We start from the raw sequence: 113,098 nt of genomic DNA on the forward strand, positions 1-113,098 counted from the left end.
GGCCGAATCGAGCAGGAAGACCGAAGCCGTATGATCCATCGTATAGTCACCGTTCGGATCCTTCTCGTCGACCGGCACCTTCTTGGCGTAGACGCGGAAACCCTTGATGACCTCGGCAATCTTGTCCGGCGGGCCCGAAATGCCGGTAATGCGCTTGGAAACGTTGGAGACGTACCCATTCATGATCTCCGGCGTGTCGCGTTCCGGATCGACGGTCACGAAAAAGGCCTGCAGCTTGTCACCCTTCGGATCGACCTTCTCCATCCAGCCATTCAGCTCGAAAAGCGTCGTCGGGCAGACTTCCGGGCAATGGGTGAAACCGAAGAACAACGCCGTCGGCTTGCCGCGCAGCGCCTGCTCGGTGATCGGCTGCCCGCTCTGCGAGACCAGGGTGAAAGGAACACCGAAGGGCGCCTCCACCGCCACATCCCCCGATTTCAAAGGATACCACCTGATAAAGCCGAGAACCCCGGCAAGTATCAGGACACCGACCCAAACGGCGATGCGGAATGTCTTCATTGGCGAGATCCTCGATCCAGGCGGATGTGCCGCCCGCCTCTGCCGGCGTGATTATAGTCTCGACCGAAGGCGCGCAACTCAACAATATGTTTTCTGACCCGTGATTAATTGTCTCATCGGTCAGGCCGTCCCCGACCGGAAATCGGCCCCCAGAAATCAGCACGGATCAAAAAAGCAATGTTTGTGAACAGCTTGCCTTCACAGCGACGAGCAATCTCAAAATACATATCGTTAGGAAAGACTTAAGCCGTCACATCTATATTTAACGGCGGTTCTACATCGCTACTCCGCCGGGGATAACTGGGAAGAATTCTGACCATGAACAACAACAACGCCATCAAGCAGTCGGGCGCTTATCTCGAAATCGTCTCGTTCCACCTGGGCGACCAGGAATTCTGCATCGACATCATGGCCATCCGCGAAATCCGCGGCTGGGCGCCGGTAACGCCGATGCCACACACCCCGCCCTACGTGCTCGGCCTCATCAACCTGCGCGGCGCAGTCATCCCCGTCATCGACATGGCCTGCCGCCTCGGCATGAAGATGACCGAGCCCTCCGAGCGCTCGGCGATCATCGTCACCGACATCGCCGGCAAACTGGTCGGCCTGCTGGTCGAGCAGGTTTCCGACATGATGACCATCAAGAGCGAAGACCTGCAGCCGCCACCGGAAATTATTCCGGAAGCCCAGCGCGCCTTCTGCCGCGGCATCGTCGCCCTCGAAAAGACTATGGTCTGCTTCCTGAACCTCGATACGGTCATCGCCGACGAACTGACGCAGGCGGCTTGATACTTTTCCGTTCTGGCGTTGGAAGGCCCGGCTCGTCCGGGCTTTTTTATTTGATGCGGAGAGCGGCTGGCATGGTTTCCGGTCTACGAAAACCCCTCCCCAACCCCTCCCCACAAGGGGGAGGGACTAACCTGGGGCTACGCCTCACTCCCCCGAAACGTCGAGAATCTGGAAAGCGGGTGCGCCAAATTAAGCCCCTCCCCCTTGTGGGGAGGGGTTTGGGGCGGGGTCTTCATCACCGAGGACGAAAGCCCCTCAGCTTTACGGCTTCCCATTCTTCCAGGTCACATTCTGCCCATAGAGCGGAATCGTCGAAATCGACATCTTCGCCGAACCGTCCGTCAGCTCCCGCGAGTGAGCGAGATAGATCAGCGTATCGTTGGTCTTGTCGTAGATGCGGTTGACGACCAGCGTCTTCCAGATCAGCGACATGCCCTGGCGGAACACTTCGCTGCCATCCTTGGACAGGTCGATATTGCCGATCTCGATCGGTCCGGTCTGCCGGCAGGCGATGGAGTTGTTGGACGGATCTTCGAACCAGTTGCCGTTCTTGAACCGGTCGATGAGGCTGCGGTCGAAATAGGTGACGTGGCAGGTAACGCCCTTGACCTCCGGATCGGAGACCGCCTCGACGATGATGTCGTTGCCGATCCAGTCGACCCCGACCTTGCCGACGACTTCGGCTGCGGCGGCGCCGGCCGAGAGGGCAGCGAAAGAGAAGGCGGTGAGGAGAAGATTGCGCAGCTTGGACATGGCGGCTCCTGAGAGCGCCGCGTATCCGACCGGACGCGCTAAGGACGCTCTATCGCTTTGAATCTGTGCATAATCCTTTCCGAAAATCGATTCCGATTTTAGGGATTATGCGCTGATCCGCCTTCTAGATAAGTGCGTCCCGATGCATTGCAAGAAAGGCCGACGGCGAGAACGATCAGCCTTTCCGGCAGGTGCAGGGCTCATAGGCCCGCGCCGTCAGCCGGCCGGGCCTCATGCCGATCAGCGCCGGTATGGCGTGAACGGCATTGGCCTTGACCGCTTTTGCCATCTCGATGGCAGCGGCCGCGCAGACGACAGCGTCCTCGGCGGCGTTGTGGTGCACGAAACGCAGGCCGAGATGCTCGGCGATCAGGTTCAGCCGATGCGAGAGGAAGTGCGGCCAGATCCGCTGCGCCATCTTCAGGCTGCAGAGATAGGTCAGTTCCGGATAGGATTGCCGGTAGAGATCGAGGCACGCCCGCCAGACGCTGAAATCGAAGGCGGCATTATGCGCGATCATCGTCGCGCCGCTGATATCCTCGTGGAACTCGTCCATCACCTCGGGAAATTCGGGCGCATCCTCGACGTGCTCCGGCCGGATGCCGTGGATAGCGATGTTCATCCCGGAAAAACGCATGTCCCGCGGCCGGATCAGCCGCTCCTCGACGCGCGTGACCCTGCCCTCCTCGATCCAGGCAAGGCCGACGGAACAGGCGCTGCCGCGCTGTTCGTTCGCCGTTTCGAAGTCAATCGCGATGGTCTTCAAATCAGCACCCGAATCATTTCCTCGGGAACAGAAATACCGCCCCGCTCCCGGTCGCGCAAATTCGGCACGACGTACGGTTGACATTTCACCCCGCATATCCAAACTTGCCGCCATGATCGGCTCAGTGACCATGGCAGCGCTTATTCATCACACCACGACCCTTGAAGGGTACGCGGGAGCGATGGCGCGTTAGCAGCGATCCGATCATCCCGAAAACCCTGCCGAGGCGAGCAGGGTTTTCCAAAACTTGCGCTCTCCTCCTGAAACGAACGGAGAGCAGCCAATGTCTGAAAACGAAGAGACTGAGCCTGGCCGCCGGGCGCGCCTGCCGGAAGGCGTCCTCGTGCGCGCCGTCCGCCTTGCCGATGCGGAGGAAATCACCGATCTGATAAATCTGCCGGGCTATCGGGCCGGCACCCTGCGGCCGCCGTACCAGAGGGTCGAAGAGGTACGCAAATACATGGAAAACCCGTCGCCGGGCGCGCTCAACCTCGTCGTCACCCTGAATGGCAAGATCGTCGGCAATTGCGGCCTCAACCGCCTCTCCGGCCGCAGGCAGCACGTCGCCAGTCTCGGCATGGGCGTGCATGACGATTTCACCGGCCGCGGTTTCGGCCGCATCCTGCTCGGCGCCATGGTCGAGGCCGCCGACGACTGGCTGGATATCAAGCGGCTGGAACTGACCGTCTATACCGACAACGACGCCGCCATCGGCCTTTACGAGACGTTCGGCTTCGAGCGGGAGGGCCTGCTGAAAGCCTTCGGATATCGAGCAGGAAAGTATGTCGACGCCTATACGATGGCGCGGCTCAGGCTGTGAGTGGACGAGGCTGGCGGCTTGCCGTCAGCCTCTCACCCGCTGATCAATGCCAGCCACTCGTCCTCGTCCATCGTCTGCACGCCGAGTTCGCGCGCCTTGTCGAGCTTGGAACCGGCGCCGGGGCCGGCGACGACGATGTCGGTTTTCTTCGACACCGATCCCGCCACCTTGGCGCCCAAGCTTTCCGCCCTCGCCTTCGCCTCGTCGCGGGTGAATTTTTCCAGCGAGCCGGTAAAGACCACGGTCTTACCGGCCACCGGACTGCCTGAGGTGACCGGCTGTTCGGCTTCCGCAGGCGTCACTTCCTCCAGCAGGCGGCCGATCACCTCGACATTGCGCGGCTCCTTGTAGAATTCGACCATGGCGCGCGCCACGACCTCGCCGATGCCCTCGATGGCGTTGAGATCGTTCCAGGCGTCGCCGGACAGCGGTGCTGCTTCCTTCATCGCGGTCGCAAAGGCTTCGTAGGTGCCGTAGGAGCGCGCCAGCAGCTTCGCCGTGGTCTCGCCGACATGGCGGATGCCGAGCGCATAGATGAAACGGTGCAGCGCAATGCTGCGTCGCTCATTGATCGCCGCATAGAGCTTGCCGACACTGACCTTGCCGAAGCCGTCGATATTCTCCAGCTTGGTCAGCGATTGCTGCTGGCGCTTCTCCAGCGTGAAGATTTCGGGGGCCGTGCGGATCTGCAGCGACGCATCCTCGTGTTCGAAGAAGAAGTCGATCTGCTTCGAACCTAGCCCCTCGATGTCGAAGGCGTTGCGCGAGACGAAGTGCTTCAGATGCTCCGTCGCCTGCGCCCGGCAGATGAAACCGCCGGTGCAGCGGCGCACCGAATCCATCTTGCCGGTCTTCTCGTTGACCTCGCGTACCGCATGCGAACCGCAGACCGGGCAGGTCTTCGGAAACTCGTAGGAGCGGGCATCGGCGGCGCGTTTTTCCATCACCACGTCGAGGATCTGCGGAATGACGTCGCCGGCACGCTGGACGATGACGGTATCGCCCTCGCGGATATCGTGGTCCTCTGGCCGGATGCGCTCGCCGCTATTGCCGATGCCCTTGATGTAATCCTCGTTGTGCAGCGTCGCATTGGTAACGACCACACCGCCGACCGTGATCGGCTTCAGCCGCGCAACCGGCGTCAGCGCGCCGGTGCGGCCAACCTGGATCTCGATTTTCTCGACCTCGGTGAAGGCCTGTTCCGCCGGAAACTTGTGCGCCGTCGCCCAGCGGGGGCTGCGCGAGCGGAAGCCGAGGCGCTGCTGCAGCTCGAGGTTGTCGACCTTATAGACGACACCGTCGATGTCGTAATCGAGATCCGGGCGCTCGAGACCGATCTCGTCGTAATGCGCCAGGATGTCGGCGACCGAATTCAGCCGCTTCATCAGCGGATTGACCGGAAAGCCCCATTTCTTGAAGATCTGCACCATGCCGAACTGGGTATCGTCAGGCATCTCCGCCATTTCGCCCCAGGCATAGGCGAAGAATTTCAGCTTGCGGCTCGCCGTCACCTTGGCATCGAGCTGACGCAGCGACCCGGCCGCCGTATTGCGCGGATTGACATAAGTCTGCTTGCCCTCCGCCTCCATCTGCCGGTTCAGCGCCAGGAAATCGCTTTTGGCCATATAGACCTCGCCGCGGATTTCCACCACGGCAGGCACACCTTTCGGCAATTCGTTGGGTATTTCGGCGATGGTCCGAATGTTGGCAGTGACGTTCTCCCCCGTCGTGCCGTCGCCGCGTGTGGCAGCCGTCACCAGCCTGCCGTTTTCGTAACGGATCGACATCGACAGGCCGTCGATCTTCGGCTCGGCGGTAAAGGCGATCGACTGGTCCGGCAGACGGCCGAGGAAGCGATAGACGCCGGCGACGAAATCCTGCACGTCCTCCTGCGAAAACGTGTTGTCGAGCGACAGCATCGGCCGCGCATGGACGACGGGCGAGAAGGTGACGGAAGGCGCAGCACCCACCCGCCGCGACGGGCTATCCCCGCGGACCAGCTCGGGAAACCGCACTTCCAGCGCATCGTTTCGGCGCTTCAGCGCGTCGTAATCGGCATCCGAAATCTCCGGCCGGTCCTTGCCATGGTAGAGCGCGTCGTGATGCGCGATCTCCCTTGCCAGCCGCTCAAGCTCGGCGGCAGCTTCTTCGATCGTCAACGTGTCGACGGCGGAACCTTCGGTGGACATGGAACATCACTCCAGAGAATCTGGCATTGTTTTTAGAGCAAAATTGCCGGATGAAAAGAGAGGGGGAAGATGCCGCGTCGGGAAGTTTCTCTATTCTCAGTCCCAGGCATGACGCAGCCAGAGCTCGCAGGATGCAGCGCTTGGCATGCCGGATGGTCCCATCCATCGGACAGGGCCGCCGACCTCTCTACCCTCATCCCTGTGCCTGTCACAGGGATCCAGCCACGGCGCGTCTGCGCCGTGAATGACTCACGACAGGCAAGGAGCTTCCGCGCCCAAAGGCTTGGGCGTGCTGGATCCCTGTGACGAGCACAGGGATGAGGGAGATTGAGGTGAGCGTTCGCGCAAAATTTCAAGCCAGGGGAACGCTCATCACCGCCGTCGACCGAGGCAACGGCGAACACTGCCTTCAGCGTCAGGAGGAAGTGGTACAGCTCGCCGCACTCCCCGCCCTATTCCCACTCCCGCGCGTTGCGCAGCCGAATACCGCTGACATGCAGGCCCGTGTTCCACAGATCCTTCAGCGGCCGGAGACTATCGACCACCCGAAGTTCCACCCCACGCGGCGCAAACTCCCGATCGAGCCGTGATATGGCAATCCGCTCCGTCGGAATGACGCGCCGGCGGCACACCCACATGCCCGCATCGCCGAGGTCTTCGAAATCCTCAGCCGGCATCTCATAACGATGGATCGTCTCTGCCTCGAGCCTTTCCAACCAATGGCGTTCGACGAAGGCGACAGCGCGCCAATCACCGAGCCAGCGCCGCCGTTCGGCCTCCGACGTATCCGGCGTTGCCCAGATCAGGATGCGCGGGCAGTCGCGCGGGAAGAGATACATGAAGTCATGATCGCCATCGATCGCCCAGACGAGCGGGCCGTTCAGCCATTCCTGGCCGGCGGGGCGAATGGAGGGGATGCGGACCGGGCGCGGTTCGAACACGGCAATATCGGGATCATCGCTGAAATGGAAAAGACGCATCGTAAGAGATCACCGCTGATCGAGTGATACGCATAATGTGGATCGGAATGCCTGTCACGGCGGCCGGTCTGGCGATCAGCCGTTGCCGGCCAGCAGCCGCTTCGCGGCCGCCCTCGCCTCTTCGGTCACCGAAGCCCCGGCCAGCATCCGGGCGATTTCTTCGGTGCGGTCCGTCTGCGCCATCGTCGCCACGCGCGTGGCGATCTTTTCAGATCCCTCGGCCGCCGGCCCCTTGGAGATCAGGAGGTGCGTCGCCGCCCTTGCGGCGACCTGCGGGGCATGCGTGACCGACAGCACCTGCACCCGCTCCGACAGCCGCTTCAGCCGCTGGCCGATCGCATCGGCCACCGCCCCGCCGACGCCAGTGTCGATTTCGTCGAAGACGAGTGTAGGCGCCGATCCGCGATCGGCGAGCGCCACCTTCAGCGCCAGCAGGAAACGCGACAGCTCGCCGCCGGAGGCGACCTTCATGATCGATCCCGGCCGCGTGCCCGGATTGGTCTGGACATGGAACTCGACGACGTCGATGCCTTCGGCAAGCGCCTCCCGCGCATCCGTGGTGATCTCGACCATGAACCGGGCGCGTTCAAGCTTCAACGCCGGCAGCTCCGTCATGACGGCGGCAGCCAGCGCGGTGCCGGCGTGATGGCGCTTGTCGGAGAGCGAGCGCGCCGCGGTATCGTAATTCTCGTGCGCTAGGCCGACCTCGGCTTCGAGCCTGGCAAGCCTCTCCTCGCCCGCGTCGAGGTCGGCCAGATCGGCGATCATCCGGACGGCAAGCGCCGGCAGCTCGGTGACGGGCACGGAATATTTGCGCGAGGCGGCCCTGAGCGCGAAAAGCCGCTCCTCCACCCGCTCCAATTCCCTCGGATCGTATTCGGTCTTGCGCAACGCCGCCTCGACTTCCATCTGGGCGTTGGAAAGCTGGTCGAGCGCGGCATCGAGCAGCGTCACGGTGTCTTCGAGCAGGCCGGGCGCCTCATGGCTCTTACGCTCCAGCCGGCGCACCAGCGAGGCGATATGCGGCACCGGCGAGGCATTGCCGTTCAGGAACTCGGATGCCTCGGCAATATCGCCGGCGATCCGCTCGGCCTTCATCATCTTCTGCCGGCGGTCCGCGAGTTCGTCCTCCTCACCATCCTGCGGCGAGAGCTTCTCCAGCTCCTCGACGGAGGAGCGAAGATAATCGGCTTCGCGCGCCGCGCCTTCCACCTTCTCGCGGTGCTTCTTCAGCGCCCGCTCGCTGTCGCGCCACAGGCGATACAGCCGGGAAACCTCCGAAACCTCATCGGTAAGACCGGCGAAGGCATCCAGTAGCGTGCGGTGGGCATTGGTGTCGACAAGGGCGCGGTCGTCATGCTGGCCATGGATTTCGACCAGCAGCTGGCCGGCCTGGCGCATCAGCTGCACGCTGACCGGCTGGTCGTTGACATAGGCCTTGGTGCGCCCGTCCGCCGATTGCTGGCGGCGGAATATCAGGTCGCCCTCATCATCGATGCCGTTTTCACGCAGCAGCTTGCGAGCGCCGTGATCCATGCCGACGTCGAACACCGCCGTCACCTGGCCCTTGTCCTCGCCGTGGCGCACCAGGCCGCCGTCGCCACGCCCACCGAGCGCCAGCGACAGGCTGTCGAGCAGTATGGATTTGCCCGCCCCGGTTTCGCCCGTCAGCACGGAGAGGCCGGTCTCGAAGGCAAGATCCAGCCGCTCGATCAGGACGATATCGCGGATCGAAAGCTGGATCAGCATTGGCCTCAGGAACCGAGAAGAAGTTTCTTGCCTGCCGCAGCGATCCACGAGCCCTTGTTCTCACGCGGCTCGGCACCGCCGCTCTGCAGCAGCTTGTAGGAATCGGCGTACCACTGGCTGTCGGGATAATTGTGGCCGAGAACGGCAGCCGCCGTCTGCGCCTCTTCGACGATACCCATGGAATAATAAGCTTCGACGAGACGCGCCAGGGCCTCTTCGATCTGGTTCGTGTTCGGATATTTCTCGACGACGATGCGGAAGCGCGAGATCGCGGCGAGATATTCCTTCCGCTCCATATAGTAGCGGCCGATCTGCATTTCCTTGCCGGCGAGCTGGTCGCGCGCAAAGCGGATCTTCGCCTGCGCGTCGTCGACATATTCGGAGTTCGGATAGTTGTCGATGACCGCCTGCATCGCTTCGATCGTCTTGGCCGAGGCGCGCTGGTCCTGCGTCACGTCGACGATCTGTTTGGAATAGGTGAGACCGATGAGATACTGCACATAGGCAGCATCCTGCGATTTCGGATATTGCGACATATAGCGGTTGCCTGAGGCAAGCGCATCGTCGAGGCGGCCCTGGCGGTATTTGACGAAGGTGCTCATCACAAGCGCCTTGCGCGCCCATTCGGAGAACGGGTTCTCGCGGTCGATCGCGTCGAACTTGCGCGCCGCTTCCGCCATGTTGCCGGCCTTCATATTGGCAAGGCCCTGGGTGTAGAGTACGTCAGGCGGATCGGTTTCGAGGCCGAGTTTGGTGATGTCGATATCGGGATCCGACTGGCAACCGGATATCGAGGCGCCTGCGCTGAGCACCAGAAGCGATGCGAACAAAGCACGCGCTGTCTTCATCATACCTTCAGATCCTGCATAACCCATTCGAAAGAACCCCACTGCCGCCGCTCGCTCCACGGCAGCCACGCCTCGCTGGCGTTTCTAGCCATAAATGTGCATCAAGAGCAACGCAATGATAAGGCATTAACGCATTTTTGTGGCAGCAGCCGGGGAATGACTGGCTTTTCCTCTTCTTCCCGGACCTGTGGCAGGAAAGCATCTGCCCCCGCGCACATAAAAAAACCGCCTCCGGGAAAGAGGCGGCCTGGTCTTAAGAATGTGCTGGAGGTCATGCCGACCAGGGAGCGAATTCCGAAGCGCTGACCGCGATCATTTCGCGGGCGGCAACGCGCTGGCGTGGCGTCGACGTCTCCACAACCTCATAGGCGGAGGGATCGGCGAGCAGCGCCTTCAGCGCATTGGCATTCATCTTGTGACCGCCGCGATAGGAACGGTAGCAGCCGATGAACGGGGCGCCGGCAAGCGACAGATCGCCGACGGCATCGAGCGTCTTGTGGCGAACGAATTCGTCCTTGGCGTAACGCAGCCCTTCGACGTTGATGACGGTGTTGTCGTCAGAGATGACGACGGAATTTTCGAGCGAGGAGCCAAGCGCATGGCCCGAGGCCCAGAGCCGCTCGACATCGCGCATGAAGCCGAAGGTGCGGGCACGGGAAAGCTCGGCCTTGAAGACGGCGGCGGTCATGTCACCGGCCCATTTCTGCCGGCCGATCAGCGGGCAGTCGAAATCGATCTCGACTTCGAAGCGCGTGCCGTCATAAGGACGGAATTCGCTCCAGGAGCCGCCATGCTCGATACGCACCGGCTTGGTGATACGGATATAGCGGCGTTTGACGCCGAGCGAGACGAGGCCCACCTGCTCGATCGCCTCGACGAAGGGCAGCGAGCTGCCGTCCATAATCGGCATTTCCGCGCCCTGCACCTCGATCACGACATTATCGAGGCCGAGCGCATAGATCGCCGCCATGACATGCTCGATCGTCGCGACCGAATGGGCCGGCGAGAAACCAAGCACGGTGCAGAGGTCGGTATTGCCGACCTGCGAGGAGACGGCCTTCAGTTCGGTGATGTCGCCATTGGCATGCAGGCGCTGGAAAACGACGCCGGTATCCGATTCGGCCGGGTTCAGCGTGATCGAAACATTCGCGCCCGAATGGACGCCGATGCCCGAAAGCGTCACGGGACGCGATACCGTCGTTTGAAAACCCAGCAAGCCAATTGCCATAAATTCTGCCTTTATTCTTCCGCGCCTGCAGTCTGCCCAGTCGGCGCGGTCATCGTTTCATTCTGTACAAGGAGCCCGTCGAAAGGACACCTGGGGCAGTTTCCTTACATCATACTTACGTGCGCCGGCGCTCCAATCCAAATCACTGTTTCTTTCGCTTTGTTACGAAGTCACGCGATTGAAATCGCTTGCGAATCACCAGCCGAAAAACAGCAATGCCCGGGACCTTGATCCCGGGCATGAACGGTACTGAGTGAGCGGCTTAGTTCGACTGGCGACGCAGGAATGCCGGGATTTCCAGCTGGTCGTCTTCCTGCATCATCCGGGCCTGCGGAACCGCCCGGCCCTGGTCGTCGAGATTGCCGCGGCGCGGTGCGTAGAGGCTTGCCTCGGGCGACAGCGGACGGCGCTGCTGCGAAGCGGCCGGCGGTGCCGCAGTCATGTCGGCGGCAACGGCTTCGTCGTCGCGGCGGCCAAGCGAATTGGTGATTCGCTTCAGCAGGCCCATCGGACCGCGCTCTTCTACTGCATGCGCCGAAGCCGGCTGCGTGCGGTGGTCGAGTTCGGCCTGGACGACCGGCGGGAAATCCTCGACCTTCGGCATGCGCATCGGTTCGGCCGCCTGGCGGATGATCGGCTCCTGCCGGACCGGCTGCTGCTGGACGGGCTGGCTCATGACCGGCTGGCTCATGACGGACGCCGGAGCCTGCTGCTGAACCTGCGGACGCATTGCCGGAGCTTCCGGTGCAGGCGCGAAGATCTTGCTCTGCGGACGGAAGGTTTCCTGCTGTACCACCGGCTGCTGCACCGGGGCGCTGGCACGCGGGGCCGGGAATTCGAGTTCGCGTTCCATCTCGGCTTCACGGATGGTCTGCGCGATCGGATCCACGGCCTTCGGTGCCTGCATCACGGGGGCAGGCTGAACTGCGGCCGCTGCCGGAGCAACAGCCGCGGAGGGACGGATAGCAGGCCGTGCGACCGGCTGCAGGTTGCGCTCGGCGGCTTCGCTGATCGCCCGATCGATGCCGGTTGCGACGACCGAGACGCGGATGATGCCTTCAAGCGATTCGTCGAAGGTGGCGCCGAGGATGATGTTGGCGTCGGGATCGACTTCCTCGCGGATGCGGGTCGCGGCTTCGTCGACTTCGAAGAGGGTAAGGTCGCGGCCGCCGGTGATGGAGATCAGCAGGCCCTGGGCGCCCTTCATCGAGGTCTCGTCGAGCAGCGGGTTGGCGATTGCAGCCTCGGCGGCCTGCAGCGCGCGGCCGGAGCCGGAAGCCTCGCCGGTGCCCATCATCGCGCGGCCCATTTCGCGCATCACCGAGCGTACGTCGGCGAAGTCGAGGTTGATGAGACCTTCCTTCACCATCAGGTCGGTGATGCAGGCAACGCCCGAATAGAGGACCTGGTCGGCCATCGCGAAGGCATCGGCGAAGGTCGTCTTGTCGTTGGCAATGCGGAAGAGGTTCTGGTTCGGAATGACGATCAGCGTATCGACAGACTTCTGCAGCTCCTGGATGCCCATCTCGGCCAGGCGCATGCGGCGCCCGCCTTCGAAATGGAACGGCTTGGTGACGACGCCGACCGTCAGGATGCCTTTGTTGCGGGCGGCCTGTGCGACGACGGGCGCTGCACCCGTGCCGGTGCCGCCGCCCATGCCGGCGGTGACGAAGCACATATGCGTGCCGTTCAGGTGATCGATGATCTCGTCGATGCACTCTTCGGCGGCCGCGCGGCCGACTTCCGGCTGCGAACCTGCGCCGAGGCCTTCGGTGACGTTGGCGCCGAGCTGGATGACCCGTTCGGCCTTCGTCATGGTCAGCGCCTGGGCATCCGTGTTGGCGACGACGAAGTCGACGCCCTGGAGACCGGCGGTGATCATGTTATTGACGGCGTTGCCGCCACCGCCGCCGACGCCGAATACGGTGATGCGCGGCTTCAGCTCTGTGATGTCAGGCTTTTGCAGCTTGATGGTCATGGTACCTGTTCCTTCTCTCTCTGGCCGCATCGCCACGCCGGCCAATCACTCAATTTCAGAAGCTTTCCTTCAGCCACTGGCCCATCCGGGCTATGCGGCTGTTATTTCCTCCAAGCGACATGAGCAGACCGCTCTGTGACGCATGTGTCTCCATGTCCGCGACCTGCGGATAGATCATCAGCCCGACAGCCGTCGAAAAAGCCGGGCCTTTGGCCGCCGTCGGCAGTCCCGAGACGCCCATCGGACGGCCGATGCGGACGTTGCGGGCAAGGATGCGCCGCGCCACATCGGCAAGGCCTGTCAGCTGGCTTGCGCCGCCGGTCAGGACGACGCGCTTGCCGACGATCGGGCTGAAGCCGGAGCGCTGGATGCGGTCGCGGATCAGTTCCATCGTCTCTTCGATTCGGGCCGAAACGATGCGCGAAACCAGCGCCCGCGGCACCTGTGACGGCTGGTCGCGATCGTCCTCGCCGATCGGCGGGATCGAGATCAGCTCGCGCTCGTCGGAAGAATTCGAAAGGGCCGTGGCATGAACGACCTTCAAACGCTCCGCATCCTCGATGCGGGTCGAAAGGCCGCGCGCCAGATCGGTGGTCACGTGATGGCCGCCGAGGCCGACGGCGTCGGTATGAACGAGCTTGCCTTCGGCAAAGACCGAGATCGTCGTCGTGCCGCCGCCCATGTCGATCGCCGCGCAGCCAAGCTCGACCTCGTCGTCGACGAGAGCCGCAAGGCCCGATGCATAGGGCGTCGCAACGATGCCTTCGACCGACAGGTGCGCACGGTTGACGCTGAGCTCAAGGTTCTTCAGTGCCGAGCGCTCCGCCGTCACGACATGCATGTCGACGCCGAGCGCATCGCCGTACATTGCCAGCGGATCGCGGATGCCGCGCTCGCCGTCGAGCGAAAAGCCGGTCGCCAGCGAATGCAGCACCGAACGGTCCTGGCGCAGCGACTGCTGGCAGGCGGCCGACAGCACCTTCTTCAAATCGTTGAGTTCGACTTCCTGGCCGCCGAGATCGATCGTCGCCGTGTAGATATCGCTGCCGAGACGGCCGGCCGTCAGATTGACGATCAAGCTCTCGACAGTCAGCCCCGCCATGCGCTCCGCCGCGTCGACGGCGAGTCGGATGACGCCTTCCAGCGCGTCGAGATCGGCGATCACGCCGGTCTTGATGCCGCGGGACCTCTGGTGGCCGATGCCGATGATCTCGATATTGTGCGTGCGGCCCGGCAGGATCTGGCTTTCCTCGCGCGGCGTCAGCCGGCCGATCATGCAGACGACCTTGGTCGAGCCGATGTCGAGCACCGAAACGACATGCGACCGCTTCGACGAAAGCGGCTTCAGGCGCGGCAATCCGAAATGGGACGAACCGAACAAGCTCATATATTCTGCCCCGTCTTCTTCAATTCTTTCGTGCGCTCCGTCACAGCCGTCTGCCGGCGCACTGCGGCCTCCGGCGTCAGCTGGATCGCGGTTCTGTCGGACAGCCTGAGATCGACCGCGGCAATGTCGCGCTCCAGGAGCTGATGCTCCTTGTCGAACTTCGAAAGCGTCGCCAGCGCCTGGTCGATACCCTCTTCCGGCAGCTTGACGACGACGCCGTTATCCATGTGCAGGTCCCAGCGACGGCCCGATATCCAGACATAGGCCTTTACGCGGGCCTTCACGTCGGGCCACTTCGAGAAGGCCTCGTCGAGCGACGCCGCCGCCGTTTCGGCATCGCGGCCGACGACCAGCGGCAGCGCCGAAAACTTGTTGTCGCGCAGCGGCGCAATGACGCTGCCGTTCTTCTCGATCAGCGAAAGCTCCTGCCCGTGCTGCCAGATCGCATAGGCCTGACGCTCTTTGAGCTTCACCTCGATCGTCTTCGGATAGATCTTGCGGACTTCGACATTTTCGACCCAGGGCAGATGCGCGATCTTCCGGCGCGCCGCATCGACGTCGAGGGCGACCAGCGAGGTCGTGCCGTCGAGGCCGATCAGTTGCAGGATTTCGATTTCGGACGTCTCCGAATTGCCGGAGACCTTCACATCTTCGATCGCAAAACCCGCCGCCGTCGTCGTCGCCTGCGCGACGGCTTCGGTGTGGCCGCCGAGCGACATGCCGTAAAGCCCGGTCGCAGCCAGGAATGCGACCGCCGAAATGGTGCCCGTATGGGCCGGAATGTAGATGCGGCCACTGCCGAGGCTGATCAGGAAACGGGTGACACGGCGCAGCGGACGCGGCAGCACGAATCGCTCCTCGGCTTCCATGACCGGAAGCACGGCATGATGGCTGGGGCGCCCTATCCTCTTGACCGTCAACGCAAACAAGACGCGTCCTCCACCATCCACCGGAGAAACTCACCAAAGGAATAGCCGGCATGGCCGGCCATTTCGGGCACAAGCGAGGTTGGAGTCATGCCTGGCTGGGTATTGACTTCCAGCCAGATGATTTCGCCGTCTTCGGAGAAACGATCGTCGTAACGAAAGTCGGACCGACTGACGCCGCGACAACCGATTGCCTGATGCGCCCTTAGAGCCAATATTTGTATTTTTTGGTAAATATTCGGTGAAATTTTCGCCGGGATGACGTGTTTTGAACCGCCCGCCGCATACTTGGAATCGTAATCATAAAAATTGTGTCCCTGCGGCACCACCTCGGTGACGCCGAGCGCCGTCTCGCCCATGACGCCGCAGGTGAGTTCGCGACCATGGACATAGCGCTCGACCAGCACTTCTTCGCCGTAGCGCCACTCGGACGAACTGACCACCTGGGGCGGATGCGCCTGATCTTCCGTGACGATCACGACACCGAAGCTCGACCCCTCCCGGACAGGCTTCACCACATAGGGCGGCTTCATCGGATGCGTCGAGGGAAAAGCGAAACGGTTGACCACCTGCGATTCGGCGACCGGAATGCCGGCCGCGGCAGCGACAAGCTTGGCCTTGTCCTTATCCATCGCCAGCGCCGAGGCAAGCACGCCCGAATGGGTATAGGGGATCTCGAGATATTCGAGAATGCCCTGAATGGTGCCGTCCTCGCCGAACGGGCCATGCAGCGCATTGAAGACCACATCGGGCTTCAGCGCCGCAAGCTTTTCGGAAACATCGCGCGCCACGTCGATACGCGTCACGTCGAAGCCTTCCGCTTCGAGAGCTTCTGCGCAAGCCTTTCCCGAGGAAAGGCTGACAGGCCTTTCCGAGGAAAATCCGCCCATCAGGACAGCGACATGCTTGCGACTCATCAACACCCCCAAAAATAACTTTCATTCTCGAAATCGACGCTTGCGCGAAGCTTTCGGCGCCGTTTCAGGCCTTTGTCCGACCCGCATGCATTAGAGCATCATTATGGTTAATGAAGTGTTTACTTTCGTTAACTTCATCTTGCCCAGCGCGGCATTTGTCCCTGCTGCCGACTTCAATTTTCCGAGCTTCGCTTCTCGGCCGATCGATCACAACGGAAAGATCCAGCGTTGAAAAACCATGCGGGCTCAACGAGATAATCTCAAGTCTTGCAGTCAGTCGGCGTCGTCGATGAACTTCCATGCGAGGGAGACTGCTGTCCTGGGACAGCCGTGACGGCCACCAGCGTGGCTTTTTTATTGATGCGGTCGGCACTTCCGGCTAACCGGAGCACTCAAGAGAAAGCGGGAGCAGATCATGCGATGCTTCATTACCGGCGCGGCCGGCTTTGTCGGTGGGCCTCTTGTCGAAAGACTGCAGGGCGAGCGGCTGTGGGAGCTTCAGGTGACGACGCGATCCGCAGCCGCCGGCTTTCCGGCAGCTATGCGGCATTTCCCCATTGACATAACCGGCGAAACGGATTGGGCGGCCGCTCTCGACGGTGTTGATGTCGTCGTCCATCTCGCCGCCCGCGTCCATATCATGAACGACCGCGCAGCCGATCCCCTGACGGAATTCCGCCGGATCAACACCGCCGCCACGCTGAACCTCGCCGAGCATGCCGCACGCGCCGGGGTAAAAAGGCTCGTGTTCATCAGCAGCATCAAAGTCAACGGGGAAGAGAACGACCGGCCCTTCCGCCACGACGATACGCCGATGCCGCTGGATCCCTACGGCGTTTCGAAGCTGGAAAGCGAAATCGGCCTGCATGAAATCGCCGCCCGAACCGGCATAGAAGTCGTTGTCATTCGGCCACCGCTCGTCTATGGGCCTGGCGCCAGGGGCAACTTCGCCCTGCTCGTCGGGCTTGTCAGGAAGAAGGTACCGCTCCCCTTCGCGTCCCTGAAGAACCACCGGACACTGGTTGCGCTTCCAAATCTCGTCGATCTGATCGTCACGGCCATGACGCATCCGGATGCGGCCGGCCAGACCTTTCTCGCAGGCGACGGAGAAGACCTCTCCACTCCTGGGCTCATCGAAGGCATTGCGGCAGGGTTGGGCGTCAAGCCGATGCTGCTCCCCTTCCCCCCCGCCTTGCTGCAGCTGGGGGCGAGATTGACGGGGAAAGACGCCGTCTACCAGCGTCTTTGCGGTTCGCTGCAGGTCGATATATCCCACGCCCGCAACGTGCTCGGCTGGTCGCCGATCGTCACGCCACGCGAAGGTCTGAAGCTCGCCGCGACGTAAAAGCTATTCGCTGGTGACGCCGTGGAATGGGCGCACTTCGCGGCCGGGCATGAAGACGCCGAGGCGCTTGATTTCCCATTCGAGCTTGATGCCCTCTTTCTCGAAAACCTCGCGGCGCACCTGTTCGCCGAGATATTCGAGATCGTAGCCGGTCGCCTGCCCCATGTTGATCATGAAGTTGCAGTGAAGCGACGACATCTGCGCTCCGCCGATGACGAGACCGCGGCAGCCTGCCTCGTCGATCAGTTTCCAGGCCGAATGGCCCTGAGGATTCTTGAAGGTCGATCCGCCGGTCTTTTCGCGCACCGGCTGCACCGTCTCGCGGTGATTGCGCACGGCGTCCATCTCGGCTCGGATCTGGGCACGCTCTTCCGGATAGCCCTCGAACAGGACGGAGGTGAAGATCAGCTCGCTGGAGGCCGTCGAATGGCGATAGGAATAACCCATTTCGGCATTGGACAGCACGTGCTTGTTGCCCTTGCGGTCGACCGCGTTGACCTCGATCAGCCGCTCGCGCGTTTCGACGCCGTTGGCCCCGGCATTCATGCGCGCCGCGCCGCCGATGCTGCCTGGAATACCGTAGAAGAAATGGAAGCCGCCGATGCCGTTATCCATCGCCATCGCCGCCACATGTTTGTCGGGGCAGATGGTGCCGGCCAAAATACGATTTTCGCCCGCAAGCTCGACAAAACCGAAGCCCTTGGCCGACAGGCGCAGCACGACGCCGGGAATGCCGCCGTCGCGCACCAGGATGTTGGAGCCGACGCCGATCACCGTCAGCGGCACCTCTTCCGGCAATATTTTCAGGAAGGCGACAAGATCGTCGATGTCATGCGGCTGGAACATCAGCTCGGCGAGACCGCCTGCCCTGAACCAGGTGACGCGGTCCATGGGGGCATCCGGCGTGATGCGACCGCGGATATCCTTTACACCGTCTCCGAGAGACGCGAGCAGCTTTTCCCCATTCACCTGTTTCATACGGACTTTCCCGATAGGCCTTCCAATTGCTTGGGCAGCGCGGCTGCCCAGGATGTGATGCTCCCAGCCCCCAACAGAACCACGAAATCGCCCGGCTTTGCAACCTCCGCAACCATCTGCGGCAGAAGCTCGGCGGAGGAGAGGAAGCGAGCGTCGCGATGGCCGCCGGATTTTATCCGCGAGACCAGCGACACGGAATCGATACCCGCGATCGGATCTTCGCCCGCCGCATAGACCGGCGCCAGGAAAATGCTGTCGGCATCGTTGAAGCAGGCGGCGAATTCCTCGAACAGGCTTGCCAGGCGGCTATAGCGATGCGGCTGGTGGACTGCGATCACCCGCCCCTTGCAGGATTCGCGGGCCGCGCGCAGCACCGCCTTGATCTCCACCGGATGGTGGCCGTAATCGTCGAAGATCTGCACCCCGTTCCATTCGCCGGTCAGCGTGAAACGGCGCTTGACGCCGCCGAAGGAGGCAAGCCCCTTGGCGATGTCAGCGCTCGATATGCCGAGCCGGTTGGCAACGGCGATCGCCGCCGTCGCGTTGGAAATATTATGCCGTCCGGGCATCGGCATGACCAGCCCCTTGAGCTCGATCACCTGGCCGGTGCGGCGGCGGCGGATTTCGACGTCGAAGATCGAGCGCGTGCCGTCGATGCGCACATTGGTGAACCGCACGTCGGCCTGCGGGTTCTCGCCATAGGTGATGATCTTGCGGTCCTCGATGCGGCCAACCAACGACTGCACCTCGGGATGGTCGAGGCACATGACGCCGAAGCCGTAGAACGGCACGTTCTCGACGAACTGCCGGAAGGCGGCGCGCACGGCATCGAAATTGCCGTAATGGTCGAGATGCTCCGGATCGATATTGGTGATGACGGCGACATCGGCGGGAAGCTTCAGGAAGGTGCCGTCCGATTCGTCGGCCTCGACCACCATCCACTCGCCCTCGCCCATGCGGGCATTGGTGCCGTAGGCGTTGATGATGCCGCCGTTGATGACGGTCGGATCGAGCCCGCCGGCTTCGAGCAGGGTGGCGACCAGCGAAGTGGTCGTCGTCTTGCCATGCGTGCCGCCGATAGCGATCGCATTGCGGAAGCGCATCAGCTCGGCAAGCATTTCGGCGCGGCGCACCACCGGCAGCAGCTTTTCGCGGGCGGCGATCAGTTCCGGGTTGCTCTTCTTGATCGCCGTCGAGACGACGACGACTTCGGCATCACCCAGGTTCTCGGCCCGGTGGCCGACGAACACTTCGATGCCCTTGTCGCGCAGGCGCTGGACATTGGCGCTGTCGGCCTGGTCGGATCCCTGCACTTTGTGGCCGAGATTGTGCAGCACTTCGGCAATGCCGCTCATGCCGATGCCGCCGATGCCGATGAAATGAACGAGACCGATCGCCTTCGGCAGTTTCATGCGCGTGTCCTCTTCAATTCCGCAATTGTCCGTCCGGCGGCAATAGCCTCAACCATGTCGGCAAGCAAGTTCGCGGCATCGGGTTTTCCGGCGAGCTTTGCCGCCGCTGCCATGTGCGAAAGCTTTTCCGGATCGTTCATGACAGCCGCCAGGATCGCCGCGATCTTCTCCGGCGACAGCTCCGACTGGGCGATCACCTTAGCCCCGCCGGTCGCGGCGAGCGCTGCCGCATTCGCCGCCTGGTCATGATCGAGCGCGTGCGGGTAAGGCACCAGAACCGCCGGCCGGCCGATGACCGAGATCTCCGAAACCGTCGAGGCGCCCGAGCGGCAGATGACAAGGTGGGCTTTCGCCAACCTCTCGGCCATGTCGGTGAAGAAGGGCGCGATATCCGCCCCCATCTCCAGCTTGGCGATGCAACCGCCGACCATCTCCATATCCTCGGGGCGCACCTGCTGGGTGATGCGCAGCCGCAGGCGCAGCGCATCGTCGAGCAGGCTGATCGCCGTCGGCAGCGCCTTGGAGAAATATTGCGCGCCCTGGCTGCCGCCGAAGACGACAAGGTTGAAGGCTTCGCCGGGATGCGAGGGCGTGTAAGGCACCTCGGCGGCGGCGATGATCGCCGGGCGGACCGGATTGCCCGTCGTCACCGTCTTGTCCGGGAAGGCGCCGCCCCCCTCCGGCAGGAAACCGCCGGCGATACCCTGCACGCGGGTCGCCAGGGCCTTGTTGGCGCGGCCCATGACGGCATTCTGCTCGTGGATCATCGCGGGCACGCCGAGCCTCGTGGCGGCAAGCAGCGGCGGCACCGTCGGATAACCGCCGAAACCGACGACGATGACGGGCTTCAGCCGCTGGATCAGTTTCTTCGCCGCCCGCATGCCGCTCCAGAGCGTCCACAGCGAACGGGCGACGGCGGCCGGGTTCTTCGAGCCGATCGTCGCCGACGGCACGACATGGATCGCCTCGGCCGGAAATTTGCCGGCATAGCGCTCGGCCCGGCTGTCGGTGACGAGATGCACCGAGTAGCCGCGCTCCTTCAGCTTGAAGGCCAGCGCCTCCGCCGGGAACACATGGCCGCCGGTACCCCCGGCGGCAAGCAGCACGATGCCTTTGCCCATTGCCTTTTACTCCGCCGGCATGCCGTGCGGGACGCGGAAAAGACTCCGGTCCTGCGCGCGTTTTTCCGGTCGATGGCGCGTCAGCGCCAGAATGAAGCCGGCGGTGACGCAGATCGCCACCATCGATGAGCCGCCGTAGGAAATCAGCGGCAGCGTCATGCCCTTTGCCGGCAGCAGCTCGAGATTGACGCCGATATTGATGATCGACTGGATGCCCATCTGCAGCACCAGGCCGGCAACGGCGAAGCGATTGAAGTCGTTGCGCTCGCGGTAGGCATGCGAGAGGCCGCGCAGCACCAGCACGGTAAACAGCGCCACCAGCGCCATGCAGAAGACGATGCCGAACTCCTCGGCCGCGACCGAGAATATGAAGTCGGTATGCGCATCCGGGATGATGCGCTTGACGATGCCCTCGCCCGGTCCCTGGCCGAACCAGCTGCCGCGGATGATCGCCTCACGCGCGGTGTCGATCTGGAAGGTGTCGCCCTCGCCGGTCATGAACTTGTCTATGCGCAAGGCCACGTGCGGGAAGACGTAATAGGCGCTGAGCAGGCCGCCGGCGCCGCCGATGCCGAGCAGCATGATCCATATCCATGGCATGCCGGCCATGAAGAACATCCCGCCCCAGACGGCAGTCGTCAGGATGGTCTGGCCGAGGTCGGGCTGCGCGACGAGCAGAGCGGCGACGATGGCAAACAGGATAATGGCGAAGAGATTGCCGGGAATTTCAGGCTGGCGGGCATGTTCGGCAAACAGCCAGGCGCAAACCACGACGAAGGCGGGCTTCATGAATTCCGAGGGCTGGATCGAAAGGCCGGCGATCCAGATCCAGCGCCTGCCGCCCTTGACCTCCTGGCCGACGAACAGCACCAGCACCATCATGGCGAGCGAGACGATCAGCAGCAGGATCGCCGTTCGCCGCACCTGCCGTGGCGTCAGGAACGACAGCCCGAGCATGACGGAGATCGAAGGGATCATGAAGGCCGCATGGCGCTTGACGAAGTGGAAAGGCTCGAGCCCGATGCGCTCGGCAACGGCCGGAGATGCCGCAAAGGATAGCATGAAACCGATGCCCATCAGGAAGATGAACATTGCCAGGAAGAAGCGGTCGATGGTCCAGAACCAATCGGCCAGAGGCCCACGTTCCGCGCGGCTTACCATGTCATTTCTCTCCTGTTGCCGAACCGATCAGCATCGCGATCCCGTCAAGCGCCGCCACGTGTCCGACGAAGGCCTCACCCCTGACTTCGAAATTCTTATACTGATCGAAGCTTGCGCAAGCCGGGGATAACATCACGGCCGAAGCGGCGGCCTCGTCGCGCTCGGCATCGGCCGCCGCATGCACGACCGCGCGCTCCAGCGTGCCCGAGATCTCGTAAGGTACAGCCTCGCCGAGCGTCGCTGCGAATTCCGCCGCCGCCTCACCGATCAGATAGGCCTTGGCGATGCGCGGAAAATAGGGAGCGAGCGTCGTGATGCCGCCTGATTTCGGCAGCCCGCCGGCAATCCAGTAGATGCGATCATAGCTCGAAAGAGCCGGAGCCGCAGCATCGGCATTGGTCGCCTTGGAATCATTGACGAAGACGACGCGGCCACGCTGCCCCACCGGCTGCATGCGGTGCTTGAGGCCGGGGAACGAGGCAAGACCGGCGCGAATGTCGTCGGCGGAAACGCCGACGGCAAGGCAGGCGGCAACGGCTGCGGCGGCGTTCTGCGCATTATGGCCGCCGCGCAGCGTCTGGATGCCGTCGAGATCGGCGAAGGGCAGCATGGCGCCGCCTCCGGCCTGAATGAGCCTGGTGCCCTCGGCATAAATGCCCGATGCCACAACGCTGCGGCGCGAAATGCGCACCACCTTGACATCCGCCCGCTCGACGCGGTCGGCAATCAGCGCCGAATGGCTGTCGTCGACGCCGATGATCGCGACATCGCTGCCGGCGACCAGTCGTTCCTTGACATCGGCATAATGCTGCATGGTGCCGTGACGGTCGAGATGATCGGGCGTCAGGTTGAGCAGAATACCGGCGGACGGGTTCAGCGTCGGCGCCAGGTCGATCTGGTAGGAGGAGCATTCGACGACGTAATAGCGCCCGGCCTTCGGCGGATCGAGCGTCAGAACCGCAGTGCCGATATTGCCGCCGAGCTGCGTATCGTAGCCCGCGGATTTCAGGATATGGGCAATCAGCGCCGTCGTCGTCGACTTGCCGTTGGTGCCGGTGATGGCGATGAACGGGCAATCCGGCGCATGGGCGCGGCGCTCGCGCACGAAGAGTTCGACGTCGCCGACAATGTCGACGCCGGCGGCCCGCGCAAGATCGACGGTCCAGTGCGGCTTCGGATGGGTCAACGGCACGCCTGGTGATAGCACGAACAGCGCCTGCTGGCTCCAGTCGATGGTGTGCAGGTCCTCCGTCCGGATGCCTTCGGCTGAAGCCTTGGCGACGCTGTCGGGATTGTCGTCCCAGGCGGTCACCTCGGCGCCGCCTGAAACCAGCGCCCGGGCGGTGGCAAGGCCCGAGCCGCCGAGCCCGAAGAGCGCGACCTTCCTGTCCTTGAGCGTCGTGACCGGGATCATCGCCGCCTCACCGCAGCTTCAGCGTCGAAAGGCCGAGCATGGCAAGGCCGACGGCGATGATCCAGAAACGGATCACCACCTGGCTCTCGGTCCAGCCCTTCTTCTCGAAGTGATGATGGATCGGCGCCATCAGGAAGACGCGGCGGCCGGTCATCTTGAAGAAGCCGACCTGGATGATGACCGAGAGCGTCTCCATGACGAAGAGGCCGCCGATGATCGCCATGACGATCTCATGCTTGGTGGCGACGGCAACGGTGCCGATCGTGCCGCCAAGCGCAAGCGACCCGGTATCGCCCATGAAGATGGCGGCCGGCGGCGCGTTGAACCAGAGAAAGCCGAGACCGGCGCCGATGACGGCGCCGAGGACGACGGCGAGCTCGCCGGTGCCGGGCACGAAATTGATCTGCAGGTAGTTCGCAAACACCACATTGCCGGCGAGATAGGCGATGACGCCGAAGGAGGCCGCCGCAATCATGACAGGCACGATGGCAAGCCCGTCGAGGCCGTCGGTCAGGTTGACGGCATTGCCGGCGCCGACGATGACGAAGCCGCCGAAGACGACGAACATGATGCCGATATTGATCATGAAGTCCTTGAAGAAGGGAAAGGCGATCGACGAGCCGAAGGTCGAACCGGCAACGCCCGAGGCGAGGGCAGTGCGCATCATGAAATAGACGGCGATGCCGGCGATGACGAACTCGATCCCGAGACGCGCCTTGCCGGAAAAGCCCATATGGCTCTGCTTCGTCACCTTGAGATAGTCGTCGTAGAAGCCGATCGCGCCGAAGCCGAGCGTCACCAGCAGCGTGGCGACCACATAGACGTTGGAAAGATCGGCCCAGAGCAGCGACGCGCCGACGATGCCGGCCAGGATCATCAGCCCGCCCATGGTCGGCGTGCCGGCCTTCTTGAAATGCGTCTGCGGCCCGTCGGCGCGGATCGGCTGGCCTTTGCCCTGCCGGATGCGCAGCGAATTGATGATGGTCGGCCCGAACAGGAAGACGATCAGGGCCGAGGTGAACAGAGCAGCGCCTGTACGGAAGGTAATATATCTGAACAGGTTCAGAAATTTGAAATATTCCGACAGTTCGACAAGCCAGATCAGCATTCAGGGCCCCTTGTTTACCCGATCAAAGTTCGCGTTGCGTGTCGGAAAATGGCGGGAACTTGTCAAGGAGCGCGGCGACGATCTTGCCGAAACCGATGCCCAGAGACGATTTCACCATCAACACGTCGCCCGGAGCGACCGAGTTCAATACATAATCCGTCAATTCGCCGGTGTTCTCGCGATATTCGACATGGACGCTTTCCGGCAATGATTCCTTCAGCGCAGCCATCTCTGCGCCTGCGAGCCAGACATGTTCGATGCCGGCGGCAAGCAGCGGCACGGCGAGATCGGTATGAACCTTCTGCGCATACTCGCCCATCTCAAGCATGTCGCCGAGCACGGCGATACGGCGTCCGCGCCCGGCCGGCTCCGAGGCCGCCAGCAGCGCGATCGCCGCCCGCATCGAGGCCGGATTGGCATTGTAGCTTTCGTCGATCAGCGTAAAGCTGCCGCTGCCGCTCCCGATCGAAAGCCGGTGGCGCTTGCCCCTGCCCTTTTCCGGCTTCAGCGTCGCCAGCGCAGCGATCGCCTTCTCCATGTCGGCGCCGACAATCCTGACGACCCCGAGCGCAGCGAGCGCATTTTCGGCGATATGGCGGCCGGGCGCGCCGATCGCGACCTCCAGCGTCTCGCCGCCGATCGTCAGCCAAAGCGTCGAATTCTCGTCCGCGCCATTGAATTCCGCCAGCCGGAATTCGGCCTTGGCATGCTGGCCGAAGGAATGGATATGCTCGATACCGAGCGACTGAGCCGTGCGGTCGAGGAAATTGAACTGGTCGTTGTCGCGGTTAAGCACCACATGGCCGCCCGGCTCGAGCCCCTCGAAGATCTCCGCTTTGGCGGCAGCGATCTCCTTGATGTTCTTGAAATTGCCGAGATGCGCCGGTGCGATCGTCGTGATGATGGCGACGTCGGGACGGATCATCTCGACCAGCGGGCGGATCTCGCCGGGATGATTCATGCCGACTTCGAAGACACCGTAATCCGTATCGTCAGGCATGCGCGCCAGCGTCAGCGGTACGCCCCAATGATTGTTGAAGGAGGCGACGGAGGCATGCACCTTGCCGGAGGGCGACAGCACATGCCGCAGCATTTCCTTGGTGGTCGTCTTTCCCACGGATCCCGTCACCGCGATGATCCGGGCCTTGGAGCGCTCGCGCGAGGCAAGGCCGAGCCGGCCGAGTGCCGCGAGCACATCCTCCACGACGATCATCGGCACCGTCAGGCGGCCCATGGCCGGAAGCCTCGCCTCACTGACGACGAGAAGGGAGGCGCCGTTCGCCACCGCCATCGATGCGTAGTCGTGACCGTCGACACGGTCGCCCTTAATCGCGAAGAAGGCTTCGCCTTGAGCAATCGAGCGGCTGTCGATGGAAATGCCGGTGATGCCTTCAGGCAGAGTGCCGAAGGGGCGCCCCGCCATTGCTGCGATCATGTCTTCGGTCGTCCAGAGCCAGCTCAAGATTGCAGTTCCTCCAAGGCCTTGCGCACCTCCGCATGATCGGAGAACGGCAGGGTCACGCTGCCGATCGTCTGCCCTTCCTCATGCCCCTTGCCGGCGACGATCAGCGTATCGCCGGATCGCAACATACCAACCGCCTCGCGGATCGCGGTGGCGCGATCGGCGATTTCCGAGGCGCCGGATGCTGCCGCCATGATCTCCGCCCGGATCGAGGCCGGCTCCTCCGAGCGCGGATTATCGTCGGTGACGATGACGACGTCGGCAAGCCGGCAGGCGATTTCGCCCATGATCGGCCGTTTGCCGCGATCGCGGTCGCCGCCGCAGCCGAAGACGACGACGACGCGGCCGGTGGTGAAGGGTCTGACCGAGCCCAGCACATTTTCCAGCGCATCCGGCTTATGGGCGTAGTCGACATAAGCGAGCGCGCCGTCTTTCGTATGGCCGACCAGTTCGAGACGGCCGGACGCGCCGACGAGCTTCTCGAGTGCGGCCATCGCCACCTTCGGCTCGACGCCGGTCGACATGGCAAGCCCTGCTGCAACAAGCGCGTTGGCGACCTGGAAATCGCCGGCCAGCGGAATGTCCACCTCGAAAATCTCGCCGCCGATATGGATCTCGGCGGTCTGCTTGTGGCGGAAGTGCTCGACACGTTTCAAGGCGAGGTAATCGCCCTTGCGCCCGACGGTGCGCACATCATGACCGGCATCGGCGGCGGCCTTGATCGCCTGCGCCGACCACGGATCGTCTGCGAAGATCACCGCCGGCGAGCCCTTCCGCAGCAGCAGTTCGAAAAGCCGCATCTTGGCGGCCATGTAGGCCTCGACCGTCGGATGATAATCCATATGGTCGCGGCCGAGATTGGTAAAGGCGGCCGCGGCTAGCTTGACGCCGTCGAGCCGGCTTTGGTCGAGGCCGTGGCTGGAAGCCTCCATCGCCGCATGCGTGACACCTTCGCCGGCAAGGTCGGCGAGCAGCTTGTGCAGCGATACCGGATCGGGCGTCGTCAGCGAACCGTAGTCGTTGCGTGTCGGCGAGACGACACCTGTTGTGCCGATCATCGCCGCCGCATGCCCCGCATGCGCCCAGATCTGCCGGGTGAACGAAGCCACCGAGGTCTTGCCCGCGGTGCCGGTGACGGCGACCATGGTCTCGGGCTGTCTGCCGAAGAAACGCGAAGCGGCGATGGAAAGGAAACGGCGCGGCTCCTTGACCGCAAGCACCGGGATGGAAGCCTCGACGGCCTGGGAAGCGATCGCGACGGCAGCCCCCCGGCCGGCCGCATCGGCGATGAAGCCCGCGCCGTCCGCCTTGGTGCCGGCGACCGCGACGAAGGCATAACCCGGCGCCACGTGTCGGCTGTCCGAAGACAGGCCTGAAATATCAAGCAGGCCTGCCGGGCCTTCGAGCTGTGCTTCAATTTCCGGAAACTGATCTCCGGCAAGGTCTCGCAATTTCATCGAATGCACTTTTCTCTCTTGAAGCCGGTCCACCCCTCGCGAATCGGCGCCGATATTCATTCACACTCAATAAGACACCAGCAAGGCCGATCCGCCCTCCCCGAATTTCGGCTCGATACCGAGAATGGGAGCCGCACGGCTGATGATCTCGCGGGCGATCGGGCCTGCGGTACCGGCCGAGATCGTTCCACCATATTGCTTCTCGCCGGTTTTCGGCTCGTCGCAGAAGGTGATCACCGCATATCTTGGATCGTTGATCGGGAATGCGGCAATAAAGGAATTGAAGTTCAGGGTCGCCGAATAGCGGCCGTTCACCACCTTGTCGGCCGTACCGGTCTTGCTGCCGACGGCAAAGCCCGGCACGCGGGCGACGCGGCCCGATCCCTTGTACCCGTTGAAATCGAGCAGGTAGCGGATTTCATCGCTGGTCGTCTTTTTAATGACCTGCGTGGCGATCTCGTCGGCCTGTTCGCGGCTGCGCGGCAGGAATGTCGGTTCGATCAGCTTGCCGCCGTTGACGAGAGCGGCAGCCGCCACCCCTGTCTGCAGTGCCGTCGTCGAGACCCCGTGGCCGAAGGAAATCGTGATCGAATTGATCTTCTTCCAGACCCGCGGCTGGCTCGGCATCTTCACCTCGGGCAGTTCGGTCTGCATCTTGGTCAGCAGGCCGAACTTGGTCAGATAGTCCTTCTGCGCGTCGATGCCGACGATGTCGATGACGCGCGCCGTGCCGATATTCGAAGAATACTGGAAAATCTCAGGCACGGTCAGCCAGCGGCGCTGCCCGTGGAAATCGTGGATGGTGAAGCCACCGATATAGATCGATTTGCTGGCATCGAATGTGTCGGTCATCTTCACCTTGCCGGTGTCAAGCGCCATCGCCAGCGAAAAAGTCTTGAAGGTCGATCCCATTTCGAAAGTGCCGTTGGTCATCCGGTTGAGCCAACCCTCCTTGGCCCCTTCCTGCGGATCGTTCGGATCGAAATCCGGCGCCGAGGCCATGGCCAGCACTTCCCCGGTATGCACGTCGATGACGGCAGCACCCGCCCCCTTAGACTGGAAATTGTTGACGGCGTTGACGACCGCGTCCCGGACGATGTTCTGCACACGCAGGTCGATCGAAAGCCGCACCGGCTCAAGCGGCTGATCGCTGGTCATGCCGACCGAGGCGAGGTCGGCTAGCCCCTGGTCGTCGATATATTTCTCCATGCCGGCGACGCCGCGGTTGTCGATGTTGACATAACCGAGGATATGCGCGGCGGTCGAACCGCCCGGATAGAAGCGGCGCTTCTCCGGCCGGAAGCCGATGCCGGGAATGCCGAGCGCCAGGATCTGGCTCTGCTGCTTCGGTGTCAACTGCCGGCGCAGCCAGGCGAAATGCGAGGTTTTGACCGAAAGCTTCTTATAGGTATCCCGGACGTCGAGCTCAGGCAGAACAGTGGCAAGCTTTTCGACCGCCTCGTCGGCATCGACGATCTTGTTGGGTTCGGCAAACAGCGAGACGGTGCGGATGTCGGTCGCCAGCACTTCGCCGTTGCGGTCGAGAATGTCGGGGCGCGAGGCCATCAGCCGATCGGGCGGCAGGATGCTGGAGACGACCTCCTGATCCTTCATCGCATATTCGACGAGACGGCCGCCGATAATGACGTAGACGCCCATGAAGCCGAGGATCAGCAGGCCGACGCGGCTTTTTGCCTGCCCTGATTTCTTCTTGCGGGAGCCCTCGATCGCCAGGCCGGCGGGGGACGGACCGCCGAACCGGTTATAGACGCCGGCGGAGAAATGCGCCTGGCTCTTCAAGACCATGATGCGGGAAAGAAACGACATTATTCTACCGACCCCGTTTCGATCTCGTCTGCTTCATCCTCCTCCGCGGCGCGCGGCGCGGGTTTTGGAACGGGCTGCGCCTTCGTCGTGACGGTCGCACCGGCCAGGGCCGCGCCTTTAGCGCCGCCTGCGGTCGCGCCTTTAGCGCCGCCTGCGGTCGCGCCTTTGGCGCTGGCCTCGGTCGCGCCTTTGGCGCTGGCCTCGGTCGCGCCTTTGGCGCTGGCCTTAGCCTCGGTCACGTCAGGCACGGGAACCTCGGATTTCAACATCGGCAATTCCTTGGCATGCACCAGCGCCGTCGATTGCGTCGGCTGCAGCTGCAACTCGTCATCATAGGCTTTCACCAGCCGTTCCAGCCGGTTCGGCTGCGATTGCAGCGCCCAGTCGGCCTTGAGAAGGTCGATCGTATCCTCCTCGAGCTTGATCTCGGCCTCGAGGCGATGAACCTCCTCGAGCTTCAATTCGGCGCGATGCTTGATCGTGTAGGTGACGGCGGCGGTGGCCGTCATGACGCCGATGAGCACGAGATCGAACGTTTTCAGCATATCAACCTCCAAGCTTTCCGAGACTGGCGAGATTGGGAAATCCGAAGAGCGACATATCCGCAGCTTCGGCGGCGGCCTCCGTCCTCAGGCCGGCGCGCAGTTTGGCGGAGCGGGCGCGCGGGTTTGCCTCCGCTTCCGCTTCGCTTGCCGAAACCATCGGCTTGCCGATCGGCGCGAATGTTGCCGCCCGTTCATGCGCAACCGGCAGATGCCGCGACCCCGACGCCTTGCCGGCGCGGTCGGAGAAGAATTTCTTGACGATGCGGTCTTCGAGCGAATGAAAAGTGACGACGACCAGCCGGCCGCCCGGCTTCAGCGCTGCCTCAGCGGCAAACAGCGCCTGGGCGAGTTCGCCGAGTTCGTCGTTGACGAAGATGCGCAAGGCCTGAAACACCCGTGTTGCCGGATGGATCTTGTCCTTCATCTTGCGCGGAGTGACCAGCTCGATGAGACCGGCAAGATCGCGTGTCGTCTCGAACGGCTTTTCCTCGCGGCGTTTCTCGATCGCATGCGCGATGCGCGGCGCCTGGCTTTCCTCGCCGAGAAAATGGAAGATGCGGATGAGATCGGCGACCTTGGCGCGGTTGACGACATCGGCGGCCGAGACACCTGCGGCCGACATACGCATGTCGAGCGGCCCCTTCTTCTGGAACGAGAAACCGCGCTCGGCCTCATCGATCTGCATGGAGGACACGCCGATATCGAGCACGACGCCGTCAAGCCCGCCTTGCGGCGCATGATCGGCAAGATGCGAGAATTGTGAATGAACAAGCTTGAGACGGCCAGCATGGGCAGCAACCATTGCCTGGCCCGCCGCAATCGCCGTCGGATCGCGGTCGAGCGCGATCACCTCGGCGCCGGCTGCAAGGATGGCCGAGCTGTAACCGCCCGCACCGAATGTACCGTCGAGGATGAGCTTACCAGGCGCGGGCGCCAGCGCCGAAAGCACTTCATCAAGAAGAACAGGAATGTGACGAACCGGTCCGCCACCGGCATCAGTTGAACCTCCGCCAGGATTCGCCACCATTCCGTTCCCTCGTTCTTTCAGGAACGCTTGCCCGCCAGCTTGCGCTCCCCTCGTGCCTGCGCCTGCGCAGCCACAAAAGCCTGCGGCTGCCAAAGCTGAAAATGATCCGCCCGACCGACGAAAGTCACTTCGTCCGAGATGCCGGTAAAGCCGCGAATGAAATCCGTGACCATCAACCGCCCCTCGGCGTCGAGCTTCATGAAGACCCCGCCCCCGTGAATGAGAAGCGACATCTCGTTCGCATCCGGCGAAAACGGATCCTCCGCAGCGATCTGCCGTTCGAATCTTTCGAGAAGATCCGGACCGCCGACGCTGATCGCCGGAAACACAAAGTCCTGGAAGCAATAGAGTTCCAAAACATTGCGCTGCGCCAGCACGGAACGAAACGCCGAAGGCACGGAAACCCTGCCCTTGGCATCGATCCTGTTGGTCGCATTCGAAAGGAAGCGGCTCATCACACGAAACATCCGTTCCCGCAGGGATCCGGACCAAAAGACGCCCGAAACTCCCGATATCAGGCACAGCTTCGCAAGCCGGATGAGTAAAGACCCCTCCGACGCTTCCGGAGAGGAAGACGCCTTTGCTTTGCGATGAATGGGCAGGTGATTGCCCTGGTGCAGTGCGCATTTGGGATAGCATGGGACCATATGGGCGTCAATGGGATACGCCCATTTTGCAATAGACGCATGATCAAAAATTTATAAGCCGTTAAGTTTAACAAAGGGTTAGGATCGCCCATCTCGCGATGGCGGCCGCGCTGCTTTTGGAAAAAGAATTTTCAACAGGCGGAATGCATGAGCATTCACTTGAAAACTTTCGATTTCAGTGACTTAGCTGGAAGTGATCGCTGACATCGGGGCTTGGTCGCGCCACAAGAGTTAATCGCCAGTTGGCCTGTAAGCCGGGTTCTGTATGGCACCGGCGTGAGCCGGAACGTGGCAGCCATTCGTCTGGGACAGCGTTCGCACGCTGCCTCGCGCAACCCACCCGGATGACTGGCCTGGAAACCGGCCGGAAGGCCTTTCGGCCCGCCACGTCATCCCTATTCGGTCTTGCTCCCGGTGGGGTTTACCGTGCCATTTCCGTTGCCGGAGATGCGGTGGGCTCTTACCCCACCCTTTCACCCTTACCTGTCATGACAGGCGGTTTGCTTTCTGTGGCACTTTCCCTGAGGTCGCCCTCGCCGGACGTTATCCGGCACCGTGTTTCCGTGGAGCCCGGACTTTCCTCACCCTACCGCCTTTCGGCATTGGTAAAGCGCGGCTGCCCAGCCAACTGGCAGGGCTCCCATAAACGAGAGAGATGGCAATTGCCATCAAAAACGATGGGCCTAGCGAAATTGCGGTGTGAATTCCGTGGAATAGCCCTGTTCGCTGATTCTGCCCGACAAAAGCAGCTCGGCTCCGAGCCGGCCGATTTCGTCCGAGCTCTTGGCAGAGGTGCCGGCGCAGCCCGTCAGCACCGCAATTTCCGGCGATGAAGTGTAGCCGATCATCGGATGGCCGCTTTCCGTCTGCGACACGACGCAGGCGGCCGTGGAAATCGACAGCGGCGCCATATCGGGCACGAGCCCTTCGACGATACGGTTGAGATATGTGCGCACGATCTCGCGTCCCTCGGTTTTGAACCAGGCGCGCATCGCGACCTCGTCGCCGAGCACCAGATCGTCGGGATCGCCGCCGATCTTCAGGTAGAATTTGCCGTCGGGATAACGGATCGGCGGCAGCAGATAGATATGGATGCCAGGCACATCGAGAATGAGCGACGGCATGGCCGCAAGACGCAGCGCATCGGTCTCGCTCACCTCGAAAAGCGTTACCGTCCGGCCATAAACTGTCATGGCAACCGGACGCGGCAACAGATTCTTCGCAATGGAAAATCCGCCCGCAGCCAGCATCACCTTCTCACCGCGATAGCGCCGGCCGCCGGCTGTCTCGACGACAGCCGATCCGCCCTCGCTGCGGATCGAGACGGCATGGTCGCGAATGACGGCAGCACCCGCCTTTTCCGCCAGCAGCGACTGTGCCTTGACCAGGCTGCGCGGACTGATGTGGCCGGCCCCCTTCGCCTCGAAGATGCCGGCGGCGTCATCGGGAAAAGCGAAGTATGGAAAGGCGGCTTTCAGCCCGGCCTCATCGAGACGGCGGGTCTCGACGCCGAGCGAGACGGCCGCCTGCCGGGTCCTCTCCAGATAATCGCTTCCATCCGGCGCGACGACCACGCAGCCGACCTCGCGATAGAAGTCGATGCCGCTGTCGCGGGCAATCTCGCGGTACCGGCCGATCGCGCGGTTGGCGAGCAGCGCCCAGTTGCGGTCGGGATCGATGGTGCGGGTGATCCGCCCCTCGTCGTAATGGCTGGCGAAGACGCCCTGATGCGCCTTGCGATCATCAGGCTCGTCGGGGCCGATCACCGCCACGCCGTCCGCCTGGCGGGCCAGATGCCGCGCCGCCGCCGCCCCCATCAGCCCGCGGCCGACGACGATATATTTGAAATCGACTGCCATGATGCTCCCTTTCAGGCAAAGACCGGCGTCAGCTCGCCGCCGAAATCCTGGTCGCCGAGTTCACCTTCGGTCAGAAGCACGGCGCCCAGCCGTCCGAGTTCGTCGGAGGATTTGGCTGCGACGAAATTGCCGCCGGTGAGCACCGCGATGCGCGGCGACTGCGTAAATCCGGCATAGGGATAACCGGTCGGCGTGAAATTCGCCACGCAAGGCCCCGAGGTGACCGGGCAGCCGGCAAGCGCCGGCATCAACGTGAGGGCAACGCGCGAGAGATGCTCGCGTTCAGCCACGCTGCCATCGGAACGGAACCACGCGCCGACATCCTCCAGCGCTCCGAAAGACAGCATCTCGGTATCGCCGCCGAGTTTCAGATAAGTCTTGCCGTCGGGATAACGCACCGGGGGCAGGATATAGATGTGGTCTTCCTCCCGCTCGCCGAGCACGATCGTCGACGGCGTATCGCCGAAGATCGCCATCTCGCGCTCTCCGATCTCGTAGAAAGCGACCGTGCGCGCCATCACCCTGGTATCGACGGGACGCGGCAGCAGGGCATTGAAATTGCTGAAACCGCCGGCAGCGACCAGCACGCGCTCGGCACTGTAGCTTCGGCCACCGGCCGTCACCTCGACATGGGAGCCGGCGTCGCGCACGGACGTTGCGGTTGCCTCGATCAGCGTAACGCCGCCCTGTTCGGCAAGCTTGGCCTGGGCGCGCACGAGCGACCGCGGGTTGATATGGCCGGCGCGTTTGCGTTCAAAATAGCCGCTGAAGTCTGCATCGACGGCAAGATAGGGAAAGCGCCGCGAAAGGTCCGACGATGCGATGGTCTCGATGTCGCTGCCGAGCGTCCGGCTGACGGTCAGCGCCCGATCGATATAGTCCTGCTCGCTCTTGTCAGGCGCTGCAAAGAGGCAGCCGACTTCCGAAAAGAAGGAAATGCCGCTCCTTGCCTCGATCTCACGGTAGCGGTCGAGCGCGCGGGCGGCGAAGGTTCCCCAGGCCAGATTGCCGTCGAAGGTGCGGGTGATACGCGCTTCGTCGTAATGGCTGGCGAAGACGCCATCATGAGCTTTGCGTTCAGCCGGCTCGCATGGGCCGATCAGCGCGATGCCGTCGGCCATCGCGGAGAGATGCCGGGCGGCGGCGGCACCCATCATGCCGCGTCCGATGATGATGAACCTGAAATCGACTGCCATATCCCACCTCGCTGAATTCCAGCGATACCATGGCAGTCATCTTGAATCATTTAGATCTTATCAGGGATAAGCGCTTCAGCGCTCAGAGCATTGCCAGAACCTTGCCGCAATAGGACTTGGACACCGGGTTCATGCGCGTGGCGCCATGGCCGGCATTGTATTTGAGGATGGTGTTGCAGGTCTCGCCACCACCGAGATCATGGGCGGCAGCCAGATATTTCATGCCGTACTTGATGTTGGTTTCCGGATCGAACAGGCCCTTGGCGCTGCCGGAATAGCCCATCATGCGGGCAGTTGCAGGCTTTATCTGCATCAGGCCGATTTCACCGTGGCTGCCGCGCGCATTCGGATTGAAATTGCTTTCGATGCGGATGACCGCGGTCGCAAGCGCAACCGGTACATTATATTGGTTCGCATATTTGCTGATCAGTGCGGAATAGGAATTGCCGGAAACATTGGCGACGGAATAGCCGCTCTGGCGCTCGACCGTCTTCAGCGGGCGTTCCGCCGTTTTGAGCGGATGCTTCGCCGGCTTGACCGAACGCTCCGCTTTGTTCAACGGACGCTCTGTCTTCTTCGACGGACGCTCGGCTTTCTTCACCGGCGCATCGGCTCGCACACCCCAGTCATTCGCAAAGGCAAAGCTATTTCCGGCCAGCAGCATGCCAACGCATGTTGCAGCAACAACAATCAGTTTTCTCATGTAGTCTTGAACACTCCGACCCAAAGAATTTCCGGACGGCGCGCCTCGCTGTCACAATGAATATCAGATCAATGAGCGATCTTCATTCGCGGTAATTCTTATCATTTCACATAGCGCCCGCGGTTTAACTCAAAAACAAGCCCGAGAACCGCTTGGCGACGTTCTTAAACCATCGTAATGAGGAGATAATAGGGAAATGATGTGGCAGGTCGAATTTCGCTCTGCAGTGCGAAATTCGGCGTTTCAGCAATTGTCGAGGAATCAGGAATAACGCGGCAAAGCCGACAGTAGCCGGTGCAACGTGTCGATCGTCGAGAAATCGGCGATGCCATCTATTCGTTCGGGCCGAAAATGCCGCTGGAAAGCTTCGACGTCACCAGCCATTTTTTCCGAGAATTTTCCTGTGATTTCAGTTCCATAACCATAAAGCGACAGCATCGACTGCAGCGCTTCCACAGGTTGGCCGGCGTCGCCTCGCTGGAAGAAGCGCCCGCCGGTGATCGTTGCCGGCTCGACCCAGTGCCCGATGCCCGCCCTGTGGAGTTCGCCCCAGGGGAATTTCTCACCCGGATCGACCTTGCGAATCGGGGCGACATCGGAGTGCCCGAGGATCCGTTCCGGCGCGATCGACCAACGTTTGACACAGTCGCGACACAATTCGATCACCGCGGCGATCTGCTCTTTAGGGTAATCGGGAAGTCCGCCGGGATGGCCGGCATTGGCGATCTCGATGCCGATCGACAGCGAATTGATATCCGTCACGCCGTGCCAGCTGCTCTTTCCCGCGTGCCAGGCCCGCCGCACCTCCGGCACCAGCTGCACCACCTCGCCGTTCTCATGCACGAAATAATGGCTGGAGACCTGGCTCTCGGCGCGACAGAGCCAGTCGAGCGCGCCATCGGCCGTCGGCATGCCGGTATAGTGCAGCAGGATCATGTCTGGACGGCGCCCGTCCGCGCGCTCGCCATGGTTCGGCGAAGGCTGCACGCGGGCGCTCCCGCAGTCGGCCTCGAAAGAGGTCATGCGGCGCGGCGTTCCTTCTCGATCGCCGCATAGGCCGCGTTCAGCGCCGCCATGCGCTCATTGGCGATGACGTGGAACTCCTTCGGCACGCCGCGCGAGATCAGCCGGTCGGGATGGTGTTCGCTGACGAGGCCATGATAGCGGCGGCGGATGGTCGGGAAATCGTCCGAGGGCAACACGCCGAGCACCTTGTAGGGATCGCCGCCTGTGGAGACGTGACGGGCGGCGATCTGCTCGAAGCGAGTCTCGCTCATCTGGAAGATCTCGGCTATATGGCTGAGGAAATTCAGTTCCTTCTCGTGGATCAGCCCATCGGCCTTGGCAATATGGAAGAGACCGTCGAGCACATCTTCCAGCACCGTGCAATTGGCCGCGCAGGTGATGCAGAGCGTCGAGAGCCGTTCGGCATAGGCTTCGTAGCCGGCCACGTCCTGGCGTGCGAGGTTGTAAAGTCTGGCGACGTTCTTTGCCTGGTCCTGCGGGAATTCGAAGATTTCGCGGAAGGCTTCGACCTCCTTCTCGCTGACGATGCCGTCGGCCTTGGCGATCTTGGCCGACAGCGCGATGATCGCCACGGAGAAAGCCACCTTGCGCCGGGTCTCGGGATCCCCTTCGAAAACCGTTCGGATAGCCTCGACCACCGCAGACAGCGCATTGCCCGCGGTATTGCCAATGGCATTCAACAGTTTTTCCCAGAAGGACATCGAAATCTCTCGCACGCTTGTCAACTTATATACAAACAGCTTGACCAAAGAATCGTAGCCTTTGCAAGGCGACTATTGGTCGTAGGGCCGAACACAGTTTTCACGATTTGGTAATTGTCGCACCGCAGCATATGGCCCTCTGGCGCCCGGCACCTGCGCCCCGCACCGCGCTCGCCGGCAATTTCCACAAGAGTTGTCGACAGTCAGAACGGGCTTGAAACGATTATATCTGCTGTTCCGGTCGCCACGCGGCAGAAAGGCGCGTTTTCGTAAATTCTTTACTTTACAGGCTCCTTTCCCTGCCGCATCCATGCGCTCATACATGTCGCTCGGAAGTGTGCAGCGGGTCCGGGATGACGACATGCATGAAAACAATGAGCTAAGCGCGTCGCTTGAATCGAATTCGATGCGGCGCCGATAGCTGACACCGCCGCACCGAAACGCCATAGGAGGGATCATGGCCAAGCAGAAAGTCGCAATGCTGACCGCCGGAGGCCTGGCGCCCTGTCTTTCCTCCGCCGTCGGCGGCCTCATCGAACGCTACAGCGATATCGCCCCCGACCTCGATATCGTCGCCTACAAGTCCGGCTACCAGGGCGTATTGCTCGGCGACTGCATCGCGATCACCCGCGAGATGCGCGAAAAGGCGCCGCTGCTGCATCGTTATGGCGGCTCGCCGATCGGCAACAGCCGCGTCAAGCTCACCAATGCCGCCGACTGCGTCAAGCGCGGCCTGGTCAAGGAAGGCGACAACCCGCTGCGAGTGGCCGCCGAACGTCTTGCCAATGACGGCATCACCATTCTCCATACGATCGGCGGCGACGACACCAACACCACCGCTGCCGACCTTGCCGCCTATCTTGCCGCCAACGGTTACAACCTGACCGTCGTCGGCCTGCCGAAGACCGTCGACAACGACGTCGTGCCGATCCGCCAGTCGCTCGGCGCCTGGACGGCCGCCGAAGTCGGCGCGCATTTCTTCGACAATGTCGGCAACGAACAGACGGCCGCCCCCCGCACCCTCGTCATCCACGAGGTCATGGGCCGCCATTGCGGCTGGCTGACGGCCGCCACCGCCCGCGCCTATCTCCAGCGCACCAGCCGCAACCAGTATGTCGACGGCCTGATGATGGACGCGCATCTGAAGAGCATCGACGCCGTCTACCTGCCCGAGATGGCCTTCGACCTCGACGCCGAGGCCGCCCGCCTGAAGGAGAGCATGGACCGCAACGGCCACGCCACGGTCTTCGTCTCCGAAGGCGCCTGCCTCGACGCCATCGTCGCGGAGCGCGAAGCCGCCGGCGAGACGGTCAAGCGCGACGCCTTCGGCCATGTGAAGATCGACACGATCAATGTCGGCGCCTGGTTCCAGAAGCAGTTCGCCAGCCTGTTGAACGCCGAACGTTCGCTCGTGCAGAAATCGGGCTACTTCGCCCGCTCGGCGCCCGCCAACGGCGACGATCTCCGGCTGATCCAGAGCATGGTCGATCTCGCCGTCGAAAGCGCCCTCAATAAAGTCTCCGGCGTCACCGGCCACGATGAAGCGCAAAACGGTAAATTGCGCACTATAGAATTCCCACGCATCAAGGGCGGCAAGGCTTTTGACCTGTCGACGGCATGGTTTGCCGAAGTCATGGACAATATAGGCCAGAAATACAAAGAAGCGTGATTGACGGATGGTTAATATGATGTCTTTGCTTGTTCCTGAGGAATAGGAGGAGACACCATGTCACTTGAAGCTTGGCTCGCTTTTGCGGCCGCATCCGCCATCATGCTGGCCATACCGGGACCGACGATACTGCTCGTCGTTTCCTATGCGCTCGGTCATGGACGCAGGACTGCGTTTGCGACGGTGAGCGGCGTGGCGCTTGGTGACTTCACCGCGATGACGGCGTCTCTCTTCGGTCTCGGCGCCGTCCTCGCCGCCTCCGCCACCCTCTTCACCGTGCTGAAGTGGATCGGCGGCGCCTACCTGATCTGGCTGGGAATCAAGCTTTGGCGGGCGCCCGTCATCGGCGAACCGGTTGCCGACAACGACAATCTTCCGGAGGAGAAATCGCTCAAGATCTTCCTCCACGCCTATGTCGTCACCGCCCTCAATCCGAAGAGCATTATCTTCTTCGTCGCCTTCGTGCCGCAGTTCCTCAACCCGGCCCTGCCCTTCCTCGGCCAGATGGCGATCATGGAAGCGACCTTCCTCGTGCTGGCGATCCTCAACGCCTCCACTTACGCATTTCTCGCCCATACCGCGCGCGGACTGATTCGCAAGGCGAGCGTCCAGCGCGCCGTAAACCGCACCGGCGGAACCCTGCTGATCGCGGCAGGCGCCGTAACCGCAGGGTATCGCCGTATTGCGGCTTAGAGCCTTTCCCGGTCAGATTGCAGCATTCTGCCGGAGCAGGTTTTCGTCGGGGCAGAGGCGATCGGCGATGGGCATACCCCTGGTACGTCCGAGCCGATCGCCTCTGATCCTGGCTAGAGATGCCCGGCCCACCGGCCGCACCGCTTCGCCACGGCGAAGCGATCAGTGCGTCCGGCGATTCCCAAGTCTTGCAGATTTGCCTGGCAAATCTGCGCGAGGGTTGGCTGAAACGGGCCGGCTGATCGACCGGCCGGCTTGGCCGTAGATCTGGGCTACGACGCGCGCCGGCCGGTCGACCATCCGGCTCCGTTTGAGCCAACAGAATGCTGCAATCTGACCGGGAAAGGCTCTAAAAATATTCCGTGGTTGCCGGAATGTCACGAATAGGTTAATGGGGTCGTCAGGTTTAAGCTTTTTAGTAACTTTTATAACGCTGCCGGGGCGGCGCGATTTCACGAAAGTGACGGAATGGTAGCGATCGGATTGTCCGGGCTGAAACGCAGTCTTGTCGTTTCTACGGTGCTCTGCTGTGGCGTGATGACCGGCTGCGCAAGCGTCGAATACACCTCCCAGGCCGAACTGACAGCTGCTCAGACCGTGGTGCCGATGCCGAAACCCGGTGAAGACGCCACGCTTGCCGCGGTCCCGACAGCCGAAGGCACGGCCGCTCAGGCAGTCGCCGGCGCTACCCTTGCCCCGGCATCCCCTGCCCTGACCGCGACGGCGATGCCGACCGTGACCGCCTCCCAGCCTGCCGATCTCACCATGCAGCCGGCAGCCTACGCGCAGATCCCGCTGACACCCGAGATGACGGCGATCCAGTCCGTGGTGCCGACGCCGCGTCCTGGAGCGCCGGCACAACCGGCAACGCAGCTTGCCTTTGCCGCGACACCGCAGAACGGCGCGCTTGCGGCACTTGCCGCAGTCGACACGACGCCGCGTGCCAGCATGGATTACGGCTTCGATGAATCCGGGCCGATTGATCCGCCGACGGCGCCGCCGATGTTCAGCGACGACGACAAGGACGATGCGCCGACCGTCGAAAAGAGCTTCGTCACCAAGCTCATTCAGAAATATTCGAAACTCTACGAAATTCCGGAGACGCTGCTCCACCGCATCGTCCACCGCGAGAGCCGCTACAATCCGAAGGCCTACAACAAGCGCGGCTATTTCGGCCTCATGCAGATCAAGTACAACACCGCCAAATCAATGGGCTATGACGGCGCCCCGGGCGGTCTCTTCGATGCCGAGACCAACATCAAATATGCCGCGAAATATCTGCGCGGCGCCTGGCTCGTCTCCGACAGCAAGGAAGACGATGCCGTCCGCCTCTATGCGCGCGGCTATTATTATGATGCCAAGCGCAAGGGCATGAATGACGTCGCCCAGGGCAATTACTGACAACTCCCCCCAGAAAAACGGCTTCAATGCTTCGGCCTATGGCCGCGGCTGGACCTGCCGTTCTGATCCGGCCTGCTGTTGCGGCATGCCCGATTGCGGCGACGCCGCCAGAACTGCCTTGAGAAGCGTCTGCGGCTGATAACCGAGCCAGCCCGGCGTCAGGCCAAGCCGGACGACGACGAGATTGGCAGACGGCACGATCGCCATGCTTTGCCCGTCATGCCCCGTCAGCCAGAATGTGTCCTCCGGCAGCCCGAATGCAGCACTCGAGCCGCCGGGCGCGAGCCACGCCTGGCCTTGCGTATACCGGCCGTTCGATGCCGCAGTCGGCGTGCGCATCGCGCCGACGAACCCCTCCGGCAACAGCCGCCGGCCATTCCAGACGCCATCCTGCAGCAGGAACTGTCCGAAACGCACCCAGTCATGCGCGGTCGCATAGAGATAGGAGCTTCCGGCAAAGGTGCCGCGCGCGTCGAGTTCGAGGACGGCGCTGGTCATGCCGAGCGGGGAGAAGAGCGCGTCATGCGGATAGGAAAAGGCTGCCTGCGCATTACCGACCCTGTCCATCCAAATGCGTGACAAGAGCGCCGCCGTGCCGCTCGAATAGCGGAACCGCTGCCCGGGTGCCGCCTCCATCGGCGCATTGGCCGGCAGCGAGACCATGTCTGGATCGAGATAGAGCATACGCGTCACATCGGCGACGCTGCCGTAATCCTCATTGAAGGCAAGGCCGCTCTCCATGCCGAGCAGGTCGGAAACCTTGATCCTCGCACGCTGATCATCCTTCCACTGTGCCATCAAGTGATCGTCGTCGAACGAGATCTTGCCGTCGAGCATCAGCCGGCCGAGGATGGCCGCGTTCACCGTCTTCGTCATCGACCAGCCGATCAGTGGCGTCTTCGACGAAAATCCGGGACCATAGGCTTCGGCGACGATACGGCCGTCGCGCACCACCACGATCGCCCGCATGGCCGGACCGGCAAATCGGGCATCGGCCAGCACCGCGGCGATCTTCGCGTCCGGCTGATTGTCGGTGCCCTCGCCTTGCGGCCACACCGCGTCATTCGCCTGCATCTTGGCCGGCGGATCGAACGGCACCGCGATCGCCGCCTCGAAATTGCCGTCCGGCACGCTGGTGCATCCGAGAGCGCCGCGATAGAGCGCATAACTCGATGCGAACAGCCCCATGAAGCGCGCCGTCACCCGGCCGCTGTCACGCTCGACACGGACGCGCACCAGCCTCAGCAGCGGATTTCCCGGCGCCTGGACGTCGTCATGCAACACATCGTCGGCATCCCGGCCGGCGACGAAGACATTGGAGCAGACGATCTTGGCAGCGTAGCCGTCCCCGACGCGCAAGAGCTCCGGCGGCCAGGCGAAGAGCCAGCCGGTCCCGGCAGCGATGATGAGAACCACAAGGAGAGCAAGCGCCTTCAGGACACGCAGCACAAATCGCATGGCATTCCTCCATGCCGGGAGAGAAGCAGGAATCGCACCTGTCGGAAAGGGGCCGGCGCGAAGTAGGCGCACCATTTCGATCACTCTTCATTGATGCCGAAGCCTTCCGAGAACGGCGCCCACAGCCCGCGTCATCAAACTGTAGCAGTGGCGCGCTACACGCCCTGAACGCTAAAAAGGTGACAGACTCATGTCAGAATTTGCACCGGATGCCGGCTTCCGCAAGAACCGGAAACTCAAGGACGCCCTTCTCCGCCACAAGGCTTTTTCGAAGGAAGGTTTCTCCGAGCGTCTCTTCGGCCTCCTCTTCTCCGGCCTCGTCTACCCGCAGATCTGGGAGGATCCAGATCTCGACATGCAGGCGATGGAGCTGAAGCCGAACCACCGCATCGTCACCATCGGCTCCGGCGGCTGCAACATGCTCGCCTATCTCTCCAAGGCGCCGGCCTCGATCGACGTCGTCGATCTCAACCCGCACCATATCGCGCTGAACCGCCTGAAGCTTGCCGCCTTCAAGCATCTGCCGGATCATGCCGATCTCGTCCGGTTCCTGGCGATGCCGAATGAGAAGTCGAACAGCCGCGCCTACGACCGGCATCTTGCCGCCAAGCTCGACGACGCGACGCGCAGCTATTGGAACGGCCGCAAATTCGGCCGCCGCCGCGTCACCGTCTTCGACCGCAACATCTATGAAACCGGCCTGCTCGGCCGCTTCATCGGCGCGGCCCATCTTCTTGCCCGCCTGCATGGCGTCAAGCTGCGCGAGATGACCAAGACCCGCTCGATTCGCGAGCAGCGCCAGTTCTTCGAAGAGCAGATCGCGCCGCTATTCGAAAAGCCGGTCGTTCGCTGGATCACCGGCCGCAAGAGTTCGCTCTTCGGCCTCGGCATTCCGCCGCAGCAATATGACGAACTTGCAAGCCTTGCCGCCGATCATTCGATCGCACCGGTGCTGAAGCACCGCCTGGAAAAACTCGCCTGTCATTTCCCGATGCGCGACAATTATTTCGCCTGGCAGGCCTTCGGCCGCCGCTACGGCACGGAAGAGGAAGGCCCGCTGCCGACTTATCTGAAGTCGGAACACTACGAGGTGATCCGCGCCAATGTCGACCGCGTCAACGTCCATCATGCAAGCTTCACCGAGCTTCTGGCCCGCGAGCCGGCCGCCTCGCGCGACCGCTTCATCCTGCTCGACGCGCAGGACTGGATGACGGATGAGCAGCTGAACGACGTCTGGCGGGAAATCACCCGCACGGCACGCGACGGCGCCCGCGCGATCTTCCGCACCGCCGCCGAAAAGAGCATCATCGAAGGCCGCCTGTCGCCCTCGATCCGCGACCAGTGGGATTACTTCGAAGAGAAGTCGCGTGAACTGACCGCGCTCGATCGCTCGGCGATCTATGGCGGCTTCCACATTTACGGGAAGAAGGCGTGAGCAAGGCCGGCACCGACACGGCAGGAATGAGCGGCGAACATGCCAGCCTGATGGATGGCATGTACCGCTACCAGCGCCATATCTACGACCTCACCCGCAAATATTATCTCCTCGGCCGCGACAGCACGATCCGCAAACTCGACGTGCCCGAGCGCGGCACCCTGCTCGAAGTCGGCTGCGGCACCGGGCGCAACATGGCTTTCGCCCACAGGCATTTCCCGACTGTGAAGCTGTTTGGGCTCGACATTTCCCAGGAAATGCTGATCTCGGCGCGCAAGGCCTTCGCGACCAAGGCAACGATCCCGGAATTCCGCGTCGCCGATGCCACCGCCTTCACCCCGCGCGAATTCGGCATCAGCGGCTTCGACCGCATCCTGATCTCCTATGCCCTGTCGATGATCCCGGATTGGGAGCGCGCCGTCGATGCATCGATCGCCGCACTCAACCCCGGCGGCCAGCTGCACATCGTCGATTTCGGTCAACAAGAAGACCTGCCCCGCTGGTTCCGCCGCATGCTGCAGTCATGGCTTGCAAAATTCCACGTCGCCCCGCGGCCCGATCTGCGCGAAGTGCTGGAAGCGCAAGCCCATGAAAATAACGCGAGATTGCTGTTCGACACCATCGGCGGCGGCTATGCCTGGCGGGCTGCCATTATCAGCAAGCGCTCATAATTCGCTTGAAACTAACCGATTTTTTACGTTGATATGGTGAAAAGAGGGTTATTCCTCTGCTGGACTCGTTTTTCTCGAAGGTCAGGCTGTGGGGCAAAGAGATCATTCGGTTCACGACGGGATACCCATGCGCCGGCTTTTGTTTTGCGTTCTGCCTTTGGCCATCCTGCTGGCCGGCTGCTCCTCCTCCGGTCATGACTATCTCGAAACCGCGTCGATAAAGCCGAAGACGCGCTTCCAGGACACCGATCCGCAGGATTTCGGCCCGAAACATCCGCAGCAGAACGCGATTCACGGCATCGACATTTCCAAGTGGCAGGGCGATATCGATTGGAGCACGGTGAGAAGCTCCGGCGTCGCCTTCGCCTTCATCAAGGCGACGGAAGGCAAGGATAGGGTCGATCCCCGTTTCGACGAATACTGGCGGGAAGCCCGCAACGCCGGCATCCCGCACGCGCCCTATCATTTCTATTATTTCTGCTCTTCGGCCGACGAACAGGCCGACTGGTTCATCCGCAACGTGCCGAAGGAGGCCATGCGCCTGCCGCCGGTGCTCGACGTCGAATGGAACGCCGAATCGAAGACCTGTCGCTATCGGCCCGGCCCGGAAACGGTACGTTCCGAAATGCAGCGTTTCATGGACCGGCTGGAGGCTTATTACGGCAAACGCCCGATCATCTACACTTCGGTCGATTTCCACCGCGACAATCTCGCCGGCTACTTCCAAGATTATCATTTCTGGGTCCGCTCGGTGGCGAAACACCCAGAAGTGACCTATTCCGACCGCCGTTGGGCCTTCTGGCAATATACCTCGACCGGTGTTATCCCCGGCATCAAGGGACCGACCGATATCAACGTCTTTGCCGGCAGTGCAAAGAACTGGAACAATTGGGTCGCGGCCGTTTCCAAGGATAGAAATTCTTAGTAACGTCTTTCAATGTTTCTTGCTTCCGTCACATTCCTCTGGGAAAGCGACGGACATCCATTTGATATAAGGACCGCATCCATGCACCGCTCGCTCGCAAGCCGCTCTGCACTCGCCCTTCTGTTTGCCCTCGCCCTTGCCGGCGGCGCAGCCGCCCAGCAGGCGCCTGCAGCCGACCCTGCTGCCCCGGCAGCACCCTGCGGCGGCGATCTGTCCGCCTTTCTTGAAGGCGTCAAGAAGGATGCAGTTGCCGCCGGCGCAAGCGCGGCAGCCGCCGACTCCGCCCTTGCAGGCGCCGAGATCGACCCCAAGGTTCTGAGCCGGGATCGGGCCCAGGGCGTCTTCAAGCAGACCTTCCTTGAATTCTCGCAGCGCACCGTCAGCCAGGCCCGCCTCGATATCGGCCGCCAGAAGATGAAGCAATATGCCGACGTCTTTGCCCGCGCCGAACAGGAATTCGGCGTTCCCGCCGGCGTCATCACAGCCTTCTGGGCGATGGAAACCGATTTCGGCGCCGTCCAGGGCGATTTCAACACCCGCAACGCCCTGGTGACGCTGTCGCATGACTGCCGCCGGCCGGAACTCTTCCGCCCGCAGCTGATCGCGCTCATCGAGATGGTCCAGCACGGCGATCTCGACCCCGCCACCAATACCGGCGCCTGGGCCGGCGAGATCGGCCAGGTACAGATGCTGCCGCGCGACATCATCGCCTACGGCATGGACGGCGACGGCGACGGCCATGTCCGCCTGAAGCAGAGCGGCCCGGACGCCATCCTGACGGCGGCGAAATTCATCCAGCATCTCGGCTTCGAGCGCGGCCAGCCTTGGCTGCAGGAAGTCACCCTGCCCGATAACCTGCCCTGGGAGAAATCCGGCCTCGGCGGCACGATGACGGCAGGCGAATGGTTCGCGCTCGGCGTCAAGCCGCGCGACGGCAACACTGCCTTCGGCAACCTGGAAGGCGATCTGGTGCTGCCGCAGGGCCGCATGGGACCGGCCTTCATCGCCTACCCGAATTTCAAGATCTATCTCGAATGGAACAAGTCGTTCATCTACACGACTTCAGCCGCCTATTTCGGAACCCGGCTTTCCGGCGCCCCGACCTATCTCAAGGGCGTGCCGGAACAGGGCCTCGCTAACGACCAGATGAAGACGCTGCAGACCAAATTGCAGTCGCTCGGCCACGATGTCGGCGAGATCGACGGCATCCTCGGCTCCGGCACGCGTGTCGCGATCCAGAAGGAGCAGCAGCGCCTCGGCATGCCGGCCGACGGCTGGGCGACGCCTGCCCTTCTCAACGCTCTCTGATCGCCGCCTGCACCTTACCGCCACCCGCTTCGCAAGAAACGGGTGGCGCGGTCCGCCGTCTGCGCTAAGCATGAGCCTGAAAGCTGGTGCCGGCTTTTGGCAACCGAGCGGCTTACGGTGGAGAAACCGGTATGGACAGCAGAATGAATGCCTGGACCTGGGCCCTGCTGCTCCTGCTCGGGCTGATCTGGGGAGGCTCCTTCTTCTTTGCCCGCATTGCCGTCCAGCACGTGCCGCCGTTGACCCTTGTCTTCCTCCGGCTGCTGCTCGCCGCGCTGGCCCTGCACGTCTATATCGCCGGCCGCTTCGACGTCTATTCGATCCTCAAAGCCCGCTGGCGCGAATTCCTGATCCTCGGGCTGATCAACAATGCTCTGCCGCATGCGTTGATTTTTTTCGGCCAGACCCGCATCGGCGCCGGCCTTGCCGCGATCCTGAACGCGACGACGCCGATCTGGACGGTGCTGATTGCCAACTACTTCACATCTGATGAGAAGCTGTCCTCGGCAAAGATCGCCGGCTGCGTGGTCGGCCTCGCCGGAACGATCGTGCTGATCGGCCCCGGCCTGGCAGCTGGCGGCGAAGCGCCGCTCTGGGCTCTGCTGCTTCCCGTGCTTGCCGCCGTCTCCTATGGCTTTGCCGCCACCTACGGCAAGCGGTTCAAGGATGTTCCGGCACCGGTCACCGCGGCCGGCCAGTTGACGGCATCCGCGCTGATAACTCTGCCGCTGTCGCTGCTGGCCGATCGTCCCTGGACGCTTCCGATGCCGCCGGTCGATATTCTCGCCGCCGTGTTCGCGCTGGCGCTGGTATCGACCGCCTTCGCCTATATCCTCTATTTTCGGATTATGGCGGCGGCAGGTGCGACCAACGCCTCGCTCGTCACCTTGCTGGTGCCGCCGAGCGCCATCCTTCTCGGTGTGCTTTTCCTCGGCGAGAGGCTCACATCCGGCGAATTCGCCGGCATGGCGGTGATCGGTTTCGGCCTCGTCATTCTCGACGGCCGCGCCTATCGCCGGCTGGTGAAGACCACCTGATCTCAGTTGCGAATTCCGCGTGTTTTCAACCGCTTGCCAGTTCGCCATGTTTTCGGCGCATAGGTAAACCCGCAATCGCCGGATTTAACGGCATGTTAAAATCTGTGAACAAAAAATTATTGAATATAATCGATTAGTTTCAACGGCTTGCCGACAGGCTCCTCGACTTGTTGACGGCGCTCTTCTGCAGCGCAGCATAGAATTCGCTTTCCAACCGACATATTTCGGACATATTATCGACCGGTTAACGCGAGGAGACAGACATGGGACTCACGCAATCCTTGAATGTTCTGTTGGTCAGTGCAGCGTTTGCTTTCGTCTTGTCCATGCTCTTCATCTGAGCCGGCCGATGAAAGCGGAATGACTGGTAGCACCTGAACTCCCCTGATCAATCCGCCAATGAAAAAGCGCATGTCCCGCCCGACATGCGCTTTTTCACCTTTTCAAACCGTATGGATCAGGCGGCCGCGCCCGCACTTTTTGCCGCCCGGCGGGAAAAGCCGAGATTGTCGAGCACGGCGGAAACCAGCGGCGCGCGGTTCATCGTGTAGAGATGGAACTCATTGATGCCGCGCCGGACGAGATCCTCGATCTGTTCGGCGGCGACATCGGCGGCGACCTTCGCCCGCTCCTCGGGCTTGTCGTCGAAGCCGGCGAAGCGTTCATCGAGGAAGGCCGGGATGATCGTGCCGCAGGCGCCGGCGAAACGCTTCAGCTGCGTCAGGTTCTGGATCGGCATGATGCCGGGCACAACCGGGATCGAGATCCCGGCAGCGCGCACCTTCTCCAGGTAGCGTTCGAAATTGTCGTTGTCGAAGAAGAACTGTGTCAGCGCCCGGTCGGCGCCGTTATCCGCCTTGCGCTTCAACATGTCGATATCGGCGGCCGTATCGCGGCTTTCCGGGTGTTTTTCCGGATAGGCGGAAACCGAAATCTCAAAATTGCCGACCGACTTGAGGCCGGCCACCAGCTCGGCCGCATTGGCATAGCCGCCGGGATGCGGCTGATAGGGGGCGCCGGCGCCGCCGGGCGCATCGCCGCGCAGCGCCACGAAATGCGTGACGCCGACCTTGCGGAACGTCTCGATCATCTGGTGCGTCTCTTCCTTCGTCGCGCCGACGCAGGTCAGGTGCGAAGCGGTGGCGAGCGGCGTCTGAGACAGGAAACGCGTGACGGCGGTCAGCGTCGGCGCCTTGGTGGTGCCGCCGGCACCATAGGTCACCGAGACGAAATCCGGGTCCCAGTCCTGCAGCTTGCTGACAGCATCCCACAGCTGACCTTCCATCTCCTCCGATTTCGGCGGGAAGAATTCGAAGGAAATCCCGATGTTGCGGCCGCGTGCCTCGTTATTCAAAGCCATGTCATACTCTCCCGGCAAATGTAGGTTCGGCGCCTTCGCTTAGTTGCGAAGCCATCAGGCGCCTCGGGTCGCGCGCGAGCCAGACGGTGACCGTCAATCCCTGCCCGCTTTGCTGCCCCGGATGAAGATCGACGACCTGCTCGACGTCGAGCCCGGCCCTGTGCAGCCAGTCGGATATCGCCTGGTGCGAGAAGCCGAGACGGACATGCGCATGCTCGTCGCGGAGATATTCGAGCGCATGCGGCGCAAGGTCGATGACCACGAGCCGACCGCCCGGCCGGAGCATGCGCGCCGCCTCGGTGATCGCAATCTCCGGCTGATCGAAGAAATGCAGCACCTGGTGGATCGTCACCAGGTCGAAATCCTGGCCTTCGAACGGCAGGTTCAGGATATCGGCATGGCGGACGGTCGCCTTGGTGATGCGGGATTTGTCGAGATTGGCGCGCGCCACGCTCAGCATGTCGCGGCTGGCATCGACACCGATCGCCCGGCGGTAAAGCCCGGAAAGAAGCTCGAGAATGCGGCCGGTGCCGGTGCCGAGATCGAGCAGCGAATCGATCGGCTGGTTGCCGAGCAGCCGGATGACGGCGGCATCGACCTCTTCGTCGGCCGCGTGCAGGCGGCGAAGCTCGTCCCACTCAGCCGCGTTGCGGCTGAAATAGGCCTGTGCCCGCTCAGCCCTCTGGCGCTTGACCTGCGACAACCGCTCGCCGTCGCGAAGCACGGTCGGATCGTTCTCGGAGACATGCTTCAGCAATGCCCGCACGAGCATGGCCGCCTTTCCGTCCTGCTTGAGGCGGAAATAGGCCCAGGCGCCTTCCTGATAGCGTTCGATCAGTTCGGCCTCACCGAGCAGCTTCAGGTGGCGGGAGATGCGGGGCTGGGATTGGCCGAGAATTTCGGTAAGATCGGTCACCGTCAGGTCGCCGCCGTCAAGAAGCGCCAGAAGACGCAGGCGCGTGGGCTCGCCGGCCGCCTTCATGACGTCCACCAGCGCATCCAGTCCAAGCTTCAAGGGTTCGCTCATCTTCGATCCAATCAAGATATAAAGATATCTTTATGTGATTTGGATGACGGTGACAAGCGGCAATTCGCACGCGAGCGAAATTGCCTGCTCAAATTGCGACAAGGCAGATGTGAAAAAACCCCGGTAGAACCGGGGCTTCTCGACCGCAAAAAACGGCTGCGATCAGCGTGTCAGGCGCTTATGGGCCTGGCTGCCCGGGTTGAGGGCATCGGGACCTAGGCGGCGAACCTTGTCCTGCTCATAATCCTCGAAGTTGCCTTCGAACCATTCGACATGGCCTTCGCCTTCGAAAGCCAGGATATGCGTCGCTAGGCGGTCGAGGAACATGCGATCGTGGCTGATGATGATGGCGCATCCGGCAAATGCCTCAAGCGCGCTTTCGAGCGCACCCAAGGTTTCCGTATCGAGGTCGTTGGTCGGTTCGTCGAGCAGCAGAACGTTGCCGCCTGCCTTCAGCATCTTGGCAAGGTGAACGCGGTTGCGCTGGCCGCCGGAGAGGTTGCCGACCTTCTGCTGCTGATCGCCGCCCTTGAAGTTGAAGGCGCCGCAATAGGCGCGGGAGTTCATATCGAACTTGCCGAGCTTGATGACTTCGGCGCCGCCCGAGATTTCCTCCCAGACGGTCTTGCTGCCGTCAAGCGCATCGCGGCTCTGGTCGACATAACCGAGATGGACCGTCTCGCCGATGCGGACCGATCCTGCATCAGGCTTTTCCTGGCCGGTGATCATGCGGAACAGCGTCGTCTTGCCGGCGCCGTTCGGGCCGATGATGCCGACGATGCCACCCGGCGGCAGCTTGATCGACAGGTCGTTGATCAGCGTGCGGCCTTCGAAGCCCTTGGTGATGCCTTCCATCTCGATGACCACCTGGCCGAGCCGCTCGCTGACCGGGATGATGATCTGGGCGTCGCCAGGGCGCTGCTTTTCGGCCGCCTCCACCAGCTGTTCGTAGGACTTGATACGCGCCTTGGATTTGGCCTGACGCGCCTTCGGGCTGGAGGCGATCCATTCCTGTTCGCGGCTGATCGCCTTCTGGCGGCCTGCCTCTTCCCGGTTTTCCTGCTGCATGCGCTTGGCCTTGGCGAGCAGGTAGGCCGAATAATTGCCTTCGTAGGGAATGCCGCGGCCGCGGTCGAGTTCAAGGATCCAGCCGGTGACGTTGTCCAGGAAGTAGCGATCGTGGGTGATCATCATCACGGCGCCCGGATAATCGCGCAGATGCTTTTCGAGCCAGGCAATCGTCTCGGCGTCGAGATGGTTGGTCGGTTCGTCGAGCAGCAGCAGGTCCGGCTGCGAAAGCAGCAGGCGGCAGAGCGCAATACGGCGGCGCTCGCCACCGGACAGGCTGGTGACATCGGCATCGCGCGGCGGGCAGCGCAGCGCTTCCATCGCCATCTCGACCTGGCTTTCCAGATCCCAGAGGTTCTGGCTGTCGATGATGTCTTGAAGCTTCGCTCCCTCTTCCGCCGTCTCGTCGGAATAGTTCATCATCAGTTCATTGTAGCGCTCGAGCACCGCCGTCTTCTTGGCAACGCCTTCCATGACGTTTTCGAACACCGTCTTGTTGGGATCGATGTGCGGCTCCTGTTCGAGATAACCGACCGTGGCACCCTCGGCGAGCCAGGCTTCGCCGGTATACTCCTTGTCCTGGCCGGCGATGATGCGCAGCACAGTGGATTTACCGGCGCCGTTCGGCCCGAGAATACCGATCTTGGCATCCGGGTAGAAGGAAAGGTGGATGTTCTCCAGGATCTTCTTGTTGCCATAGGCCTTGTTGAGGCCGGACATATGATAGATGAACTGACGTGCCATGACTGCGCTGCTCCGGGCGGGAAACTTCGATCGTGCCGCTATGTAGGCGAAACAGCGCCTGCGGGCAACGCCGAAACCCGGTTTACGCAGGATTTCCGGTCAGAAGCCCGCAGCGTCGACGACGCCCTCGTCGCAGCCGAACGTCGTTTTTCCCGCGCCCTGGATCAGATCGCCAAGCCCGGTGCCTTTCGCCGACGCCGCCCCGGCGGCCTCCGAAAGCCCGATCGTCAACCCGCTGACCATCTTGACATTGCCGACCCGTCGGCAGCTCATCTTGACGCGGTCGCCGGCCCCCGGCCCGAAGCTCTTGTCGAAAGCCGCCTTGATCGCCTCGGCCTTGACCGGCTTGCCGATATTGGCGGCGAAGAGATCGCGCACGGCCGAGGTGTTGAGCGCGCCGAGAAGATGTACGCCAACGCCGAAATAATCCTCGGCGCTCATTTTCGTGCAGGTGCCGTGCTTGACCCATTCATGCCGTTCCAGGCCGGATTGCGTGCCGGGCATCGCTTTTGCCAGCGCCGCCTGCGTCTCGGCCGACAGCGTGACCGCCGGCAATGTGCTCCACTTGCCATCCTTGTCGGCGGCCTTTTGCTCGGCGCTCACGCCGCAATAATTCTGTCGCATCGGCCAGAGCCCATGCAACGAAAAATTCGTCGCGTCGGGGCGCTCGCCGGTCTGGCTCGCACATTCGGCCTTCTTCTGGTTTGTCTGGCAAAAGGCCGGCTGCCAGCTTGCCGAAAGAATAAAGCGGGTCGCCCCACTGCCCTCCTGCGCGAAAGCGCCGCCGGCAAGAACCATCGATACGGCGAACGCCGCGGTACGCAACTGCATGCTGCTCATTTCAACCCCCAAAAAAGAACAATACAGGAACAAATAAGCACGAAGATTAAAAGCCCGCAACCCTGAATCGCAGCAGGAACGCAATTTGTTATCGGATAAGTCAGGAACCGATGTTGCTTTTGGGCGACGATCTGGTCTGTTGCGGCAGGGAGGATCCAGATGTTTTCTGAAACGCAGAGGCTCGCTGCGCCGGGGGTGTCGCTCGCCTATCACCATGCCGAGGCCGCCGGCCCGGCACGCGGCATCTTGTTGATATCGCACGGCCTCGCCGAACATTCGAAACGCTATCGCGCTTTTGCCGAGGCGATGGCGGCGCGCGGTTATCACGTCTACGCCCATGATCATCGCGGCCACGGCGAGACGACGGCGCCCGACGCGCCGATCGGCTGCTTCGCCCGGCGGGACGGCGTCGAAAAAGTGATCGGCGACGTCCTTGCCATGCGCGCCCATGCGCTCTCGCGCCATCCCGGCCTGCCGGTGATCCTCTTCGGCCATTCGATGGGGGGCCTGATCGCCCTCAATGCCGCGGTCACGGCGCCTTCCGATTTCGACGCCGTCGCCGTCTGGAATTCTAATTTCGCCGTCGGCCTTGCCGGCCGCGCCGCCCAGGCGATCCTGCTTGCCGAACGCATGCTGAAGGGCTCCGACGTGCCGAGCGGCCTGTTGCCGAAACTCACCTTCGCAGCCTGGGGGAAATCAATCCCCGCCCACCGCACCGAGTTCGACTGGCTGTCGCGCCGTCCCGATGAAGTCGACAAATATATCGCCGATCCGCTCTGCGGCTTCGACGCCTCGGTCTCGCTCTGGCTCGACCTCTTCGAACTGACGTTTCGCGCCCCGCAGAAGCTCCATCTGGATCGGCTGCCCCGCGACCTGCCGATCCACCTCGTCGGCGGCGGAGAAGACCCGGCGACGGAGCGCGGAAAAGCCGTGCTCTGGCTGTCAAACCATTTGAAAGCCAGCGGTTTCTCTCGTATCAGCACTGAGATATATCAGGACATGCGGCACGAAACGCTGAATGATGCTGCAACCGCCGCCTTCGCGGACTGGTGCGACGAGGCCGTCTCCAGATTGCAAACGGCAAGATCCTGAGCCAGAGAGATTTCATCATGAGCAGCACCTCCGCCCGCCCCGTTTCCTCAGCCTCCGAGGTGACGACGGGGCTTGCGCTGATGTTCCTTTCGGTGATGTTCTCGCCGCTGATCGATATCTTCGCCAAGCTCGCCGTCGTCACCATCCCCTCCGCTGAAGTCACCGCCGGCCGTTTCGTCGTGCAGGCGCTGTGCATGCTGCCGATCGTCATATGGCGGCGCAGCTTTGCCGATTTCTCCTGGCGCCAGAACCTGTTCCATGCCATCCGCGGCTTGATCATCACCGTCTCGATGATCTCGTTCGTCACCACGCTGAAATACATGGCGGTCGCCGACGCGATTGCGATCTTTTTCGTCGAGCCGATCATGGTGACGATCCTCGGCGGCATCTTTCTCAAGGAGACGATCGGCTGGCGGCGTTATACCGCCTGCGGCGTCGGCTTTTTCGGGGCGATGCTGATCATCCAGCCGAGTTTCCAGGAGGTCGGCTATATCGCCCTCCTGCCCGTCGTCAGCGCGCTCTGCATCGCGACCTTCGTGCTGATGACCCGCGTCCTGTCGCACCGGGAAGACCCCTGGGCGATGCAGTTCCAGATGGGCATCTGGGGCCTCCTCTTCTGCACCATCCTGCTTTTTGCCGGCGAAGGAAGCGGCTCCGATCTCTTTGATCCCGTCATGCCCGAAGGCAGCGCCTGGTTCTACGTCGCCGGCGTCGGCGCCATGGCCGCAATTGCGGGCATCTTCGGCGTCTATGCCTATCGCGCCGCACCCGCCTCGACGCTGGCGCCACTGCAATATTTCGAAATCGTCTCGGCGACGATCTTTGCCTGGCTGGTTTTCGGCGACTTTCCGGATGCGATCAAATGGCTCGGCATCGCCATCATCATGGCATCGGGCTTGTACATCATCTGGCGCGAGCGCCGCTTTGCTTCAAAGCCTGTATCCGATACATCTGAGGCGACGCTGGTGCCGTAAAAATCGACGAGGGAATATGACGCAGACCACGAAAAGGCCGCCGCTTGCAGACATCCGGGTGATTGAGCTTGCCCGCGTGCTGGCCGGCCCGTGGGCGGGGCAGATACTCGCCGATCTCGGCGCCGACGTCATCAAGGTCGAAAACCCCGACGGCGGCGACGATACGCGCCAATGGGGTCCGCCCTTCGTCGAAGGCGCCGACGGCGACAATCTTTCGGCCGCCTATTACCACGCCGCCAATCGCGGCAAACGCTCCGTCACCGCCGACCTGAGAAGCCCCGAAGGCCAGGAGCTCGTCCGCCGCCTGGTTGCGTCAGCCGATGTGGTGATCGAGAATTTCAAGCTCGGCGGCCTCGTCAAATACGGGCTCGATTACGACAGCCTGCGCAAGGTGAACCCGAAACTCGTCTATTGCTCGATCACCGGCTTCGGCCAGACCGGCCCTTACGCCAGCCTCGCCGGCTATGATTACATCGTCCAGGGCATGTCCGGCTTCATGTCGATCACCGGCGAGCCTGACGGCCAGCCGATGAAGGCGGGCGTGGCGATCGCCGATATCTTCACCGGCATCTATGCCGTCTCGGCGATAGAGGCCGCCCTGATCCACGCGCTCAAGTCGGGCGAAGGCCAACTCGTCGACATGGCCCTGCTCGATGTGCAATCGGCCGTGCTGGCCAATCAGAACATGAATTACCTGGTCTCCGGCACAGCACCCACCCGCCTCGGCAATGCCCATCCGAATATCTCGCCCTATGAGGTCGTGCCGGCGGCGGACGGTTATCTTATTCTCGCAGTTGGAAACGACGGCCAGTTTCGCCGCCTCTGCAGCATTCTCAGCCTGGATGCGATTGCCGGCGACGAACGTTTCGCCACCAACAAGGCCCGGGTCGCCAATCGCGGCGAGGTTCGCCGTCTCATCTCCACCGAGACGCTGAAATGGCAGAAGGCGGATCTGTTGAAGGCCTGCGAGGAGAATGGGGTTCCCGCCGGCCCGATCAACACGATCGAAGAGATGTTCGCCGACCCTCAGGTACGAGCCCGCGGCCTGCGCATCGACCTTGCGGATGCCGCCGGCACCGTCATCCCGGGGGTCAGGACGCCGGTGGTGCTGTCGGAGACACCGTTGCGTTACACCAGGCCGAGCCCGCGTCTCGGCGAACACACCGAAGAAATTCTGGCGGAACTCGCCGAGCGCGAGAGGAAGGCATCGTCATGAAAAGAACAGGCGGGCAACTCATCGTCGAGGCGCTGAAGGCGAACGGCGTCAAGCGTCTGTCCTGCGTGCCGGGCGAGAGTTTCCTCGCCGTCCTCGACGCGCTGCGCGACAGCGAGATCGACGTCGTCGTCTGCCGCCAGGAGGGCGGGGCGGCAATGATGGCGGATTGCTGGGGCCGGCTGACCGGCGAACCCGGCATCTGCATGGTCACCCGCGGCCCCGGCGCCACCAACGCCTCCGCCGGCCTGCACATCGCCAAGCAGGATTCGATCCCGATGATCCTCTTCATCGGCCAGGTGCAGCGCGAAGCCCGCGAGCGCGAGGCCTTCCAGGAGGTCGAATTCCGCCGCGCCTTCACCGAATTCACCAAATGGGTGGGCGAGATCGACGATGCCGCCCGCATTCCCGAATTCGTCACTCGCGCCTTCGCGATCGCCACCTCCGGCCGCCCCGGCCCTGTCGTGCTGACGCTGCCGGAGGACATGCTGCGCGACGAGGTCGAGGCACCCCGCGCCAAGCGCTATGTCAGCGTCGAGGCCCATCCCGGTCGCCGTCAGATCGACGATCTCTATATCAGACTGCTGAAGGCCGAGCGGCCGATGGTGATCCTTGGCGGCACGCGCTGGGATGCCGATGCGGTCGCCGATTTCGCAATCTTCGCCGAGCGTTTCCAACTGCCGGTCGGCTGCTCCTTCCGCCGGCAGATGCTGTTCGATCATCTCCATCCCGCCTATGCCGGCGATGTCGGCATAGGCATCAATCCTGTTCTGGCCAAGGAGATCAAGGAGAGCGACCTGCTGATCCTGCTCGGCGGCCGCATGTCGGAAATGCCGTCCTCGTCCTATACGCTGATCGATATCCCCTACCCCCAGCAATCGCTGGTGCACGTCTATCCCGATCCTTCTGAACTCGGACGCGTCTACCGCCCGGATCTTGCGATCTGCGCCGCTCCTGCCGATTTCGTCGCGGCCCTTGCCGATCTCGAAGCGCCGGCCGAGCCGCATTGGGCGGAGCGCACTGAGCGCATGCACCAGGCCTATCTTTCCTGGTCGAAGCCGCCGGCGACAGGTCCTGGCGCCGTTCATATGGGACCGATCATGGAGTGGCTGGAAGCCAATACCGGACCGGAAACGATCTTCACCAACGGCGCCGGCAACTATGCCACCTGGCTGCACCGCTTCCATCGTTTCCGCCGCTTCAATACTCAGGCCGCACCCACCTCCGGCTCGATGGGTTACGGCCTGCCGGCCGCAGTCGCCGCCAAGCAGCTTTTTCCCGAGCGCGAGGTCATCTGCTTTGCCGGCGACGGCTGTTTCCTGATGCACGGCCAGGAATTCGCCACTGCCATCCGCTACGGCCTGCCGATCATCGCAATCGTCGTCAACAACGGCATGTACGGCACGATCCGCATGCATCAGGAGCGCGAATATCCCGGCCGCGTCAGCAGCACCGACCTGACCAACCCTGATTTCGCCGCCCTTGCCCGCGCCTATGGCGGCCATGGCGAGACGGTGGAAAGCACCGCGCAATTCGCCGCGGCCTTCGAGCGGGCGCGCGCAAGCGGCAAGCCCGCAATTATCGAAGTCAAACTCGATCCCGAGGCGATCACGCCGACACGCACGCTCTCGGAAATCGCGCAAACAAAAAGCCGGTAGGTTTCCCTACCGGCTTTCAAAGGCAGAATTACCGCGACGATCAGTCGATCGCGGCCGTGACGATGAACTCGACCTTGTATTTCGGCGCAGCGAGCTTGGCTTCGCTCGTGGCGCGGGCGGGCGGATTGGCCGGATCGATCCAGGCTTCCCAGGCGGCGTTCATCTCGGCGAAATAAGCGATGTCGGAGAGATAGACGAGGGTCTGCAGGATCTTCGACTTGTTGCTGCCTGATGCAGCCAGCAGGCGGTCGACTTCGGCAAGCGAGGACTTGCACTGATCGGTGACGCTTTCGCCCTCGCCGACCTGGCCTGCGAGATAAACCGTGTTGCCGTGAATGACGGCGCCGCTCATGCGCGCGCCGACGTCGATACGCTTAATGCTCATCATAGTCTCCTGAGTGAATGGCAAGGTGACGGCGCTGCGATGCAGCGCCGGAAAATCGGCAGCCGGACGGGGCCTAGCTGCGGATATGGTGGGTCTTCTGGTAGATCGCCGTCGAGCGGGCGCCGGAGCGGCAATAGCCGAGCATCGGCCGCGGGAATTCGTCGAGCGCATCGACCATGCCCTGCACCGCTTCCTCGGTCACGCCCATCGGCCCGACAGGCACATGGCTGATCTCGAGACCGATTTCCCGCGCGCGCGCCTCGATGACGGAGAACGACGTCTGATCGGGGCTTTCATGATCGGGGCGGTGGCAGACGATCGATTTGAACCCCAGCGCCTTGATCTCGTCGAGGTCATCGGGCGTGATCTGACCCGAAACCGAATATTCATCGTCGATCTGGCGAATATCCATCGTCCTGTCTCCTCAAAAATCGTGGGCTGAAGGTCTACGACGCAGCTTGGCAAGCGTCAACAAGACTTCGCTCACAGGAAGGCAAAGCTCAGCCCATAGCTGCGGCTCTCGCCTGATGCCAGCATGTTGAATTCGCCGGCCCCCTGAAGCTCGTCACGCGTGACCCAGCGATGCGAGACCGGCTCGATGCCGATAATATGGGCCGGCGCCTTCTGGTTTCGCCAAACCTGCAGATAAGGCAGCGTGTCGGCGCGGAAACGCACGCGGAGCGTCCTGCCGCCGATCGCGGCGATCGGCCCGAGGCGAACTTCCGCCAGGCCCTGCTCCGTTGCCGGCGCCTCAACGCAAAAGATGCTGCCCGGCTCCTCGCCGAACGTCCAGGGGAAACCGCCATTCTCCAACATCGGTCCTTCCAGCCGCGTGCCCTCGTCCAGCCATTTGCCGCCGGTGTTCATGTGATACATCAGGAAGGTCGGCACCGCCTGATCGCTGGTATTGACGACCCGGTCGTCGAGCCGCACCTCGCCGGTCGCCCCATCGATCCGCCACAGCCGCTCGATGCGCTGCGGCAGTCCCTCGACGGTGATGATGTCGATATCGGCGCGGCATTCGGCATTGCCGTTCTCAAACTTCGTCCACAGCACCTTGGCCGCATGGCCGGAGGCCGATCCGTGCAGCGGATAGACCTTGCCGTCGGTCCGCCCGGCGATCGGCTGGCGGTGGCGGATATGGTCCGGCCCGCAGGTGAACAGGAAGCCTTCGAGCGAGTGATCGATTCGCGGGTCGCCATCGTCGGGAATGGCGCGCTTCGGCGCGATATCGACGCCTTCGACGATGCAGCCGCCGATATCCAGCACCGATGTTTCATCGAGCATCAGGCGCGGCCCGCTTGCAGCGGCAAATTCGATCATCTCAGTCTCCTCAGGAGGTCGTCGGCCTCTTAGAGCGCCGTGCGTCCTTTCGGACGCACAAAGGACGCTCTAACACTTTGAATCGGCGCATCGTGCTTCCGAAAATCGATTCCGATTTTCGGAAGCACGATGCGCTAGCGTTAGGTTTTGCGCCGTATTTCGTCAATCGGACGCTTTCCGCCTCTTGCGCTTTTGCCGCAACCGTGGATTTTGCGGAACTGACACCGGGACGCAAACGTTTATGAGTAAAAGGAAATCTTAGTGATTTTCATATTTTGTTCAGCACGGTTTCATAAATTCCACACTAGCGTCAAAATTCGCAGGTGTGTGTCGGCCTAGTCACTGTTCGAGGTGTGAGACGTGAATCGTTTTTTAAAGTCGGCATTTTCGCTTGCGGCCGTGCTGGCAGCCATTGCGGCTGCAGCACCGCAGGCCGGCGCGCAGCAGTTCCGCGACCGCCGCCAGAGCGATGTCGTGCTCGTCACCCCGAGCGGCGAAATCCTTGACTATGTCCCGCGCGGATATATCTACGCCCGCGACCGTAGCGGCAACCGCGTGCTGATCGATGACTACGGCAATGTCGTCGCAACCGAAATGCGCGCCCGCGGCTACTATCCGCCGCGGCCCGGCCCGCGCGAGGTCTATGCCGACCAAGGTGGCAACGATCCCTATTACGCCGACGATGGCGACGCACGTTATTCCGAGCGCGGTGCAGTCACCGGCGGCATTCCGCAAGATGCGGCGATCGAACGCCAGCCACTCGGCGAGCAGCCCTATCCCGAGGATAACAGCATCGGCAATCCGCAGTCCGGCGACGATTATGCCTCGATCGATCCCGACCAGCAGATCCCACCCGCCGACGCGCCCAAGGCCGCGCCGGATGAACCCGTCATCACGCTGAAGAACAAGTCGAAACCCGAGATCGTCGCGCTGCAGGTCTTCCTCGATCGCGCCGGCATCTCCCCCGGCGTCATCGATGGTCATATGGGCTCGAACGTCACCAAGTCGGTCTATGCCTATGACCAGATGACCGGCTCCAAACTCGACCCGAACGACACCGACGCCATTCTGGAAGAGCTTCGCATGAACGGCGGCCTGCCGGTCGTCAGCTACACGATCACGCCCGCCGATGCCGCCGGCCCCTACGTCGCCGAGATCCCGGAAGACTATTCGCATAAGGCGCTGCTGCCGTCGCTAGCCTATACATCGATTACCGAAATGCTGGCCGAGCGCTTCCACATGGACGAGGCCTTCCTCAAGGAGATGAACCCCGGCGCCGATTTCAGCGTCCCAGGCACCGTCATCAAGGTCGTCAATCCGGGCGAGCCGAAGAGCGGCGAGGTTGCCCGCATCATCGCCGACAAGGGCCGCAAGCAGGTCTTCGCCTATGATAATGCCGGCAATCTCATTGCCGCCTATCCGGCATCGATCGGCTCCACCGACACACCCTCGCCGTCGGGCACCGTGACGGTCGAGCGCGTCGCGTTCAATCCCGGCTATACCTACAATCCGAAGATCAATTTCCAGCAGGGCGCCAACGACAAGATCCTCAACATTCCGCCCGGCCCGAACGGCCCCGTCGGCACGGTCTGGATGGCGCTCTCCAAGCCGACCTACGGCATCCACGGCACGCCCGAGCCCTCCAAGATCGGCCGCACACAGAGCCACGGCTGCATCCGCCTGACCAATTGGGATGCCACCGAGCTTGCCAAGATGGTCAAGCCGGGAGTGACGGTCGAATTCGTCGATTGATCGGAATGTGACGCCAGGCGGAATGAAGCCTGGTGAGGAACCATATCGGAGGGCCGGGATCGACCGCAGCGCGGTCGATCCCGGCCCTTCCTTTTTGACACAACAATCTAGCGGGAGCCGCTGCGGCAGTTCAAATTTGCTCCCCCGTTTCAAAGTTTGGAACCTGAAAGCGCGAAAAAAGCCATTAAATCTGTAGATTTGACCCCATAACAATTTTGGAGGTCGTATGAAATCGTTGTTCGCTTGGCTTTGAGCCTGTTCGCGGGTTTGGTCGCAGTCGGCACGGCGCGGGCTGCCGATATCTCGGAAATTCGCGTGGACTGGGCGACCTACAACCCGGTCAGCCTTATCCTGAAGGATGAAGGCATCCTGGAAAAGGAATTCGAAAAGGATGGGATCAAGATCACCTGGGTCCAGTCCGCAGGCTCCAACAAGGCCCTCGAATTTCTGAATGCCGGTTCCCTCGACTTCGGCTCGACCGCGGGTGCCGCCGCATTGATCGGTCGCGTCAACGGCAATCCGATCAAATCCATCTATGTCTATTCGCGGCCGGAATGGACCGCACTGGTAACCCGCAAGGATACCGGCATCGCTAAGGTCGAGGACCTCAAGGGCAAGTCCATCGCCGTGACGCGCGGCACCGATCCGCACATTTTCCTGGTGCGCGCGCTTGCCGATGCAGGTCTCACCGAAAAGGACGTGTCGCTCGTCTTGCTGCAGCATGCCGACGGCCGCCTTGCGCTGAAGCGCGGTGACGTCGATGCTTGGGCGGGCCTCGATCCGATCATGGCCTCCGCCGAGATCGAAGATGGCGATGTGCTCTTCTATCGCAAGCCGGAGAACAACAGCTGGGGCGTTCTCAACGTGCGTGAGGAGTTCGCCGCCGCGCATCCCGAGATCGTCAAGCGCGTTCTAGCCTCCTATGAGAAGGCCCGCAGCGAGGCTTTGAAAGACCCGGCCAAGCTGAAGGCCGCCCTCGTTGCCGCCACCAAGCTGCCCGATAGCGTCATCGAGCGCCAGTTGGAGCGCACCAACCTCGGCTATTCCGTGATCGGCGATTCCCAGCGCGAAACGATCGAGGCTGCGGGTCTTGCTCTTCAGAAGGCAGATGTCATCAAAGCCGACGTCGATGTCAAACAGACCGTGTCGGCGCTGATCGACCCCAGCTATGCCTCCGCCGCGCTGGGCCAATAAAGCCACAATGCATGTCGCCCGGAAGTGTACAGCGGTTCCGGGAGAACGACATGCATCAACACGAAAAACTAAAGGCATTCCCATGTCGTTGGTAGACATCGCGCTGTCATGGCACAAGAGCGAAACCACAAAGCAGACCCGGCAGCGCCGGGTCTCGCCTTTCGATCATCCGATCGTTGGGATCGCGTTTCCAATTGCGCTGTTTGCCGCCTGGGAGATCCTGGTCCGTGCGGGAGTGGTCGGGGGTCGTCTGATGCCTCCGCCCTCGAAAATTCTCTCTACGGTCTATACGCTGGCCGCATCAGGAGACCTGACAACACATGTGGGTGCGACGCTGCGCAGAGTGGCGATCGGTTTTGCCTTCGGGTCTCTGGCGGGGACGGTGCTCGGGACGCTGACCGGCTACTCCAAATTGCTTGCACGCCTGCTCGATCCGACCCTGCAGGCGCTGAGAGCCATTCCGTCGATTGCCTGGGTGCCGCTGTTCATCCTGTGGTTCGGGATTTTCGAAGCCTCCAAAATCGCCCTGATCGGCGTCGGCGTCTTCTTCCCGGTCTATCTCGGCGTCTATGGCGCCGTCGTCGGCGTTGACAGGCGCATCGTCGAGGTCGGACGCGTCTTCCGGCTGTCCGGCTTCGACCTCGTTCGCCTGATCTTGCTGCCGGCAGTTCTACCCGATTATATCCTTGCCCTGCGCGCGGGCCTGGGTCTCGGTTGGATGTTCGTCGTCGCAGCGGAATTCATGGGCGCGTCGGAGGGGCTGGGCTATCTGCTTGTGGATGGTCAGCAACTCGGCAAACCGGATCAGATCCTCGCCGCTATCTTGATCTTTGCCATTGTCGGCAAGGCGACCGACAGCCTGCTTCTGATCGCAACCGCGCCGTTTCTGCGCTGGCGTGACAGCCATGCGAGCGGGATTTGACATGCTCGATATTCGTTCTCTATCCAAGATTTACCCCAATGGAACGCATGCGCTGCAAGACTTTTCCCTGAGCGTCGAAAAGGGGGAACTGATCGCAGTCGTCGGCGGATCGGGCTGCGGCAAGAGCACTCTCCTGCGGTTATTGTCGGGCTTGGAAGCGCCCACCCAAGGCGAGATCAGCCTGGAGGGACGGCGGCTGGCAGAGCCGGACGCGCTCGTGAATATCGTTTTCCAGGAGCCTCGGCTTTTTCCCTGGCTGACGGTCGCGGGTAATATCGGTTTCGGCCTGCGTCATCTGGCAAACGGCGAACGCGAGGAACAGGTATCGGCGGCCCTCGAGAAAATCGGCCTTGCCGGCTACGAGGGACGCTGGATCAAAGAATTGTCCGGCGGGCAGGCTCAGCGTGTGGCCTTGGCGCGCGCGCTCGTGACGAAACCGTCCGTGCTTCTCTTGGATGAACCCTTCTCGGCCCTCGATGCGATGACGCGCGCCGAACTCCAGGATCATCTGATCGATCTATGGCGTTTGAATGCCACGACGATGCTGCTGGTCACCCACGATATCGAAGAGGCCGCGTTTCTCGCCGATCGCGTCGTCGTGATGTCTCCTTGGCCGGGCCGCATTCTCGAAGTGGTCGATGTGGGCTTGCCCCGGCAACGCAATCGCATGTCGGACGAATTGGCCGCAGTCAAAAGACGTCTTTCCGATCTCCTGGCGCATTCTCTGAACAATGGCGTCCGCACGGCACGTGGCTAAAAACGAAATGCGTCGCGGGCGAACCGGACGCATTTCGTCTGAGGAGGCGGAATCTGTCAGGCCGCCGTCGCCATGCGGGGCGATGCCGTCAGCCTGACCGGCAGTTTGCTCATAATTTCCTCGGCGAAACAGGTCGCGTTCTCACGCGCCTTGTCGAGATTGCTGACGCGTGTGGGATCGATCGTGTGCAGTGTGCCGCCACAGTCGAAAATGTCTCGGAAGGCCGAGCGTTCGATGATCGCGGTATCCAGCACCGGCACGTGCCGCTCGCTGAGCAGCGACTTGACGAGTTGCAGCGCCCTTGTCGTCACCATCGAGTTGACGCGGGTCAACACCACCGAATGGCCGATCTTGATGCCTGCCTTCTCGTCTAGATATTGCAGCAGTTCGAGCACCTGTGCGCCGCCGCGCGCGTCCATTGCGCAGCCCTGGATCGGGATCAACACATGGTCGGAAAGGCCGACGGCGGTGGCAAGCAGCGGATTGCGCGCACCCGGCAGATCGACGATGAAATAGTCGGTATTGTGCTTGTTTTCGCTGATATGCAGCGGCAGCGAGGCGGTGGTCACGAAATCGATCACCGAAATATTGGGCACATGACCCGAAATCTCGTGCCAGCGCGAAATCCAGTGCTGCGGATCGGCGTCGAGAATGGTGACGCGGTAACCCTTGCGGGCAAGCTCGGTGGCGAGCAGGAGAACAGCGGTGGTCTTGCCGGCGCCGCCCTTGGTGTTTGCGAATGTGATGACAGGCATGTTCAGTCCTCGGAAGGAAATGGTGCGAGCCGGAATCGCTCTTTTACGCACCATCGAGCATCGTGCGGTTAATCCATCCTTTCGAATCATGGTTAACAAATTCCAAACACGCGCGCCGAAATTGCAGCCGGTATTTTTCACATCCCTAAAATTCAGGATGTCGCTAAAACGAAAGAAGCCCGGAAAGCAAGGCTTTCCAGGCCGGTCTGCAGGTCCGGGCTTTATGGTCTCAGAAGCAGTCCCTGAACAAGGCCTTGGTATTTTCGAGCGTCATGGCAACCGGGTTGCCGCCTGCACTCGGATCTTCGATCGCCATGGCCGACAATTCATCGATGCGATCGGGGGCGATTCCCATCGCCGACAGCGTCTCCGGCACGCCGAGGTCGGAGCGGAGCTTCAGCACATAGTCGTAGAAGCCGTCGAAACCGCCCGAAATGCCGAGATAGGCGGCCGCCCGGTCGATCTTCTCCTCAATCACCTTGCGGTTGAAGCGCAGCACCGCCGGCATCACAACCGCATTGGTCATGCCGTGATGCGTGTTGTAGACGGCGCCGATCGGGTGCGAGAGCGCATGGATGGCGCCGAGCCCCTTCTGGAAGGCGACCGCGCCCATGGCGGCGGCGGCCATCATGTTGGCGCGGGCTTCAAGATCGGTGCCCTCCCGATAGGCGCGCGGCAGGAATTCCTTGACGAGACGCATGCCTTCGAGCGCGATGCCGGCCGACATCGGATGATAGAAGGGCGAGGAATAGGCCTCCAGGCAATGGGCAAACGCGTCCATGCCGGTGCCGGCCGTGATGATCTTCGGCATGCCGACGGTCAGTTCCGGGTCGGAGATGACGACGCCAGGCAGAAACTTCGGATGGAAGATGATCTTCTTCACATGCGTGACGGAATTGGTGATGACGCTGGCCCGGCCGACTTCCGAGCCGGTACCCGCCGTTGTCGGCACGGCGACGATCGGGGCAATGCCCTCAAGGCTCGCACGCGTCCACCAATCGCCGATATCCTCGAAGTCCCAGACCGGCCGGGTCTGGCCGGCCATGAAGGCGACGCACTTGCCGAGATCGAGGCCGGAGCCGCCACCGAAGGCGACGACGCCGTCATGGCCGCCATCCTTGAAAGCCTCGACGCCGGCCTCGAGATTCTTCTCGTTCGGGTTCGGATCGACATCGGCAAAGATCGCCCGGCCGAGGCCGGCATCTTCGAGGATATCGAGCGCATTCTTGGTGATCGCCATCGAGGCAAGGCCGCGGTCGGTGACGAGCAGCGGCTTCTTGATGCCGAGGCTCTTGCAGGCATCGGCCAGTTCCTTGATCCGGCCCCGGCCGAGCTTGACCGATGTCGGGTAGCTCCAGTTTGCGGTGATGTTGCTGCTCATGCTGTGACTTTCTTCAGGTGGAAGGATTTCGGACGGGTCAGATTCTGGAAGCCGATGATCGACAGCGAGCCGCCGCGGCCGGTCTCCTTGACGCCGGTCCAGCAGAGCGCAGGATCGAGATAATCCGCGCGGTTCATGAAAACGGTGCCGGTTTCGATCTCGCGGCCGAGCCGCGCGGCCCGCTCGACATCTTTGGTCCAGAGCGAGGCCGTCAGCCCGTACTGGCTGTCGTTCATCAAGGCGAGCGCCTCCTCGTCGCTCTTCACCTTCATGATGCCGACTGCCGGACCGAAAGTCTCTTCGCGCATGAAGGCCATGGAATGGTCGACATCGACGAGAACCTGCGGTGCGAGATAAGCGCCGCCATCATCCTCCGGGAAAAGTTTCGGATCGACAAGCGCCTTGGCGCCCTTGGAAACCGCCTCGGCAATCTGCTCGCGCACCACCTTGGCGAAGCGCTTGTTCGCCATCGGCCCGAGCGAAGTCTCGGCATCGAGCGGATTGCCGAGCTTGTAGTTCGACACCCAGGCAACCGATTTCTCGACGAAGGCGTCGTAGAGGGATTCGTGCACATAGATGCGTTCGATGCCGCAGCAGCACTGGCCGGAATTGTAGGTCGCGCCATCCATCAGCGTATCGACGGCCGCCTCGAGATCGGCGTCCTCCATGACGTAACCCGGATCCTTGCCGCCGAGTTCGAGGCCGAGGCCGGTAAACGTGCCGGCGGCGGCCCGCTCCATCGAGCGCCCACCTTCGACGGATCCGGTGAAATTGACGAAATTGAAGCTGCCGGCGGCAATCAGCGCCGAGGTCGTCTGATGATAGAGGAAGACGTTCTGGAACACGTCCTCGGGAACGCCCGCCTCGCTGAAGGCCTGCACCAGCCGCTCGCCGACCAGCAGCGTCTGCGAGGCATGTTTCAGCACAACGGTGTTGCCCGCCATCAGCGCCGGCGCGATCGTATTGATCGCCGTCATATAGGGATAATTCCACGGCGCGACGACGAAGACGACACCATGCGCTTCACGCTCGATGCGGCGCTCGAAACGGTCGCTTTCCTCGACCACCAGCGGCGCCAGCGCATCGGCCGCGATCGAGGCGACATAGTTGGAGCGCTCGTTGAAACCCTTATATTCGCCGCCATACTTGACCGGCCGGCCCATCTGCCAGGCAAGCTCCGGCACGACGACTTCGGACATCTCGTTCAGCCGTGCCGCGCCCTTCAGCACCAGTTGCACACGCTCTTCGAGCGGCCGTTTCGCCCAGGCCTTCTGCGCCTTGCGGGCACGCAAGACAACGTCCTTGGCGGCGTCGAGCGAAAGCGCCGGACGCTCCGCGTAAACCGATCCGTCAATCGGTGAAATGCATTGGATCATTGCCATGATCGATTCCGTCCTCGTATTGATCAAAAATTTCGTCGAGGGCCATAGCCCCTCATCCACCTGCCATCCCCTTCTCCCCGCTCGCGGGGAGAAGGGGATGGCCGCGGCCTCTCTGTCCCCCACAGCCTCTCTCAGGGCACGTCCCCTCTCCCCGTTCTACGGGGAGAGGGTTAGGGTGAGGGGCAGCAACCCGCAATCCGTACTATGCTCTTTCGAAACCGCGCGCCACTTCCCAATCGGTGATGCGGCGGTCGTATTCTTCCTGCTCCCATTCGGCAGCGCGGGTGTAATGGTCGATCACGTCGTCACCGAAGGCCTTGCGCAGCATTGCCGATTCCGTCATCGCGGTCGTGGCCGCACGCAGCGTGCGCGGAATTTCGCGGATATCCTTGCCGCCATAGGCGTCGCCGACGAAGGGGGCTTCGAGTTCGAGTTTGTTCTCGATCCCATCGATGCCGGCGGCAAGCAGCGCGGCAAACGCGAGATAGGGATTGAGATCGGAGCCGCCGACGCGGCATTCGATGCGGATGCCCTTGGTCTCTTCGCCGCAGAGGCGGTAGCCGGCGGTTCGGTTGTCCTTGCTCCAGATCGCCTTGGTCGGCGCAAAGGTGCCGGCCATGAAGCGCTTATAGGAGTTGATGTAGGGCGCCAGGAAATAGGTGATCTCGCTCGCATGGGCGAGAAGCCCGGCGATGTAATTGTGCATCAGCGGCGACATGCCGTATTTGCCGGTATGATCGAAGAACAGCGGCTTTTCCTCCAGGCTCCAGAGCGACTGATGGATATGCGAGGAACTGCCGGCGGCGTTGTAGTTCCACTTGGCCAGGAAGGTGATGGCCTTGCCCTTCGACCAGGCAATCTCCTTGCAGCCGTTCTTGATGATCGCGTGCCGGTCGGCCATGGCGAGCGCATCGGCATAACGCACGTTGATTTCTTCCTGGCCGGCGGAGGCCTCGCCCTTGGAGTTCTCGACCGGGATGCCGGCGCCTTGCAGGCCGGTGCGGATCGCCCGCATCACCTCTTCCTCCTTGGTGGTCTGGAAGATGTGGTAATCCTCGTTATAGGCGCTGGCGAGCTTGAGGTTTCGGTAGCCGGCGGCATGCGCCGTCTCGTAGCTCTGGTCGAACAGGAAGAATTCCAGCTCGGAGGCCATATAGGCCTTCATTCCCATGTCTTCGAGGCGCTTGACCTGCTTCTTCAGGATCGCCCGCGGCGAATGGGCGACTTCTTCATGGGTGTGATGGTCGAGCAGGTCGCAGAGCACCAGCGCCGTGCCGTCGAGCCAGGGAATGCGGCGCAGGGTCGCGAGATCCGGCTTCATCGTATAGTCGCCGTAGCCCTTTTCCCAGCTCGTCGCCTTGTAGCCAGAGACGGTCTCCATCTCCATGTCGGTGGCGATCAGATAGTTGCAGCTATGCGTTTCCTTCCAGGCGCTCTCGATGAAATATTCCGCCTGGAAACGCTTGCCCATCAGCCGGCCCTGCATGTCCACCTGGCAGGCCAGAACCGTATCGATGCGCCCTTCGGCAACATCCTTCCTGAGGTCGTCGATTGTGTAGCTGCTCATGATTGATCCGCCTGAAATTGGAATTGAGAGATCGGGGCAACGAAATCGCATGCGCTCGGCCGATGGTGGCCCGATGCCGTTTCGTTGAACCGGTGATGGGGCCGCAGGAGCGGCCCCGCCATTTGAGAGGGAAGCCTCGATGCTTAGTGTTCGCCGCTTTCGCCGACAGCTGCTTCGGCTGCCGCGATTTCGGCCTGGCGCTTTGCCACTTCGGCGCCGATCGGCGGGCCCTTGAAGCGCCGGCTTTCGAAGCCGAACCAGACGATCGCCGTCAGCAAGAGGAAGCCAACGGTAACGTAAAGCGCGGCACCGTTCGGCGGCTGGATGCCGAGAATGAAGATCAGAACCATGGCGATGACGGTCAGCACGGCAAAGAGCTTGAAGACGCCTTCGCCGAGATTCCACGGCCCCATCTTGTCCCACTTCGACGTGCCCCAGGCGAAGAGGCCGAGCGTGATCGGGATCGCGAAGGAGAAGAACAGGAAGATGACGGTGCACGAGACGACGATCGTATAGACCGGCGTGTCGCCGACTTTCATGAAGTCGAGTGAGGTGAACCAGACGAACAGCACCGACAGGATCGAGCCGGTCCAGATCGCAGCCACCGGCGTGCGGTACTGCGGGCTGACCTTCGACAGCGCCTTCGATGCCGGCAGGCCACCGTCACGCGAGAAGGCGAAGATCATGCGCGAGACCGAGGTGACGGTGGCAAGGCCGCACAGCCACTGGCTGACCAGGATGGCCAGATAGAGGATGTCCTTGACGATCGGGTTGACCTGGCTGTCCATCGCCCAGAAGAACACGTTCCAGCCCTGTTTTGCGGCATCGTCCATGTTCGGCAGCATGAGCACGAAGGCGCACAGCATGATATAGCCGAACAGCGCCGACCACAGCACCGAGGCGACCATTCCGCGCGGCACCGACTCGGCAGCCTTGACCGTCTCTTCCGACGTATGCGCCGAGGCGTCATAGCCGGTGATGGTATAAATCGGCAGCAGCAGGCCGAGAAGGAAGACCCAGGCACCGGAGGTGGAAGGCCAGACGTTGCCGCCGACTTCGCCGGAATAGTTGGCGAAGGTGAAGAGACGGCCGAACTCGTAGGAGGGTGCCGCCGCCAGGCAGACCACCGCCAGCGCAATCGAGCTCGCGAAGATCAGATAACCCGAAAAGTCGGTCAGCTTCGCCGTCAAACCGATGCCCATGTGGTTCACGAGCGCCTGCGCGCCGGTGATGACGACGAGGAAGATGATGCGCACCGTCGTCGTGTCCGTCAGCCCGAGATAGGTCGTGCCGAAGGAGCCCATGAAGAAATAATAGGTGCCGACGTTGATGGCGCCGAGCACGGTGACGAGGCCGAGCAGGTTGAACCAGGCGGTCAGCCAGCCGGTGAAGCGGTTGCCGAGGATCGAGCCCCAGTGATAAAGGCCGCCGGCCGTCGGATAGGCCGAGCTGATCTGCGCCATGGCGATGGCGAAGACCAGCGAGATGAAGCATCCCACAGGCCAGCCGATGCCGATGGCGGCTCCGCCGGCACCGGAGGTCGCCTGCGCCAACGAGTTGATGCCGCCGGAGAGAATGCAGATGATGGAAAATGAGACGGCGAAATTCGAGAACGAGCTCATGCGTCGTTCGAGTTCCTGGGCATAGCCCATGGAATGCAGGATGTGCACATCCTGCTTTTTGTCCAGATCGGTATAGTCCGACATGACTTCCCCCTGTTCACGACCGGCCGCGGGATTGCGGGCCGGTTCAGTGCCAAATTGCCCGCGGCATTTGCGCCGTGCGGGCGTTCGCAGTTAGACTGCTCCCTCGGGTCTTTTTTTATCAGGCGTCCAGGCTTTGCTGGAGCAGCCCTTTTAGATAGTCGGCCATGACCCCTTGGCCGACATCGTCTGCGATGAGGTCGTTGCGGACCTCGATCATTACATTGCGCAAGCCGTTCGAAAGCCCGTGCAGGATCAGCGTGTGGGTCACGCCGTCCTCGGGCCCGTAAGGCTGATTGCGTTCCGTCCTGTAAAGCGGCGCCTCGGCCGCAGCCTCCAGCATGCGGTCGGCGAGCCGGCTGTCCTCATCGTGCAATATGCCGAGTTCGACGGCGCGTTCGCGGCCGTGATAGACCGGCGTGAAGCTGTGTATCGTCACGATGATGCTGTCCTGCCCCCTCGCCCGGCGATCGCGGATCAGCCCGCGAATGGCGTCGTGAAAGGGCACGTAGAGCGCGTCGGTGCGCGCCAGGCGTTCTTCGGCGGTCAAATCCGTATTGCCGGGAACGGCGTAGATCTCGCTTTTCTCAGGCATGGCGCCCGGTGAACTCGGCGGCCGGTTGCAATCGTAGATCAACCGGGAGAAGCGCTGGTAGACGAGCGTCGCATCGAGCCCTTCCGATATGCCGCGGGCGACGGAAAGAGCTCCCGGGTCCCAGGCAATGTGGCTCGAGAGCGCTTCGCTGGGCAGGCCAAGATCGCCGAAGTGAGCGGGCAGCACATTCGAAGCGTGCTCGCAGACAAGCAACACCGGGCTCCGGCCGCCGACACGCTCGATCCCGACGCAGTCGCCGTCCGCTTCGCTGAGGATTTTCGGCCCGGCCAGCACCAATGGCGCCACTCCTATCCCTTAACAAATTCCTTATGAAGAAAAGAATTCTTCAGGTTTCGATCACTGTCAAGCGTCGACTGAAAATTTCTTTTCATGACAGCGGTTGACATGGATTATGACAGCGTTCTTAATTTGAGTGGGAAAGTGGCGCCAGACCATCCCGGGGAGCATAGATACGTGACAGTTGCGTCGAAGACGGTTTCAGACGTCATACACTCGCATTTCGGGGTGTTGACGCGTGCCGAGAAGCAACTGGCCGAAAGCCTTCTCGACAACTACCCGGTGTCCGGTCTCGGCAGCATCACCACGATCGCCGAGAATGCCGGCGTTTCGACGCCGACCGTCGTGCGCATGGTGCAGAAGCTCGGCTTCAAAGGCTATCCGGACTTTCAGGCGCATCTGCATCTGGAGGTGGAGGCGACGATCTCCAACCCGATCGCCAAGCACGACCGCTGGGCTCAGAACGCGCCCGGCACCCATATCCTCAACCGTTTCGCCGATGCCATCATGGGCAATCTGCGCCAGACGCTGACCGATCTCGACACCGCGACTTTCGACAGCGTCGCCTCGCTGCTGTCGGACCGCAAGCGCGGCCTCTATTTCGTCGGCGGCCGCATCACCGGCGCGCTTGCCGAGTATTTCTTCACCCACATGCAGGTGATTCGACCGGCGACGACACTGCTGTCGTCGAACTCCAGCAGCTGGCCGCAATATGCCCTCAACATGAATGCCGGCGACATCCTGATCATCTTCGACATCCGCCGCTACGAGCAGGAGATGGTGAGCCTTGCCACTGCCGCCCGCAAACGCGGCGCAGAAATCGTCGTCTTCACCGACCAGTGGAGTTCGCCCGCCGCCAAGCTCGCCCGGCATGCCTTCCGCGTACGGATCGAGGCGCCATCAGCTTGGGATTCCTCCGTCGTCACCCTCTTCATCGTCGAAGCGCTCATCGAGGCCGTTCAGAATTCCACCTGGGACGAGACGAAGGAGCGCATGAAGACGCTTGAGGGCTTGTTCGAGCAGACCAAGCTTTTCCGCAAACCGGGTTAGGAGGGACAAGACAAACAGGGGGAACACGGACAGATTTTCGCGGAAACAGGTAGTGCCGTCGCAAATAAAACACGTGTCGCAAACGCCTGCTATTCATAGCAAAGTTAACGTCATCCAGCCGTCACACAAGCTTCATGTAAGCTGAGTAACAGCATCGCCAGACACTGAAAACCCGAAGGAGAACAACAGTGATCTCTAACATTTCTCGACTTCTGTCGCTCTCTACTGCGATGATCGTGGCTTCGACCGCGATTGCCGCCGCCGAGCCGAGCGCTGAACTTATCGCCGCCGCCAAGAAGGAAGGCACGCTGACGACGATCGCTCTTCCGCACGACTGGTGCGGCTATGGCGACGTCATTGCCGGCTTCAAGGCCAAGTATGGCCTCGAGGTCAACGAACTGAACCCGGATGCAGGTTCGGGCGACGAAGTCGAAGCCATCAAGGCCAACAAGGGCAATACCGGCCCGCAGGCGCCTGACGTCATCGACGTCGGCCTCTCCTTCGGTCCGTCTGCCAAGAAGGACGGCCTGATTCAGCCTTATAAGGTTTCCACCTGGGACTCGATCCCGGATACGGCCAAGGATCCCGAAGGCTACTGGTATGGCGACTATTACGGCGTTCTCTCGTTCCTCGTGAACAAGGATCTCGTCAAGGAATCGCCGGTCGACTGGGCCGACCTGAAGAAGAGCGACTACGCAAACACCGTTGCTCTGGCAGGCGATCCGCGCACCGCCAACCAGGCTGTTCAGGGCGTGTATGCCGCTGGTCTTTCCGCATCCGGCGGTGACGCGGCCAAGGCAGGCGAAGAAGGCCTGAAGTTCTTTGCCGAACTGAACAAGGCCGGCAATTTCGTACCTGTCGTCGGCAAGGCGGCTCCGTTCGCACAGGGCTCGACGCCGATCATCGTCGCTTGGGACTACAACGCCCTGTCCTGGGGCCAGAGCCTCAAGGGCAACCCTCCGTTCGAGGTTGTCGTTCCGAAAACGGGCGTCGTTGCCGGTGTCTACGTTCAGGCGATTTCCGCCTTCGCTCCGCATCCGAACGCTGCCAAGCTCTGGATGGAATACCTTTATTCCGACGAAGGTCAGCTCGGCTGGCTGAAGGGCTATTGCCACCCGATCCGCTTCAACGATCTTGCCAAGAACAACAAGATCCCGAAGGACCTGCTCGACAAGCTGCCGCCGGCAGCAGCCTATGAAAAGGCTGTCTTCCCGACGCTCGAAGAGCAGGCCGCCGGCAAGGAAGCCATCACCAAGAATTGGGATTCGGTCGTCGGCGCCAGCGTCAAGTAATCTCTAATCCTGCCTCCCCGCCGCATAGGCGGGGAGGTTCTCTCACTCCGACGCCCCAGGATAAGCTTTTCCATGAGCACGGTTTCAACGCCTATGGTGAGCAGCGCCCCCTTGATCAACAGAGATCGCGTGATCGACTGGCTGGGCATTGCACCCTTCATTATCTTCTCCCTGCTGTTCCTGATCATCCCCACGCTTTATCTTGTGGCGGGCGCATTCCTGACCCCCGAGGGCCACCTAACGCTGAAGAATATCGGCGATCTCTTTACCCCCTCGATCATCAGCGCCTACTGGATCAGTATCCGTGTCTCGGTGGCGTCGGCTCTCGGCGGTGCGCTGATCGGCTTCTTCCTCGCCTGGGCCGTCGTGCTCGGCGGCCTGCCCGCCTCCGTCCGCTCGACGCTTCTGACCTTCTCCGGCGTCGCCTCGAATTTCGCCGGCGTCCCGCTCGCCTTCGCCTTTCTGGCAACGCTCGGCCGCACCGGCCTCGTGACGGTTTTCCTGCGCGAATGGTTCGATTTCAACCTTTACAGCACCGGTTTCAACCTACTGTCCTTCCTCGGCCTCACCATCACCTACATGTATTTCCAGATCCCGCTGATGGTGCTGATCCTGACTCCTGCGCTCGACGGCATGAAGAAGGAATGGCGCGAAGCCTCGCAAATCCTCGGCGCCACCAACCGCCAGTACTGGACGATGGTCGCGCTGCCGATCCTCTGGCCGAGCCTGCTCGGCACGACGCTGCTGCTCTTCGCCAACGCCTTCGGCGCCATCGCCACCGCCTTCGCGCTGACCGGCAGCTCGCTGAATATCGTGCCGATCCTGCTCTATGCGCAGATCCGCGGCGACGTCCTGCACAATGCCAATCTCGGTTACGCCATCGCGCTCGGAATGATCGTGATCACCGGCGTCTCCAATGTCCTGTACCTCATGCTGCGCATGCGCGCCGAACGGTGGCAGAAATGAAGGCGCAACGTCTCGGAGCCTGGATCGCCATTATTCTGGGCGCGTCCTATTTCATCATTCCGCTAATCGGCACCATTGAATTTTCGCTGCGCATGCGCCGCGGTGAATACAGCCTCGATGCCTATCAGTCGGTCTTCTCGGACGCCCAGTTCCGCGAGACCTTCGGCTATTCCATGATGATGGCCCTCCTGACCATTGTCTTCGGCATGCTGCTCGTCGTGCCGACGGCCTACTGGGTGCGGCTGCGGCTGCCGCAGATGCGCCCGGTCGTCGAATTCATCACGCTGCTGCCGCTGGTCATTCCGGCAATCGTCATCGTCTTCGGCTATCTCAGGATGTACAATTCGTCGTCCTACCTGCCGCTGACGGGTTCGACGACCGGCACCAATATCCTGCTGGTTTTCTCCTACATCACACTGTCGCTGCCCTATATGTACCGCGCCGTCGATACCGCCATGCGCGCCATCGACGTCCGCACCCTGACGGAAGCGGCAGAGAGCCTCGGCGCTCGCTGGACGACGATCATGTTCAGATGCATTTTCCCGAACGTCATGAGCGGCGTGCTGTCGGGCGCCTTCATCACGCTGGCGATCGTCATGGGCGAATTCACCTTCGCCGCCCTGCTCAACCGCCCGGCCTTCGGCCCTTACCTGCAGCTTGTCGGCGCCAACAAGGCTTATGAGCCTTCGGCACTCGCTGTCATCGCCTTCTCGATCACCTGGCTCAGCATGGGCCTGCTCAACCTCGTTTCTCGCTTCGGCAAAGCCCGCCCGGCAAAGGCTTAAGGTAACTGGCTCATGTCCTTTCTCACACTGAACAACATTCAGAAATCCTTCGGCCCGGTTCAGGTCGTCAAAAACTTCAATATGAACATCGAAAAGGGAGAGTTCGTCTCCTTCCTCGGACCGTCGGGCTGCGGCAAGACGACCGTTCTGCGCATGATCGCCGGCTTCGAAACCCCGACCGGCGGCACGTTGACCATCAATGGCAAGGACCAGAGCGCGCTGAAACCGAACCAGCGCAACATCGGCATGGTCTTCCAAGCCTATGCACTGTTTCCAAATATGACGGTGCACGACAACGTCGCCTTCGGCCTCAAGGTCGCTGGCGCTCCAAAGCCGGAGATCGACGCCCGCGTCAAGGAAATGCTTGGCCTGATCAAGCTCGGTCACCTGGCCGACCGCTTCCCTTACCAATTGTCGGGTGGCCAGCAGCAGCGTGTCGCTCTTGCCCGTGCGCTAGCCGTCAAGCCGCAGGTGCTGCTGCTCGACGAGCCGCTCTCCGCACTCGACGCCAAGATCCGCGTGTCGCTGCGCGAGGAAATCCGCGCGATCCAGCAGCAGCTCGGCATTACCACGGTTTTCGTCACCCACGACCAGGAAGAGGCGCTGTCGATCTCCGACCGCATCGTCGTCATGAATGCCGGCAAGGCCGACCAGATCGGTTCGCCCTTCGAGATCTACAACACGCCGGCAACGCGCTTTGTCGCCTCCTTCGTCGGCACGCTGAACCTCATCGAAGCCAAGGTCGTCGATCCCGACGCCAACCGCATCCAGATCGGCGATCAGGCCATCACGCTGAAGCAGTCGGTCGCAGCCCACAAGGCCGGCGAGACAATCTCGCTGGCGCTACGCCCTGAAGCAGGCTCGCTCTCCGACAGCGTCAGAAGCGATACCGCGCTCACCGGTCAGGTCGTCTCGGCCCACTTCCTGGGGTCGGTCATCCGCACCCGCATGAATGTCGGCGGCAATGTCATTTCTTTCGACATGTTCAACAGCCCCGGCACCACGCCGCCGCAGGCCGGCGAAACGGTGACCCTGCGTTTCATGGCGGCCGATCTGCTGGTCATCCGGGACTGAGTTTGACAAACCACTCATGAAAAAGGCGCCGCAAAAAGCGGCGCCTTTTTTATTGTTCGGACGAAACCGTATCGCGATCGTTCAGAATCAATTGCCGCGCTTTTCTGCACCGCGCGCTCCGAAGGCCGAAAGGTCAGAGGTCCATCGGCCAGGTGTCAGAGAGGCGATAGCCGGCCTGGAACGGATCGGCCGGATCGACCATGAGCTGCTTCGTGCCGATGACCCATGCACGACCCGAGATGATCGGGATGATGCCAGACTTGCCGTTGATGTCGACTTCGCTATCGATGCTGCAGTGGAACTCCGTGTCCAACAGCGAGGTGCCTACGAATTTTTCGCCTGCCTTGATCTGACCCTTGGCGTGAAGCACGGCCATGCGAGCCGAACATCCCGTGCCGCAGGGAGAACGGTCTATTTTGCCCGGACGGATGGCGACCGCATTCTTGCCCCAGAACACGCCACCCCTCTTTTCGACCGGATCGGTGATCTGGCAGAAGGAGATGTGGCCCCAGTCATTGCCCGGGTGCTTGAAGCCGAGCTGCTCATTGGCGGCTTCGGTGATCTTGACGCCCATGCGGGCGATATCGCGGGCGTGGTCCGATCGAAGGCTGAGCCCTATGGATGCCGCATCGACGATGACGAAGCTGTCCCCGCCATAGGCCGTGTCGACCGTGACCGTGCCGATACCTTCGACCTCAATTCTGGCATCGAGCATATCGGCAAAGGACGGGACGTTGCGGACGCGGATGCGTTCGGCCTTGCCGTTGCGGCACTCGGCCTCTACCTCGATCAGGCCACCCGGAGGCTCGAGGATCATGCGGGTGATGGGTTCCTGCATCGGAATGATGCCCGTATCGAGCAGCACTGTTGACACGCACATGGAGTTTGAACCCGACATCGGAGGCGTGTCGGCCGGCTCCATGATGATCCAGCCCATCTGCGCCTTGGGGTTCTTCGGCGGGACGAGCAGGTTGACGTGGCGGAACACGCCACCGCGAGGTTCGTTCAATACGAAGTTTCTCAGCGTCTCATCCTCGGCAATCCACCGCGACTGCTCCCACACCGTTGCGCCGGGAGGCGGCGCAACGCCGCCAACGATGACGTCACCCACCTCACCTTCCGCATGGCAGCTGACGATATGCACGATCTTGGATGTACGCATTTGATGTTCCCCGCACCTGTTCTTCGAAGCTGGAGCAGTCCGACAAAACCGTACAGCAATCTTGCGGCCGAAATTGCAGGAAAGCAAAGCTGTGGAGGTCACACTCTTCAGCTTGGAATAACGTATACGATCTACGATAACAGAGTCAAGTTAGAGCCGCCTCAGGGCGACGGCAGAACGCGAGCAGAAAGGAGATCGTGCTGCGGTAAGCAGCGACGACGATATTCCGGCGGCGCCAGCCCGACGCCAACCGCATCCAGATCGGCGATCAGGCCATCACGCTGAAGCAGTCGGTCGCAGCCCACAAGGCCGGCGAGACAATCTCGCTGGCGCTGCGCCCTGAAGCAGGCTCGCTCTCCGACAGCGTCAGAAGCGATACCGCGCTTACTGGCAAGGTCGTCTCGGCCCACTTCCTGGGGTCGGTCATCCGCACCCGCATGAATGTCGGCGACAACGTCATTTCTTTCGACATGTTCAATAGCCCCGGCGTCACCCCGTCGCAGGCCGGCGAAACCGTGACGCTGCGTTTCATGGCGGCCGATCTGCTGGTCATCCGCGACTGAGGCTTGCGACACCGCGCATGCAAAAGGCGCCGCGAAACGGCGCCTTTTTCATTTCAGGCCCGCCGACTTATCAGCAATCGTGATGCAGCCATCACGACAAAGCACTTGAACTCTTTCAACTCAGTGCCAGAAGGTGAGCAAGCCGATGGGCCGGGCAGCCGTCCGCCCGGCGTTTTACGCGATGGGATATGTCAATGATTACCTGCCACCTGCGTTATGTGATCGATCCGTACAAGCTTGCCGAATTCGAGGAATATGCCCGGCTCTGGATTCCGATCGTCAACAGGATGGGCGGCACCCATCACGGTTATTTCTTGCCATCCGAAGGCGCCAACAACATTGCCGTCGCCTTGTTTTCCTTCCCGAGCCTTGCTGCCTACGAGGACTACCGCACCCGCATGGCCAGCGATCCGGAATGTCAGGCGGCTTTCGAGCTCGACAAACGCAACCGCAGTATCGTCAGCTATGAACGTAGCTTCATGCGGCCCGTGCTCGGCTGATCGAATTCGTGCACTCCGATAATGCATGTCGCCCGGAAGTGTGCAGCGGTTCCGGGACAACGACATACATCAAAACAAAGAGTTAAAGCGCGTCGCATGAATTAGATTTGACGCGACGCGCTTGAAAAGCCCCGCACGCGGCGCTTTTTTGTTCTTTCATGCGCTCAGCGGATCGCCCGGTCGTCCGCATCGAAGCGGTGCACGCGCGCCTGATCCGGCGTTGCATAAACGATCTCGTCCGGCTCGTACTGGTGTTCACCGAACAGGCGGGCCGTCAGCAAGCCACACTGGTCGGATTCCAGATAGATGATCGTGTCGGCGCCGAGATGCTCGACATGCACGACCTTCGCTGCCCAGCTCCCCTGATCACGCGATAGCGTCACATGTTCGGGACGCACGCCGATCGTCTTGGCGCTGTGATCGCCGACCTTTTCGGCTGCGATGAAATTCATCTGCGGCGAGCCGATGAAGCCAGCAACGAAGACGTTCGCCGGACGATTGTAGAGTTCCATCGGCGAGCCGATCTGCTCGATCGCGCCGGCATTCAGCACCACGATCTTGTCGGCAAGCGTCATCGCCTCGACCTGGTCGTGGGTGACGTAGATCATCGTCGCCTTCAGGCTGCGGTGCAGCCGGGCGATTTCAAGGCGGGTCTGAACACGCAGCGCAGCGTCGAGGTTCGACAGCGGCTCGTCGAACAGGAAGAGTTCCGGTTCGCGCACGATGGCGCGGCCGATCGCAACGCGTTGGCGCTGACCGCCGGATAATTCGGCCGGCCGCCGCGCCAGATAGGGGGCGAGCGACAGCATGCCCGATGCCTTGCCGACTCGGCTGTCGATCTCGCCCTTCGGCGTACCCGCCTGCTTGAGGCCGAGGCCCATATTGTCCTTGACCGTTAAGTGCGGATAGAGCGCATAGGACTGGAACACCATGGCGATGCCGCGCTTGGCCGGCGGCGTCAGCGTCTCGTCGCGGCCGTTGATGACGACGGCGCCCGAGGTGACGTCCTCGAGGCCCGCAATACTGCGCAACAGCGTCGATTTTCCGCAGCCCGAGGGGCCGACGAAGATGACGAATTCGCCGTCCTCGACCTCGAGGTCGATACCTTTCAGCACCTCATGCGTGCCATAGGTCTTGCGGATGGATTTGAGTTGAAGCGATCCCACTGATTTTTCCTTACAATCTGACCGGCTGGCCGGTGCGCACGCTCTCGTCGGCGGCAAGGCAGATGCGCAGCGACGCCACCGCATCCGCCATATGGCGATCGAGGTTCAGACCCTCACGGATCGCCCTCAGCACGAAGGCCTGTTCCAGGTCGCAGAGCGCCTGATGACCGGGCTCGCCCGTCATCCTCATATCCTGGTCGGGCCGGATGAACTTGCCGTCCGGGCCGGTTTCGGCCGTATGCAGACGGATCACCGACGTCTTGGTGTGCGTATCGATATCATCGGACTTGGCGTTCGGATCCATGACGATCGACACCGCGCCCTTCGGCGACATGACATCCTTGACGAAGAAGGCGGTCTCCGAAATCATCGGTCCCCAGCCGGCCTCGTACCAGCCGACCGAACCGTCCTCGAAGAGCACTTGCAGCTGGCCGTAATTATACATGTCGGCGGCGATCTCGTCGGACAGCCGCAGCCCCATGCCGCGCACCTCGACGGCCCTCGCATCGGTGATCTGGCACATGACGTCGACATAATGCACGCCGCAATCGACGATCGGTGAGGTGGTTCGCATCAGCGACTTGTGTGTCGCCCAGGTCGGACCGCTGGACTGCTGGTTGAGGTTCATGCGGAAGACGTAAGGCGGGCCGAGTTTGCGCGCCTCCTCGATCAGTCTCGTCCAGGACGGGTGATGGCGCAGGATATAACCGATCACCAGCTTGCGCCCCGCCGTCTTCGCCGCGGCGACCACACGCTCGGCGTCGGCAACGGTCGTCGCCAGCGGCTTCTCCACGAAGACATGGCAGCCGGCCTCGAAGGCAGCGACGGCATAATCGGCATGGCTGTCGGAATAGGTATTGATCGAGCAGAGGTCCGGCTTCAGCTCGGCAAGCGCCGTTGTGAAGTCGGGATGGATCGAATAGGCCTGCAGCTCGGGCTCCAGCTTCGGCCTCGAGCGGTTGACGAGACCGACGATCTCGAAGCCGGGATTGTTGTGATAGGCGAGCGCATGGCTGCGACCCATATTGCCGAGGCCGGCAACGAGGACGCGGATCGGTTTGTCCTGGCTCATTTGACGGCTCCTGACGTAATGCCGCGGATCAGCTGCCGCGAGAAGATGACGTAGAGGATGAGGATCGGCAGGATCGCCAGCGACAGCGCCGCCAGCACCGCATTCCAGTTGGTGACGAATTGGCCGATGAAGATCTGCGAGCCGAGCGTTACCGTCTTGGTGGCCTCGGAGGGCGCCAGGATCAGCGGGAACCAGAGATCGTTCCAGATCGGGATCATGGTGAAGACGGCGACCGTCGCCATGGCAGGGCGCACCAGCGGCAGCACCAGGCGGAAGAAGATCGCATATTCGGAAAGGCCGTCGATGCGCCCGGCATTCTTGAGATCATCCGAAACCGTGCGCATGAATTCCGACAGGATGAAAATCGCCAGCGGTATGCCCTGCGCGGTATAGACGAGGACCAGCGCCGTCAGCGTGTTGACGAGACCGGCCGCCACCATGCCCTGCAGGATCGCCACCGTGCCGAGACGGATCGGGATCATGATGCCGATTGCCATATAGAGCCCGAGCAGCGTATTGCCGCGGAAGCGGTATTCTGAAAGCGCGAAGGCCGCCATCGCTCCGAAAAGCAGCACTAACAGGATCGAGACGATCGTGACGATGAAGCTGTTCTGGAAATAGGTGGCGAAATCGCCCTGCCCCAGCACCGTCTGGTAGCCGACGAGGCTGAAGGTCGACGGCGTCGGCACCATCAGCGGCTCGCGGAAGATCGAGGCGCGATCCTTGAACGAGTTGACCACGGTCAGGAAAACAGGAAACAGCGCGACCAGCGTATAGGCGCCGAGCGCCAGATGCACGAGGCCGGTGCGGATGGGAGATGTGCGTGCCTTGGACATGCGCGCTCCTCAGAACTGGTAGCGACGCATGCGCCGCTGGATGACGAAGAGATAGAGCGAGACGCCGGCGAGAATGATGAGGAACATCACCGTGGCGATCGTCGCGCCCATCGAGCGGTCGCCGAGCTGAAGCTGGAAACCGAAGAAGGTGCGGTAAAGCAGCGTGCCGAGAATATCTGTGGACATATCAGGTCCGGCCAACGCCCCCTGCACCGTGTAGATCAGGTCGAAGGCATTGAAATTGCCGACGAAGGTCAGGATCGAGATGATGCCGATCGCCGGCAGGATGAGCGGCAGCTTGATCTTCCAGAACTGGGCCCAACCGGTGATGCCGTCGCATTCGGCCGCCTCGATCACCTCTTCGGGGATGCTGAGCAGCGCGGCATAGATCAGCATCATCGGAATGCCGATATATTGCCAGTTCGAGATCAGGGACACAGCGATCAGCGCCGAACCAGGCTTGCCGAGCCATGGCGCGAACAGGAATTTCAGCCCGATGAGATCGAGCATCCAGGGCGCCACACCCCAGATCGGCGACAGGATCAGTTTCCAGATGAAACCGACGATGACGAAAGAGAGCAGCGTCGGCAGGAAGATCGCCGTGCGATAGAAGGCGACGCCGCGCAGCTTCGGCACCGAAAGCAGGGCGGCAAGCGCCACGCCGATCGGGTTCTGCACGCACATGTGGATGACGAAGAAGATCAGGTTGTTGACCAGCGCATTCCAGAAATCATGCGCCCAGCGCGCATCGCCGAACAGCACCTTGAAATTCGCAAAGCCGACGAAGGCCGGCTGACCGTCGACGATATTGTAGAGCGAAAGCCTGAGCGTTTCGATGAGCGGCAGCACCATGACGGCGGAATAGACGATCACGGCGGGCAGCATGAAGACGAAGATGTGCCAGCGCACCGGGCGCTTGATCGGGACGATATCGGCCGCGTTGTCGGTGTGGCTCATGGCGTTTGCCTGTTCTCGTCGACTGGCCGCAATCCTGCGGGCGCAGATGGAAGATGGTGCGCCTCACCCGAACTCTCTGCCGACGGGAGAGAGAGGCAATGCCCTGCTGGGATGCTAAATCGGGCTGAGAGGTCGCTGCGAGTCTCCTTCTCCCCGCGAGCGGGGAGAAGGTGGCCGGCAGGCCGGATGAGGGGCAGCACACGCCGCCCCTCATCACATCACTTGGCCGGCTTGTACCAGCTGTCGAGGCCCTTCTGGAGCTTTTCGGCAGCGACCTTCGGCGTATCGGTGCCGTTGATCACGTTGGCCGACTCGACCCAGGTCTCGTTTTCAAGGTTCGGCGTGCCGCGCGACAGGATCTGATAGGTCGAGCGCACCGTCGACTTGTACGGGCCGCGCCAGGAAACGAATTCCTGAGCGAGCGGATCGGACATCTTGACCGGGTTGGAGTTCAGGCTGAAGAAGCCCGGCAACGCGTTGGCGTAGATATCGGCGAACTCGGGCGAAGCGACCCAGCTGAGGAATTTCTTGGCTTCCTCGGCATGCGTGCTCTTCGCGTTCAGGGCAACGCCGATATCGGGATGGTCGGAGATGTAGCCGGTGTCACCGGCCTTCGGAACCGGCGGCGGGAATGCGCCCATCTTGAACTGGGCCTGCGTGTTGAACAGCGCGATTTCCCAGGAACCGGCCGGATAGATCGCGGCGCGGCCGAGCGTGAAGAGGTTCTGGCTGTCCGAGTAGGTCTGGGCTTCGAAGCCGTCCCCGAGATAGGGCTTCCACTTGGCAAGCTCCTCGTAGGGCTTGACCCAGTCGGCGTCCGTCAGCTTCTGCTTGCCGGCGATAAGCGCTTCGCGGCCCTCTTCACCCTTCCAGTAGTTCGGGCCGATGTTCTGGTAGCCCATGGTCGCGGCTTCCCAGAGGTCCTTCGTGCCCATGGCGAGCGGAATGTAGGTGCCGTCGGCCTTGATCTTGTCGAGCGCTGCGTAGAACTCGTCCTGCGTCTTCGGCACCGAGATGCCGAGCTTGTCGAAGGCATCCTTGTTGTAGATGAAGCCGTGGATGACCGAAGCCATCGGGACGCAGAAGGTCGACTTGCCGTCGTCGGTCGTCCAGGCGGCCTTGGCGACCGGTGAGAAGTTCTCCATACCAGGCAGGCTGGTGATGTCGACCAGCTGTTTCTTGTTGAAGAGTTCGAGCGAAGCGTCGAACGGACGGCAGGTGATGATATCACCTGCGGAACCGGCATCGAGCTTGGCGTTCAGCGAGGCGTTGTATTCGGTCGGCGCGGTCGGCGAGAAGACGATCTTGATGCCCGGGTTCTTCGCTTCGAAAGCCGGGATGATCTTTTCCTGCCAGATCTGCAGGTCGTCGTTACGCCAGCTTTCCACAGTCAGCGTGACGTCGGCGGCATGGACGAGACCGGCCGAAGTCAGCAGGCTGGAGGCAAGCAGAAAGCTTTTCAGAGCAGTGTTTTTCATTTCCCTCTCCTGTGTTTTAAGCGCCGGAAGGCGCTGTTTTCGATCTGAAACAAGCGTTGGCGTGCCTGAGGAAACACCCAATGCCCCTTGGAGGACCGCCAGCACCTGCCGGCCCCGAAAGCTCGATGACCGTGAAGGCGGATCGCCTGCGGCCGGACTGCGCCCTACCGATGACCTGCATCGGGCGAGCAAAGTTCATCGGGAAAAGCCGATGGATGCTGAACTTCGCCCCCAGCCTGACGGGCCGGCGGGCCGTTTCTCGATCATCCTCGAAGCGGTTCCGGCTTGGTTTGACCTGCCGGTTTTCGTGGGCTTCGATGCGCTGTTCCCTTTTGCCGAATTAAGTCCAAAAAAATACCAATTGTCCAGCCGATTTTAACTTTTCGGCGGTCAAAAATTCAATTAAAAATTTTATCCAACAAAATCAACACGATAAAAAGCTATATTTTCTCCACGGTTTCCCCTTGGTAAATGGTATTTTTTTGGTATTGTAATAAAAACCATGGGGAACGGCGTATTCGGAGGCCCGATGACAGAGCTTGCAATCGGCATAGACGGCGGCGGAACGAGCTGCCGAGCAGCGGTCGCAGATAGAAACGGCAACATTATCGGCCGCGGCAAATCAGGCCCCGCCAATATCCTGTCCAATCTGGAAAATTCTCTTCTCAACATCGTCGAATCTGCCCGCCAGGCGTTACACGATGCCGGGCTTGCCGCGGAAACCATCTCGTCCGTTGCATCGGTCGTCGGCGTCGCCGGCGCCAATGTCACGGATTACGGCCAGCGAATCGAAAAGGCCCTGCCCTTTGCCGAAGGCCGCGTCGTCACCGATGCGCTGATTGCCCTGCAGGGCGCACTCGGCGATGCCGACGGCATCGTCGGCGCCTTCGGCACCGGCTCGGTCTATAATGCCCGCAGGAACGGTCGGCTGAACGGCATCGGCGGCTGGGGCTTTATCGTCGGCGACCAGGCAAGCGGCGCCCGCCTCGGCCGCGACCTGATGGAGCGATCGTTGCTTACCCATGACGGCGTACGCCCGGCTTCACCCATCACACAAGCGATCCTGGCCGAATACGGCAACGATCCTGAACGCATCGTCGAATTTGCCCATTCGGCAAGACCGACGGATTTTGCCCGCTACGCGCCCGTCGTCTTCGAACATGCGGCCAAGGGCGATGCTGTCGCGGCCGGCATCGTCAGGGATGCGGCAACGGCGATCGGCGACAGCCTTGACGCGCTGCTCTGGCCGGAATGCCCATCGATCTGCCTGCTCGGCGGGCTTGCGGAAGCCTATGCGCCGTGGCTTTCCGAACGCTATAAGTCACGACTTGTCAGGCCGAAGGGCGATGCGCTACAGGGTGCGGTCGAACTTGCGGTAAAACTCCTCAACGACGGGCAGAGAGGTGCGGCATGACCGACGACCTCGCCACTCTCCTTTCCTTGCAGCGCCTGCAGGCGGCCGGCACCGGCCCGCTCTACGTCAAGCTGCGCCGCACACTCGAGGAAGCCGTGCGCACCGGCACGCTCGGCCATGGCGATGCGCTGCCGCCGGAACGCGACATCGCCGAATTTGCCGCCGTCAGCCGGGTTACCGTGCGCAAAGCGATCGACGAACTCGTTGCCGACGGCCTGCTGGTGCGCCGCCATGGTTCCGGCACCTTCGTCGCCAAACCGGTCTCGAGGGTCGAGCAGCGCCTGTCGCAGCTCACCTCCTTCACCGAGGATATGGCGCGCCGCGGCATGTCCTCCCGCTCCGAATGGCTGCACAAGGGCGTCCACACCCCCTCACCCGACGAGATGATGATTCTCGGCCTTGGCACCGACGTGAAGGTTTCGCGCCTCTCGCGCCTGCGCATTGCCGACGACCAGCCGCTGGCAATCGAGAACGCCAGCGTTTCCGGCGAATTCCTGCCCGATCCCTCAGTCGTCACCAATTCGCTCTATGCCGAACTCGAACGCCTCCAGGTCCGCCCCGTGCGCGCCGTGCAGCGCATCTCGGCGACCAATATGAAGGAAGCCGACGCCCAGCTTCTCGGCGTCTCCGTCGGCGCCGCCGGCCTGTCGATCGAGCGCATCTCGTATCTCGGCTCCGGCCGCGCCGTCGAATTCACCCGCTCGCTCTATCGCGGCGACGCCTATGATTTCGTCGCCGAGTTGACGATCGGGGTGACGTAAGTCTTACCAGAAGCGGACGATCCAAACCGGTTTAATTTCGTCAATTATTGAGCGGCATCAAAATCATAAAGCCGGAAAGTGAACCACTCCCCGGCTTTCGATCGTTGAATTATTCTTTGAGCACGCCGCCCCAAGCGATTGCAAAGACTCGGCAAATCAGGCGGCGTCCTCGATCTCCTCGCCCGTCTTGCGCGGCACGTAGTTGAGCACCGGCCCGAGCCAGCGTTCGACTTCGGAAACTTCCATACCCTTGCGCTTGGCATAGTCTTCCACCTGATCGCGTTCCACCTTGGCGACGCCGAAATAATAGGAGTCGGGGTGGCCGATATAGAGGCCGGAGACCGATGAACCCGGCCACATCGCATAGCTCTCCGTCAGCTTGACGCCGGCCGCCTTTTCCGCATCGAGCAGCTTGAAAAGCGTTGCCTTCTCGGTGTGATCGGGCTGGGCGGGATAACCGGGCGCCGGCCGAATACCGGCATAGGCTTCGGTAATGAGATCCTCTTTGCTGAGCGTCTCATCCTTCGCATAGCCCCAATATTCGCGGCGCACCTGCTCATGCATGCGCTCGGCGAAGGCTTCGGCGAAGCGGTCGGCCAGCGCCTTGACGAGGATCGAGGAGTAATCGTCATTCGCCCGTTCGAAACGCTCGGCGATGGCGATTTCCTCGATGCCTGATGTCACCACGAAGCCGCCCATATAATCAGGCACACCGCTCGAAACCGGCGCGACGAAATCGGAGAGCGCCACGTTCGGCCGCCCGTCCCGCTTCGAAAGCTGCTGGCGCAGCATGTAGAAGGTGGCGAGCTCCCGGCTGCGGCTCTCGTCTGTGAACAGGCGGATGTCATCGCCGACAGCACCGGCCGGCCAGAAGCCGATGACGGCGCGCGGACGGAACCACTTCTCGTCGACGATCTTCTTGAGCATCGCCTGCGCATCGGCCCAGAGCGTACGCGCCGCCTCACCCTGCTTCTCGTCCTCGAGAATGGCGGGGTAACGGCCGCGCAGTTCCCAGGTCTGGAAGAACGGCGTCCAGTCGATATATCGCGCAAGCTCGGCCAGATCGTAGTCTTCGAACACCCGCGTGCCGAAGAATTGCGGCTTCGTCGGCTGGTAGCCGGACCAATCGACCTTATGCGCATTCTCGCGAGCCCGCGGCAATGGCAGGCGCACCTTCTCGGCTTCACTGCGCGCATGAGCGGCCGCCACCTTGGCATATTCGGCCCTTGTATCGTCGACATAGCCCTGGCGCGCGTCCGGCGACAGTAGCGCCGAGACGACGCCGACGGCGCGGCTCGCATCGGTGACGTAGATCGCCTGACCCTTGTTGTAGCCGGGATGGATCTTTACGGCCGTATGGACGCGGCTGGTTGTCGCCCCGCCGATCAGCAGCGGGATCTCGAAGCCCTGCCGCTCCATCTCGGCCGCGACATGCACCATCTCGTCGAGCGACGGGGTGATCAGGCCGGAAAGACCGATGACGTCGACCTTTTCGGCGATCGCCGTTTCCAGGATCTTCGTCGCCGGCACCATGACGCCGAGGTCGACGATCTCGTAATTGTTGCAGGCCAGCACGACGCCGACGATGTTCTTGCCGATATCGTGCACGTCGCCCTTGACCGTCGCCATCAGGATCTTGCCGGCCGAGCGACGTTCCTCGCCGCCGTTCAGGCGCTTTTCCTCTTCCATGTAGGGCAGCAGCACGGCGACCGCTTGCTTCATGACGCGCGCCGACTTGACCACCTGCGGCAGGAACATCTTGCCCGAGCCGAACAGATCGCCGACGACGTTCATGCCTGCCATCAGCGGCCCTTCGATGACATGCAGCGGCCGGGCGGCCTGTTGGCGCGCCTCCTCGGTATCGGCTTCGATATATTCGGTGATGCCGTTGACCAGCGCATGTTCGAGCCGCTTCTCGACGCTCCATTCGCGCCAGGAAAGGTCCTGGACCCGGCCTTCTTTTGCTCCGGCGCCACGGAAACGCTCGGCGACTTCAAGCAGCCGCTCGGTGCCGTCGGGCCGGCGGTTCAGCACCACGTCCTCGCAGGCCTCGCGCAGTTCCGGATCGATGTTGTCGTAGACCGCCAGTTGGCCGGCATTGACGATGCCCATGTCCATGCCCGCCTGGATGGCGTGGTAGAGGAACACGGCATGCATCGCCTCGCGCACCGGCTCGTTGCCGCGGAACGAGAAGGATAGGTTGGAGACGCCGCCGGAGATATGCACGAGCGGCATGCGCTCACGGATCGTCCGCGTCGCCTCGATGAAGTCGACGCCGTAATTATTGTGCTCTTCGATGCCGGTGGCGACCGCGAAGATGTTCGGGTCGAAAATGATGTCTTCGGGCGGAAAACCGATCTTTTCGGTCAAAAGCTTGTAGGCGCGTGTGCAGATTTCCACCTTGCGCTCATAGCTGTCGGCCTGCCCCGTCTCGTCGAAGGCCATGACGACGACGGCGGCGCCGTAATTGTGCAGCAGCCGTGCCTGGGCGAGGAAATTCTCTTCGCCTTCCTTCAGCGAGATCGAGTTGACGATCGGCTTGCCCTGCACGCGCTTCAGGCCGGATTCGATGATCGAGAATTTCGAACTGTCGATCATCACGGGCACGCGGGCGATGTCGGGCTCGGCGGCGATCAGGTTGAGGAACTCGACCATCGCCTTTTCGGAATCGATCAGGCCTTCGTCCATGTTGATGTCGATCACCTGCGCGCCGTTCTCGACCTGGTCGCGCGCGACATCGAGCGCTGCGGTGTAGTCGGCATTGGTGATCAGCTTGCGGAACTTCGCCGAGCCGGTGACGTTGGTGCGCTCGCCGACATTGACGAAGGGAATGTCCTTGGTCAGCTCGAAAGGTTCGAGACCCGACAGCGACATGAAGGGGCGATGCTCGGGAAGCGGCCGCGGCTTGTACTTGGCGACGGTCTCGGCGATCGCGCGGATATGTTCGGGCGTCGAGCCGCAGCAGCCGCCGACGATGTTGACCAGGCCTTCGCGGGCGAAGCTGTCGATCTGGGCCGCCATCAGCTCCGGCGTTTCGTCATACTGGCCGAATTCGTTCGGCAGGCCGGCATTCGGATAGGCGCAGATGAAAGTATCGGCGACGCCGGAAAGCTCCTGTAGGTGCGGGCGCATCGCATTGGCGCCGAGCGCACAGTTGAGGCCGATCGTGAAGGGATTGGCGTGGCGCACCGAGTTCCAGAAGGCCGACGGTGTCTGGCCGGAGAGCGTGCGGCCGGAAAGGTCGGTGATCGTCCCGGAGATCATCACCGGCAGGCGCACGCCCTTGGCCTCGAAGCGCTCCTCGCAGGCGAAGATCGCCGCCTTGGCGTTCAGCGTGTCGAAGATCGTCTCGATCAGAATGATGTCGGCGCCGCCGTCGATCAGGCCGTCGATCTGTTCGCCGTAGGCCGAGCGCAGATCGTCGAAGGTGACGGCGCGGAAACCGGGATTGTTGACGTCGGGCGAGATCGAGGCGGTGCGGTTGGTCGGGCCGATGGCGCCGGCGACGAAGCGGCGGCGGCCATCCTCGCGCTCGGCGCGCTGTGCTGCCCGGCGGACGATCTCCGCACCCTCCTTGTTGAGGTCGTAGACAACCCCTTCCATTGCGTAATCGGCCTGCGCGATGCGGGTCGAGGAGAAGGTGTTGGTCTCGAGAATATCGGCGCCGGCCATGGCGTATTTGTAATGGATCTCTTCGATCGCATCCGGCTGGGTTAGGATCAGAAGGTCGTTATTGCCCTTCTGATGGCAGGCGCAGCCGATGAAGCGGGTGCCGCGGAACTGGTCCTCGTCATAGCCGAGCCCCTGGATCTGCGTGCCCATGGCGCCGTCGAGGACGAGGATGCGCTCGCTGGCGGCTTTGCGCAGCGCTGCAAAAACTTCATTGCCGTCACGTTTGCCCGTTTCCGGACCAAAGAGAGTATCGAACACGGGAGGGCTCCTTGACGTCGTAAGACCAGACAGTTCAAATCACATAAAGATATCTTTATGTCAATATATGCCTGTCGATTTCGTGCTTTGCAAGTCTGGGCGGATGACAGGCGTGAACGGCCTCTATATAGGCATTTCAAAAGCATCGCCCACGAAATCGGAGGAAGTGTCATGGCACCCGTGCTTGGAAACTGGACGAGCCGCGCCTATCATCGCGGCTGGCTGCTCGCCCAGGCAAACGGCCTCTTCGATTTCTTCCAGCATAATTCGGTCAACCCGAAGGGCGGCTTCTACGATCTCGACGACACCGGCAAGCCGCTGGACGCCGAGGGCCAGGTCCGCAGCATCCATATCGCCGCGCGCGCGGTGCATTGCTTCTCGATCGGCACGCTGCTCGGCCGCCCGGGTGCTGCCGACCTCGTCGACCACGGCATGGACTATCTCTGGAACCATCATCGCGACCGCAAAAACGGCGGCTATTTCTGGTCACTGAACAATGACGGCCCGGTCGATACCAACAAGCAGGGTTATGGCCACGCTTTCGTGCTGCTGGCCGCCTCCTCCGCCAAGACGATCGGCCATCCGCTGGCCGACGGCATGCTTGCCGACATCACCGAAATCCTCAACACCAAGTTCTGGGAACCGCGCCATGGCGCCATCGCCGAGGAATTCACCGCCGACTGGCAGCCGCTCGACGGCGGCGCCTATCGCGGCCAGAACTCCAACATGCATCTCACAGAAGCGCTGATGGCCGCCTTCGAAGCATCAGGCGACCGGGACTACCTGACCAAGGCCGAAAGCATCGCCGATCTCGTCATCCGCCGGCAGGCGGGTTCCGTCGACTGGCGCGTCGCCGAGCATTTCGACGCCGACTGGAACCTCGACAAGCAATATTATCATCCGAACGAAATGTTCCGCCCGGCCGGCACGACGCCCGGCCACTGGCTGGAATGGGCCCGCCTCATCCTGCAGCTCTGGGCGCTCGGCGGCAAACGCATCGAATGGATGCCGGATGCGGCCAAGGCGCTCTTCGAGCAATCGATGGCGCTCGGCTGGGACAATGACAAGGGCGGCTTCTTCTATACGCTCGACTGGAGCGACAAGCCCGCCAAGCGCAACAAGCTCTGGTGGCCGGCCTGCGAGGGTGCTGCCGCCGCGCATTTCCTCAACGAGCATCTGCCGAGCGACGACCACGAGGAATGCTACCGCAAGATCTGGAACGTCATCGAACGCGCCTTCATCGACCACAAGAATGGCGGCTGGCACGAGGAACTGACCGAGGATCTCGTTCCCGCCCATTCGCTCTTCCCCGGCAAGGGCGATATCTACCACGCACTGCAGGCCTGCCTCATCCCGCTCTTCCCGGCAACCGGCAGCCTGACAAAGGGGATCACTGAGGCCGGCGGCAAGCTCTAAAGCGTGTCGCGATCTTTCAGATTCGCGTGTCACGCTTTAGGTCTTTGTGTGCGCATGTCTTTATCGCAAAACCGCTGCACACTTTTGCGAGACATGCTCTAAGCGTCAGTAACCCGGCGCCCGCAGTTCGGCGCTCGGGTTGCGCTGGAACCATTCGACATCCTCGTTGACGCGGTCGAGTTCGTCCTGCACGTCGCGCTGGTCGCGGCGGATGTCGTGCATGTCGTCTTCCAGATCCTCGATCCGCCGGCGCAGTTCCGACCTGTCGCCGTCCTTCGCGTCCTTCAGCCTGTCGGAGAGCTCGTCGATCTCAGCCTCCTTGGAGCTGTAGTCGTTCTGCATCGAATTGAAGCGTTCCTGCAGCCCGTGCTGCTTACCGCCGAGGTTGAAGCCGCGCAGGAAGCCCGAAGCGGTTTCCGGCGGGCAGACATTGGCGTAGCCGCTGCCAGCCTGGCCGCGCGCCAGGCCGCTCAGCGGCGTGCAGTAGCGCACGAGGCCGGACTGATATCCCTGGAACCAGATCGTCTGATCCGGCACGATCTTCACCCGCTCGCAGGATTTCGCATGGGCGGCGAAGCGCTGCTGCGGCTCGTAACCCGCCGCACCGTCGCTCTCGCCGATCACCGCCAGTCGGCGGCGACACATTCCTCCTTGGAAAGCGTGTTGCAGGAGGCAAGAAAAAGACCGAAACCGATGGCGGCGGCAAGCGCGAGGAACAAGCGGATCATGGCGTCCCGGGAAGGTTAGGGAGGGCGATGCCGCACCTTACCCACAGGACAAGGCCGCGTCACCGGAGCGGCGGCGCGATTTTGCACTTTTCATGGCTTTTTTCTGTCGAAATTACGGCGGAGACTCGCTCAGAGCGGGGCGAGCCGCAGCGTATCCAGATCCTTCGCCAGTATCAGCGCCAGCGCCTCGACCACGAGATTGTGGTCGTCGCGCTGCGGCAGGCCGGAAACAGTGACCGCGCCGATGCAGCCGGTGCCCCTGACGTTGATCGGGAAACTGCCGCCATGCGGCGCATAATCGGCGCCGGAAAGGCCGTTATCCTCGACCGTCTTGCCGTCCTTGCCGAGCTTCAGGCCGGAGGCATAGCTGCTGCGGAAATAGCGCAGCACCATGTTGCGCTTGCGCCTGACCCAGTTGACGTTATCGGGCGTCACACCGGGCAGTGCCGCATAGAAGACCGGCATCGAGTGCAGTGTCACGTCGATAGCGACACCGAGGCCTCGCTCGGTGGCGAGTTCCTGCAGGAGCTTGCCGAGCTGCCATGCCGTCGTCAGGTCGAAAGCATCGAAGCTCAGCGCCTTCTCCTGCTCTGCGATCCGGCTGAGATCCTGTTCGATTGTCATGGATAAGCGCTCCTCTGCCGTGATGATCCGCTGCGACCATTCTCGCCGGAGGCAGAAAAGTAAAGCAAAAACTTGGAGCTACCGAAGCCTCAGAGCTTCGGCGTCAGCATCTCGAAACGGTCGCGTGTTGTGGCGCAGGTATCGCCGCCGAGCCGCGCGATGGCGTCGATCGCGGCCGGATCGACATGCAGCCGTTCCGGATCGACGACGCCGTCGCGGTAATGCGCATAGACGATCTCGCCCATGACGATCTGCCGCGAGCGGCCGAGCTCCAGCGTCACATGCCGCCGGCATTCGAAGGCGGCCGGCGCCTCGGCAATCCAGGGTGACGCCACCTTCTCGCCCGGCATTGCCGACAATCCCGCCTCTTTCAGTTCGTCGACGCCGCGCGGATAGCGGGCGCCGCAGACATGCATAGCCTCAGCGATGGCGAAAGAGACGATATTGACGGTAAAAACCTCGGTCATGCGGATATTGTGGCCGGTGTCCTTGAACGACATGTCGGCATTGTTCTCAACGCCGATCGCGAGGATAGGCGGGTCAGCCGACAGGCAGTTGAAGAAGCTGAAGGGGGCGGCGTTGATCCGGCCGTGTTCGTCGACCGTCGTCACCAGCGCGATCGGCCGCGGAATGATCGTGCCGATCATCAGCTTGTAACGCTCGCGCTCGGAAAGCTCTGTGAAGTCGAAGGAGATAGCCATGGCTCAGCCCGGCCTTCCGGCCGGCGAGAAGGCGCTCATCGCGCCGGTGAAGGCTTTCGGCAGCGGCGAGGCGTAGGAGCCGCGCTTGCTGGTGGAAAGCCCGAGCGACACCAGCGCCTCGGCCTGCTTGACGGCGGCCGAGACACCGTCGACGACGGGCACGCCGTAGATATCCTGCAATTCCCTAGCCAGATCCGTCATGCCGGCGCAGCCGAGCACGATCGCCTCGGCGCCGTCTTCTTCAAGCGCCCGCTCGATCTCTGCCCTGAGCTTGCCGATCGCGCCCGATGCCGCATCTTCGAGCTCCAGCACCGGAATGTCGGAGGCGCGCACCTTGGCGCGCTCACCCATGCCGTAGCGGCGCACCAGATTGTCGATCAGCACCCGCGACCGTTCGAGCGTCGTCACCACGGTGAAACGCTGCGCCAGGAAGCCGGCCGTTGCGACGGCGGATTCGCAGAGCCCGAGGATCGGCACGTCGGCGAAGCTGCGCGCCGCTTCGAGCCCGGTATCGTCGAAGCAGGCAATGACGGCCGCGTCGTAGCCGGCCGCCTGTCGTTCCTTCAGTTCGGAAAGCAGGCCCGGGATCGCCAGCGCTCCGTCGTAATGGCCTTCGATGGAGACAGGCCCCATCGGCGAGGTGGCGGCGATGATCTCGGTGCCGGATGCGGCCACCGCGCGCGCCGCGCGCGCCGCCTTCTCGGTCATGGAGGCGGTGGTGTTCGGATTGACGATGAGAATGCGCATGTCAGTTGATCTTTGCCTGCCGCCGGCCGAGCATGATCATGATGCCGAGCGCGACGAGAATGATGGTGAAGGAAAACAGTGTCGTCACCGTGCCGAGCGCATAGAGCACCGGCGTCGTGACATTGGTGGTCATGCCGTAGATTTCGAGCGGCAGCGTGTTGTAGCTGCCCGAGGTCATCAGCGTGCGGGCGAATTCGTCATAGGAGAGCGTGAAGCCGAACAGACCGACGCCGATCAGGCTCGGCGCGATCATCGGCAACACGACATGGCGGAAGGTCTGCCAGGAGCTGGCGCCGAGGTCGCGCGCCGCCTCCTCATAGGCCGGCGAGAAGCGGTTGAAAACGGCAAACATGATCAGCACACCGAAGGGCAGCGTCCAGGTGAGATGCGCGCCGAAGGCCGAGGAATACCAGGCGGGCTTCAGCCCGCCCTCCTGGAAGACGACGCCGATGCCGAGCGAGACGATGATCGACGGCACGACGAGGCTGGCAACCGTGGCATAGAACAGCGCGGTCGAGCCGCGGAAACGGCGGCGGAAGGCAAGGCCGGCGAGCAGCGACACGGTGACGGTCACGACCATCACCATCAGCCCGAGGGTGAAGGAACGGCGGAAAGAGGCGCCGAAATCGCCGACTGCCTGCTTTTCGAACAGGTTGAAGAACCAGTGGGTGGAAACGCCGTTCATCGGGAAGGTCAGGCCGCCGTCCGGCCCCTGGAAGGAGAGGATCAGGATCGCCGAGAGCGGGCCGTAGAGGAACAGCACGAAGACGGCGAAGAAGATCGCCAGAAGATAGAATTCCAGGCCGCGTTTTTCGTGGTTCATCTCAAAGCTCCTTGCGGATATCGACGACACGCAGGATGGCGGCGACCATCAAGAGCACGACGGCAAGCAGCACCACGGCATTGGCGGCCGCCGCCGGATATTGTAGCAGCGACATCTGGTTCTTCATCATCAGCGCCACCGAGGCGCTCTGGCCGCCGGACATCACCTGCACCGTCGAGAAATCGGCCATGACGAGGGTGACGACGAAGATCGTGCCGATCGCCATGCCGGGTTTGGCGAGCGGAATGACGACGTTCCACAGCACCTGCCAGCCGGATGCGCCGGCATCACGCGCCGCCTCGAACAGCGACCGGTCGATGCGCATCAGCGTGTTGAAGATCGGCGTCACCATGAACAGCGTGTAGAGATGCACCATGGCGAGCACGACGGCGAAATCGGAATAGAGCAGCCATTCGATCGGCTGCGGGACGATACCCATTTTGATCAGCGACGAATTGACGAGGCCATTACGCCCGAGCACCGGGATCCACGAGATCATGCGGATGATGTTCGAGGTCATGAACGGCACGGTGCAGACGAGGAAGAGGATCATCTGCGTCGAGGTCTTGCGGATATGGAAGGCCAGAAAATAAGCGACCCAGAAACCGATGAGAAGCGTCAGCCCCCAGACGATGGCGGTGAATTTCAGCGTGTTGAGATAGGTCTTCCAGGTTACCCATGAACCGAGCGTATCGGTATAGTTCATGGTGAGGAAGTCGGGATAGAGGCCAGCGAAATCATAATCCCAAAAGCTGACGACCGCGATCATGGCAATCGGCAGCAGGAAGAAGAAGCCGAGAATGGCGATCAGCGGTGTCGCCTGGAGATAGGAGATGGCCGAGGGGGAGAGGCGGAAGGCGCGGCTGCCGCGGCTATCCTCTTCCGTTTCTGCTGCGATGGTTGCCAAGTCAGGTTCTCCGATCTGATTACGACAGGTGGACGGAGGCGCGTGCAGCCCCCTCATCCGCCTGCCGGCACCTTCTCCCCGCTGGGGAGAAGAGGAATCGCGGCAGCGCCTGGGCCACCGCGAAGCTTGCTTTCGAATGGAGAGGTTCAAAAAGACCCCTCCCCAACCCTCCCCACAAGGGGGAGGGAGTTTCTTTGCCGCATCGCCTTCCGGCTCCCTCCCCCTTGTGGGGAGGGTTGGGGAGGGGAAAGCGGCAACCGCTGACGCGGCGATGAACTTGCAGTACGCGACCCCAGCCGCGAACTCGCGCTTCTCCCCAGCGGGGAGAAGATGCCCGAAGGGCAGATGAGGGGGCGGAGCGAAGCGACATCTTGAGTATCAGCGAAAGACAATGCTCAAGAAAAGACCCCTCCCCAACCCTCCCCACAAGGGGGAGGGAGTTTCTTTGCCGCACAGCCTCCGGACTCCCTCCCCCTTGTGGGGAGGGTTGGGGAGGGGAAAGCGGCAATCGCCGACTTTGCCTTACGCCGCGATGAACTCGTTCCAGCGGCGGACCATGTAGCGGTCTTCGTCCATGACCGAGTTCCAGCAGGCGACGGCGCCCATGCGGGCTTCGAAGGCGCCGCCGTCGCGCACGGCTCCGGCCTTCTCCATGACCTTGCCCTCGGGCGACAGGATGTCGCCCTGCGCCGGCTTGCCCTCGATCCAGTAGCCCCATTCGTCTGCCGACATGAAACCCTTGGCAGTGTCCATGCAGGCGGAATAGTAGCCCTGGCGGTTGAGATAGCCGCCGACCCAGCCTGATGTGTACCAGTTGATGTACTCGTAAGCCGCGTCGAGCTCGGCGCCCTTCAGGTGCGAGGCAAGGCCGAGACCGCCGCCCCAGGCGCGGTAGCCTTCCTTGAGCGGCTGGAAGGTGCAGGCGATGCCCTTGGAGCGGACGGCGGCGACGGCCGGCGACCACATCGACTGGATGACGACTTCGCCCGAGGCCATCAGGTTGACCGACTCGTCGAACGACTTCCAGAAGGCGCGGAACTGGCCGTCGCCCTTGGTCTTGATCAGGAATTCGATCGTCTTGTCGATCTCTTCCTTCGTCATGTTGCCCTTGTCGGCATATTTGATCTTGCCGGCGGCTTCCATGATCATCGCCGCATCCATGATGCCGATCGACGGAATGTTGAGGATCGCGGTCTTGCCCTTGAAGGCCGGATCGAGAATATCGGCCCAGCTGGTGATCGGACGGCCGGTAAGGTCGGGGCGGATGCCGAGCGTATCGGCGTTATAGATGGTGGGAACCATCGTCATCCACTGGGTCGGTTCCTTGGCGAATTTCTTGGAACCCTGCGCCTCGACGAAGCCGACCGTGTGCGGCGCTGTGCCCTGGGCGATGACGCTGTCCGGCTTCAGCTTGCCGTTGATGAACAGCGGCACGATCTTGTCGTAATATTTCAGCTTCTTGACGTCCATCGGCTGCAGCACGCCTGTCGGGAACACCTTCTTGGCGATCCAGTATTCGATATCGGCAATGTCGTAGCTGTCGGGCTGGGTGACGGCGCGCTGGGCGGCGGCGTCGGAATCGGTCGCCGTCATCTCCAGCGTGATGCCGAGATCGGCCTTGCACTTCTCGGCGATGGCATTGATGTTCGAAACGCCGGTGCCGAACTGGCGAAGCGTGATGTTCGTCTTCGCCCAGATTGTCGGGAAGCCGGTGATCGCGCCGGAGCCGGCGATGGCGCCGACGGCGGCGGCACCCGTCTTCAGCAGCGTGCGGCGGGAAAGACCCTTCCCAGCCTTGGTCGATGTCATCTCAGTCGTCATGTCAGTTCCCCTTTTTGTTGATGCGGAAGGATGGATGGTGATGGTTCATGCGGAAGAGCGGCCGAGAAGAACGGCATCCTCGAGCGCCCAGCTGAGCGCGACGGCATCGCCGACCGAAACCGGCCGGGCGAAATAGTCGCTGTCGTCTGATATGACGGTGAAGTCGTCGCTGCCGGCGCCGGTAACGGTGATCTTCACCGAGGAGCCGCGATATTCGACGTTGGAGACGGTGCCGTTGAAGCCGAGCGTCCATTCGGTCGCCACCTGCAGGCGCACGCGGTCGGTGCGGATGCCGATATCGACCAGTTCGCCGACCTCCCTGCCCGCCCCGCGCACGGAAAAGCTCTGCCCCTCCGGCACGGTCATGACGAGCACGCCGTTCTCGCTGGAGGTCACCCGGCCCGACAGCACGTTGTGATCGCCCATGAAGCGGGCGACAAAGGCGGTTGCCGGCTTCTCGAACACTTCGCGGGGCGCGGCCGCCTGCTCGATCCGGCCGTCATTCATGATGACCATGATATCGGCGAGCGCCATCGCCTCTTCCTGGCTGTGGGTGACATGGACGAAGGTGATGCCGAGCGACTTCTGCAGCTTCTTGAGTTCGGCGCGCATGCGGATCTTCAGGAATGGATCGAGCGCCGACAGCGGCTCGTCGAGCAGCAGCGCCTCCGGATCGGTGATCAGCGCGCGCGCCAGCGCCACACGCTGCTGCTGGCCGCCGGAAAGCTGGGCCGGGCGCCTGGAGGCATAGGGCTCCATCTGCATCAGCTTCAGCAAGTCAAGCGCCTTGGCCCGCCGCTCGGCCTTATCGACGCCCTTCATCTTCAGGCTGAAGGCGACATTGTCGATGAGATCGAGATGCGGAAACAGCGCATAGGACTGGAACATCATCGCCGTGCCGCGCCTGGCCGGCGGAAAATCGGTGACGACTGTATTGCCGAGCCGGATATCGCCCGACGAAATGCTCTCATGGCCAGCAATCATGCGCAGCGTCGAGGTCTTGCCGCAGCCCGACGGGCCGAGGAAGCAGCAATAGGCGCCGGCCGGAATTTTCAGGCTGATGGCATGGACGGCCGTTGTCGCCCCATAGACCTTCGAAACGGATACTATATCGATCTCTGCCGCTTTCGACATCATGCCTTCCCCTGTTTGGAAAAGACGATGCATCTGCCGTGCCAGATTCCGTTGCACCAACCAAACCATTGTGAAACAACAGTTTTATCGATGATCCATCGATGAGGTAAAATTATGGGCAAGGCAGTGTCTGCACATGATTTAGGCTATCGTGCTCAATTTGTGCAGAAAATCGTATACAATTCCCTCGGCTTTTCGGGCACAAATTCCGTTTAACTTTTGCCGCGAAGCCGGATATGGTTTGCCCGCCATCAGGGAATGATTTCATGAAATCCGCCGCCAAGGCTATGCAGGCCGAAGAATCCGCCGAAACCGGCGCGCAACAGATCCGCGACGCCATTCGCGAGGCGATCGTCGAGCGCCGGCTTTCACCCGGCACCAAACTTTCGGAAAGCGATGTCGGCAATCTGTTCAACGTCAGCCGCACGCTCGCCCGCGCCGCCCTGCAGGCGCTCTCGTATGAGGGCCTCGTCAGCGTCGAGAAGAACCGCGGCGCCTTCGTCGCCTATCCCTCGCCGGAGGAGGCCCGCCAGATCTTTTCCGCCCGCCGCCTGGTCGAACCCGGCATATTGCGTGAGGCGGCGGCGCGGATCACCGCGGATGATATCAGCCAGCTGAAACAGCTGTTGCTGGAGGAAGGCCGGCTGATGAGCGAACGCGGCCAGACGGCGCGACGCGCCGAGATCAAGGCGTCGGGCGATTTCCATCTGATGCTGGCGGAGATCTCAGGCAATGCAATCATGCAGCGCTTCATGGAAGAGCTCGTGGCCCGCTCATCCCTGGTGATTGCCCTTTACGGCCAGTCCACCGCATCGAGCTGCGGCCATTCCGAACATGGCGAGATCATCTCGGCGATCGAAAGCAACGACCTCGACCGCGCCTGCCGGCTGATGCTGCATCACATCGCCCATATCGAGACCGATCTCGACCTGCGCGAACGCAAGAGCCTCGGGCTCAAGGAAGCCTTCGAGCTTTAAGAAGCAGGAGACATCGGACGCACGTCACGCGGAGTTCCGAACCCTACCAAGGCGTCTGCTTCGGCAGCATCTCGAGGGCCGCGAAAATATCCTCCGCGGGCCTCGGCTCGCTCGAGCGCAGTTTCACGGTTCCGTCGCGACCGATCAGGATTAGCCCGAACTCGCCGGACGGCGGCCCCTGCAGCCGCTCTCTGACCTCGTCGGCATCAAGTTCGGAGCCGTCGTCGAGCAGCGAGAAAGCGCCGCCGCCGGCGATGATGAAAACCTCGATGTCTTCCTCGATGAGACGCATATGCGCGTTCCGCAGCCATTCGTCCTGGATGACGGCGCGGTCGTCCTGCGCATCGGCAAAGATGATCAGCACCCGCTTCCTGTCGCGAAACTGCTCGAGCGATTGCGGAAGTTCCGGCTCACGCCGCGGCGTGCCGATGATTTCTTGAACGATGGATTTCAGCATGGTGCTCATTCCTCACCCGCACGGGCGGCGGGCATGCCAGTAAACGGCTGGCAATCGGCGAGGTTCCGCCAGGAAGCGGAAAAGGATCGCAGCCGGGGCCGCGATCCTTTTTCCGTCAGTCGCGGCTCTGATCTTCGGCTGCATGAGCCGAAACGGCCACGAGATCGACCGTGCCGTTGGCAAGAAGGCGCTTGCGCACCAGCACGCGCATGACGCGCGCCGCCGTCGAAAAGGTCATCTGGTCGAGCGGGCCTTCGCCCTCCCACGGCTTGGTCAGCCGCTCGGTGACGGCGCCGACGATATTCATCGGCACGATGTCGGTGCATTCGCGCATGGCTTCGAAAACGAAGCTGATCGGGATGACGCGTCCTTCGTGGGTCACGATCGGCTCGGTCACTTCGCTGTCCCATTCCTCGAAGGCATAGAGCGCTTCGCGAAACAGCTGCTGGAGGGTAAACGGCGCGTGGCCGTCATGAAGTGGCGGCAGGGCATTCATCATGTCTGTCTCCTCTTGATGGGTTGAGGCCAAAGTCCTCCGGTATCGGTCGCGCCAACGCGGGGAACGGACGTTTTTTGCTGCCCCTGCGAACCGATTAACACGATTGATTCTATAGACTAACGCGCCGGGGTAAAGCCCATTTATCGGCCTTCGCGGAAGCCAATTCCATAAGGCGCTGATTTTCTTGCGTGTTTTAGGCGAAATTTTCGTCACCGCCACCTTTGCTGAAAATCCATGCCCCAGCCCCTGGATCGCCCCACAATGGCGAAAAAACGCTGCAAATTCACGGAACTTTTGCCGCTGTAATCTGTTTTGTTCTCACATTTCGAAAACAGTCTGGGGTAATCACCAATGACGCAAATCCGTGAACCGGAGCGCCGAAGCAGGATCCTGCGCGGCCGTCCCTACAGCCTTGACGAATTCGCCTCCAAATACGGCCTGGGCGGCGAGCAGGCTGAAAGCCTCTTTACCCGTTTCGGGCCGTCCTCGATCGAACTGGACCTGCTGATGGCCGCCAAGCGCCGCTTGCCGGTTCGGGAAGACGGGCCGGTTCCGCAGGACAGGCCGGTTCCGCAGGACGGAATTGCCGAATAACGCCTTCACGAATGGAATGGGTAAATGAGCGACAGACGTCACGAATGGATCAGCAAAAGAGCCTACGCGATCTGGGAAGAACAGGGCCGCCCCGACGGCCGTGATGACGATCACTGGCGCCAGGCGGTGGCCGAACGCAATGCACTGGAACGCACGCAAGCCTCTATCGACGGCCGCGAGGTGCTGGTGAAATTTCGCCCGAAGCAGCCGAAGCCGGAAATACCGCTCCAGGACTGGATCAATCCGTCGACCAAGGTTGGATGATATCGGCTGGTGCGGTGGCCGGCCTCGTCCTTCGAGGCCCCTACGGGGCACCTCAGGATGAGGGCGGAGAGAGGTTGCGGCAGCTCTCATCGGAGAACGCAGCACCCTGCCCCCGATAGTCTAGCAGCAGGGCACAACAACGTGGGCGGAGAGAGGGCGCGGCTTGCCCCTCGGAGAGCGGAGCAGCACGCTAGAGCCCAGCAGCACGCTACAGCCCAGTCTGCAAAACGCGACATACCGATCAGCCCACCAGCCACGCGGCACAACAATTAGCCCTCATGGTGAGGAGGCCCGCAGGGCCGTCTCGAACCACGAGGGCCGGTGGCATGCCGATACGCTTCAGCGCCGGTGGCCTACGGGGCACCTCAGGATGAGCGGAGAGAGGTTGCGGCTTGCCCTAACCGGATAACGCGGCGCCCTCCCCCCGATAGCCCAGCCGCAGGGCACAACAATTAGCCCTCATGGTGAGGAGGCCCGCAGGGCCGTCTCGAACCACGAGGGCGGGTGATGACCGCGCTCCCCTGCGGGGCACATCAGGATGCAGGCGGAGAGAGATGCCGCAGCTTGCATGAGCGGAGCGAGCGTTGGCGCCGCTGTCGCGGGAAAGTGTCGGCAATGGCACAGTCTAGCCGTGTCAACGACACGCCACAGCGCCCGCTGGTAACGTTTCGTCAAGCATAATGGCACAAATCGAGGGAGTATGAGCTTTCCCTCTGCCCGCCCGTGACAAAGCCGCTCGACACTTTCTTCGCAAAATCGGAAACGGATGAGCATGAAAACGTGGTCGCCGACGGGACACGAATTTCATCTTGCCGTGGCCGATCCTGGTGCCTAGCCGATCCAGTCAATATCGGGAAAAGCCTGAAACACCCGCCGGGGCGGGCCATGTCAGAAAACGTTGTTATCAACGCAAAGCGCCCGGTGGACCTCGGTCCAGAACAGGGCTAGCGGGGTGTCGCCGTTGCGTTCGGCAACGAGCGCGCGGATCAGCGCTTCGGAGCCCGCCATGTCCTGCCAGCTGGACTTCAGGCCCTTGGCGGCCTGTTGGCATTCGGCAATCTCGAAGGGTCTCTTGCTGTCCATATGAGGTCTCCTCGTGGAAAGGCGCTAGCAGACGGAGCCGGGATTGTCATTCCCCGCATATGTGGGGATGCCTTGTATTTATGACGGTCCTCACGGTAGGATTGAGGGAATTGGGGCAGTGGAAATGATCGAGAATACCTATAGCGAAAAGTTCGAACCCGCCTTCGAACAGATCAAGGCGGCGGCCAATGTGGATGCGGCCATCCGCATTCTGCAGGCGGAATACGGCCTCGATTTCGTCACCTACCACCTCGCCCAGACAATCGCCAGCAAGATCGATTCGCCCTTCGTGCGCACCACCTATCCGGATGCCTGGGTCTCCCGCTACCTGCTGAACAGCTATGTCAAGGTCGACCCGATCGTCAAGCAGGGCTTCGAACGCCAGTTGCCCTTCGACTGGAGCGAGGTCGAGCCGACGCCGGAGGCCTATGCCATGCTGGTCGACGCCCAGAAGCACGGCATCGGCGGCAACGGCTACTCCATTCCCGTCGCCGACAAGGCGCAGCGCCGGGCGCTGCTGTCGGTGAATGCCCGCATCCCGGTCGACGACTGGAACGAACTCGTCCGCCGCTGCCGCAACGAATGGATCGAGATCGCCCATCTGATCCATCGCAAGGCCGTCTATGAGCTGCACGGCGAGAACGACCCGGTGCCGGCCTTGTCGCCGCGCGAGATCGAGTGCCTGCACTGGACGGCACTCGGCAAGGATTACAAGGATATCTCGGTCATTCTGGGCATATCCGAGCACACCACCCGCGATTATCTGAAGACCGCCCGCTTCAAGCTCGGCTGCGCCACGATCTCGGCCGCTGCCTCGCGGGCCGTGCAATTGCGCATCATCAATCCATAGTCTCTGGTTGGCGCATCTCGTGACGCCAGCCCTCATACTTTTGGGCTAATCCCCCCATCTGAGGGGGCCCATCTGAGGGAATTTCCGATCCGGCCCGCCTGAACCATTCTGCTCTCCACGGACTTGCAAACGCTGGAGGGCAAAATGTTCGTTATCATTCAGGCACATGAGTATCAGAAATACGCTGCCGTACTCGATCAGATGTTTCGCCTGCGCAAGAAGGTGTTCGCCGATACGCTCGGCTGGGACGTCCCTGTCGTCGGCCCCTACGAGCGCGACAGCTACGATGCGCTGGCCCCGGCCTACCTCGTCTGGTGCAACGACAGCCGCACCCGTCTTTATGGCGGCATGCGCCTGATGCCGACGACCGGCCCGACCCTTCTCTACGATGTCTTCCACGAGACGTTTCCGGATGCCGCCGATCTTATCGCGCCGGGCATCTGGGAGGGAACGCGCATGTGCATCGACGAAGAGGCGATCGCCAGGGATTTTCCCCAGATCGACGCCGGCCGCGCCTTTTCGATGATGCTGCTGGCGCTCTGCGAATGCGCGCTCGACCACGGCATCCACACGATGATTTCCAACTACGAGCCCTATCTCAAGCGCGTCTACAAGCGCGCCGGCGCCGAAGTGGAAGAACTCGGCCGCGCAGACGGCTACGGCAAGTACCCCGTCTGCTGCGGCGCCTTCGAAGTGTCGGACCGCGTGCTGCGCAAGATGCGCACCGCCCTCGGCCTGACCCTACCCCTTTATGTCAGACATGTTCCGGCCCGCTCGGTCGTGACGCAATTCCTGGAGATGGCAGCATGAACCGCCTCGCTGAAACCGCAATACAGAAAGATATCGGCGCCCTGGAGCGCCACGTGCTCGCCTCCCGCGACATCGCCACGCAGATCGGAGATCCCTTCCTCTCCTATCTCCTCTCGATGGCGCTGTTCACGATCTACGAGAAGAAGGCCCACCACGAGAACGAGGCGCTGAAGAGCAGCTTCAGCTGAGGGCGCGACCCCCTCCGCACGCCTGAAGACGAGCATGTCTCCCGGCGCCTCGCGCGCAGCCGCAAAACCTGTCCCCGTTTTGCGGCTGCGCGCCCCTTCATGTCATCGGCGATCCAGTCACGTCATCAGCGAATCGATCGTCGAGATCAGCGCGTCGTGCATATAAGGCTTCGGCAGGAAGGCGGTATTGGCCGGCAGCGCCATGGGGTCGAGCCGCACCATGCCCGAGGTGATGATAATGCCGATATTCGGCCGCATCGCCCTCACCCGCTTGGCAAGCTGGATCCCGTCCATCGAACCGGCCATGTTGACGTCGGTGAACAAGATATCGACATCCGGCCGCCCCTTCAGCACCACCATCGCCTCGTCGGCATTCGCCGCCTCCAGCGCCACATGGCCGACATCTTCAAGCACATCGAGAACATTGAACCGGATCAGCGGCTCGTCCTCGACGATAAGCACCACGGCACTGTTCAACGCCACCATCTGCGATCGCCCTCTTCATCGAATCCAATCTCTGTAATTGTCGTCCGCGCGAGAAGGTTCCAGTACCGGCGCCGATGAAATATGCATCGTCCACAGATGCTTGCGCTCTGCGCTTGTGGCTCCCTGCAATTTGCGTTAGAGCGAACCGATGCTGCGGGAACCATTGCCCCGGCATCCAGGCGCCGGCCTCCGGCGCCAAGGCGCCTCCCATTGGCGTCAAGGGCCTGTAGCTCAATGGTTAGAGCCGGCGGCTCATAACCGCTTGGTTGGGGGTTCGAGTCCCTCCGGGCCCACCAATTTTCTTGTTTTAAGGGATTTGACGAGGTGGTTAGCCTTTGGTTCAGCGCCATTGTAGCCGGACGCGAAAAACCGGAATTTTGACACCAGGTTCCGGAATTTTTGGAAATCTTTCCAAGCCTCCTCGAAGCCGGTTCGGAGCATGCTTGATCACTCTTCAAGCAGGAGCTTTGAGATTGAACCCGGTAAAAGTACGCCAACAAGAGACCGCTTGCGCGGGCACTCCTAAAATGTCGTGGTTGTGTTTCGACGGTGTGGCGATCGTCACGAAATGCGATTTCCGATAAACACGTGACCGCTGTAAAAGTACGCCCATTCGGCAATCAAAACTATCACAGAGAGTTCACGATGACATTGATCGCAAGTTTTATGTGGAGAGGCTTTTACTTTGCGTTCGGCGACACCTTGATCACGACCGGGACAAGAATCCACGAAGATATCCCGATACCAACTCAGAACCTCCCGAATGAGACAGAACAAATTGAAGGAAGCGAAATCCGGGTTGCAGGCCTGACAAGGAAAATTTTCACGATCGGCCCTCATCTTGTGTTCGGATGGAGCGGGCCGATGGCAAACTTTGAAGATGGGCTTCGATATCTATACGCAGCCCCACTTGATGAACCTTCATCGCTGCAGGTTTTGCAAGCTATCTTGAACGATTCGGGACTTCCGAAAGATCGGGCGTCAGCTTGGTTCATCTACGCGTTCACGCGCGATGGAGCGATAGTGGGATTTAGCCACAACATGCGGAAAATTGCCCAGGAGAAAGACGGAATAATATCTGTTTCTGGTTCGGGAGCTGAGTCGTTCCGCGAGAGACTAGAAATAGGCAGTGCCGCCAACATAGACGCGATATCTCTATTTAACCACGCACTGAACACTCAAGCTCGTTATCTGATCGAACAACATCGCCAAGGCCGTCATCTCGACAAAGGATTTGGAGGCGCATTCGAATTCATTTTAAGTGAAAATGGCTCTTTTGTCAGTTTTGATCGAGTGATGATTGTCTATCGTGATTATTGGGACGTCGAGGAGCAAAACGAAGTCCGCAAGGATGTGAAAAACGTTTCCCGTGTCGGCAACACTTTCAGCAAAATTGATGCTGTCTACTATATGACCCATGTTGACTATGCACTGATAGTGGGTCGGTGGTTTCCCGGTTCACACAAGATGTTTTGGGCAGCTCCCCCGTTTTCAGAGGGACAAGCGTTAGCTGGCACCCCGCGGTTTGGGGTAGATCATGTATTTGAGGTGATGTCGCACCATAGCGGCAGGCGGTCCACGGTGTTCAATCGAGTGCCGGAAGAATACGATTTCGAAGTGATCGGGGAAGACACTCGACTGACCTTCCCAATGACGCTCCCTGAGGACTTAGAGACCGCACTTCGCGAGGATATTGGTGCGAAGGCTCGATAGATTCGACTGCAACGGAGGTCGCGGCCTTCACTTCGTCATCATGTTGCGAGCGAGTTTGCTCGTTGAAGACTTTCTGTTTTACTTAATCCCTAACTCCACACCTTTAGTCGCCTTCGGCCGGCCAATCGTATCCTTGAGCCAGCATTCGTTTTTTTTGGGAACGTAGGAAAACGCCTTGCAAGCATTGTCGCCGATACAGGCGGTGAAACATTGCAGATAGTTGCTGCCTCTTAGGCGTTTGTAGTCACCGCCGGGAAGATCGATGCCAGAATAGCTCGTGAAATCAGACACGATCACATCGGCTGCCTTTGACGATGCATAGGCGGCGACCGCGTCCGAATTCCGTATCAGGGCAACAATATTATCTTTCAGGAAGCAAACGCTGTGCTTCGTATTGTAGGTAATCGCCTTGCACTGGCTGTCGCCTTCCCAAATCTCGTGGCACCCCGAATAAGTGACATCCTTGACGGCTCGGTAATCGAAGCCGATCGCGTCGTAGCCGCGAGCATCGATGAATGAAGCAGTTGGTTGCGCTGGGAGATTGGTCGTGGCGCTTGGTGTGTTGGTCGACGCCTGTTCCTGCTGCTCGCCGTAGCAGAGAATCTGGAACACCGAGGGCGTGATTATGTCAGCCAAGTCGGCTGTCGAGATCGGCTGCTGGTCTGCCGCCTTGTCGCCGGATTGCCCTGTGATGCTCTGAGACTGCAGGAAGAGGTCGGCAACCGAGGCACGGATAGCGAAGTTCACGTTCTGCGCCGTGATACCGATCTCATCCGCGATTCCTTTCGACAGCGTCGCGCTGGTGATGCCCATAAGAAAGCCGTCGCGGTCAACGACCGGGCCACCGGAATTACCGGGCTGGATCGGTGTTGAAATCTGGATGTACCGGGTGTCATTTCGAAGCCCGGCGAGGGCATTCACGTTGCCTGTGGTGACCTTGACCGAATCCGACAGCAATGTCCCCAGCGGGAAGCCTATGGCAACGATGTCTTCGCCGACCCGCGTTGGAGCGTGACGGAAGACAAGAGGCTTCAACGGCTCCGCGGCGTTGACCTTCACCAACGCCAAATCATTCGTGGCGTCGATGCGGGGATCGGAGGCGTCTCCCTTGCCTTTCACCTCGATGCGCTTGCAAGCCTGGACGACGTGCGCATTTGTCAGCAGCCATCCATCGGTGGTCACTGCGAAGCCGGTCCCTGATGACGTCGGGCCGTCGGCAAGACATGTGGAAGCAAGGACCGCGGAAAACACAGCGCTCAAGATTACGCGAAACACGGCTGCCATCAGTATATCCCCAGTTGACCGGAGATTAAGCCTTTGCCCGGGTGCTTTTCAACCAACTCTTGCGGTCAGGCTTAATGCCATAACCATGCAGGGTCCCCGCCACCTTTGAGCGATCGGATCATTCAACTTCCATACATCCAGGTCGGATAAGTGAGCTTCCCGGCCTGAACATTCACGTCGGTCGCATGAGCAGACCGATCGCCGAGCCACCTGCCTTTCGATAGAAGTTGTGGTACTTATTAATGGATGTCGTTGTTCTCGGGAGGGGGTAGCAATTCATGGTCGTGCACACGGATATGACTAGCGACGAATGGAAGTGGCTTGTGCGCCTTTGCCAACACGAAGCGGATAGCATTCCTAAAGAAATCGAAGCGCGGTTTACCGCACTTGGTCTATTGGGGCCAAATGGTCTTTCGGACAACGCCAGGAATTTGGTTCAAAATGAACTGCTGGCTGAGCGGCGGAACAGACTGCAAGGGCTTCACTGAGTGATTCAGGCCCTTAGTAACTGCAAGACCGCCCATCACTCGGTCTGAACCCATCCGCACAGGCCGGGTTGAGCGGGCGGCTCTCGTGATAGTAACCGCCGCCGATCGAGGAGGTCTGGTCGAGATCGGATGACGCGCAGGCAGTCAACGTAAATTAGCTCGAACAGAGATCAACACTTGCCGCTTTGCGCTATTTCCCCTTAAGTATGTCTAATATCTTAGGGTCATTTATTTTTCGCGCTATATCGAGCGCAGAAGAATTGCTGCTATCCACGTCATGCAGCCTAGCTCCTCTGTCGATTAAAAACTCTACGCTATCGTAGTCTCCAACGCCAGTGGCCATCATCAATGGTGTGTATCCATATGAGTTTCCGATGTTTACGTCAGCTCCCATGTATACAATTGCTTTAACCCACAAGCTTTGAAGCAGCTTTGGGCAATCTACGGCATCCGCTGCTGACAGCAATGGAGTCGCGCTTCTGACTCCATCGAAATGGACACGGTTTATATCATCTCCATCAAAGATATGCCCCAAAGACCAGAAAACATTACCAGCACAAACAGCTTCGTCAATACTTTCATATCTTTGCCAAGGCTTAGTCAGCCATACAATGGCTGCAAATAATAAACCGAAAGAAATCAATATTTTCCGCATTTTCAGTTACCATCAAAGGTCCGGAATGACGGTTGCTGGCCAACCCTAAAGGCCCTAAAGCCCCAGTTAGTTGTTCCGATCACCGCAGGAAATCCGACCGTGCCTGTAGTAACGCCCAAGCCAGTCACCACTGACACATGTCCAGTCGCCGTAGCGGAATGATGCTCAATTGCGGCAATATCTTCTGGCCGAGGGGTATTGGTCACCGACCAACCATCTATCTGTTTTGACGGGTTTGCCCAATCTGCAGCAGTTGGAGGATAGGACGTAATCCGACCTTGTGTTAGCGGCAGCTCGACTCCAGCAGAAGTTACGGCGTCCGCAAGAAGAAAAAACAGAAATTGCGTAAAAATGTATGCGGTATGTGATGCTTGTTATTTCATTATAGCCCCTGCGTGAATCATGCACTCGCGACCAACCATGGGTTTTGCAGCCGCCTTCGTCAACTCCCTCATCCACAAGTCCGAAGTTTAACCTCACGCGAAAACTTCGCCAGACTCAGTCCACGCAACTTTCTATTTAAAACCCTGCGTCATGGTTTCGGTTCGATCGCCACATTGATCTGGCCGCGCACAGAAATGAAACCATCCCCGGTTGTCGCCGCGCTGCATGTTGACTTTATTGGTCATGCCGATAATTTTGCAATCCTCTGCGATTGTTTCACGACGCTTGGGCAACTCCTTGAGGCGATGTCATAATAGCACCTTCTGAGCTTTTTGGACCTGCTCGTCCCCGAAGCGCTCTCATCAAGGTGGGCGACAGTGAAATGCGCGACTGGACGAAACGGTACAACCATAGAGTCGACAGGTCGCAGTTCTCGATGAAGAGACGTTTTAATACTGCAAGACCGCCCCTCGACCTGAACCCATCCGCGCAAGCCGGGTTTAGCAGGCGACCTTCCTGATAGTAACCGCCGACGACGTCTGATCGAGAGTTCCGGATGATCTGCAGGCCAAAGTGAATGTGGCAACGCTGATCAGCGTTCCGGTCGCGATAGACGCGACGACCTCATATGTTTTGCCAACAGATGGCCGGTGAAGGAGCCGTTCGGCGAGGCGGTGGGCGCGGGGCGGGCACGAAAGCCGTCTCACAGATCCTTACGGATAGAAAAAATGTAATTATAACTCGTTCCGGAAGAGCCTGTCTGGATATCGTCGTTCGCCAGTGGACGAGGTTTTCCGTCTTTCAGGCAATATGCGGAATATCCGAACGGCCTGAGATAGTTGATCACACTGGCAACAGCGTCGGGGCGATGTCGCTCTTCCGCTTCGATGCGGGAAGTGGGAGTCCAAAGCGTTGGTGCAGGCAGTTGGCCGTAAATCGGTCAATCGACCGCCATGACGGCATCTGCCCCGATTTCATCTGCCATCGCCAATCCGGAAGACGCAGCAGATCAATACAGAGCAGGCCTTTAATAACTGCAAGACCGCCCATCACTCGGTCTGAACCCATCCGCGCAGGCCGGGTTGAGCGGGCGGCTCTCGTGATGGTAACCGCCGCCGATCGATGCGGTCTGGTCCAGATCGGATGACGTGCAGGCCGAAATGATCGTGGCAAGGCTGATCAGCGTTCCGGTCGCGATAAATGCGAAAAATCGGTTCATCTGAGCTTCTCCTTCGAAGGGCATGGGTTTGCCCCAAGAAGGTAATTTACCACGCGATCACGCGTGTTTGTGGGGATTTATAGCGGTTGACCCGCTTGGCGCGCCCTCCTAACGCCAATGTGATTGGCTTTCGGCCTGCACTCAAGCCATGCACCGTCACATAACTGTCATGCAAAATTGCCCATTGCGACGGCAGCCTGGGCAAAATATATGCTGCCGCCTAACAAAAAAAAGAATGAGTGAACTGCCATGAGTGCCATACAGAAACTTTTCAACCGCAATCTCCTGACCCGTTTCGTCACCGGTCTCGGTGCGGTTCCCCAGCGTTTTCGCGACGCCCGCGAAGAGCGCAAGCCTGCGATCCATCCGTCGTTCATGGATGATTTCGGCGCGTAAACGCGTCGCGAAGCCGTCAGCGGCTTCTAACCAAGTATACCGTCCTTTCGGAACGAGATATTGTCGGAACGCCGCCTTTGGCGCCCGTGAACGGTCGAACGGCAAATCAAGCCGGTGAAATCGTGCCGGTCCGGCGCCGGCCTTTGTGATGGTGAAGACACAGGAACCGAGAGGCCGTGCCGTGTAAGCCCCCTCTGGCCTGCCGGCCATCTCCCCCACAGGTGGGGAGATTGGCTGGGCGCATCAGTTTCCCCTATCGCGTGCGTCACAGCAAAACGCAGAAGAGGTCCGGCGAGTCTGCGACTTGTCGATCTCCCCACCTGTGGGGGAGATGCCCGGCAGGGCAGAGGGGGGCGGCTACGGCACGCCCTCTCCGTTACTCACTGTCGAACCTAGTTCGAGTTGCATCTCCCGCGCTCTTATATTTTTCTTGCCATCCGCACTCGCCCTTCCCTTCCGCCGCAATAGCTTCACAATCAACCGACAGAAAGTTCATCCGGGAAACGACAACTAGGGAATGAAACATGGCGCCGATGCTTTCCAAGACTCTTCTGATGACTGCCCTTCTGGCCCTGCCGCTCGGCAGCGCAGCGCCTGTTTTGGCGCAGGAGGCAAAGCCGCGCGAGGCGGTGATTTCGGTGACGGGGGACGGTGAATCGGCGCTAGCGCCCGATATGGCCGTCGTCAATCTTGCGGTCGTCAAGCAGGCGAAGACCGCCCGCGAAGCGCTCGACGAGAACAACAAGGCGATGAACGAGGTGCTGAAGGCGCTGAAGGACGGCGGCATTGCCGAGCGCGATCTGCAGACCTCCGGCTTCTCAATCCAGCCGCAATATAATTATCCGCAGCCGGTCGACGGCCAGCAGCAGCAGCCGCAGCTGATCGGCTACCAGACCATCAATTCCATCACCATAAGGCTGCGCGATCTTGCCAAGCTCGGCCAGGTGATCGACCAGTCCGTCACCCTCGGCATCAACCAGGGCGGCGACATCCAGTTCACCAACGACAAGCCGGAAGCGGCCCTCGAAGCGGCGCGCAAGAATGCCGTCGCCGAGGCGGTGAAGAAGGCGAAGACGCTGAGCGAAGCCGCCGGCGTCAAGCTCGGCCGCATCATCGAGATCAACGAGAATGTGCCCCGCCCGATGCCGCAGCCTGTCTATCGCGCCACGATGATGAAGGAGGCCTCGGATGCGGCCGTTCCCGTCCAGGGCGGGGAGAACAATTATACCGTCAGCGTTACGGTGACTTTTGCGATCGAGCAGTAAGATCACGACGGTGGCAGCTAAAACCCCTCCCCAACCCCTCCCCACAAGGGGGAGGGACTAACTTGCCGCACCGCTTCACATAACAAGACCTCTCCTTTTCACCGCCGCCGTGGGCCGCGGTTTAGCCCCTCCCCTTGTGGGGAGGGGTTGGGGAG

104 protein-coding genes, 1 tRNA gene, 1 other RNA gene and 2 pseudogenes (1 of these 108 running past the window's edge) are annotated in these 113,098 nt (G+C 61.5%); 41 read left to right on the forward strand and 67 right to left on the reverse strand.

All coding sequences use genetic code 11. From position 1 onward, the window contains the following. On the reverse strand, positions 1-519 hold the 5' portion of the coding sequence (locus AMK05_RS14990) for an SCO family protein (protein WP_064839661.1). The gene continues 84 nt to the left of window position 1, outside the view; the window shows 519 of its 603 coding nt (coding positions 1-519); the start codon lies at positions 517-519; the stop codon falls past the left edge of the window. A gap of 318 nt (positions 520-837) precedes the next feature. Here AMK05_RS14990 and AMK05_RS14995 point away from each other — a divergent pair, with 318 nt between their 5' ends. Further along, positions 838-1,308 (forward strand): chemotaxis protein CheW, encoded by a 471-nt coding sequence (locus AMK05_RS14995; protein WP_003541378.1) that lies wholly within the window; start codon positions 838-840, stop codon positions 1,306-1,308. A 261-nt stretch (positions 1,309-1,569) separates the two neighbouring features. Here the strand turns inward: AMK05_RS14995 and AMK05_RS15000 are convergent, their stop codons facing one another. Next, positions 1,570-2,061: a CreA family protein gene (locus AMK05_RS15000; RefSeq protein ID WP_064839663.1), complete on the reverse strand. Its 492-nt coding sequence runs from the start codon at positions 2,059-2,061 to the stop codon at positions 1,570-1,572. Between the two features lie 175 nt (positions 2,062-2,236). Further along, positions 2,237-2,827, reverse strand: a complete 591-nt coding sequence (locus AMK05_RS15005; protein WP_064839665.1) for a 3'-5' exonuclease — start codon at positions 2,825-2,827, stop codon at positions 2,237-2,239. 283 nt (positions 2,828-3,110) lie between these two features. Here AMK05_RS15005 and AMK05_RS15010 point away from each other — a divergent pair, with 283 nt between their 5' ends. After that, on the forward strand, positions 3,111-3,647 hold the full coding sequence (locus tag AMK05_RS15010) for a GNAT family N-acetyltransferase (protein WP_064839667.1): 537 nt from the start codon (positions 3,111-3,113) through the stop codon (positions 3,645-3,647). A 32-nt stretch (positions 3,648-3,679) separates the two neighbouring features. Here the strand turns inward: AMK05_RS15010 and ligA are convergent, their stop codons facing one another. From ligA to AMK05_RS15055, 9 genes are all read right to left on the reverse strand, one after another. Then, positions 3,680-5,836: an NAD-dependent DNA ligase LigA gene (gene ligA / locus AMK05_RS15015; RefSeq protein ID WP_064839669.1), complete on the reverse strand. Its 2,157-nt coding sequence runs from the start codon at positions 5,834-5,836 to the stop codon at positions 3,680-3,682. A gap of 452 nt (positions 5,837-6,288) precedes the next feature. Beyond that, a complete protein-coding gene (locus tag AMK05_RS15020) occupies positions 6,289-6,816 on the reverse strand; it encodes a DUF6886 family protein (RefSeq protein WP_064839671.1) in 528 nt (175 codons plus the stop codon). A gap of 75 nt (positions 6,817-6,891) precedes the next feature. Continuing rightward, complete coding sequence (gene recN / locus AMK05_RS15025; RefSeq protein WP_064839673.1) at positions 6,892-8,565, reverse strand: DNA repair protein RecN; 1,674 nt, start codon at positions 8,563-8,565, stop codon at positions 6,892-6,894. Positions 8,566-8,570: 5 nt separating this feature from the next. After that, entirely contained in the window at positions 8,571-9,440 is an 870-nt protein-coding gene (locus tag AMK05_RS15030) for an outer membrane protein assembly factor BamD (RefSeq protein WP_171899790.1), read from the reverse strand. Positions 9,441-9,684: 244 nt separating this feature from the next. After that, complete coding sequence (lpxC, locus tag AMK05_RS15035) at positions 9,685-10,641, reverse strand: UDP-3-O-acyl-N-acetylglucosamine deacetylase (protein ID WP_064839677.1); 957 nt, start codon at positions 10,639-10,641, stop codon at positions 9,685-9,687. A gap of 262 nt (positions 10,642-10,903) precedes the next feature. Then, positions 10,904-12,619 (reverse strand): cell division protein FtsZ, encoded by a 1,716-nt coding sequence (gene ftsZ, locus AMK05_RS15040; RefSeq protein WP_064839679.1) that lies wholly within the window; start codon positions 12,617-12,619, stop codon positions 10,904-10,906. A gap of 55 nt (positions 12,620-12,674) precedes the next feature. Beyond that, positions 12,675-14,006: a cell division protein FtsA gene (ftsA, locus tag AMK05_RS15045; protein WP_003565034.1), complete on the reverse strand. Its 1,332-nt coding sequence runs from the start codon at positions 14,004-14,006 to the stop codon at positions 12,675-12,677. Further along, positions 14,003-14,935 carry a cell division protein FtsQ/DivIB gene (locus AMK05_RS15050; protein ID WP_064839681.1) on the reverse strand — a complete coding sequence of 311 codons (933 nt, stop codon included), beginning with the start codon at positions 14,933-14,935 and terminating at the stop codon, positions 14,003-14,005. The genes ftsA and AMK05_RS15050 overlap by 4 nt, the downstream gene beginning before the upstream one ends. Further along, positions 14,923-15,849, reverse strand: a complete 927-nt coding sequence (locus tag AMK05_RS15055) for a D-alanine--D-alanine ligase (protein WP_064839684.1) — start codon at positions 15,847-15,849, stop codon at positions 14,923-14,925. The genes AMK05_RS15050 and AMK05_RS15055 overlap by 13 nt, the downstream gene beginning before the upstream one ends. A 415-nt stretch (positions 15,850-16,264) precedes the next feature. Between AMK05_RS15055 and AMK05_RS15060 the strand changes: the two genes are divergently transcribed. Continuing rightward, the gene (locus AMK05_RS15060; protein WP_064839685.1) at positions 16,265-17,194 is read left to right on the forward strand and encodes a UDP-glucose 4-epimerase family protein; all 930 of its coding nucleotides are present in this window, start codon (positions 16,265-16,267) and stop codon (positions 17,192-17,194) included. 3 nt (positions 17,195-17,197) lie between these two features. Here AMK05_RS15060 and murB read toward each other — a convergent pair whose 3' ends face one another. From murB to AMK05_RS15150, 18 genes are all read right to left on the reverse strand, one after another. Further along, a complete protein-coding gene (murB, locus tag AMK05_RS15065; RefSeq protein ID WP_064839687.1) occupies positions 17,198-18,172 on the reverse strand; it encodes a UDP-N-acetylmuramate dehydrogenase in 975 nt (324 codons plus the stop codon). Next, entirely contained in the window at positions 18,169-19,584 is a 1,416-nt protein-coding gene (murC, locus tag AMK05_RS15070; protein ID WP_064839689.1) for a UDP-N-acetylmuramate--L-alanine ligase, read from the reverse strand. The genes murB and murC overlap by 4 nt, the downstream gene beginning before the upstream one ends. Further along, positions 19,581-20,705: an undecaprenyldiphospho-muramoylpentapeptide beta-N-acetylglucosaminyltransferase gene (gene murG, locus AMK05_RS15075; protein WP_064839691.1), complete on the reverse strand. Its 1,125-nt coding sequence runs from the start codon at positions 20,703-20,705 to the stop codon at positions 19,581-19,583. Before murG ends, murC begins: the two co-directional genes overlap by 4 nt. 6 nt (positions 20,706-20,711) lie before the next feature. Further along, positions 20,712-21,866, reverse strand: coding sequence for a putative lipid II flippase FtsW (gene ftsW, locus AMK05_RS15080; RefSeq protein ID WP_049733640.1), 1,155 nt, complete (start codon positions 21,864-21,866; stop codon positions 20,712-20,714). A gap of 1 nt (position 21,867) precedes the next feature. Further along, entirely contained in the window at positions 21,868-23,280 is a 1,413-nt protein-coding gene (gene murD, locus AMK05_RS15085; protein WP_064839693.1) for a UDP-N-acetylmuramoyl-L-alanine--D-glutamate ligase, read from the reverse strand. A gap of 7 nt (positions 23,281-23,287) precedes the next feature. Beyond that, positions 23,288-24,388, reverse strand: a complete 1,101-nt coding sequence (gene mraY, locus AMK05_RS15090; RefSeq protein ID WP_003593357.1) for a phospho-N-acetylmuramoyl-pentapeptide-transferase — start codon at positions 24,386-24,388, stop codon at positions 23,288-23,290. Positions 24,389-24,410: 22 nt separating this feature from the next. Further along, positions 24,411-25,850, reverse strand: a complete 1,440-nt coding sequence (locus AMK05_RS15095; RefSeq protein WP_064839695.1) for a UDP-N-acetylmuramoylalanyl-D-glutamyl-2,6-diaminopimelate--D-alanyl-D-alanine ligase — start codon at positions 25,848-25,850, stop codon at positions 24,411-24,413. Beyond that, the gene (locus AMK05_RS15100; protein ID WP_064839698.1) at positions 25,847-27,367 is read right to left on the reverse strand and encodes a UDP-N-acetylmuramoyl-L-alanyl-D-glutamate--2,6-diaminopimelate ligase; all 1,521 of its coding nucleotides are present in this window, start codon (positions 27,365-27,367) and stop codon (positions 25,847-25,849) included. Before AMK05_RS15100 ends, AMK05_RS15095 begins: the two co-directional genes overlap by 4 nt. Positions 27,368-27,373: 6 nt before the next feature. Then, positions 27,374-29,134 carry a peptidoglycan D,D-transpeptidase FtsI family protein gene (locus AMK05_RS15105; RefSeq protein WP_049733644.1) on the reverse strand — a complete coding sequence of 587 codons (1,761 nt, stop codon included), beginning with the start codon at positions 29,132-29,134 and terminating at the stop codon, positions 27,374-27,376. Beyond that, positions 29,134-29,679, reverse strand: a complete 546-nt coding sequence (gene ftsL / locus AMK05_RS15110) for a cell division protein FtsL (RefSeq protein WP_064839700.1) — start codon at positions 29,677-29,679, stop codon at positions 29,134-29,136. Before ftsL ends, AMK05_RS15105 begins: the two co-directional genes overlap by 1 nt. A 1-nt stretch (position 29,680) precedes the next feature. Further along, positions 29,681-30,706, reverse strand: a complete 1,026-nt coding sequence (gene rsmH / locus AMK05_RS15115; protein ID WP_064839702.1) for a 16S rRNA (cytosine(1402)-N(4))-methyltransferase RsmH — start codon at positions 30,704-30,706, stop codon at positions 29,681-29,683. A gap of 17 nt (positions 30,707-30,723) precedes the next feature. Then, positions 30,724-31,161 (reverse strand): division/cell wall cluster transcriptional repressor MraZ, encoded by a 438-nt coding sequence (mraZ, locus tag AMK05_RS15120; RefSeq protein ID WP_064839704.1) that lies wholly within the window; start codon positions 31,159-31,161, stop codon positions 30,724-30,726. A 426-nt stretch (positions 31,162-31,587) separates the two neighbouring features. Continuing rightward, positions 31,588-31,985: RNase P RNA component class A (rnpB, locus tag AMK05_RS15125), an RNA gene on the reverse strand. Positions 31,986-32,036: 51 nt separating this feature from the next. Continuing rightward, positions 32,037-33,212 carry an NAD(P)/FAD-dependent oxidoreductase gene (locus tag AMK05_RS15130; protein ID WP_064839706.1) on the reverse strand — a complete coding sequence of 392 codons (1,176 nt, stop codon included), beginning with the start codon at positions 33,210-33,212 and terminating at the stop codon, positions 32,037-32,039. Between the two features lie 11 nt (positions 33,213-33,223). Then, a complete protein-coding gene (locus tag AMK05_RS15135; protein ID WP_064839708.1) occupies positions 33,224-34,408 on the reverse strand; it encodes an NAD(P)/FAD-dependent oxidoreductase in 1,185 nt (394 codons plus the stop codon). A gap of 82 nt (positions 34,409-34,490) precedes the next feature. After that, positions 34,491-35,111, reverse strand: a complete 621-nt coding sequence (locus tag AMK05_RS15140) for a lytic transglycosylase domain-containing protein (protein ID WP_064839709.1) — start codon at positions 35,109-35,111, stop codon at positions 34,491-34,493. Positions 35,112-35,372: 261 nt separating this feature from the next. Next, entirely contained in the window at positions 35,373-36,134 is a 762-nt protein-coding gene (locus AMK05_RS15145; RefSeq protein ID WP_064839711.1) for an N-acetylmuramoyl-L-alanine amidase, read from the reverse strand. Beyond that, positions 36,131-36,838: a J domain-containing protein gene (locus AMK05_RS15150; protein WP_064839713.1), complete on the reverse strand. Its 708-nt coding sequence runs from the start codon at positions 36,836-36,838 to the stop codon at positions 36,131-36,133. Before AMK05_RS15150 ends, AMK05_RS15145 begins: the two co-directional genes overlap by 4 nt. 457 nt (positions 36,839-37,295) lie before the next feature. On the opposite strand from AMK05_RS15150, the gene AMK05_RS15155 reads away from it, so the two are divergent. The 3 genes from AMK05_RS15155 to AMK05_RS15165 all read left to right on the forward strand — a co-directional run bounded on the left by AMK05_RS15155 (position 37,296) and on the right by AMK05_RS15165 (position 40,601). Further along, positions 37,296-38,507 (forward strand): pyrophosphate--fructose-6-phosphate 1-phosphotransferase, encoded by a 1,212-nt coding sequence (locus tag AMK05_RS15155; protein WP_064839715.1) that lies wholly within the window; start codon positions 37,296-37,298, stop codon positions 38,505-38,507. A 57-nt stretch (positions 38,508-38,564) separates the two neighbouring features. Next, positions 38,565-39,200 (forward strand): LysE family translocator, encoded by a 636-nt coding sequence (locus AMK05_RS15160; protein WP_064839717.1) that lies wholly within the window; start codon positions 38,565-38,567, stop codon positions 39,198-39,200. 468 nt (positions 39,201-39,668) lie between these two features. Continuing rightward, a complete protein-coding gene (locus AMK05_RS15165; protein WP_064839719.1) occupies positions 39,669-40,601 on the forward strand; it encodes a lytic transglycosylase domain-containing protein in 933 nt (310 codons plus the stop codon). Between the two features lie 36 nt (positions 40,602-40,637). Here the strand turns inward: AMK05_RS15165 and AMK05_RS15170 are convergent, their stop codons facing one another. After that, entirely contained in the window at positions 40,638-42,059 is a 1,422-nt protein-coding gene (locus AMK05_RS15170) for a serine hydrolase domain-containing protein (RefSeq protein ID WP_064839721.1), read from the reverse strand. 190 nt (positions 42,060-42,249) lie between these two features. Here AMK05_RS15170 and AMK05_RS15175 point away from each other — a divergent pair, with 190 nt between their 5' ends. From AMK05_RS15175 to AMK05_RS15195, 5 genes are all read left to right on the forward strand, one after another. Then, positions 42,250-43,494 carry a DUF3419 family protein gene (locus tag AMK05_RS15175; RefSeq protein ID WP_064839723.1) on the forward strand — a complete coding sequence of 415 codons (1,245 nt, stop codon included), beginning with the start codon at positions 42,250-42,252 and terminating at the stop codon, positions 43,492-43,494. Beyond that, positions 43,491-44,165 carry a class I SAM-dependent methyltransferase gene (locus AMK05_RS15180; protein WP_064839725.1) on the forward strand — a complete coding sequence of 225 codons (675 nt, stop codon included), beginning with the start codon at positions 43,491-43,493 and terminating at the stop codon, positions 44,163-44,165. The genes AMK05_RS15175 and AMK05_RS15180 overlap by 4 nt, the downstream gene beginning before the upstream one ends. A 127-nt stretch (positions 44,166-44,292) precedes the next feature. Then, positions 44,293-45,090 (forward strand): glycoside hydrolase family 25 protein, encoded by a 798-nt coding sequence (locus tag AMK05_RS15185; RefSeq protein ID WP_064839727.1) that lies wholly within the window; start codon positions 44,293-44,295, stop codon positions 45,088-45,090. An 81-nt stretch (positions 45,091-45,171) separates the two neighbouring features. After that, positions 45,172-46,398, forward strand: a complete 1,227-nt coding sequence (locus AMK05_RS15190; RefSeq protein ID WP_064839729.1) for a lytic murein transglycosylase — start codon at positions 45,172-45,174, stop codon at positions 46,396-46,398. A gap of 131 nt (positions 46,399-46,529) precedes the next feature. After that, positions 46,530-47,435, forward strand: a complete 906-nt coding sequence (locus AMK05_RS15195) for a DMT family transporter (RefSeq protein ID WP_064839731.1) — start codon at positions 46,530-46,532, stop codon at positions 47,433-47,435. 457 nt (positions 47,436-47,892) lie between these two features. Here the strand turns inward: AMK05_RS15195 and metF are convergent, their stop codons facing one another. From metF to AMK05_RS15215, 4 genes are all read right to left on the reverse strand, one after another. Further along, complete coding sequence (metF, locus tag AMK05_RS15200; protein WP_064839733.1) at positions 47,893-48,795, reverse strand: methylenetetrahydrofolate reductase [NAD(P)H]; 903 nt, start codon at positions 48,793-48,795, stop codon at positions 47,893-47,895. A 1-nt stretch (position 48,796) separates the two neighbouring features. Then, positions 48,797-49,822 carry an ArsR/SmtB family transcription factor gene (locus AMK05_RS15205; RefSeq protein WP_064839736.1) on the reverse strand — a complete coding sequence of 342 codons (1,026 nt, stop codon included), beginning with the start codon at positions 49,820-49,822 and terminating at the stop codon, positions 48,797-48,799. A gap of 162 nt (positions 49,823-49,984) precedes the next feature. Beyond that, a complete protein-coding gene (gene ettA, locus AMK05_RS15210; RefSeq protein WP_049733663.1) occupies positions 49,985-51,634 on the reverse strand; it encodes an energy-dependent translational throttle protein EttA in 1,650 nt (549 codons plus the stop codon). 99 nt (positions 51,635-51,733) lie between these two features. Then, the gene (locus AMK05_RS15215; protein ID WP_064839738.1) at positions 51,734-52,474 is read right to left on the reverse strand and encodes a ribonuclease T2 family protein; all 741 of its coding nucleotides are present in this window, start codon (positions 52,472-52,474) and stop codon (positions 51,734-51,736) included. Positions 52,475-52,633: 159 nt separating this feature from the next. Here AMK05_RS15215 and AMK05_RS15220 point away from each other — a divergent pair, with 159 nt between their 5' ends. Genes AMK05_RS15220 through AMK05_RS15235 form a run of 4 tightly spaced genes read left to right on the forward strand, consistent with a single transcriptional unit; the run spans position 52,634 to position 57,411 of the window. Then, positions 52,634-53,566, forward strand: a complete 933-nt coding sequence (locus AMK05_RS15220; protein WP_064839740.1) for an alpha/beta fold hydrolase — start codon at positions 52,634-52,636, stop codon at positions 53,564-53,566. 17 nt (positions 53,567-53,583) lie between these two features. Continuing rightward, positions 53,584-54,540, forward strand: a complete 957-nt coding sequence (locus AMK05_RS15225) for a DMT family transporter (RefSeq protein ID WP_064839742.1) — start codon at positions 53,584-53,586, stop codon at positions 54,538-54,540. A gap of 16 nt (positions 54,541-54,556) precedes the next feature. Next, complete coding sequence (locus AMK05_RS15230) at positions 54,557-55,756, forward strand: CaiB/BaiF CoA transferase family protein (protein WP_064839744.1); 1,200 nt, start codon at positions 54,557-54,559, stop codon at positions 55,754-55,756. Then, positions 55,753-57,411, forward strand: a complete 1,659-nt coding sequence (locus AMK05_RS15235) for a thiamine pyrophosphate-binding protein (protein WP_064839746.1) — start codon at positions 55,753-55,755, stop codon at positions 57,409-57,411. Before AMK05_RS15230 ends, AMK05_RS15235 begins: the two co-directional genes overlap by 4 nt. Positions 57,412-57,451: 40 nt before the next feature. On the opposite strand, the gene AMK05_RS15240 is transcribed toward AMK05_RS15235, so the two are convergent. From AMK05_RS15240 to AMK05_RS15250, 3 genes are all read right to left on the reverse strand, one after another. After that, positions 57,452-57,796, reverse strand: a complete 345-nt coding sequence (locus AMK05_RS15240; RefSeq protein WP_049733669.1) for a RidA family protein — start codon at positions 57,794-57,796, stop codon at positions 57,452-57,454. 73 nt (positions 57,797-57,869) lie between these two features. Further along, positions 57,870-58,208, reverse strand: coding sequence for a TIGR01244 family sulfur transferase (locus AMK05_RS15245; protein WP_064839749.1), 339 nt, complete (start codon positions 58,206-58,208; stop codon positions 57,870-57,872). A gap of 71 nt (positions 58,209-58,279) precedes the next feature. Beyond that, positions 58,280-59,119 (reverse strand): DUF4432 family protein, encoded by an 840-nt coding sequence (locus AMK05_RS15250; protein WP_064839751.1) that lies wholly within the window; start codon positions 59,117-59,119, stop codon positions 58,280-58,282. 360 nt (positions 59,120-59,479) lie between these two features. On the opposite strand from AMK05_RS15250, the gene AMK05_RS15255 reads away from it, so the two are divergent. The 4 genes from AMK05_RS15255 (at position 59,480) to AMK05_RS15270 (ending at position 63,744) form a co-directional block, all read left to right on the forward strand. After that, positions 59,480-60,871, forward strand: coding sequence for a L,D-transpeptidase (locus tag AMK05_RS15255; protein WP_064839753.1), 1,392 nt, complete (start codon positions 59,480-59,482; stop codon positions 60,869-60,871). A gap of 231 nt (positions 60,872-61,102) precedes the next feature. Next, the gene (locus AMK05_RS15260) at positions 61,103-62,065 is read left to right on the forward strand and encodes an aliphatic sulfonate ABC transporter substrate-binding protein (RefSeq protein WP_064839755.1); all 963 of its coding nucleotides are present in this window, start codon (positions 61,103-61,105) and stop codon (positions 62,063-62,065) included. Positions 62,066-62,147: 82 nt separating this feature from the next. After that, complete coding sequence (locus tag AMK05_RS15265) at positions 62,148-62,987, forward strand: ABC transporter permease (RefSeq protein ID WP_064839757.1); 840 nt, start codon at positions 62,148-62,150, stop codon at positions 62,985-62,987. Between the two features lies 1 nt (position 62,988). Continuing rightward, positions 62,989-63,744, forward strand: coding sequence for an ABC transporter ATP-binding protein (locus AMK05_RS15270; protein WP_064839759.1), 756 nt, complete (start codon positions 62,989-62,991; stop codon positions 63,742-63,744). A 56-nt stretch (positions 63,745-63,800) separates the two neighbouring features. On the opposite strand, the gene AMK05_RS15275 is transcribed toward AMK05_RS15270, so the two are convergent. From AMK05_RS15275 to AMK05_RS15300, 6 genes are all read right to left on the reverse strand, one after another. After that, a complete protein-coding gene (locus AMK05_RS15275) occupies positions 63,801-64,499 on the reverse strand; it encodes a ParA family protein (protein ID WP_064839762.1) in 699 nt (232 codons plus the stop codon). Positions 64,500-64,728: 229 nt separating this feature from the next. Further along, on the reverse strand, positions 64,729-65,880 hold the full coding sequence (locus AMK05_RS15280; RefSeq protein ID WP_064839764.1) for an iron-containing alcohol dehydrogenase: 1,152 nt from the start codon (positions 65,878-65,880) through the stop codon (positions 64,729-64,731). Next, a complete protein-coding gene (locus tag AMK05_RS15285) occupies positions 65,877-67,262 on the reverse strand; it encodes an aldehyde dehydrogenase family protein (RefSeq protein WP_064841395.1) in 1,386 nt (461 codons plus the stop codon). The genes AMK05_RS15280 and AMK05_RS15285 overlap by 4 nt, the downstream gene beginning before the upstream one ends. A gap of 202 nt (positions 67,263-67,464) precedes the next feature. Next, on the reverse strand, positions 67,465-68,829 hold the full coding sequence (locus AMK05_RS15290) for a glutamine synthetase family protein (protein ID WP_064839766.1): 1,365 nt from the start codon (positions 68,827-68,829) through the stop codon (positions 67,465-67,467). Positions 68,830-68,972: 143 nt separating this feature from the next. Next, a complete protein-coding gene (locus tag AMK05_RS15295; protein ID WP_064839768.1) occupies positions 68,973-70,535 on the reverse strand; it encodes an amino acid permease in 1,563 nt (520 codons plus the stop codon). A gap of 118 nt (positions 70,536-70,653) precedes the next feature. Beyond that, entirely contained in the window at positions 70,654-71,424 is a 771-nt protein-coding gene (locus AMK05_RS15300) for an N-formylglutamate amidohydrolase (protein ID WP_064839770.1), read from the reverse strand. A gap of 177 nt (positions 71,425-71,601) precedes the next feature. On the opposite strand from AMK05_RS15300, the gene AMK05_RS15305 reads away from it, so the two are divergent. The 5 genes from AMK05_RS15305 (at position 71,602) to AMK05_RS15325 (ending at position 76,591) form a co-directional block, all read left to right on the forward strand. Further along, complete coding sequence (locus AMK05_RS15305) at positions 71,602-72,474, forward strand: MurR/RpiR family transcriptional regulator (protein WP_049733682.1); 873 nt, start codon at positions 71,602-71,604, stop codon at positions 72,472-72,474. Between the two features lie 188 nt (positions 72,475-72,662). Further along, entirely contained in the window at positions 72,663-73,766 is a 1,104-nt protein-coding gene (locus AMK05_RS15310; protein WP_049733683.1) for an ABC transporter substrate-binding protein, read from the forward strand. Positions 73,767-73,838: 72 nt separating this feature from the next. Beyond that, positions 73,839-74,732: an ABC transporter permease gene (locus AMK05_RS15315; RefSeq protein ID WP_064839772.1), complete on the forward strand. Its 894-nt coding sequence runs from the start codon at positions 73,839-73,841 to the stop codon at positions 74,730-74,732. Continuing rightward, positions 74,729-75,517, forward strand: coding sequence for an ABC transporter permease (locus tag AMK05_RS15320; protein ID WP_003593296.1), 789 nt, complete (start codon positions 74,729-74,731; stop codon positions 75,515-75,517). The genes AMK05_RS15315 and AMK05_RS15320 overlap by 4 nt, the downstream gene beginning before the upstream one ends. Positions 75,518-75,529: 12 nt before the next feature. After that, entirely contained in the window at positions 75,530-76,591 is a 1,062-nt protein-coding gene (locus AMK05_RS15325) for an ABC transporter ATP-binding protein (protein WP_064839775.1), read from the forward strand. 133 nt (positions 76,592-76,724) lie between these two features. Here AMK05_RS15325 and AMK05_RS15330 read toward each other — a convergent pair whose 3' ends face one another. Continuing rightward, positions 76,725-77,753, reverse strand: a complete 1,029-nt coding sequence (locus AMK05_RS15330; RefSeq protein WP_064839777.1) for a trans-3-hydroxy-L-proline dehydratase — start codon at positions 77,751-77,753, stop codon at positions 76,725-76,727. 239 nt (positions 77,754-77,992) lie between these two features. Between AMK05_RS15330 and AMK05_RS33390 the strand changes: the two are divergent. After that, a pseudogene (locus AMK05_RS33390) lies at positions 77,993-78,316 on the forward strand (TOBE domain-containing protein); the annotation flags it as partial. A 194-nt stretch (positions 78,317-78,510) separates the two neighbouring features. After that, positions 78,511-78,816 carry an NIPSNAP family protein gene (locus AMK05_RS15335; protein ID WP_012758329.1) on the forward strand — a complete coding sequence of 102 codons (306 nt, stop codon included), beginning with the start codon at positions 78,511-78,513 and terminating at the stop codon, positions 78,814-78,816. Positions 78,817-78,980: 164 nt separating this feature from the next. Here the strand turns inward: AMK05_RS15335 and AMK05_RS15340 are convergent, their stop codons facing one another. From AMK05_RS15340 to AMK05_RS15360, 5 genes are all read right to left on the reverse strand, one after another. Next, positions 78,981-79,982 carry an ABC transporter ATP-binding protein gene (locus AMK05_RS15340; protein WP_064839779.1) on the reverse strand — a complete coding sequence of 334 codons (1,002 nt, stop codon included), beginning with the start codon at positions 79,980-79,982 and terminating at the stop codon, positions 78,981-78,983. Positions 79,983-79,992: 10 nt separating this feature from the next. Then, positions 79,993-81,054: a Gfo/Idh/MocA family protein gene (locus AMK05_RS15345; protein ID WP_064839781.1), complete on the reverse strand. Its 1,062-nt coding sequence runs from the start codon at positions 81,052-81,054 to the stop codon at positions 79,993-79,995. After that, complete coding sequence (locus AMK05_RS15350) at positions 81,051-81,890, reverse strand: carbohydrate ABC transporter permease (RefSeq protein ID WP_064839783.1); 840 nt, start codon at positions 81,888-81,890, stop codon at positions 81,051-81,053. Before AMK05_RS15350 ends, AMK05_RS15345 begins: the two co-directional genes overlap by 4 nt. Before the next feature lie 9 nt (positions 81,891-81,899). Next, positions 81,900-82,847, reverse strand: a complete 948-nt coding sequence (locus tag AMK05_RS15355) for a carbohydrate ABC transporter permease (protein WP_064839786.1) — start codon at positions 82,845-82,847, stop codon at positions 81,900-81,902. A gap of 218 nt (positions 82,848-83,065) precedes the next feature. After that, entirely contained in the window at positions 83,066-84,325 is a 1,260-nt protein-coding gene (locus tag AMK05_RS15360; protein WP_064839787.1) for an ABC transporter substrate-binding protein, read from the reverse strand. 211 nt (positions 84,326-84,536) lie between these two features. Between AMK05_RS15360 and AMK05_RS35255 the strand changes: the two genes are divergently transcribed. From AMK05_RS35255 to AMK05_RS15370, 3 genes are all read left to right on the forward strand, one after another. Then, positions 84,537-84,704: a hypothetical protein gene (locus AMK05_RS35255; protein ID WP_171899791.1), complete on the forward strand. Its 168-nt coding sequence runs from the start codon at positions 84,537-84,539 to the stop codon at positions 84,702-84,704. A gap of 150 nt (positions 84,705-84,854) precedes the next feature. Next, a complete protein-coding gene (locus AMK05_RS15365; protein WP_064839789.1) occupies positions 84,855-85,739 on the forward strand; it encodes an N-acetylglucosamine kinase in 885 nt (294 codons plus the stop codon). Beyond that, positions 85,736-86,500, forward strand: coding sequence for a GntR family transcriptional regulator (locus AMK05_RS15370; protein ID WP_064839791.1), 765 nt, complete (start codon positions 85,736-85,738; stop codon positions 86,498-86,500). Before AMK05_RS15365 ends, AMK05_RS15370 begins: the two co-directional genes overlap by 4 nt. A 156-nt stretch (positions 86,501-86,656) precedes the next feature. Here AMK05_RS15370 and metH read toward each other — a convergent pair whose 3' ends face one another. After that, entirely contained in the window at positions 86,657-90,430 is a 3,774-nt protein-coding gene (gene metH / locus AMK05_RS15375) for a methionine synthase (RefSeq protein ID WP_064839793.1), read from the reverse strand. 171 nt (positions 90,431-90,601) lie between these two features. On the opposite strand from metH, the gene AMK05_RS15380 reads away from it, so the two are divergent. Then, positions 90,602-91,846: an AGE family epimerase/isomerase gene (locus AMK05_RS15380; RefSeq protein WP_064839795.1), complete on the forward strand. Its 1,245-nt coding sequence runs from the start codon at positions 90,602-90,604 to the stop codon at positions 91,844-91,846. Positions 91,847-91,951: 105 nt separating this feature from the next. On the opposite strand, the pseudogene AMK05_RS15385 reads toward AMK05_RS15380, so the two are convergent. The 8 genes and pseudogenes from AMK05_RS15385 to AMK05_RS15420 form a co-directional block, all read right to left on the reverse strand. After that, a pseudogene (locus tag AMK05_RS15385) lies at positions 91,952-92,574 on the reverse strand (DUF2799 domain-containing protein). Between the two features lie 129 nt (positions 92,575-92,703). Then, a complete protein-coding gene (locus tag AMK05_RS15390; protein ID WP_064839797.1) occupies positions 92,704-93,198 on the reverse strand; it encodes a heme-degrading domain-containing protein in 495 nt (164 codons plus the stop codon). A gap of 89 nt (positions 93,199-93,287) precedes the next feature. Continuing rightward, positions 93,288-93,899 (reverse strand): flavin reductase family protein, encoded by a 612-nt coding sequence (locus tag AMK05_RS15395; protein WP_064839799.1) that lies wholly within the window; start codon positions 93,897-93,899, stop codon positions 93,288-93,290. A gap of 3 nt (positions 93,900-93,902) precedes the next feature. Then, on the reverse strand, positions 93,903-94,646 hold the full coding sequence (locus AMK05_RS15400) for an aspartate/glutamate racemase family protein (protein WP_064839801.1): 744 nt from the start codon (positions 94,644-94,646) through the stop codon (positions 93,903-93,905). A gap of 1 nt (position 94,647) precedes the next feature. After that, positions 94,648-95,469, reverse strand: a complete 822-nt coding sequence (locus AMK05_RS15405; protein ID WP_064839803.1) for an ABC transporter permease — start codon at positions 95,467-95,469, stop codon at positions 94,648-94,650. A gap of 1 nt (position 95,470) precedes the next feature. Continuing rightward, positions 95,471-96,376 carry an ABC transporter permease gene (locus AMK05_RS15410; protein WP_064839804.1) on the reverse strand — a complete coding sequence of 302 codons (906 nt, stop codon included), beginning with the start codon at positions 96,374-96,376 and terminating at the stop codon, positions 95,471-95,473. Between the two features lie 522 nt (positions 96,377-96,898). Continuing rightward, the gene (locus AMK05_RS15415; RefSeq protein ID WP_064839807.1) at positions 96,899-98,197 is read right to left on the reverse strand and encodes an ABC transporter substrate-binding protein; all 1,299 of its coding nucleotides are present in this window, start codon (positions 98,195-98,197) and stop codon (positions 96,899-96,901) included. Between the two features lie 45 nt (positions 98,198-98,242). Further along, positions 98,243-99,331, reverse strand: coding sequence for an ABC transporter ATP-binding protein (locus AMK05_RS15420; protein ID WP_064839809.1), 1,089 nt, complete (start codon positions 99,329-99,331; stop codon positions 98,243-98,245). Positions 99,332-99,597: 266 nt separating this feature from the next. Between AMK05_RS15420 and AMK05_RS15425 the strand changes: the two genes are divergently transcribed. Continuing rightward, positions 99,598-100,308, forward strand: coding sequence for a GntR family transcriptional regulator (locus tag AMK05_RS15425; RefSeq protein ID WP_064839811.1), 711 nt, complete (start codon positions 99,598-99,600; stop codon positions 100,306-100,308). A 43-nt stretch (positions 100,309-100,351) separates the two neighbouring features. Here the strand turns inward: AMK05_RS15425 and AMK05_RS15430 are convergent, their stop codons facing one another. Both AMK05_RS15430 and AMK05_RS15435 read right to left on the reverse strand, forming a co-directional pair. Further along, complete coding sequence (locus AMK05_RS15430; protein WP_064841396.1) at positions 100,352-100,765, reverse strand: DUF4174 domain-containing protein; 414 nt, start codon at positions 100,763-100,765, stop codon at positions 100,352-100,354. A 115-nt stretch (positions 100,766-100,880) separates the two neighbouring features. After that, positions 100,881-101,264, reverse strand: coding sequence for a hypothetical protein (locus tag AMK05_RS15435; protein WP_064839813.1), 384 nt, complete (start codon positions 101,262-101,264; stop codon positions 100,881-100,883). 351 nt (positions 101,265-101,615) lie between these two features. Between AMK05_RS15435 and AMK05_RS15440 the strand changes: the two genes are divergently transcribed. Both AMK05_RS15440 and AMK05_RS15445 read left to right on the forward strand, forming a co-directional pair. Next, positions 101,616-101,858 carry a hypothetical protein gene (locus tag AMK05_RS15440; RefSeq protein WP_064839815.1) on the forward strand — a complete coding sequence of 81 codons (243 nt, stop codon included), beginning with the start codon at positions 101,616-101,618 and terminating at the stop codon, positions 101,856-101,858. A 24-nt stretch (positions 101,859-101,882) separates the two neighbouring features. Then, positions 101,883-102,122, forward strand: a complete 240-nt coding sequence (locus tag AMK05_RS15445; protein ID WP_064839817.1) for a DUF2934 domain-containing protein — start codon at positions 101,883-101,885, stop codon at positions 102,120-102,122. Between the two features lie 888 nt (positions 102,123-103,010). On the opposite strand, the gene AMK05_RS15450 is transcribed toward AMK05_RS15445, so the two are convergent. Then, positions 103,011-103,205, reverse strand: coding sequence for a hypothetical protein (locus AMK05_RS15450; RefSeq protein ID WP_049736280.1), 195 nt, complete (start codon positions 103,203-103,205; stop codon positions 103,011-103,013). 124 nt (positions 103,206-103,329) lie between these two features. Between AMK05_RS15450 and AMK05_RS15455 the strand changes: the two genes are divergently transcribed. The 3 genes from AMK05_RS15455 to AMK05_RS15465 all read left to right on the forward strand — a co-directional run bounded on the left by AMK05_RS15455 (position 103,330) and on the right by AMK05_RS15465 (position 105,053). Beyond that, positions 103,330-104,055, forward strand: coding sequence for a LuxR family transcriptional regulator (locus AMK05_RS15455; RefSeq protein WP_064839819.1), 726 nt, complete (start codon positions 103,330-103,332; stop codon positions 104,053-104,055). Between the two features lie 144 nt (positions 104,056-104,199). Beyond that, positions 104,200-104,865 carry an acyl-homoserine-lactone synthase gene (locus AMK05_RS15460; RefSeq protein ID WP_064839821.1) on the forward strand — a complete coding sequence of 222 codons (666 nt, stop codon included), beginning with the start codon at positions 104,200-104,202 and terminating at the stop codon, positions 104,863-104,865. Next, positions 104,862-105,053 carry a hypothetical protein gene (locus AMK05_RS15465; RefSeq protein WP_003593249.1) on the forward strand — a complete coding sequence of 64 codons (192 nt, stop codon included), beginning with the start codon at positions 104,862-104,864 and terminating at the stop codon, positions 105,051-105,053. The genes AMK05_RS15460 and AMK05_RS15465 overlap by 4 nt, the downstream gene beginning before the upstream one ends. A 117-nt stretch (positions 105,054-105,170) precedes the next feature. Here the strand turns inward: AMK05_RS15465 and AMK05_RS15470 are convergent, their stop codons facing one another. Continuing rightward, positions 105,171-105,539, reverse strand: a complete 369-nt coding sequence (locus AMK05_RS15470) for a response regulator (RefSeq protein WP_064839823.1) — start codon at positions 105,537-105,539, stop codon at positions 105,171-105,173. A 220-nt stretch (positions 105,540-105,759) separates the two neighbouring features. Here AMK05_RS15470 and AMK05_RS15475 point away from each other — a divergent pair. Beyond that, positions 105,760-105,835 (forward strand) — tRNA-Ile (locus tag AMK05_RS15475). Between the two features lie 349 nt (positions 105,836-106,184). Further along, a complete protein-coding gene (locus AMK05_RS15480) occupies positions 106,185-107,252 on the forward strand; it encodes a hypothetical protein (RefSeq protein WP_064839825.1) in 1,068 nt (355 codons plus the stop codon). Positions 107,253-107,330: 78 nt separating this feature from the next. On the opposite strand, the gene AMK05_RS15485 is transcribed toward AMK05_RS15480, so the two are convergent. After that, the gene (locus AMK05_RS15485; protein WP_064839827.1) at positions 107,331-108,536 is read right to left on the reverse strand and encodes a trypsin-like peptidase domain-containing protein; all 1,206 of its coding nucleotides are present in this window, start codon (positions 108,534-108,536) and stop codon (positions 107,331-107,333) included. Between the two features lie 278 nt (positions 108,537-108,814). Here AMK05_RS15485 and AMK05_RS15490 point away from each other — a divergent pair, with 278 nt between their 5' ends. Further along, complete coding sequence (locus AMK05_RS15490; RefSeq protein ID WP_064839829.1) at positions 108,815-109,024, forward strand: hypothetical protein; 210 nt, start codon at positions 108,815-108,817, stop codon at positions 109,022-109,024. A gap of 190 nt (positions 109,025-109,214) precedes the next feature. Here the strand turns inward: AMK05_RS15490 and AMK05_RS33395 are convergent, their stop codons facing one another. The 3 genes from AMK05_RS33395 to AMK05_RS15495 form a co-directional block, all read right to left on the reverse strand. Continuing rightward, a complete protein-coding gene (locus AMK05_RS33395) occupies positions 109,215-109,679 on the reverse strand; it encodes an ankyrin repeat domain-containing protein (protein ID WP_082935673.1) in 465 nt (154 codons plus the stop codon). 2 nt (positions 109,680-109,681) lie between these two features. After that, complete coding sequence (locus AMK05_RS36225; protein WP_442966234.1) at positions 109,682-109,885, reverse strand: hypothetical protein; 204 nt, start codon at positions 109,883-109,885, stop codon at positions 109,682-109,684. A 1,205-nt stretch (positions 109,886-111,090) separates the two neighbouring features. Further along, entirely contained in the window at positions 111,091-111,282 is a 192-nt protein-coding gene (locus AMK05_RS15495) for a hypothetical protein (RefSeq protein ID WP_064839831.1), read from the reverse strand. Between the two features lie 249 nt (positions 111,283-111,531). Between AMK05_RS15495 and AMK05_RS35260 the strand changes: the two genes are divergently transcribed. After that, positions 111,532-111,678, forward strand: a complete 147-nt coding sequence (locus AMK05_RS35260) for a hypothetical protein (protein ID WP_010068834.1) — start codon at positions 111,532-111,534, stop codon at positions 111,676-111,678. Between the two features lie 524 nt (positions 111,679-112,202). Next, positions 112,203-112,943 carry an SIMPL domain-containing protein gene (locus AMK05_RS15500; RefSeq protein ID WP_064839832.1) on the forward strand — a complete coding sequence of 247 codons (741 nt, stop codon included), beginning with the start codon at positions 112,203-112,205 and terminating at the stop codon, positions 112,941-112,943. Positions 112,944-113,098: the final 155 nt, after the last annotated feature.

It is taken from the genome of Rhizobium sp. N324 (assembly GCF_001664485.1).
In the GTDB taxonomy this organism is placed as follows: Bacteria; Pseudomonadota; Alphaproteobacteria; order Rhizobiales; family Rhizobiaceae; genus Rhizobium.

What these genes read in the sequence shown, in the direction of transcription:
- AMK05_RS14995 (WP_003541378.1), top strand. Translation starts at nt 838, where the DNA reads ATGAACAACAACAACGCCATCAAGCAGTCGGGCGCTTATCTCGAAATC.
- AMK05_RS15000 (WP_064839663.1), bottom strand. Translation starts at nt 2,061, where the DNA reads ATGTCCAAGCTGCGCAATCTTCTCCTCACCGCCTTCTCTTTCGCTGCC.
- AMK05_RS15010 (WP_064839667.1), top strand. Translation starts at nt 3,111, where the DNA reads ATGTCTGAAAACGAAGAGACTGAGCCTGGCCGCCGGGCGCGCCTGCCG.
- ligA (WP_064839669.1), bottom strand. Translation starts at nt 5,836, where the DNA reads ATGTCCACCGAAGGTTCCGCCGTCGACACGTTGACGATCGAAGAAGCT.
- AMK05_RS15020 (WP_064839671.1), bottom strand. Translation starts at nt 6,816, where the DNA reads ATGCGTCTTTTCCATTTCAGCGATGATCCCGATATTGCCGTGTTCGAA.
- recN (WP_064839673.1), bottom strand. Translation starts at nt 8,565, where the DNA reads ATGCTGATCCAGCTTTCGATCCGCGATATCGTCCTGATCGAGCGGCTG.
- AMK05_RS15030 (WP_171899790.1), bottom strand. Translation starts at nt 9,440, where the DNA reads ATGGGTTATGCAGGATCTGAAGGTATGATGAAGACAGCGCGTGCTTTG.
- lpxC (WP_064839677.1), bottom strand. Translation starts at nt 10,641, where the DNA reads ATGGCAATTGGCTTGCTGGGTTTTCAAACGACGGTATCGCGTCCCGTG.
- ftsZ (WP_064839679.1), bottom strand. Translation starts at nt 12,619, where the DNA reads ATGACCATCAAGCTGCAAAAGCCTGACATCACAGAGCTGAAGCCGCGC.
- ftsA (WP_003565034.1), bottom strand. Translation starts at nt 14,006, where the DNA reads ATGAGCTTGTTCGGTTCGTCCCATTTCGGATTGCCGCGCCTGAAGCCG.
- AMK05_RS15055 (WP_064839684.1), bottom strand. Translation starts at nt 15,849, where the DNA reads ATGAGTCGCAAGCATGTCGCTGTCCTGATGGGCGGATTTTCCTCGGAA.
- AMK05_RS15060 (WP_064839685.1), top strand. Translation starts at nt 16,265, where the DNA reads ATGCGATGCTTCATTACCGGCGCGGCCGGCTTTGTCGGTGGGCCTCTT.
- murB (WP_064839687.1), bottom strand. Translation starts at nt 18,172, where the DNA reads ATGAAACAGGTGAATGGGGAAAAGCTGCTCGCGTCTCTCGGAGACGGT.
- murC (WP_064839689.1), bottom strand. Translation starts at nt 19,584, where the DNA reads ATGAAACTGCCGAAGGCGATCGGTCTCGTTCATTTCATCGGCATCGGC.
- murG (WP_064839691.1), bottom strand. Translation starts at nt 20,705, where the DNA reads ATGGGCAAAGGCATCGTGCTGCTTGCCGCCGGGGGTACCGGCGGCCAT.
- ftsW (WP_049733640.1), bottom strand. Translation starts at nt 21,866, where the DNA reads ATGGTAAGCCGCGCGGAACGTGGGCCTCTGGCCGATTGGTTCTGGACC.
- murD (WP_064839693.1), bottom strand. Translation starts at nt 23,280, where the DNA reads ATGATCCCGGTCACGACGCTCAAGGACAGGAAGGTCGCGCTCTTCGGG.
- mraY (WP_003593357.1), bottom strand. Translation starts at nt 24,388, where the DNA reads ATGCTGATCTGGCTTGTCGAACTGTCGGAATATTTCAAATTTCTGAAC.
- AMK05_RS15100 (WP_064839698.1), bottom strand. Translation starts at nt 27,367, where the DNA reads ATGAATATCGGCGCCGATTCGCGAGGGGTGGACCGGCTTCAAGAGAGA.
- AMK05_RS15105 (WP_049733644.1), bottom strand. Translation starts at nt 29,134, where the DNA reads ATGTCGTTTCTTTCCCGCATCATGGTCTTGAAGAGCCAGGCGCATTTC.
- ftsL (WP_064839700.1), bottom strand. Translation starts at nt 29,679, where the DNA reads ATGCTGAAAACGTTCGATCTCGTGCTCATCGGCGTCATGACGGCCACC.
- rsmH (WP_064839702.1), bottom strand. Translation starts at nt 30,706, where the DNA reads ATGGTGGCGAATCCTGGCGGAGGTTCAACTGATGCCGGTGGCGGACCG.
- mraZ (WP_064839704.1), bottom strand. Translation starts at nt 31,161, where the DNA reads ATGAGCCGCTTCCTTTCGAATGCGACCAACAGGATCGATGCCAAGGGC.
- AMK05_RS15130 (WP_064839706.1), bottom strand. Translation starts at nt 33,212, where the DNA reads ATGGCAGTCGATTTCAAATATATCGTCGTCGGCCGCGGGCTGATGGGG.
- AMK05_RS15135 (WP_064839708.1), bottom strand. Translation starts at nt 34,408, where the DNA reads ATGGCAGTCGATTTCAGGTTCATCATCATCGGACGCGGCATGATGGGT.
- AMK05_RS15140 (WP_064839709.1), bottom strand. Translation starts at nt 35,111, where the DNA reads ATGAGAAAACTGATTGTTGTTGCTGCAACATGCGTTGGCATGCTGCTG.
- AMK05_RS15145 (WP_064839711.1), bottom strand. Translation starts at nt 36,134, where the DNA reads ATGACCTCTTTCGAGGCCGACTGCGGGAGCGCCCGCGTGCAGCCTTCG.
- AMK05_RS15150 (WP_064839713.1), bottom strand. Translation starts at nt 36,838, where the DNA reads ATGTCCTTCTGGGAAAAACTGTTGAATGCCATTGGCAATACCGCGGGC.
- AMK05_RS15155 (WP_064839715.1), top strand. Translation starts at nt 37,296, where the DNA reads ATGGCCAAGCAGAAAGTCGCAATGCTGACCGCCGGAGGCCTGGCGCCC.
- AMK05_RS15160 (WP_064839717.1), top strand. Translation starts at nt 38,565, where the DNA reads ATGTCACTTGAAGCTTGGCTCGCTTTTGCGGCCGCATCCGCCATCATG.
- AMK05_RS15165 (WP_064839719.1), top strand. Translation starts at nt 39,669, where the DNA reads ATGGTAGCGATCGGATTGTCCGGGCTGAAACGCAGTCTTGTCGTTTCT.
- AMK05_RS15170 (WP_064839721.1), bottom strand. Translation starts at nt 42,059, where the DNA reads ATGCGATTTGTGCTGCGTGTCCTGAAGGCGCTTGCTCTCCTTGTGGTT.
- AMK05_RS15175 (WP_064839723.1), top strand. Translation starts at nt 42,250, where the DNA reads ATGTCAGAATTTGCACCGGATGCCGGCTTCCGCAAGAACCGGAAACTC.
- AMK05_RS15185 (WP_064839727.1), top strand. Translation starts at nt 44,293, where the DNA reads ATGCGCCGGCTTTTGTTTTGCGTTCTGCCTTTGGCCATCCTGCTGGCC.
- AMK05_RS15190 (WP_064839729.1), top strand. Translation starts at nt 45,172, where the DNA reads ATGCACCGCTCGCTCGCAAGCCGCTCTGCACTCGCCCTTCTGTTTGCC.
- AMK05_RS15195 (WP_064839731.1), top strand. Translation starts at nt 46,530, where the DNA reads ATGGACAGCAGAATGAATGCCTGGACCTGGGCCCTGCTGCTCCTGCTC.
- metF (WP_064839733.1), bottom strand. Translation starts at nt 48,795, where the DNA reads ATGGCTTTGAATAACGAGGCACGCGGCCGCAACATCGGGATTTCCTTC.
- AMK05_RS15205 (WP_064839736.1), bottom strand. Translation starts at nt 49,822, where the DNA reads ATGAGCGAACCCTTGAAGCTTGGACTGGATGCGCTGGTGGACGTCATG.
- ettA (WP_049733663.1), bottom strand. Translation starts at nt 51,634, where the DNA reads ATGGCACGTCAGTTCATCTATCATATGTCCGGCCTCAACAAGGCCTAT.
- AMK05_RS15215 (WP_064839738.1), bottom strand. Translation starts at nt 52,474, where the DNA reads ATGAGCAGCATGCAGTTGCGTACCGCGGCGTTCGCCGTATCGATGGTT.
- AMK05_RS15220 (WP_064839740.1), top strand. Translation starts at nt 52,634, where the DNA reads ATGTTTTCTGAAACGCAGAGGCTCGCTGCGCCGGGGGTGTCGCTCGCC.
- AMK05_RS15225 (WP_064839742.1), top strand. Translation starts at nt 53,584, where the DNA reads ATGAGCAGCACCTCCGCCCGCCCCGTTTCCTCAGCCTCCGAGGTGACG.
- AMK05_RS15230 (WP_064839744.1), top strand. Translation starts at nt 54,557, where the DNA reads ATGACGCAGACCACGAAAAGGCCGCCGCTTGCAGACATCCGGGTGATT.
- AMK05_RS15235 (WP_064839746.1), top strand. Translation starts at nt 55,753, where the DNA reads ATGAAAAGAACAGGCGGGCAACTCATCGTCGAGGCGCTGAAGGCGAAC.
- AMK05_RS15240 (WP_049733669.1), bottom strand. Translation starts at nt 57,796, where the DNA reads ATGAGCATTAAGCGTATCGACGTCGGCGCGCGCATGAGCGGCGCCGTC.
- AMK05_RS15245 (WP_064839749.1), bottom strand. Translation starts at nt 58,208, where the DNA reads ATGGATATTCGCCAGATCGACGATGAATATTCGGTTTCGGGTCAGATC.
- AMK05_RS15250 (WP_064839751.1), bottom strand. Translation starts at nt 59,119, where the DNA reads ATGATCGAATTTGCCGCTGCAAGCGGGCCGCGCCTGATGCTCGATGAA.
- AMK05_RS15265 (WP_064839757.1), top strand. Translation starts at nt 62,148, where the DNA reads ATGTCGTTGGTAGACATCGCGCTGTCATGGCACAAGAGCGAAACCACA.
- AMK05_RS15270 (WP_064839759.1), top strand. Translation starts at nt 62,989, where the DNA reads ATGCTCGATATTCGTTCTCTATCCAAGATTTACCCCAATGGAACGCAT.
- AMK05_RS15275 (WP_064839762.1), bottom strand. Translation starts at nt 64,499, where the DNA reads ATGCCTGTCATCACATTCGCAAACACCAAGGGCGGCGCCGGCAAGACC.
- AMK05_RS15280 (WP_064839764.1), bottom strand. Translation starts at nt 65,880, where the DNA reads ATGAGCAGCAACATCACCGCAAACTGGAGCTACCCGACATCGGTCAAG.
- AMK05_RS15285 (WP_064841395.1), bottom strand. Translation starts at nt 67,262, where the DNA reads ATGGCAATGATCCAATGCATTTCACCGATTGACGGATCGGTTTACGCG.
- AMK05_RS15290 (WP_064839766.1), bottom strand. Translation starts at nt 68,829, where the DNA reads ATGAGCAGCTACACAATCGACGACCTCAGGAAGGATGTTGCCGAAGGG.
- AMK05_RS15295 (WP_064839768.1), bottom strand. Translation starts at nt 70,535, where the DNA reads ATGTCGGACTATACCGATCTGGACAAAAAGCAGGATGTGCACATCCTG.
- AMK05_RS15315 (WP_064839772.1), top strand. Translation starts at nt 73,839, where the DNA reads ATGAGCACGGTTTCAACGCCTATGGTGAGCAGCGCCCCCTTGATCAAC.
- AMK05_RS15320 (WP_003593296.1), top strand. Translation starts at nt 74,729, where the DNA reads ATGAAGGCGCAACGTCTCGGAGCCTGGATCGCCATTATTCTGGGCGCG.
- AMK05_RS15325 (WP_064839775.1), top strand. Translation starts at nt 75,530, where the DNA reads ATGTCCTTTCTCACACTGAACAACATTCAGAAATCCTTCGGCCCGGTT.
- AMK05_RS15330 (WP_064839777.1), bottom strand. Translation starts at nt 77,753, where the DNA reads ATGCGTACATCCAAGATCGTGCATATCGTCAGCTGCCATGCGGAAGGT.
- AMK05_RS15335 (WP_012758329.1), top strand. Translation starts at nt 78,511, where the DNA reads ATGATTACCTGCCACCTGCGTTATGTGATCGATCCGTACAAGCTTGCC.
- AMK05_RS15345 (WP_064839781.1), bottom strand. Translation starts at nt 81,054, where the DNA reads ATGAGCCAGGACAAACCGATCCGCGTCCTCGTTGCCGGCCTCGGCAAT.
- AMK05_RS15350 (WP_064839783.1), bottom strand. Translation starts at nt 81,890, where the DNA reads ATGTCCAAGGCACGCACATCTCCCATCCGCACCGGCCTCGTGCATCTG.
- AMK05_RS15355 (WP_064839786.1), bottom strand. Translation starts at nt 82,847, where the DNA reads ATGAGCCACACCGACAACGCGGCCGATATCGTCCCGATCAAGCGCCCG.
- AMK05_RS15360 (WP_064839787.1), bottom strand. Translation starts at nt 84,325, where the DNA reads ATGAAAAACACTGCTCTGAAAAGCTTTCTGCTTGCCTCCAGCCTGCTG.
- AMK05_RS35255 (WP_171899791.1), top strand. Translation starts at nt 84,537, where the DNA reads ATGGATGCTGAACTTCGCCCCCAGCCTGACGGGCCGGCGGGCCGTTTC.
- AMK05_RS15365 (WP_064839789.1), top strand. Translation starts at nt 84,855, where the DNA reads ATGACAGAGCTTGCAATCGGCATAGACGGCGGCGGAACGAGCTGCCGA.
- AMK05_RS15370 (WP_064839791.1), top strand. Translation starts at nt 85,736, where the DNA reads ATGACCGACGACCTCGCCACTCTCCTTTCCTTGCAGCGCCTGCAGGCG.
- AMK05_RS15380 (WP_064839795.1), top strand. Translation starts at nt 90,602, where the DNA reads ATGGCACCCGTGCTTGGAAACTGGACGAGCCGCGCCTATCATCGCGGC.
- AMK05_RS15390 (WP_064839797.1), bottom strand. Translation starts at nt 93,198, where the DNA reads ATGACAATCGAACAGGATCTCAGCCGGATCGCAGAGCAGGAGAAGGCG.
- AMK05_RS15395 (WP_064839799.1), bottom strand. Translation starts at nt 93,899, where the DNA reads ATGGCTATCTCCTTCGACTTCACAGAGCTTTCCGAGCGCGAGCGTTAC.
- AMK05_RS15400 (WP_064839801.1), bottom strand. Translation starts at nt 94,646, where the DNA reads ATGCGCATTCTCATCGTCAATCCGAACACCACCGCCTCCATGACCGAG.
- AMK05_RS15405 (WP_064839803.1), bottom strand. Translation starts at nt 95,469, where the DNA reads ATGAACCACGAAAAACGCGGCCTGGAATTCTATCTTCTGGCGATCTTC.
- AMK05_RS15415 (WP_064839807.1), bottom strand. Translation starts at nt 98,197, where the DNA reads ATGACGACTGAGATGACATCGACCAAGGCTGGGAAGGGTCTTTCCCGC.
- AMK05_RS15420 (WP_064839809.1), bottom strand. Translation starts at nt 99,331, where the DNA reads ATGTCGAAAGCGGCAGAGATCGATATAGTATCCGTTTCGAAGGTCTAT.
- AMK05_RS15425 (WP_064839811.1), top strand. Translation starts at nt 99,598, where the DNA reads ATGAAATCCGCCGCCAAGGCTATGCAGGCCGAAGAATCCGCCGAAACC.
- AMK05_RS15430 (WP_064841396.1), bottom strand. Translation starts at nt 100,765, where the DNA reads ATGCTGAAATCCATCGTTCAAGAAATCATCGGCACGCCGCGGCGTGAG.
- AMK05_RS15435 (WP_064839813.1), bottom strand. Translation starts at nt 101,264, where the DNA reads ATGATGAATGCCCTGCCGCCACTTCATGACGGCCACGCGCCGTTTACC.
- AMK05_RS15440 (WP_064839815.1), top strand. Translation starts at nt 101,616, where the DNA reads ATGACGCAAATCCGTGAACCGGAGCGCCGAAGCAGGATCCTGCGCGGC.
- AMK05_RS15445 (WP_064839817.1), top strand. Translation starts at nt 101,883, where the DNA reads ATGAGCGACAGACGTCACGAATGGATCAGCAAAAGAGCCTACGCGATC.
- AMK05_RS15450 (WP_049736280.1), bottom strand. Translation starts at nt 103,205, where the DNA reads ATGGACAGCAAGAGACCCTTCGAGATTGCCGAATGCCAACAGGCCGCC.
- AMK05_RS15455 (WP_064839819.1), top strand. Translation starts at nt 103,330, where the DNA reads ATGATCGAGAATACCTATAGCGAAAAGTTCGAACCCGCCTTCGAACAG.
- AMK05_RS15460 (WP_064839821.1), top strand. Translation starts at nt 104,200, where the DNA reads ATGTTCGTTATCATTCAGGCACATGAGTATCAGAAATACGCTGCCGTA.
- AMK05_RS15465 (WP_003593249.1), top strand. Translation starts at nt 104,862, where the DNA reads ATGAACCGCCTCGCTGAAACCGCAATACAGAAAGATATCGGCGCCCTG.
- AMK05_RS15470 (WP_064839823.1), bottom strand. Translation starts at nt 105,539, where the DNA reads ATGGTGGCGTTGAACAGTGCCGTGGTGCTTATCGTCGAGGACGAGCCG.
- AMK05_RS15480 (WP_064839825.1), top strand. Translation starts at nt 106,185, where the DNA reads ATGACATTGATCGCAAGTTTTATGTGGAGAGGCTTTTACTTTGCGTTC.
- AMK05_RS15485 (WP_064839827.1), bottom strand. Translation starts at nt 108,536, where the DNA reads ATGGCAGCCGTGTTTCGCGTAATCTTGAGCGCTGTGTTTTCCGCGGTC.
- AMK05_RS15490 (WP_064839829.1), top strand. Translation starts at nt 108,815, where the DNA reads ATGGTCGTGCACACGGATATGACTAGCGACGAATGGAAGTGGCTTGTG.
- AMK05_RS33395 (WP_082935673.1), bottom strand. Translation starts at nt 109,679, where the DNA reads ATGCGGAAAATATTGATTTCTTTCGGTTTATTATTTGCAGCCATTGTA.
- AMK05_RS15495 (WP_064839831.1), bottom strand. Translation starts at nt 111,282, where the DNA reads ATGAACCGATTTTTCGCATTTATCGCGACCGGAACGCTGATCAGCCTT.
- AMK05_RS35260 (WP_010068834.1), top strand. Translation starts at nt 111,532, where the DNA reads ATGAGTGCCATACAGAAACTTTTCAACCGCAATCTCCTGACCCGTTTC.
- AMK05_RS15500 (WP_064839832.1), top strand. Translation starts at nt 112,203, where the DNA reads ATGGCGCCGATGCTTTCCAAGACTCTTCTGATGACTGCCCTTCTGGCC.